The sequence below is a fragment of the Pseudomonas mandelii genome, from assembly GCF_002251635.1.
In the GTDB taxonomy this organism is placed as follows: domain Bacteria; phylum Pseudomonadota; class Gammaproteobacteria; order Pseudomonadales; family Pseudomonadaceae; genus Aquipseudomonas; species Aquipseudomonas mandelii_B.
In genome coordinates, this window is the sequence record NZ_NMOJ01000137.1 from 1 (window position 1) to 110,533 (window position 110,533).

The 110,533-nt window shown below is 59.1% G+C and carries 97 protein-coding genes, 1 other RNA gene and 5 pseudogenes; 67 read left to right on the forward strand and 36 right to left on the reverse strand.

Annotated elements, in window-relative coordinates:
* Window positions 1-17: 17 nt before the first annotated feature.
* Window positions 18-1,412 carry an argininosuccinate lyase gene (gene argH / locus B7L09_RS18380; RefSeq protein WP_064454687.1) on the reverse strand — a complete coding sequence of 465 codons (1,395 nt, stop codon included), beginning with the start codon at window positions 1,410-1,412 and terminating at the stop codon, window positions 18-20.
* Between the two features lie 463 nt (window positions 1,413-1,875).
* On the opposite strand from argH, the gene B7L09_RS18385 reads away from it, so the two are divergent.
* The 7 genes from B7L09_RS18385 to rsd all read left to right on the forward strand — a co-directional run bounded on the left by B7L09_RS18385 (window position 1,876) and on the right by rsd (window position 8,405).
* Window positions 1,876-2,622 (forward strand): LytR/AlgR family response regulator transcription factor, encoded by a 747-nt coding sequence (locus B7L09_RS18385; protein ID WP_094470039.1) that lies wholly within the window; start codon window positions 1,876-1,878, stop codon window positions 2,620-2,622.
* Window positions 2,623-2,760: 138 nt separating this feature from the next.
* Complete coding sequence (gene hemC, locus B7L09_RS18390; protein WP_094470040.1) at window positions 2,761-3,702, forward strand: hydroxymethylbilane synthase; 942 nt, start codon at window positions 2,761-2,763, stop codon at window positions 3,700-3,702.
* Window positions 3,699-4,466, forward strand: a complete 768-nt coding sequence (locus B7L09_RS18395) for a uroporphyrinogen-III synthase (protein ID WP_094470041.1) — start codon at window positions 3,699-3,701, stop codon at window positions 4,464-4,466. Before hemC ends, B7L09_RS18395 begins: the two co-directional genes overlap by 4 nt.
* 16 nt (window positions 4,467-4,482) lie before the next feature.
* Window positions 4,483-5,625, forward strand: coding sequence for a uroporphyrinogen-III C-methyltransferase (locus B7L09_RS18400; protein WP_094470042.1), 1,143 nt, complete (start codon window positions 4,483-4,485; stop codon window positions 5,623-5,625).
* Window positions 5,622-6,860 (forward strand): heme biosynthesis protein HemY, encoded by a 1,239-nt coding sequence (locus B7L09_RS18405; protein WP_094470043.1) that lies wholly within the window; start codon window positions 5,622-5,624, stop codon window positions 6,858-6,860. The genes B7L09_RS18400 and B7L09_RS18405 overlap by 4 nt, the downstream gene beginning before the upstream one ends.
* A 357-nt stretch (window positions 6,861-7,217) precedes the next feature.
* On the forward strand, window positions 7,218-7,769 hold the full coding sequence (locus B7L09_RS18410; RefSeq protein ID WP_094470044.1) for a disulfide bond formation protein B: 552 nt from the start codon (window positions 7,218-7,220) through the stop codon (window positions 7,767-7,769).
* Window positions 7,770-7,946: 177 nt separating this feature from the next.
* The gene (rsd, locus tag B7L09_RS18415; RefSeq protein WP_094470045.1) at window positions 7,947-8,405 is read left to right on the forward strand and encodes a sigma D regulator; all 459 of its coding nucleotides are present in this window, start codon (window positions 7,947-7,949) and stop codon (window positions 8,403-8,405) included.
* Window positions 8,406-8,464: 59 nt separating this feature from the next.
* Here rsd and B7L09_RS18420 read toward each other — a convergent pair whose 3' ends face one another.
* A complete protein-coding gene (locus tag B7L09_RS18420) occupies window positions 8,465-9,130 on the reverse strand; it encodes an FKBP-type peptidyl-prolyl cis-trans isomerase (protein WP_094470046.1) in 666 nt (221 codons plus the stop codon).
* A 192-nt stretch (window positions 9,131-9,322) separates the two neighbouring features.
* Between B7L09_RS18420 and B7L09_RS32155 the strand changes: the two genes are divergently transcribed.
* On the forward strand, window positions 9,323-10,438 hold the full coding sequence (locus tag B7L09_RS32155) for an AlgP family protein (protein WP_094470047.1): 1,116 nt from the start codon (window positions 9,323-9,325) through the stop codon (window positions 10,436-10,438).
* On the opposite strand, the gene B7L09_RS18430 is transcribed toward B7L09_RS32155, so the two are convergent.
* Window positions 10,435-10,899, reverse strand: a complete 465-nt coding sequence (locus tag B7L09_RS18430; protein ID WP_094470048.1) for a TIGR02444 family protein — start codon at window positions 10,897-10,899, stop codon at window positions 10,435-10,437. The two genes, B7L09_RS32155 and B7L09_RS18430, sit on opposite strands and share 4 nt — an antisense overlap.
* Before the next feature lie 50 nt (window positions 10,900-10,949).
* Here B7L09_RS18430 and B7L09_RS18435 point away from each other — a divergent pair, with 50 nt between their 5' ends.
* From B7L09_RS18435 to B7L09_RS18455, 5 genes are all read left to right on the forward strand, one after another.
* Entirely contained in the window at window positions 10,950-12,860 is a 1,911-nt protein-coding gene (locus tag B7L09_RS18435; protein ID WP_094470049.1) for an ATP-binding cassette domain-containing protein, read from the forward strand.
* A complete protein-coding gene (locus B7L09_RS18440) occupies window positions 12,860-13,441 on the forward strand; it encodes a mechanosensitive ion channel family protein (protein ID WP_094470050.1) in 582 nt (193 codons plus the stop codon). Before B7L09_RS18435 ends, B7L09_RS18440 begins: the two co-directional genes overlap by 1 nt.
* Before the next feature lie 210 nt (window positions 13,442-13,651).
* On the forward strand, window positions 13,652-14,284 hold the full coding sequence (locus tag B7L09_RS18445; RefSeq protein WP_094470051.1) for a LysE family transporter: 633 nt from the start codon (window positions 13,652-13,654) through the stop codon (window positions 14,282-14,284).
* Window positions 14,285-14,433: 149 nt separating this feature from the next.
* Entirely contained in the window at window positions 14,434-16,332 is a 1,899-nt protein-coding gene (locus tag B7L09_RS18450; protein WP_094470052.1) for an FTR1 family protein, read from the forward strand.
* A gap of 106 nt (window positions 16,333-16,438) precedes the next feature.
* The gene (locus tag B7L09_RS18455; protein ID WP_094470053.1) at window positions 16,439-16,894 is read left to right on the forward strand and encodes a YaiI/YqxD family protein; all 456 of its coding nucleotides are present in this window, start codon (window positions 16,439-16,441) and stop codon (window positions 16,892-16,894) included.
* Between the two features lie 60 nt (window positions 16,895-16,954).
* On the opposite strand, the gene elbB is transcribed toward B7L09_RS18455, so the two are convergent.
* Entirely contained in the window at window positions 16,955-17,623 is a 669-nt protein-coding gene (gene elbB / locus B7L09_RS18460; RefSeq protein WP_094470054.1) for an isoprenoid biosynthesis glyoxalase ElbB, read from the reverse strand.
* 116 nt (window positions 17,624-17,739) lie between these two features.
* Between elbB and B7L09_RS18465 the strand changes: the two genes are divergently transcribed.
* The gene (locus tag B7L09_RS18465; RefSeq protein ID WP_094470055.1) at window positions 17,740-18,975 is read left to right on the forward strand and encodes a sterol desaturase family protein; all 1,236 of its coding nucleotides are present in this window, start codon (window positions 17,740-17,742) and stop codon (window positions 18,973-18,975) included.
* Here the strand turns inward: B7L09_RS18465 and B7L09_RS18470 are convergent.
* Window positions 18,956-19,579 (reverse strand): DedA family protein, encoded by a 624-nt coding sequence (locus tag B7L09_RS18470; RefSeq protein WP_094470121.1) that lies wholly within the window; start codon window positions 19,577-19,579, stop codon window positions 18,956-18,958. The two genes, B7L09_RS18465 and B7L09_RS18470, sit on opposite strands and share 20 nt — an antisense overlap.
* Before the next feature lie 207 nt (window positions 19,580-19,786).
* Between B7L09_RS18470 and hemB the strand changes: the two genes are divergently transcribed.
* Window positions 19,787-20,800: a porphobilinogen synthase gene (gene hemB / locus B7L09_RS18475; protein ID WP_094470056.1), complete on the forward strand. Its 1,014-nt coding sequence runs from the start codon at window positions 19,787-19,789 to the stop codon at window positions 20,798-20,800.
* Between the two features lie 18 nt (window positions 20,801-20,818).
* Window positions 20,819-23,041 carry a polyphosphate kinase 1 gene (gene ppk1 / locus B7L09_RS18480; protein WP_094470057.1) on the forward strand — a complete coding sequence of 741 codons (2,223 nt, stop codon included), beginning with the start codon at window positions 20,819-20,821 and terminating at the stop codon, window positions 23,039-23,041.
* Between the two features lie 197 nt (window positions 23,042-23,238).
* Here ppk1 and ppx read toward each other — a convergent pair whose 3' ends face one another.
* The 5 genes from ppx to B7L09_RS18505 all read right to left on the reverse strand — a co-directional run bounded on the left by ppx (window position 23,239) and on the right by B7L09_RS18505 (window position 27,829).
* The gene (gene ppx / locus B7L09_RS18485) at window positions 23,239-24,741 is read right to left on the reverse strand and encodes an exopolyphosphatase (RefSeq protein WP_094470058.1); all 1,503 of its coding nucleotides are present in this window, start codon (window positions 24,739-24,741) and stop codon (window positions 23,239-23,241) included.
* Between the two features lie 241 nt (window positions 24,742-24,982).
* Entirely contained in the window at window positions 24,983-25,720 is a 738-nt protein-coding gene (locus B7L09_RS18490; protein ID WP_094470059.1) for an amino acid ABC transporter ATP-binding protein, read from the reverse strand.
* A complete protein-coding gene (locus tag B7L09_RS18495; protein WP_094470060.1) occupies window positions 25,707-26,357 on the reverse strand; it encodes an amino acid ABC transporter permease in 651 nt (216 codons plus the stop codon). Before B7L09_RS18495 ends, B7L09_RS18490 begins: the two co-directional genes overlap by 14 nt.
* Entirely contained in the window at window positions 26,354-27,022 is a 669-nt protein-coding gene (locus tag B7L09_RS18500) for an amino acid ABC transporter permease (protein ID WP_094470061.1), read from the reverse strand. Before B7L09_RS18500 ends, B7L09_RS18495 begins: the two co-directional genes overlap by 4 nt.
* 21 nt (window positions 27,023-27,043) lie before the next feature.
* Complete coding sequence (locus B7L09_RS18505; protein ID WP_094470062.1) at window positions 27,044-27,829, reverse strand: transporter substrate-binding domain-containing protein; 786 nt, start codon at window positions 27,827-27,829, stop codon at window positions 27,044-27,046.
* A 257-nt stretch (window positions 27,830-28,086) separates the two neighbouring features.
* Between B7L09_RS18505 and B7L09_RS18510 the strand changes: the two genes are divergently transcribed.
* From B7L09_RS18510 to B7L09_RS18545, 7 genes and pseudogenes are all read left to right on the forward strand, one after another.
* Complete coding sequence (locus tag B7L09_RS18510; RefSeq protein WP_094470063.1) at window positions 28,087-28,794, forward strand: FadR/GntR family transcriptional regulator; 708 nt, start codon at window positions 28,087-28,089, stop codon at window positions 28,792-28,794.
* Between the two features lie 121 nt (window positions 28,795-28,915).
* The gene (gene trxA, locus B7L09_RS18515) at window positions 28,916-29,245 is read left to right on the forward strand and encodes a thioredoxin TrxA (protein WP_094470122.1); all 330 of its coding nucleotides are present in this window, start codon (window positions 28,916-28,918) and stop codon (window positions 29,243-29,245) included.
* Between the two features lie 247 nt (window positions 29,246-29,492).
* On the forward strand, window positions 29,493-30,752 hold the full coding sequence (rho, locus tag B7L09_RS18525) for a transcription termination factor Rho (RefSeq protein WP_003176825.1): 1,260 nt from the start codon (window positions 29,493-29,495) through the stop codon (window positions 30,750-30,752).
* Between the two features lie 153 nt (window positions 30,753-30,905).
* Window positions 30,906-32,905 (forward strand): annotated as a pseudogene (locus B7L09_RS18530) (acyltransferase family protein).
* A gap of 59 nt (window positions 32,906-32,964) precedes the next feature.
* A complete protein-coding gene (gene ubiD / locus B7L09_RS18535; protein WP_094470065.1) occupies window positions 32,965-34,431 on the forward strand; it encodes a 4-hydroxy-3-polyprenylbenzoate decarboxylase in 1,467 nt (488 codons plus the stop codon).
* Window positions 34,431-35,399 (forward strand): CDP-6-deoxy-delta-3,4-glucoseen reductase, encoded by a 969-nt coding sequence (locus B7L09_RS18540; protein WP_094470066.1) that lies wholly within the window; start codon window positions 34,431-34,433, stop codon window positions 35,397-35,399. The genes ubiD and B7L09_RS18540 overlap by 1 nt, the downstream gene beginning before the upstream one ends.
* A 220-nt stretch (window positions 35,400-35,619) precedes the next feature.
* Window positions 35,620-36,291: a gamma-glutamylcyclotransferase gene (locus tag B7L09_RS18545; protein WP_094470067.1), complete on the forward strand. Its 672-nt coding sequence runs from the start codon at window positions 35,620-35,622 to the stop codon at window positions 36,289-36,291.
* On the opposite strand, the gene glpT is transcribed toward B7L09_RS18545, so the two are convergent.
* Together glpT and B7L09_RS18555 are read right to left on the reverse strand one after the other, a co-directional pair.
* Window positions 36,264-37,616, reverse strand: coding sequence for a glycerol-3-phosphate transporter (glpT, locus tag B7L09_RS18550; protein ID WP_094470068.1), 1,353 nt, complete (start codon window positions 37,614-37,616; stop codon window positions 36,264-36,266). The two genes, B7L09_RS18545 and glpT, sit on opposite strands and share 28 nt — an antisense overlap.
* A 239-nt stretch (window positions 37,617-37,855) precedes the next feature.
* On the reverse strand, window positions 37,856-38,833 hold the full coding sequence (locus tag B7L09_RS18555) for an NADPH:quinone oxidoreductase family protein (RefSeq protein WP_094470069.1): 978 nt from the start codon (window positions 38,831-38,833) through the stop codon (window positions 37,856-37,858).
* 149 nt (window positions 38,834-38,982) lie between these two features.
* On the opposite strand from B7L09_RS18555, the gene B7L09_RS18560 reads away from it, so the two are divergent.
* The gene (locus B7L09_RS18560; protein WP_094470070.1) at window positions 38,983-39,390 is read left to right on the forward strand and encodes a flagellar basal body-associated protein FliL; all 408 of its coding nucleotides are present in this window, start codon (window positions 38,983-38,985) and stop codon (window positions 39,388-39,390) included.
* A 90-nt stretch (window positions 39,391-39,480) separates the two neighbouring features.
* Here B7L09_RS18560 and B7L09_RS18565 read toward each other — a convergent pair whose 3' ends face one another.
* The 4 genes from B7L09_RS18565 to B7L09_RS18580 all read right to left on the reverse strand — a co-directional run bounded on the left by B7L09_RS18565 (window position 39,481) and on the right by B7L09_RS18580 (window position 44,856).
* Window positions 39,481-40,599: an ABC transporter permease gene (locus B7L09_RS18565; protein ID WP_094470071.1), complete on the reverse strand. Its 1,119-nt coding sequence runs from the start codon at window positions 40,597-40,599 to the stop codon at window positions 39,481-39,483.
* Window positions 40,599-43,322, reverse strand: a complete 2,724-nt coding sequence (gene rbbA / locus B7L09_RS18570) for a ribosome-associated ATPase/putative transporter RbbA (RefSeq protein WP_094470072.1) — start codon at window positions 43,320-43,322, stop codon at window positions 40,599-40,601. The genes B7L09_RS18565 and rbbA overlap by 1 nt, the downstream gene beginning before the upstream one ends.
* Window positions 43,319-44,284 (reverse strand): HlyD family secretion protein, encoded by a 966-nt coding sequence (locus tag B7L09_RS18575; protein ID WP_094470073.1) that lies wholly within the window; start codon window positions 44,282-44,284, stop codon window positions 43,319-43,321. Before B7L09_RS18575 ends, rbbA begins: the two co-directional genes overlap by 4 nt.
* Window positions 44,285-44,406: 122 nt before the next feature.
* Entirely contained in the window at window positions 44,407-44,856 is a 450-nt protein-coding gene (locus B7L09_RS18580; RefSeq protein ID WP_094470074.1) for an EVE domain-containing protein, read from the reverse strand.
* A gap of 201 nt (window positions 44,857-45,057) precedes the next feature.
* Here B7L09_RS18580 and B7L09_RS32010 point away from each other — a divergent pair, with 201 nt between their 5' ends.
* Window positions 45,058-45,210, forward strand: a complete 153-nt coding sequence (locus B7L09_RS32010; protein WP_094470075.1) for a hypothetical protein — start codon at window positions 45,058-45,060, stop codon at window positions 45,208-45,210.
* A gap of 35 nt (window positions 45,211-45,245) precedes the next feature.
* On the opposite strand, the gene B7L09_RS18590 is transcribed toward B7L09_RS32010, so the two are convergent.
* The 4 genes from B7L09_RS18590 to B7L09_RS18605 all read right to left on the reverse strand — a co-directional run bounded on the left by B7L09_RS18590 (window position 45,246) and on the right by B7L09_RS18605 (window position 46,670).
* On the reverse strand, window positions 45,246-45,851 hold the full coding sequence (locus tag B7L09_RS18590; protein WP_094470076.1) for a 5-formyltetrahydrofolate cyclo-ligase: 606 nt from the start codon (window positions 45,849-45,851) through the stop codon (window positions 45,246-45,248).
* 86 nt (window positions 45,852-45,937) lie between these two features.
* Window positions 45,938-46,116: non-coding RNA, 6S RNA (ssrS, locus tag B7L09_RS18595), on the reverse strand.
* Window positions 46,117-46,146: 30 nt separating this feature from the next.
* On the reverse strand, window positions 46,147-46,464 hold the full coding sequence (locus B7L09_RS18600; RefSeq protein ID WP_094470077.1) for a cell division protein ZapA: 318 nt from the start codon (window positions 46,462-46,464) through the stop codon (window positions 46,147-46,149).
* Window positions 46,461-46,670, reverse strand: a complete 210-nt coding sequence (locus B7L09_RS18605; protein WP_064454641.1) for a TIGR02449 family protein — start codon at window positions 46,668-46,670, stop codon at window positions 46,461-46,463. Before B7L09_RS18605 ends, B7L09_RS18600 begins: the two co-directional genes overlap by 4 nt.
* 126 nt (window positions 46,671-46,796) lie before the next feature.
* On the opposite strand from B7L09_RS18605, the gene B7L09_RS18610 reads away from it, so the two are divergent.
* The 17 genes and pseudogenes from B7L09_RS18610 to B7L09_RS18685 all read left to right on the forward strand — a co-directional run bounded on the left by B7L09_RS18610 (window position 46,797) and on the right by B7L09_RS18685 (window position 65,290).
* Window positions 46,797-47,357, forward strand: coding sequence for a YecA/YgfB family protein (locus B7L09_RS18610; RefSeq protein ID WP_094470078.1), 561 nt, complete (start codon window positions 46,797-46,799; stop codon window positions 47,355-47,357).
* A 27-nt stretch (window positions 47,358-47,384) separates the two neighbouring features.
* The gene (gene pepP / locus B7L09_RS18615) at window positions 47,385-48,719 is read left to right on the forward strand and encodes a Xaa-Pro aminopeptidase (protein ID WP_094470079.1); all 1,335 of its coding nucleotides are present in this window, start codon (window positions 47,385-47,387) and stop codon (window positions 48,717-48,719) included.
* Complete coding sequence (gene ubiH, locus B7L09_RS18620; RefSeq protein ID WP_094470080.1) at window positions 48,716-49,903, forward strand: 2-octaprenyl-6-methoxyphenyl hydroxylase; 1,188 nt, start codon at window positions 48,716-48,718, stop codon at window positions 49,901-49,903. The genes pepP and ubiH overlap by 4 nt, the downstream gene beginning before the upstream one ends.
* Entirely contained in the window at window positions 49,896-50,381 is a 486-nt protein-coding gene (locus tag B7L09_RS18625) for a DUF4442 domain-containing protein (protein WP_094470081.1), read from the forward strand. Before ubiH ends, B7L09_RS18625 begins: the two co-directional genes overlap by 8 nt.
* 9 nt (window positions 50,382-50,390) lie before the next feature.
* Window positions 50,391-51,608: a 2-octaprenyl-3-methyl-6-methoxy-1,4-benzoquinol hydroxylase gene (locus tag B7L09_RS18630; protein ID WP_176457730.1), complete on the forward strand. Its 1,218-nt coding sequence runs from the start codon at window positions 50,391-50,393 to the stop codon at window positions 51,606-51,608.
* A 221-nt stretch (window positions 51,609-51,829) separates the two neighbouring features.
* Window positions 51,830-52,834 (forward strand): extracellular solute-binding protein, encoded by a 1,005-nt coding sequence (locus B7L09_RS18635; protein ID WP_094470083.1) that lies wholly within the window; start codon window positions 51,830-51,832, stop codon window positions 52,832-52,834.
* A 215-nt stretch (window positions 52,835-53,049) separates the two neighbouring features.
* Window positions 53,050-54,666 (forward strand): ABC transporter permease, encoded by a 1,617-nt coding sequence (locus B7L09_RS18640; RefSeq protein WP_094470084.1) that lies wholly within the window; start codon window positions 53,050-53,052, stop codon window positions 54,664-54,666.
* 156 nt (window positions 54,667-54,822) lie between these two features.
* Entirely contained in the window at window positions 54,823-55,905 is a 1,083-nt protein-coding gene (gene gcvT / locus B7L09_RS18645; protein ID WP_094470085.1) for a glycine cleavage system aminomethyltransferase GcvT, read from the forward strand.
* Window positions 55,906-55,955: 50 nt separating this feature from the next.
* Window positions 55,956-56,339 (forward strand): glycine cleavage system protein GcvH, encoded by a 384-nt coding sequence (gene gcvH / locus B7L09_RS18650; protein WP_094470086.1) that lies wholly within the window; start codon window positions 55,956-55,958, stop codon window positions 56,337-56,339.
* A gap of 174 nt (window positions 56,340-56,513) precedes the next feature.
* Window positions 56,514-59,387: an aminomethyl-transferring glycine dehydrogenase gene (gene gcvP, locus B7L09_RS18655; RefSeq protein WP_094470087.1), complete on the forward strand. Its 2,874-nt coding sequence runs from the start codon at window positions 56,514-56,516 to the stop codon at window positions 59,385-59,387.
* A gap of 3 nt (window positions 59,388-59,390) precedes the next feature.
* Window positions 59,391-59,501, forward strand: a pseudogene (locus B7L09_RS32435) (metal ABC transporter ATP-binding protein); the annotation flags it as partial.
* Window positions 59,502-60,046: 545 nt separating this feature from the next.
* Window positions 60,047-61,582, forward strand: a complete 1,536-nt coding sequence (locus B7L09_RS18660) for a phosphorylase family protein (RefSeq protein WP_010454852.1) — start codon at window positions 60,047-60,049, stop codon at window positions 61,580-61,582.
* A gap of 46 nt (window positions 61,583-61,628) precedes the next feature.
* The gene (locus B7L09_RS18665; protein ID WP_010454850.1) at window positions 61,629-62,576 is read left to right on the forward strand and encodes a CBASS oligonucleotide cyclase; all 948 of its coding nucleotides are present in this window, start codon (window positions 61,629-61,631) and stop codon (window positions 62,574-62,576) included.
* 2 nt (window positions 62,577-62,578) lie between these two features.
* The gene (locus tag B7L09_RS18670) at window positions 62,579-63,076 is read left to right on the forward strand and encodes an HORMA-1 domain-containing protein (RefSeq protein ID WP_010454848.1); all 498 of its coding nucleotides are present in this window, start codon (window positions 62,579-62,581) and stop codon (window positions 63,074-63,076) included.
* Window positions 63,073-63,969 (forward strand): AAA family ATPase, encoded by an 897-nt coding sequence (locus B7L09_RS18675; protein ID WP_010454845.1) that lies wholly within the window; start codon window positions 63,073-63,075, stop codon window positions 63,967-63,969. The genes B7L09_RS18670 and B7L09_RS18675 overlap by 4 nt, the downstream gene beginning before the upstream one ends.
* Window positions 63,970-63,997: 28 nt before the next feature.
* A complete protein-coding gene (locus B7L09_RS18680; RefSeq protein WP_010454843.1) occupies window positions 63,998-64,549 on the forward strand; it encodes a 3'-5' exonuclease in 552 nt (183 codons plus the stop codon).
* 279 nt (window positions 64,550-64,828) lie between these two features.
* The gene (locus tag B7L09_RS18685) at window positions 64,829-65,290 is read left to right on the forward strand and encodes a hypothetical protein (protein ID WP_010454841.1); all 462 of its coding nucleotides are present in this window, start codon (window positions 64,829-64,831) and stop codon (window positions 65,288-65,290) included.
* Window positions 65,291-65,525: 235 nt separating this feature from the next.
* Here the strand turns inward: B7L09_RS18685 and gmtX are convergent, their stop codons facing one another.
* The 6 genes from gmtX to B7L09_RS18715 all read right to left on the reverse strand — a co-directional run bounded on the left by gmtX (window position 65,526) and on the right by B7L09_RS18715 (window position 73,058).
* Window positions 65,526-66,188: a gamma-mobile-trio protein GmtX gene (gene gmtX, locus B7L09_RS18690; RefSeq protein WP_010454839.1), complete on the reverse strand. Its 663-nt coding sequence runs from the start codon at window positions 66,186-66,188 to the stop codon at window positions 65,526-65,528.
* Entirely contained in the window at window positions 66,181-68,772 is a 2,592-nt protein-coding gene (gene gmtZ, locus B7L09_RS18695) for a gamma-mobile-trio integrase GmtZ (protein WP_049870744.1), read from the reverse strand. Before gmtZ ends, gmtX begins: the two co-directional genes overlap by 8 nt.
* A gap of 46 nt (window positions 68,773-68,818) precedes the next feature.
* A complete protein-coding gene (gene gmtY / locus B7L09_RS18700; protein WP_010454835.1) occupies window positions 68,819-70,285 on the reverse strand; it encodes a gamma-mobile-trio recombinase GmtY in 1,467 nt (488 codons plus the stop codon).
* 168 nt (window positions 70,286-70,453) lie between these two features.
* The gene (locus B7L09_RS18705; protein WP_169857239.1) at window positions 70,454-70,774 is read right to left on the reverse strand and encodes a DUF2388 domain-containing protein; all 321 of its coding nucleotides are present in this window, start codon (window positions 70,772-70,774) and stop codon (window positions 70,454-70,456) included.
* A gap of 70 nt (window positions 70,775-70,844) precedes the next feature.
* Window positions 70,845-72,629 (reverse strand): type IV pilus assembly ATPase TfpB, encoded by a 1,785-nt coding sequence (gene tfpB / locus B7L09_RS18710; RefSeq protein ID WP_094470088.1) that lies wholly within the window; start codon window positions 72,627-72,629, stop codon window positions 70,845-70,847.
* A gap of 90 nt (window positions 72,630-72,719) precedes the next feature.
* Window positions 72,720-73,058, reverse strand: coding sequence for an ACT-like domain-containing protein (locus tag B7L09_RS18715; RefSeq protein WP_094470089.1), 339 nt, complete (start codon window positions 73,056-73,058; stop codon window positions 72,720-72,722).
* A 125-nt stretch (window positions 73,059-73,183) separates the two neighbouring features.
* On the opposite strand from B7L09_RS18715, the gene B7L09_RS18720 reads away from it, so the two are divergent.
* Entirely contained in the window at window positions 73,184-73,648 is a 465-nt protein-coding gene (locus tag B7L09_RS18720; RefSeq protein WP_094470090.1) for an Lrp/AsnC family transcriptional regulator, read from the forward strand.
* 127 nt (window positions 73,649-73,775) lie between these two features.
* Here B7L09_RS18720 and B7L09_RS18725 read toward each other — a convergent pair whose 3' ends face one another.
* Complete coding sequence (locus B7L09_RS18725; protein ID WP_094470091.1) at window positions 73,776-75,143, reverse strand: CYTH domain-containing protein; 1,368 nt, start codon at window positions 75,141-75,143, stop codon at window positions 73,776-73,778.
* A gap of 156 nt (window positions 75,144-75,299) precedes the next feature.
* On the opposite strand from B7L09_RS18725, the gene argE reads away from it, so the two are divergent.
* Both argE and argA read left to right on the forward strand, forming a co-directional pair.
* Window positions 75,300-76,469, forward strand: coding sequence for an acetylornithine deacetylase (gene argE, locus B7L09_RS18730; RefSeq protein ID WP_094470092.1), 1,170 nt, complete (start codon window positions 75,300-75,302; stop codon window positions 76,467-76,469).
* 242 nt (window positions 76,470-76,711) lie between these two features.
* Complete coding sequence (gene argA / locus B7L09_RS18735) at window positions 76,712-78,010, forward strand: amino-acid N-acetyltransferase (protein ID WP_094470093.1); 1,299 nt, start codon at window positions 76,712-76,714, stop codon at window positions 78,008-78,010.
* Between the two features lie 321 nt (window positions 78,011-78,331).
* On the opposite strand, the pseudogene tauA reads toward argA, so the two are convergent.
* A pseudogene (tauA, locus tag B7L09_RS32880) lies at window positions 78,332-78,547 on the reverse strand (taurine ABC transporter substrate-binding protein); the annotation flags it as partial.
* A gap of 361 nt (window positions 78,548-78,908) precedes the next feature.
* Here tauA and B7L09_RS18745 point away from each other — a divergent pair.
* From B7L09_RS18745 to B7L09_RS18785, 9 genes and pseudogenes are all read left to right on the forward strand, one after another.
* A complete protein-coding gene (locus tag B7L09_RS18745; protein ID WP_094470094.1) occupies window positions 78,909-80,246 on the forward strand; it encodes an OprD family outer membrane porin in 1,338 nt (445 codons plus the stop codon).
* A 369-nt stretch (window positions 80,247-80,615) separates the two neighbouring features.
* Window positions 80,616-81,955: pseudogene (locus tag B7L09_RS18750) on the forward strand (OprD family porin).
* Between the two features lie 292 nt (window positions 81,956-82,247).
* Complete coding sequence (locus B7L09_RS18755) at window positions 82,248-82,886, forward strand: peroxiredoxin (protein ID WP_094470095.1); 639 nt, start codon at window positions 82,248-82,250, stop codon at window positions 82,884-82,886.
* Window positions 82,887-83,201: 315 nt separating this feature from the next.
* Window positions 83,202-83,795, forward strand: a complete 594-nt coding sequence (gene ssuE / locus B7L09_RS18760; protein ID WP_094470096.1) for an NADPH-dependent FMN reductase — start codon at window positions 83,202-83,204, stop codon at window positions 83,793-83,795.
* A gap of 102 nt (window positions 83,796-83,897) precedes the next feature.
* Entirely contained in the window at window positions 83,898-84,863 is a 966-nt protein-coding gene (locus B7L09_RS18765; RefSeq protein ID WP_094470097.1) for a sulfonate ABC transporter substrate-binding protein, read from the forward strand.
* A gap of 25 nt (window positions 84,864-84,888) precedes the next feature.
* Window positions 84,889-86,037 (forward strand): FMNH2-dependent alkanesulfonate monooxygenase, encoded by a 1,149-nt coding sequence (gene ssuD / locus B7L09_RS18770; protein WP_094470098.1) that lies wholly within the window; start codon window positions 84,889-84,891, stop codon window positions 86,035-86,037.
* An 8-nt stretch (window positions 86,038-86,045) separates the two neighbouring features.
* Window positions 86,046-86,828, forward strand: coding sequence for an aliphatic sulfonate ABC transporter permease SsuC (gene ssuC / locus B7L09_RS18775; protein WP_094470099.1), 783 nt, complete (start codon window positions 86,046-86,048; stop codon window positions 86,826-86,828).
* Complete coding sequence (gene ssuB / locus B7L09_RS18780) at window positions 86,825-87,631, forward strand: aliphatic sulfonates ABC transporter ATP-binding protein (RefSeq protein ID WP_094470100.1); 807 nt, start codon at window positions 86,825-86,827, stop codon at window positions 87,629-87,631. Before ssuC ends, ssuB begins: the two co-directional genes overlap by 4 nt.
* A gap of 104 nt (window positions 87,632-87,735) precedes the next feature.
* The gene (locus B7L09_RS18785) at window positions 87,736-87,951 is read left to right on the forward strand and encodes a TOBE domain-containing protein (protein WP_020291765.1); all 216 of its coding nucleotides are present in this window, start codon (window positions 87,736-87,738) and stop codon (window positions 87,949-87,951) included.
* 197 nt (window positions 87,952-88,148) lie between these two features.
* On the opposite strand, the gene B7L09_RS18790 is transcribed toward B7L09_RS18785, so the two are convergent.
* Window positions 88,149-88,787, reverse strand: a complete 639-nt coding sequence (locus tag B7L09_RS18790) for a TetR/AcrR family transcriptional regulator (RefSeq protein WP_094470101.1) — start codon at window positions 88,785-88,787, stop codon at window positions 88,149-88,151.
* A gap of 266 nt (window positions 88,788-89,053) precedes the next feature.
* Entirely contained in the window at window positions 89,054-90,430 is a 1,377-nt protein-coding gene (locus tag B7L09_RS18795) for a glutamine synthetase family protein (RefSeq protein ID WP_053258553.1), read from the reverse strand.
* A gap of 278 nt (window positions 90,431-90,708) precedes the next feature.
* Here B7L09_RS18795 and B7L09_RS18800 point away from each other — a divergent pair.
* The 8 genes and pseudogenes from B7L09_RS18800 to B7L09_RS18835 form a co-directional block, all read left to right on the forward strand.
* Window positions 90,709-91,023 (forward strand): annotated as a pseudogene (locus tag B7L09_RS18800) (gamma-glutamyl-gamma-aminobutyrate hydrolase family protein); the annotation flags it as partial.
* A gap of 102 nt (window positions 91,024-91,125) precedes the next feature.
* Window positions 91,126-92,484, forward strand: coding sequence for a glutamine synthetase family protein (locus tag B7L09_RS18805; protein WP_094470103.1), 1,359 nt, complete (start codon window positions 91,126-91,128; stop codon window positions 92,482-92,484).
* Window positions 92,485-92,542: 58 nt separating this feature from the next.
* A complete protein-coding gene (locus B7L09_RS18810) occupies window positions 92,543-93,907 on the forward strand; it encodes an aspartate aminotransferase family protein (protein WP_094470104.1) in 1,365 nt (454 codons plus the stop codon).
* A 170-nt stretch (window positions 93,908-94,077) separates the two neighbouring features.
* A complete protein-coding gene (locus B7L09_RS18815) occupies window positions 94,078-95,190 on the forward strand; it encodes a polyamine ABC transporter substrate-binding protein (protein WP_094470105.1) in 1,113 nt (370 codons plus the stop codon).
* A gap of 188 nt (window positions 95,191-95,378) precedes the next feature.
* Entirely contained in the window at window positions 95,379-96,476 is a 1,098-nt protein-coding gene (locus B7L09_RS18820) for a polyamine ABC transporter substrate-binding protein (RefSeq protein ID WP_094470106.1), read from the forward strand.
* 73 nt (window positions 96,477-96,549) lie between these two features.
* Window positions 96,550-97,692, forward strand: a complete 1,143-nt coding sequence (locus B7L09_RS18825) for an ABC transporter ATP-binding protein (protein WP_094470107.1) — start codon at window positions 96,550-96,552, stop codon at window positions 97,690-97,692.
* Window positions 97,689-98,609 (forward strand): ABC transporter permease subunit, encoded by a 921-nt coding sequence (locus B7L09_RS18830; RefSeq protein ID WP_094470108.1) that lies wholly within the window; start codon window positions 97,689-97,691, stop codon window positions 98,607-98,609. Before B7L09_RS18825 ends, B7L09_RS18830 begins: the two co-directional genes overlap by 4 nt.
* Window positions 98,606-99,496 (forward strand): ABC transporter permease subunit, encoded by an 891-nt coding sequence (locus B7L09_RS18835; RefSeq protein WP_094470109.1) that lies wholly within the window; start codon window positions 98,606-98,608, stop codon window positions 99,494-99,496. Before B7L09_RS18830 ends, B7L09_RS18835 begins: the two co-directional genes overlap by 4 nt.
* A gap of 139 nt (window positions 99,497-99,635) precedes the next feature.
* On the opposite strand, the gene B7L09_RS18840 is transcribed toward B7L09_RS18835, so the two are convergent.
* A complete protein-coding gene (locus B7L09_RS18840; protein ID WP_094470110.1) occupies window positions 99,636-100,277 on the reverse strand; it encodes an HD domain-containing protein in 642 nt (213 codons plus the stop codon).
* A 336-nt stretch (window positions 100,278-100,613) separates the two neighbouring features.
* Here B7L09_RS18840 and B7L09_RS18850 point away from each other — a divergent pair, with 336 nt between their 5' ends.
* Window positions 100,614-101,579, forward strand: coding sequence for a GlxA family transcriptional regulator (locus tag B7L09_RS18850; protein ID WP_094470112.1), 966 nt, complete (start codon window positions 100,614-100,616; stop codon window positions 101,577-101,579).
* 105 nt (window positions 101,580-101,684) lie between these two features.
* Here B7L09_RS18850 and B7L09_RS18855 read toward each other — a convergent pair whose 3' ends face one another.
* Both B7L09_RS18855 and B7L09_RS18860 read right to left on the reverse strand, forming a co-directional pair.
* Window positions 101,685-104,096 carry a penicillin acylase family protein gene (locus B7L09_RS18855; protein WP_094470123.1) on the reverse strand — a complete coding sequence of 804 codons (2,412 nt, stop codon included), beginning with the start codon at window positions 104,094-104,096 and terminating at the stop codon, window positions 101,685-101,687.
* A 102-nt stretch (window positions 104,097-104,198) separates the two neighbouring features.
* A complete protein-coding gene (locus B7L09_RS18860) occupies window positions 104,199-104,777 on the reverse strand; it encodes a DUF6436 domain-containing protein (RefSeq protein ID WP_094470113.1) in 579 nt (192 codons plus the stop codon).
* A gap of 97 nt (window positions 104,778-104,874) precedes the next feature.
* Here B7L09_RS18860 and bipL point away from each other — a divergent pair, with 97 nt between their 5' ends.
* Entirely contained in the window at window positions 104,875-105,822 is a 948-nt protein-coding gene (bipL, locus tag B7L09_RS18865; RefSeq protein ID WP_094470114.1) for a phospholipase BipL, read from the forward strand.
* Between the two features lie 59 nt (window positions 105,823-105,881).
* Here the strand turns inward: bipL and B7L09_RS18870 are convergent, their stop codons facing one another.
* The gene (locus B7L09_RS18870; RefSeq protein WP_094470115.1) at window positions 105,882-106,634 is read right to left on the reverse strand and encodes a DUF2059 domain-containing protein; all 753 of its coding nucleotides are present in this window, start codon (window positions 106,632-106,634) and stop codon (window positions 105,882-105,884) included.
* 123 nt (window positions 106,635-106,757) lie between these two features.
* Between B7L09_RS18870 and B7L09_RS18875 the strand changes: the two genes are divergently transcribed.
* Window positions 106,758-107,390, forward strand: coding sequence for a 2OG-Fe(II) oxygenase (locus B7L09_RS18875; protein WP_094470116.1), 633 nt, complete (start codon window positions 106,758-106,760; stop codon window positions 107,388-107,390).
* Between the two features lie 2 nt (window positions 107,391-107,392).
* Window positions 107,393-107,878, forward strand: a complete 486-nt coding sequence (locus tag B7L09_RS18880) for a 2-thiouracil desulfurase family protein (RefSeq protein ID WP_094470117.1) — start codon at window positions 107,393-107,395, stop codon at window positions 107,876-107,878.
* 8 nt (window positions 107,879-107,886) lie between these two features.
* Here B7L09_RS18880 and B7L09_RS18885 read toward each other — a convergent pair whose 3' ends face one another.
* Window positions 107,887-108,513, reverse strand: a complete 627-nt coding sequence (locus B7L09_RS18885) for a transporter substrate-binding domain-containing protein (protein WP_094470118.1) — start codon at window positions 108,511-108,513, stop codon at window positions 107,887-107,889.
* A 135-nt stretch (window positions 108,514-108,648) separates the two neighbouring features.
* Here B7L09_RS18885 and B7L09_RS18890 point away from each other — a divergent pair, with 135 nt between their 5' ends.
* Window positions 108,649-109,074, forward strand: a complete 426-nt coding sequence (locus B7L09_RS18890; RefSeq protein ID WP_094470119.1) for a DUF4399 domain-containing protein — start codon at window positions 108,649-108,651, stop codon at window positions 109,072-109,074.
* A 73-nt stretch (window positions 109,075-109,147) separates the two neighbouring features.
* Here the strand turns inward: B7L09_RS18890 and serA are convergent, their stop codons facing one another.
* Window positions 109,148-110,377 carry a phosphoglycerate dehydrogenase gene (gene serA, locus B7L09_RS18895; protein ID WP_094470120.1) on the reverse strand — a complete coding sequence of 410 codons (1,230 nt, stop codon included), beginning with the start codon at window positions 110,375-110,377 and terminating at the stop codon, window positions 109,148-109,150.
* Window positions 110,378-110,533 lie beyond the last annotated feature (156 nt).

Sequence of the window (110,533 nt, forward strand, 5' to 3'; positions counted from 1 at the left end):
GCTTGCTCGTGNAGCTTTTAGCGGCTGGCCAGCAGTTCCTGGCCGCGCGCTACGGCTGCCTTGACCTGCGCCGGTGCAGTGCCGCCTACGTGGTTACGGGCATTCACCGAGCCTTCCAGGGTCAGCACCGCAAATACGTCCTGCTCGATCTGGTCGCTGAAACGACGCAGCTCTTCCAGGCTCATTTCCGCCAGGTCCTTGCCGGTGTCCACGCCGTATTTGACGGCATGGCCGACGATTTCGTGGCAGTCACGGAACGGCAGGCCGCGGCGCACCAGGTAATCCGCCAGGTCGGTCGCAGTAGAGAAACCGCGCAAGGCCGCCTCACGCATGATCGCGTGCTTGGGCTTGATTGCGGGGATCATGTCGGCAAACGCACGCAGCGAGTCGCGCAAGGTGTCGGCAGCGTCGAACAGCGGCTCTTTGTCTTCCTGATTGTCCTTGTTGTAGGCCAGCGGCTGGCCCTTCATCAGGGTCAGCAAGCCCATCAGTGCGCCGAATACACGGCCGCTCTTGCCACGCACCAACTCCGGCACGTCGGGGTTTTTCTTTTGCGGCATGATCGAGCTGCCCGTGCAGAAGCGATCCGGCAGGTCGATGAATTGGAATTGCGCGCTGGTCCACAGCACCAGCTCTTCGGAGAANCGCGACAGGTGCATCATCGCGATGCTGGCGGCAGCGCAGAATTCGATGGCGAAGTCGCGGTCCGATACGCCATCCAGGGAGTTGCCGCCCACGGCGTCAAAACCCAGCAGTTGAGCGGTGTACTCGCGGTCGATCGGGTAAGTGGTGCCCGCCAGCGCGGCGCTGCCCAATGGCATGCGGTTGGCGCGTTTACGGCAATCCACCAGGCGCTCGTAGTCGCGGCTGAGCATTTCGAACCAGGCCAGCAGGTGGTGGCCGAAGGTCACTGGCTGTGCGGTTTGCAGGTGGGTGAAGCCGGGCATGATGGTGTCCGACTCACGCTCGGCCTGCTCCAGCAAACCTTTTTGCAGGCGCGTGATTTCGGCCAGGATCAGGTCGATTTCGTCGCGCAGCCACAGGCGAATATCGGTCGCCACCTGGTCGTTACGGCTGCGACCGGTGTGCAGTTTTTTGCCGGTCACACCGATACGATCGGTGAGGCGGGCCTCGATGTTCATGTGCACGTCTTCCAGGTCGATGCGCCAGTCGAACGTGCCGGCCTCGATCTCACCGCGAATGGTAGTCAGGCCGTCGATGATGCTGTCGCGCTCGGCGTCGGTCAGCACGCCGACCTTGGCCAGCATCGTGGCGTGGGCGATCGAGCCCATGATGTCGTGGCGGTACAGGCGCTGGTCGAAGGTGACGGAGGCGGTGAAGCGGGCGACGAAGGCGTCGACGGGTTCACTGAAGCGGCCGCCCCAGGACTGGTTGGTCTTGTCGGTGCTCATGAATTCGCTCGTGTCGGCTGAAGAAAAAAATGACGTTGGAAGCTGCCGCGGATAATAACAGGGTTGCCAATCCTGTCGCTGACGCTGGTCGACAGGTTTTTTTCACAAGGCGGGGTCCATACTCAGGACAGGCCTTGTGGGAAATTGCGCAACGATATTTTCCGATTGAGCAATATCGTCCCTGCAACCGTCTACAGTTGGACAATAGGATCAGCGCACTTCTGGGGCGCTGCGGCTGACTATAAGAAGAGGGGGTGTTCATATTGTGTATCGGCAAACCCTACGGCGATACCTCGCTAATGCGGGCCAGAGCCTCCAATCACTCGGCAGATGAAAATTTAGCCGCCGGTCTCGCGGCACTTTTTGGCCCTCGCGCTAGTCTTAGCGTGGATCGCTGTGACGCAAGTCACCGCACCTGTCTACGCTATCCTTGTGCGAGACTCACGCAGGAATCCAGCGCAATATGAATGTCCTGATCGTTGATGACGAACCCCAAGCCCGCGAGCGCCTGAGCCGAATGGTTGGCGAACTCGAGGGATACAATGTCCTGGAGCCCAGCGCCACGAACGGCGAAGAGGCGTTAGCGCTGATTGACAGTCACAAGCCGGATATCGTGTTGCTCGATATCGGCATGCCAGGCCTTGATGGCCTGCAAGTGGCTGCCCGGTTGTGCGAACGCGAAACCCCGCCCGCCGTGGTGTTTTGCACCGGGCCCGATGAATTTGCCGTGGAAGCCCTGCAGGCCAGCGCCGTGGGCTATCTGGTGAAGCCTGTGCGAACTGAACATTTACATGATGCATTGAAAAAAGCCGAGCGGCCCAATCGCGTCCAGCTCGCCGCCCTGACCCGTCCAGCCGCCGAAAGCGGTAGCGGCCCCCGCAGCCACATCAGTGCCCGAACACGTAAAGGCATTGAGCTGATCCCGTTGGGTCAGGTGGTCTACTTCATTGCTGACCACAAATACGTGACCTTGCGCCATGAAGGCGGCGAAGTGCTGCTGGATGAACCGCTCAAGGCGTTGGAGGATGAGTTTGGCGACCGCTTCGTGCGCATTCACCGCAACGCGCTGGTGGCCCGCGAGCGAATAGAACGTTTGCAACGCACGCCACTGGGGCATTTTCAGCTGTTCCTGAAAGGGCTCAATGGCGATGCCTTGATCGTCAGCCGACGTCATGTCGCCGGTGTGCGCAAAATGATGCAACAGCTTTAATTCGCTGATCACAGGCGAACTTCATATCCGTTTGCTGGACGTTTGAGGCCAGGGAGGCCACGCAGTGTCTGATACAAGTCAAAGTGGNTTTGCCTGAGCTGTTATTATCTGCCGTATCTATTCAGTACGGATTGATCCATGTCCTCTCGCGAAATCCGCATCGCCACCCGTAAAAGCGCCTTGGCCTTGTGGCAGGCCGAATACGTCAAAGCACGCCTTGAACAGGCCCACCCGGGCCTCAAAGTGTCCCTGGTGCCCATGGTCAGTCGCGGCGACAAGCTGCTCGACTCGCCACTGTCGAAGATCGGCGGCAAGGGCTTGTTCGTCAAAGAGCTGGAAACCGCACTGCTGGAAAACGAAGCCGACATCGCCGTGCATTCGATGAAAGACGTGCCGATGGACTTCCCTGAAGGCCTCGGCCTGTATTGCATCTGCGAACGTGAAGACCCGCGCGATGCCTTCGTTTCCAACACCTACGCGTCGTTGGATGATTTGCCACTGGGCAGCGTCGTCGGCACCTCCAGCCTGCGTCGTCAGGCGCAGTTGCTGACTCGTCGCCCGGATCTGCAGATCCGTTTCCTGCGCGGCAACGTCAACACGCGCCTGGCCAAGCTGGATGCCGGTGATTATGACGCGATCATCCTCGCGGCTGCCGGCCTGATTCGTCTCGGCTTCGAAGATCGCATCACCTCGGCGATCAGTGTCGACGACAGCTTGCCGGCCGGTGGCCAGGGCGCGGTGGGCATCGAGTGCCGCAGCGCCGACAGTGAAATCCACGCGTTGCTGGCGCCGTTGCATCACCAGGACACCGCCACCCGCGTGACCGCGGAACGTTCCCTCAACAAACATCTGAATGGCGGCTGCCAAGTGCCGATCGCCTGCTACGCCGTGCTTGAAGGCGAGCAGATCTGGTTGCGCGGTCTGGTGGGCGATCCGAGCGGCGGCCTGCTGCTCAGTGCCGAGGCCCGCGCACCGCGTGGCGATGCAGAAGCCTTGGGTGTGCAAGTGGCTGAAGACTTGCTGAGCCAGGGCGCCGGCGACATTCTGAAGGCGGTCTATGGCGAGGCAGGTCACGAGTGACGGGCTGGCGCCTGCTGCTGACGCGCCCTGCGGATGAGTCGGCGGCGCTGAGCGGTGTTTTGTCGCAAGCGGGGATTTTCAGCAGCAGCTTGCCGCTTCTGGAGATCGAGCCGATTGCTGTCTCTGACACAATGCGCGAGGTGATTCAGGGGCTGGATCGTTACTGTGCGGTGATCGTGGTCAGTAAACCGGCCGCCAGAATTGGCGTTGACCTGCTCAATCAGTATTGGCCACAGCCACCGTCCCCACGCTGGTTCAGCGTGGGCGCGGCGACCGCGCAGATCCTGGCGGATAACGGGCTGAACGTGAGTTTCCCCGCCGAGGGCGATGACAGCGAAGCCTTGCTTGAACTTCCCTCGTTGCGCGAGGCGATTGCCCGACCCGATCCGCAGGTGCTGATCCTGCGCGGCGAGGGTGGGCGAGAGCTGCTGGCTGAGCGTTTGCGTGAGCTTGGTGCTAGTGTCGAGTATCTGGAGTTATACCGTCGCGGACTGCCTCACTACCCGTCGACGGTTCTGCCTGACCGTATCGAAGCGGAACGCTTGAACGGGCTGGTGGTCAGCAGTGGACAGGGTTTTGAGCACCTGCGCCAATTGGCGGGCGATGCCTGGCCTGAAATGGCGCGGTTGCCGTTGTTTGTTCCAAGCCCCAGGGTCGCCGAGCTGGCACGTGCCGCCGGGGCCCAAACAGTTGTGGATTGTCGTGGCGCCAGTGCCGCGGCTTTGCTGACGGCGTTACGGGAGCATCCCGAACCCGTTCTCTAATGCAAAGGATGGATACGTGAGCGAAACAGCCTTGCCAAAAGAAGACGTGCTGCCGGTGCTTGAAGCGCCGGTGGAAACTCCACCACCTGCCACAGTGCAGCGCCGGGGCAATGGGCTGGCAATCGTCGCGCTGCTGTTGGGCGCCGCCGGTGTTGCCGTGGGCGGTTGGGGTGTTTGGCAGGTGCGTCACCTGCAAGCCAACAACCAGCAGCAGTTGAGCCAGGTCCAGGCGTTGAACGATCAGGCGCAGAGCCTGAAACTCAACGAACAGCGCCTGAGCGCGCGCCTTGAACAAATGCCTGCGGCCGAAGAACTGGATGCTCGCAGCCGTCTGGTGACGCAGTTGCAAGGCGATCAGCAACGCTTGAATCAGCGTCTGGAGACGGTCCTCGGCGCGAGCCGCCAGGACTGGCGCCTGGCCGAAGCCGAGCACTTGATCCGTCTGGCCAGCCTGCGTCTTTCTGCGCTGCAGGACATCAGCAGCGCCCAGGCCCTGGTGCAGGGCGCCGATGAAATTTTGCGTGAACAGAACGATCCCGGTGCCTTCGCCGCTCGCGAGCAAGTGGCCAAAACCCTGGTGGCGCTGCGCAGCACAGAGCAGCCGGATCGCACAGGGTTGTTCCTGCGACTGGGCGCATTGCGCGATCAGGTCATCGACCTCACCGAGCTGGCCCCCGAGTACAAGGATCGTGGCGAATCGCTGTTGGGCCTGACGGCCGATGGCGACGGTGCCAGTCGTTGGGCGCAGTGGTGGGATCAGATTTCCCGCTACATCCGCATCGACTTCAATGCTGACAAAAATGTTCGCCCATTGCTGGCAGGGCAGAGCCTGAGTCAGGTGCGTCTGGCGCTGAGCCTGGCGCTGGAGCAGGCGCAATGGGCCGCGCTCAATGGCCAGGCAGCGGTCTACACCCAGGCGCTGGCCGAGGCGCGGGATGTATTGACCGGCAACTTCAACCCGGACAACCCTCAAAGCAAAGTCATGCTTGAGCAGGTGGGCGAGTTGAGCAAGCAGCCGGTCACGGTGGTCACGCCGGACCTGACCGGGACATTGAGTGCGGTCCAGGGGTATCTGGAGCGGCGTAACGTCAACGCCGAAGACTCGATCAAACCGATGGCAAAACCGGCCGCGAACACTGCGCAGGAGGCCACGCCATGAAACGCCTCTATGTGATCGTATTCCTGGTCATCGCCGCAGCCGCCGCACTGGGCCTGGCGATTGCCGAGCATTCCGGTTACGTGTTGATCGCCTACAAGACCTTTCGCTATGAAGCGAGCCTGTGGGCAACCCTGGCGTTGGTCGCCGTGCTCTGGCTGGTGTTCTGGGGCATCAAGGCGTTGGTCGTGCTGGTGATGACGTCCAGCGGCGTGGTCAATCCGTGGTCGCGGCGCAATCGCAGCCGTCGGGTGCAAGTGGCGATCGAACACGGTCAGCTGGACCTGGCAGAAGGTCGATGGGCCAGTGCGCAGCGTCACCTGCATCGCGCTGCCGAAGCCGAGCGCCAGCCGCTGCTCTACTACCTCGGCGCCGCGCGCGCCGCCAATGAACAAGGTCACTACGAGGAATGCGACAACTTGCTGGAACGCGCACTCGAGCGCCAGCCGCAGGCCGAATTGGCGATTGCCTTGAGTCACGCGCAGTTGCAGAACGACCGCGGCGACACTGAAGGCGCCCTGGTGACGCTGCAAGCCATGCACGAGCGTCATCCTCATAACGTCCAGACCTTGCGCCAGTTGCAGCGTCTGCATCAGCAGCGCGGCGACTGGTCGGCGGTGATTCGCCTGCTCCCGGAGCTGCGCAAGGATAAAGTCTTGCCGCCCGCCGAGCTGGCCGATCTGGAACGCCGGGCGTGGGGTGAAAACCTTTCCCTGGCGGCGCATCAGGAAGCGGACGGCACGGTGGGTTTGCAATCGCTCAATCGCGCCTGGCAGCAACTCACCTCGGCTCAGCGCCAGGAGCCTCAGTTGGTGCTGGCCTATGCCGAGCAGCTGCGGCAACTGGGCGCGCAGGTTGAAGCGGAAGAAGTGCTGCGCACGGCGCTCAAGCGCAAGTACGACAGTCATTTGGCGCGTCTCTACGGTCTGGTGCGCGGTAGCGATCCGGCTCGTCAACTGCAAACGGCCGAGGGATGGCTCAAGGATCATCCGGCCGACCCAAGCCTTCTGCTGACACTCGGCCGGCTGTGCCTGCAAAGCAGCNTGTGGGGCAAGGCGCGGGACTATCTGGAAAGTAGTTTGCGGGTACAGCGCAACCCGGAAGCCTGTGCGGAATTGGCGCGGTTGCTCGCTCAGCTTGGCGACACAGAGCGCAGCAACCAGTTGTTCCAGGAAGGCCTGGTCCTGCTGGACGAGCGCCTCTTGGCGGCACCACTCCCAGCGCCCGTTTACGCCTGAAAGGATTCCCTTGTAGCAGCTGGCGCAGCCTGCGTCCGGTTGCGAAGCAGTCGTAAAACGAGCGCACGGTTTCATCAGGCTAATCGCGTTTAATTTATGACGGCTGCTTTGCAACCGGACGCAGGCTGCTACAGGGGCGAAAGCCGTTCTTTGGCGTGATTCGGTCGCGTGAAATCCGTTGAATGTTTGGCGTTGTAGCCCCTGATTAGCTTTGTCCTACAGAGGGCTACATCAAATCCTCTCGACGCTGTCGGGAATTCCCTACACTTCTGGTGAAGTGTCCGTGCCGACCTGCCTTGAAAGGCTGGCGCGCTTTCCTCTACCGTAACCGCCTGTCTCTACTGTTACGGATAAGCCATGTTTTTGGCCTGCTCACGCTCCTTGTTTTTCATGGCTTTTATTGCAGGTGCCCTGGCCTTGGGCGTTTCCTATTACCTGGAATACGCAATCGGCCTCAAGCCTTGCGGGTTATGCCTTTTGCAGCGAGTCTGCCTGGCGTTGTTCACCGGTGTCTGCCTGGCGGCTTCGGTGCATGGCCCTGGCCGCTTCGGGACTTTTCTTTATTGGCTGCTCGGTTTGTCATGCAGTCTCGCCGGTATGGTCGCGGCGTGGCGGCAAGTCTTGTTGCAAAGCGATCCGGCGCATCAGCTATCGACCTGCTCCACCCATCCGCAGGCCCTATACGAGAACCTGCCCTGGCTGTGCAAAGTGACGCTGATGTTCAAAGGGGACGAAGATTGCGCAGAAATTTCCTGGACGCTGTTTGACCTGAGCATCCCGGAATGGAGTCTGTTGCTCTTCATGGCGGTGACAATTCTGAGTGTTTATCAGCTGCTGCGCGTTGTCTGGCTTGCCTGCGAGCGACCGCTCAGCGGCGTGTCGTCGCACCGGGGGCTGGCGGGTGATTAAACACTTGTATGAACTTTATCTCCTGCGTACCTTGAAGCCATTGTCGCGCGGGCATAATCTGGCCCGCACGTGTCATTGGAATTATGTTGCTCGATGACGCTCTGCCTGGTCGATTCTTGATTATCAAGACTGCGACAGGTGTAGGGCAGCATGACCCACAAGGGAAGAGAGATCACCATGCTCGAAAGTTGTCAGAATGCTCAGGAACGTTGGGGTGGAGTGCATCTGCTGATCGATCGCTGGTTGCAGGAGCGTCACGAACTGGTTCGAGCCTACGATGCTCTCGGTGCCGAGCCAGAGGCTTTGGGCGAAAACCGAAAGCCGTTGCAGGAATTCTGCGGCGTGCTGGTCGATTACGTATCTGCCGGGCACTTCGAAATCTACGAACAGCTGACCGGCGAAGCCAAGGCTTTTGGCGATACTCGCGGGCTGGAGCTGGCCGAGACGATTTACCCGCGCATCGACGTCATCACCGAGAAGCTGCTGGCGTTCAATGACCTGTGTGATGCAGGCAAGTGCGTCGCAGAGAAATTCAAGGAGCTGGGCGGGCTGTTGCACGAACGCTTCGAACTGGAAGATTGCCTGATCGAAGTGCTGCACACTGCTCACAAGGAAGAGGACCCGGTTCAGGCCTGAACCTCTCCTGCAAGACTAAAAAACGGTGCGCGATGCGCGCCGTTTTTCGTTTCCGGCTTTCAGCCTGTGACACCGCGCAATTCGACTTCGAACACCAGTGGCGTGAACGGGGCGATCAGGTCGCCGGCACCGTCCGCGCCATAGGCCTGGGCCGATGGAATCACCAGGCGCCATTTTGCGCCTGTCGGCATGTTTTGCAATGCGCTGCGCCAGCCGCTGATCACGCTATCAAGACTGAACCACTGAGGCTTGCTGTTCTGATCGAACACCGTGCCGTCGGGAAGGCGTCCTACATATAGAACTTCGACCTTGCCATTAGGACCCGCCTTGGCCCCGGTGCCCGGTGCCAACTCGGTCAGCAAAATTCCATCTGCCAGCTCACGAACACCCGGTTTGGCTTTTTCCTCGGTGAGGAACCGCTGCTCTTTTTCCAGCGCGACTTCACTTTGCGCGACGGCGGGTTGCTCGGCGACCTGGGCTTCGTGCTCGGCCAGAATCTGTTCGATCTGCTCGTCTTTCAAGGCCAGTGGCTTGCCTTGATAGGCTTGTTGCAAACCGTCGAGCAATGCCTGGAGTTGTAGGTCCGGCACCTCTTGGCGCAAGCGCTCACCCAGGCTAGCACCCAGGCTGTAAGCAAGATCGTGAGCCTCATTTGGGGTGGTTTTTTCGGCGGCCTGGGCCACGGAAAAACACACGCACAACGATAAAAAAAAGTAGCGCGACATGGGCACACTCCGATCTGAGATGCGATGGATTATGCCAGTGTGAGTGCGCTCAAAGGTGAACTGGTTTTGCACCCGCGCAGAAGAATTTCAATCTGTTGCAACGCAGCGCTTTCGATACTGTCAACATGCCCTAGCGGCGGTAAGAGCAGAGGGCTAGTATGAGCCGCACCCACGTCAGCCAGGAGGTAAACCATGTCGGCCAAACAGAAGCCTGTAAATACCCCGTTGCACTTACTCCAACAACTTTCGGGCAGCCTGCTCGAACATCTGGAAAGCGCGTGTTCCCAAGCCTTGGCTGATGCTGAAAAACTGCTCGCCAAACTGGAAAAGCAGCGCGGAAAAGCGCAGGAGAAATTGCACAAATCCCGTACCAAATTGCAGGACGCCGCAGCTGCCGGTAAAGCCAAGGCACAAACCAAAGCGAAGGGTGCTGTTAAAGAACTTGAGGACTTGCTGGACGCCCTCAAGGATCGCCAAGCTGAAACCCGCACCTACATTTCTCAACTCAAACGCGATGCTCAGGAAAGCCTGAAACTGGCCCAGGGTATCGGTCGTGTACAAGAGGCTGTCGGCAAGGCGTTGTCCCTGCGTTCGGCCAAGCCTGCTGCGGCACCTGCCAAGAAAGCTGCTGCCAAACCGACGGCTGCAAAAGCACCGGCCAAGCCTGCCGCCAAAGCACCGGTGAAAGCTGCGGCAAAACCTGCGGCAAAAAAACCAGTCGCAGCCAGCGCTGCAAAACCAGCGGCTAAATTGACGACTGCCAAACCTGCCGCCAAGCCAGCCGCTGCCAAAACGGCTGCCGCTAAACCTGTTGCAAAAACCGCGGCTGCGAAACCGGCTGTGGCGAAAACCGCAGCGGCAAAACCAGCNGCTAAAACGGCTGCTGCCAAACCAGCTACAAAACCTGCCGCTGCAAAAGCTGCTGCCGCCAAGCCAGCCGCAAAACCTGCCGCGGCTAAAACCGCTGCCGCCAAACCAGCCGCCAAACCGGCTGCAAAAGTTGCGGCGAAACCCGCTGCTAAACCTGCTGCCGCGAAACCCGCTGCCGCCGCCAAACCTGCTGCAGCGAAACCAGCAGCGAAACCAGCCGCTGCAAAACCTGCTGCCGCGAAGCCAGCCGTGAAAAAACCGGCCGCCGCGAAGCCAGCCGTGAAAAAACCGGCCGCTGCTGCCAAGCCAGCGACTCCAGCTCCGTCGCCAGCTGCATCGGCTTCGCCTGCTCCAGCAGCCACCACCTCGACCCCATCGTCTGCGCCAACGCCAGCCGCACCGTCGAGCACCAGCACCACCCCAGCCAGCGCTTCCTAAGTGCCGGTTGCCGCGACGCGCAGCTGATGCAGCGCGTCGCGGTCCAGGTGGGCGGCGCCTGCCGCCACACCTTCCAGCCAGGCCGTTGAATCGGTCACCTCATACTGCGGCCAACTCTGCGACAAACGCTCCAGTCGCAACAGCAAATGCCGTTCGGCTTCCATCTCCAGCGTTTTCACTTGTTCGCGCAAATCATCCAGCCCGGCATCCTCGCCAGCGGCGGCTTTCCATTGCATTCGCAAGGCGCGCAACGGTTGCACGACATCGGCGTCCCACGGTCCGGCTACATCGCGAAGCAACTGCAAGCGTTGTTCGTTGCAGGTAACGCCACGTTCTCCCAGCCACAACCCGCATAGCAGCAAGCACACGTTCACACCCGCCGACTGCAACGTCAGGCACGCGGCTTCAACGCCGCGACGGGAGTAAGTGGTAACGGAAAAGCTCCACAGGTCAGAGGACATAGTGCTACTCGCGCCAGTTGCGAGCGAAGCTGGTAGACTCCGCCGCCATTATGATCCGACTTCAAAGCCTAACATTACAGCGTGGCCCGCAACGTCTTCTCGAAGACGCCGAGCTGACCCTGCACGCCGGTCACAAAGCCGGCCTGATCGGTGCCAACGGTGCCGGCAAATCCACGTTGTTCGCCCTGTTGCTGGGTGAGCTGACCCCGGATTCCGGGGACTGCTTGCTGCCGGCCGACTGGCGCATCGCCCATATGCGCCAGGAGATCGACACCCTGGACCGCATTGCGATCGACTACGTGCTCGATGGCGACCTGCGCCTGCGCCAGGTGCAACACGACCTGGCCGAGGCCGAGAAAACCCAGGACGGCGCGGCTCAGGCCCGCCTGCACTCGGAACTCGACAGTGCCGATGGCTATACCGCCGACGCCCGCGCCCGCAAGCTGCTGGCTGGCCTTGGGTTCACCAACGAGCAAATGGATCGTCCGGTAGGAGATTTCTCTGGTGGCTGGAGGATGCGTCTGAACCTGGCGCAGGCGCTGATGTGCCCGTCGGACTTGTTACTGCTCGACGAACCGACCAACCACTTGGACCTCGATGCGATCCTGTGGCTGGAAGATTTCCTCAAGAGCTACCCAGGTACTTTGCTGCTGATTTCCCACGACCGGGATTTCCTCGATGCCGTGGTCGACAACATCGCCCACGTCGAACAGAAGAAAATCACCCTCTACCGTGGCGGCTACACCGCGTTCGAACGCGCNCGCGCCGAACGCCTGGCCCAGCAACAGCAGGCTTTCGAGAAGCAGCAGGCGCAACGCGCGCACATGGAAAGCTACATCGCCCGGTTCAAGGCCCAGGCCACCAAGGCCCGTCAGGCCCAGAGCCGGATCAAGGCCCTGGAGCGAATGGAGGAACTGTCGGCGGCCCACGTCGATTCGCCGTTCGACTTCGTATTTCGTGAGTCGGTGAAGATCTCCAGCCCGTTGCTGGACCTTTCGGATGCGCGCCTGGGTTATGGCGACAAAACCATTCTGGAGAAGGTCAAGCTGCAGCTCACGCCGGGCGCACGTATCGGTTTGCTCGGCCCTAATGGCGCCGGCAAGTCGACACTGATCAAGAACCTNGCCGGGGAACTCTCGCCGTTGGCCGGTCGCCTGACCCGTGGCGAAAACACCGTCGTGGGCTACTTCGCTCAGCATCAACTGGACTCCCTTGATTCCAAGGCCAGCCCGTTGCTGCACCTGCAGCGTCTGGCGCCGACCGAGCGTGAGCAAACCCTGCGCGACTTCCTCGGTGGCTTCGACTTCCGTGGCGCGCGCATCGATGAGCCGGTATTGAATTTCTCCGGTGGCGAAAAGGCGCGTCTGGCCCTGGCATTGATCGCCTGGGACCGACCGAACCTGCTGTTGCTCGACGAACCCACCAACCACCTGGACCTGGAAATGCGCCTGGCGTTGACCATGGCCCTGCAGGAGTTCAGTGGTGCGGTGCTGGTGGTCTCTCACGATCGCCATCTGCTCAAAAGCACCACCGACAATTTCTACCTGGTGGCGGACGGCAAGGTCGAGGAGTTCGACGGCGATCTGGAAGACTACGCCCGTTGGCTGGTCGACTACCGTCAGCGCAATGCCCCGGTCAGCAACACCCCGGTCAACCCGGACAAGACCGACAAGAAGGCCCAGCGCCAGGCTGCTGCTGCGTTGCGTCAGCAACTGGCACCGCACAAGCGTGAGGCTGACAAGCTCGAAGTCGAGTTGGGCAAGCTGCACGAGAAACTGGCGAAGATCGATACCAGCCTCGGCGACAGCGACATTTACGAACCGGCGCGCAAGAACGATTTGCGTGATCTGCTGGCTGAACAGGCCAAGCTGAAGGTGCGTGAAGCCGAACTCGAAGAAGCCTGGATGGAAGCCCTGGAACTGCTCGAAAGCATGCAGGCGGAGCTGGAGGCGCTGTCTTGATGGAAGCTTTCAAGCTGCCGCTGCCGGCGGGGTGGGGCGAGCCGATCTGGTTCGCCGCGCAAATCCTGCTGATTCTGTTGGCGGGTTACTTCGCCCAACGCTTCGTCGCTAAATGCCTGACTCGCCTGGGTGAGCGCTACCCGTTCCCACCGCAACTGCTGATGCCTCTGCGCGGCGGCCTGCGCTGGCTGATCATGGGCAGTGCGTTGATTTTCGTGCTGGGCCGCCTGGGCGTNTCGGCCACCGTGTTGTGGACGGCACTGTCAGGGTTTGTCGCGGTTGCCGCTGTGGCGTTCTTCGCCATGTGGTCGGTACTGTCCAACCTGCTGTGCGCTATCTTGATTTTCACCGTCGGGCCGTTCCGCCTCGGTGATATCGTCGAGTTGGTGGACACCGTCGATAAGCCGGGCGTGAAGGGTCGGGTAGTGGCGATCAACCTGCTCTACACCACGTTGATCGAAGTGGAAGAACTCGGTACCGGCAGCGCCATGGTGCAAGTGCCCAACAGCCTGTTCTTCCAGCGTTCGGTTCGGCGCTGGCGCGGGAGTGATGTGTTTCCGTTGAGCGGGATCGAAAAGTAAACCTTCTTTCGACTGATACACCGCCATCGCGAGCAAGCTCGCTCCCACAGGTTTTTGGGTTGGATCGCAGATTTGTGATCAGCCAGGCGATGAGCCTTTCGAGTCCTGAACGCTGGTCGGCAGCCGCCACATCCCGTAAAAAATCGATGGTCATCAGCCCAAAGCCGCATTAGCTTAGACGTCTGTCACAAGTCTGAGTCGAGGTGTGCAATGGAGCTTCAAACATGGCTGGCGTTTTTTGCCGCCTGCTGGGTGATCAGTCTGTCTCCCGGTGCCGGCGCCATTGCGTCGATGTCCAGCGGTCTGCAATACGGTTTCTGGCGCGGTTACTGGAACGCCTTGGGCCTGCAACTGGGCCTGGCGGTACAGATCGCGATTGTCGGCGCCGGTGTGGGCGCGATTCTCACGGCATCAGCCACCGCGTTCTATGCGATCAAATGGTTCGGTGTGGCGTACCTGGTTTACCTCGCGATCAAGCAATGGCGTGCGCTGCCCAGCGACATGAGTGACGACGCGGCCGTGCGTCAGATCGGCAAGCCGATGGCGATGATGTTCCGTGGGTTCCTGGTCAACGCCAGCAATCCCAAGGCTCTGGTGTTCATGCTGGCGGTGCTGCCGCAGTTCGTGAATCCGCACGCGCCGCTGTTGGCTCAGTACCTGATCATCGGCGTGACCATGGTCTGCGTCGACCTGATCGTCATGGCCGGGTACACCGGGTTGGCGTCGAAGGTACTGCGTCTGCTGCGCACGCCAAAACAGCAGAAACGCATGAACCGCACGTTTGCCGGGCTGTTTATTGGTGCGGCGGCGTTTATGGCGACGCTGCGCAAAGCTGCGGTGTAAAACCTCTCAAGGGAAACGCGATCCATTGTGGTAGACTTGGATGATGGCACTTTGTTCCTGCACTCCAGCGGCCGATGCAGACAAAGCTTGAGTGAATGGCACTGGAAGTGAACAATGTGTTACTTCGTATTTCCAATTGAGATTGATTCATGACTGCCCCGTCCCGTTTCCTGGCCTGGCTGGTGTTGCCACTGTTTGCCTTGTGCAGTTTCAATCTGCTGGCGGACACCGTGGATGGCGCGCCGCAAGCCCTGCATTTGCTCGACTACATCGGCGCGGATTACCCGCAGACGGTGCAAGGGGGCAACGTCATCGACGACTCCGAATACCGCGAGCAGCTGGAATTCATCAAGGTCTTGCAAGGCTTGATCGCCGCGATGCCGGCCAAACCGGAGAAACCCGGGCTGGAGCAAGGCGTCAGCACGCTGCGCAACGCCATCGCTGCCCGTCAGGACGGCGCGGACGTGGCCCGTCAGGCTCGACAGCTCGGTGCGAAACTGGCCGTGACCTATGAAGTCAGTCAGGCGCCGATCATTACCCCGGATCCGACCCGTGGCGCACCGCTGTACGCCCAGCATTGCTCGGTCTGCCACGGCGATACGGGGGGCGGTGACGGCCCGGCGGGTGTCGGTCTGACACCGCCGCCGGCCAACCTGCGTGACACGGCGCGCCTGGACCGCCTGAGTCTGTACGCGATCTACAGCACCTTGGGCCTGGGTGTCGAAGGTACGGACATGCCGGCCTTCGCCGATCAACTGGATGATCGTCAGCGCTGGGACCTGGCGACTTACATCGCCAGTTTCAGCGCCGATCCGGCCGCAGCCAAATCCGAAAAGACCTTCAACATCGCCGACCTCGCTCGTCAGACGCCAGCCGAAGTGCAGGCCGCCGATGGCCCGCAAGCCGCCGCGACGTTCCGTGCGCAGCGCGCACAACCGCCACAGGTCAAGCGTGGCCCGGCGCAGTTGCTCGACTACACCGCCGCCACCCTGGACAAGAGTCTCGCCGCATTCCGTAGCGGTGAGCACGAGCAGGCTTATGACCTGTCGGTAGCCGCTTACCTTGAGGGCTTCGAGCTGGTGGAAAGCTCTCTGGATAACGTTGACGCCAACGTGCGCAAGGACACCGAGAAAGCCCTGATGGCNTACCGTCAATCGTTGCAGGACGGTTTGCCGGTGGCCCAGGCCCAGCAGCGTCTGGACGCAGCCAAGGCCAAGCTGAAGGAGTCCGCCGGGTTGCTGGGCAGCGATGGCTTGAGCTGGTCGTTGAGCTATATCTCCGGGCTGTTGATTCTGTTGCGTGAAGGCCTGGAAGCCATCCTGGTGCTGGCGGCGATCCTGGCGTTCCTGCGTAACACCGGCCAGCAGTCGGCGGTGCGTAGCGTCAACGTCGGTTGGGGCCTGGCGTTGTTGGCCGGTCTGGCGACCTGGGCACTGGCGGCCTATGTGATTGATGTCAGCGGTTCGCAGCGTGAATTGCTGGAAGGTGCGACGGCGTTGTTTGCCGCCGTCATGGTGCTCTGGCTCGGCGTGTGGATGCACGACCGTCGCCATGCGGCGGCGTGGCAGGATTACATCAAGAGCAGCCTGGTCGGCGGCGGAGGGCGCTTTGGTTTTGCGCTGCTGGCGTTTTTCTCGGTGTACCGTGAGCTGTTCGAAGTGATCCTGTTCTACGAAACCCTGTGGCTGCAAGCCGGCCCGGCCGGGCACAACGCAGTGCTGGCGGGTGGTGCTACGGCGCTGGTGCTGTTGGTGGGTTTGGCGTGGGTGATCCTGCGGGGTTCGGCGAAGCTGCCGTTGGCGCTGTTCTTCGGCATCAACGCGGCGTTGCTGTGTGCGCTGTCGGTGGTGTTCGCCGGGCATGGCGTGAAGGCGTTGCAGGAAGCGGGCATCTTCGGTACGCGGCCGGTGGCGTTTTTTGACTTCGACTGGTTGGGGATCCACGCGGATGCGTACTCGCTGAGTGCTCAGGCGGTGGCGATCATTGCGATTGTTGTGCTGTATGGCCGTAGCTGGATGGCAGAGAAGCGGCGGGTGCAGGTTTCTTAAGCGGCATTCGCTTCGCTCACAATCGCGAGCAGGCTCGCTCCCACAGGATCGCGTATAACCTGTGGGAGCGAGCCTGCTCGCGATTTTTTTTGGAAGAGGTAAACAAATGCGTGTCTGGATCGATGCTGACGCCTGCCCACGGGCGGCGAAGGATCTGGTGGTGAAGTTCGCCCTCAAGCGCCANTTCGACGTGGTGCTGGTGGCGGGGCAGCCGCAGATCAAACCGGGCCTGGCCCTGGTGAAGCTGATCGTGGTGCCCAGCGGTCCGGATGCCGCCGATGACTATCTGGTGGAACATGCGGTGCCGGGTGAACTGGTGATTTGCAGCGATGTGCCGCTGGCCGATCGGCTGGTGAAGAACGGCGTGGCAGTGCTGGACCCGCGGGGCAAGGAATTCGATGCGCAGAACATGGGCGATCGGTTGGCGGTGCGTAACCTGTTCACCGATCTGCGTGAACAGGGCCAGATGAGCGGCGGGCCGGCGCCGTTTGGTGAGCGCGAAAAGCAGGCGTTCGCCAATGCGCTGGATCGGATACTCACGCGGCTGACCCGAAAAACCTGAGCCTTACAAAGAACCCTGTGGGAGCGAGCCTGCTCGCGATCGCTCCCACATTAGTCCGTGTTACACATCATTCTCGTGGGTCAGTTCCAGAACGCGGTCGACTAGTTTATTGATGCCTGACGCTGCCTCGCTGATTGATTGCGCCAGCATGTAAGCCGGGGTGCTGACCAGTTTGCGTGCTTTGTCTTCAACGATGTCTGTTACCGCGCAGTCGGCGTGTGTAGCCCCCATCTTGTTCATGGCGGCGGCGGTATCGGTGTCGTTGCCGATGGTGCAGGTGACGCCGGGGCCATAGATCTTCGCGGCCAGGGCCGGCGAGATGCAGATCAGCCCGACCGGTTTGCCCGCTTCGGCAAAGGCTTCGGTCAGCGCCAGGACGTCCGGTTGAACCGTGCAGCCGGCGCCTTCGATGGCNAAGNTAGAGAGNTTCTTCGCCGCGCCAAAACCGCCGGGCACGATCAGTGCGTCGAAGTCTTCGGCGTTGGCCTCACGGATGTCCTTCACGTTNCCCCGGGCAATCCGCGCCGATTCCACAAGCACATTGCGCGACTCGGGCATTTCGTCGCCGGTCAGGTGATTGATCACATGCAATTGCGAGATATTGGGGGCAAAGCATTGGACCTGAGCACCACGCTGGTCCAGGCGCAGCAAAGTGATGACGCTTTCGTGGATCTCTGCGCCGTCGTACACGCCACAGCCGGAAAGGATCACTGCAATCTTTTTGCTCATGAGTATTTCTCCCTATTCNTGGCGTTAAATGTCCACTAATTTGTCACTCGTTGCCATAGGGTTAATTCGCGGCTACACCTAGCATCTGTCCTCAAGATTCCGATCAGGGCGCGTCAATGGACTTCATTCTGTATGCGGTGCCGTTTTTCTTTGTGCTGATTGCCGTCGAGCTGTTGGCGGACCGTTGGCGCGGGTTGAGCAATTATCGGCTGGCGGACGCGATCAACAGCATCAGCACCGGGGTGCTTTCGACCACCACGGGCCTGTTGACCAAAGGCGTCGGCCTGGTGACCTATGCGTTTGCCCTCAAGCATCTGGCGCTGTTCGAGCTGTCGGCCGACAGCGTCTGGGTCTGGGTGTTTGCCTTTGTGTTTTATGACTTCTGCTACTACTGGCTGCATCGCTGCGGGCATGAGCGCAACATCCTGTGGGCCGCGCACTCGGTGCATCACCAGAGCGAGGACTACAACCTCACCACCGCCCTGCGCCAGACCAGTACCGGCTTTCTGCTGAGCTGGATCTTCTACCTGCCCCTGGCGGTGCTCGGGGTGCCGCTGCTGGTGTTCATCAGCGTCGCCGCGCTGAACCTGCTCTATCAATTCTGGGTGCATACCAAACACATTCCCAAGCTCGGCTGGTTCGAGTGGTTCTTTGTGACACCGTCCAATCATCGGGCCCACCATGCACAGAATGCTCTCTACATGGATCGCAACTACGGCGGGGTGTTCATTATTTGGGATCGGCTGTTCGGCANNTTCCAGGAAGAGGACGACAACGAGCCGGTGATTTTCGGCGTGACCACACCGCTGGCGAGCTGGAATCCGTTGTGGGCGAACGTGCAGTTTTACGCGCAGCTGTGGGATGACGCGCGACGGGCTGAAAACACATGGGACAAGCTACGGATCTGGTTTATGCGCACCGGCTGGCGGCCGGCGGATGTGGCGGCGAAGTACCCGATGAACAAACCGGACCTGAGCCAGTTCCGCAAATTCGAGGTGCCGCTGGACGGGCGTCAGCAGGTGTATGTGGCGCTGCAGTTCTGCGTCTACATCGCGCTGGGCAGCTACTTGATGAACCTTGAGCCACGTTTGCCGACTGCCGCGCTGGTGTTGGGCTGGGGCGCAGTGGCATTCGGTCTGTTTACGTTGGGCATGGCCCTGGAGAATCGCCCGCAGGCGTTGAAACTGGAGCTACTGCGCCTGGCCTCGAATGTGCCGCTGGTGTGGCTGGCGCCGGTGGTCGGGCTGTGGCCGGCCAGCGCGGTGGGCTGGATCGGCCTGCTCAGCTACAGCCTGCTCAGTGGCATCGGTCTCTACTGTTGCAGGGACCGCTTCACTCGATTGGCGTCTTAGTCTCGGCGGCCTTGGCCAGCTCGGCTTGCTCGTCGGCGTAGATCTTCTTCGCCAGACGGGCATTCTTGAAGCGCCGGCGCAGCCACAGGCCCAGGCCCAGGATCAGCAGGGCGCCGAGCACCCATAGCTCGTACTTCTTGACGCTGCCCAGCATGCCTTCGAGCACCGCGCCGAAGTGATACGCCGCAGCGGCCAGTGCGGCCGCCCAGATCGCAGCACCAATCCCGTTGAGCAGCAGATAACGCCCCGGCGGATAACCCGACAGGCCGATCGCCACCGGCATGACCGTGCGCAAGCCGTAGACAAACCGGAAGCTCAGCACCCAGATGTCCGGGTGTTTGCGGATATGTTCCAGCGCCCGGTCACCCATCATTTGCCAGCGTGGCTTGCGCGCCAGCAATTTGCGACCGTGTTTGCGCCCGAGGAAATACCACAGCTGATCGCCGGCATAGCTGCCACAGAACGCCACGATCGTGACGATCTTGATGTCCATGTATCCNCGGAACGCCAGGAAGCCTGCGAGAACCAAAATGGTCTCGCCTTCGAAGAACGTGCCCAGGAAGAGAGCAAAGTAGCCGAAGTCATGCAGAAATTGTTGAAGCATGGTCTGGGGTGCTGGCGAAATGAACGCGCAGCCTACGCCTTCGTGAACATTCATGAAAGTATCGAGATGTGTCACGANGTGAACATTTCCTACAAGGACAATGGAATGCGACTACCTGCCGCAGGGGTGCACATAACTGTAATACCACGGTCATAATGGCCGCTTATAACTGTCACGCTCGCACGCAAGCGGGCTCAGGAGTCTGTCGTGAGCTTTACCCCTGCCAATCGCCTGTTCCCCGCCACCCGCCTGCGTCGCAATCGCCGTGATGATTTTTCTCGCCGTCTGGTGCGTGAAAACGTGCTGACNGNCGACGATCTGATTTTGCCGGTGTTTGTGCTTGACGGTGAAAATCGCCGGGAAGCGGTGGCGTCGATGCCGGGTGTGGAGCGCTTGACCCTTGATCTGCTGCTCGAAGAAGCAGCCAAGTGGGTCGAACTGGGGATTCCGGCATTGGCGTTGTTTCCGGTGACACCGCCGGAGCTCAAGTCGCTCGACGCTGCCGAAGCCTGGAACCCGCAAGGGATCGCCCAGCGCGCCACCCGCGCCTTGCGCGAGCGTTTCCCGCAGCTGGGTGTGATCACCGACGTGGCGCTGGACCCGTTCACCACCCACGGCCAGGATGGCATTCTTGACGAAGACGGCTATGTTCAGAACGACATTACCGTCGATGCACTGGTCAAGCAGGCGTTGTCCCACGCGGCAGCGGGTGCCCAGGTCGTGGCGCCGTCGGACATGATGGACGGCCGCATCCAGGCGATTCGCGAAGCCCTGGAACTGGCTGGCCACGTCAATGTGCGGATCATGGCCTATTCGGCCAAGTACGCCAGCGCCTATTACGGCCCGTTCCGCGATGCGGTGGGTTCGGCGCTGAACCTGGGCAAGGCCAACAAGGCCTCCTATCAGATGGACCCGGCCAACAGCCATGAAGCCCTGCACGAAGTGGCGGCCGACCTGGCCGAAGGTGCCGATATGGTGATGGTCAAACCCGGGATGCCGTACCTGGACATCCTTTACCGGGTCAAAGAGGAATTCAAGGTGCCGACCTTTGTCTATCAGGTCAGCGGTGAATACGCCATGCACATGGCCGCGATCCAGAATGGCTGGTTGAGTGAAGGGGTTATCCTCGAATCCCTGACCGCTTTTAAACGTGCAGGGGCCGATGGCATCCTGACTTACTTTGCCGTGCGTGCCGCTCAATTGTTACGAGAGCAACAATAGCCCTCACAGGAACACTCGATGAATACCGAAGGACTCTCAGAAGTTGCCGTAAAAGAGGCTCAACCCGTGGTCGAGCAAATCGCCGAGACCCCGCCGGAGCTGGAGCCCGCTCCACCCGCGGCGGTCACCGAGCCCGCGACCGCGGCGCCGGCGATTGCCATTCCCGGTCTGGATGACAGCAGCCTGTACATCCATCGCGAGCTGTCACAACTGCAATTCAACATCCGCGTGCTGGAACAGGCGCTGGACGAGTCCTATCCACTGCTGGAGCGGCTCAAGTTCCTGCTGATTTTTTCCAGCAACCTGGACGAGTTCTTTGAGATTCGCGTGGCTGGCCTGAAGAAGCAGATCACCTTCGCCCGTGAACAGGCTGGCGCCGATGGCCTGCAACCGCATCAGGCCCTGGCCCGCATCAGCGAACTGGTGCACGGTCATGTCGACCGCCAATACGCGATCCTCAACGACATTCTGTTGCCCGAGCTGGAAAAACATCAGGTCCGCTTCATCCGTCGCCGTCACTGGACCGCCAAGATCAAGACATGGGTGCGTCGCTACTTCCGTGACGAGATTTCACCGATCATCACCCCGATCGGCCTCGACCCTACNCACCCGTTCCCGTTGCTGGTGAACAAGAGCCTGAACTTCATCGTCGAGCTCGAAGGCATCGACGCCTTCGGTCGCGATTCCGGTCTGGCGATCATCCCCGCGCCACGCCTGCTGCCGCGCGTGATCAAGTTGCCGGAAGAGGTGGGCGGCGCCGGCGACAACTATGTGTTTCTGTCGTCGATGATCCACGCGCACGCCGATGACCTGTTCCAGGGCATGAAGGTNAAAGGTTGCTACCAGTTCCGCCTGACCCGTAACGCCGACCTGGCGCTGGATTCCGAAGACGTCGAAGACTTGGCCCGTGCCCTGCGCGGCGAGCTGTTCTCGCGTCGCTACGGTGACGCGGTGCGACTGGAAGTGGCTGATACTTGCCCGAAACACCTGTCGGACTACCTGCTCAAGCAGTTCAACCTGGCCGAGTCCGAGTTGTACCAGGTCAATGGCCCGGTGAACCTGACGCGCCTGTTCAGCATCACCGGCCTGGACAGCCATCCGGAGTTGCAATACACGCCGTTCACGCCGCAGATCCCGAAACTGCTGCAAAACAGCGAGAACATCTTCAGTGTGGTGAGCAAGCAGGACATTCTGCTGCTGCACCCGTTCGAGTCCTTTACTCCAGTGGTCGACCTGCTGCGCCAGGCCGCCAAGGACCCGCATGTATTGGCCGTGCGCCAGACGTTGTACCGCTCCGGCGCAAACTCGGAAATCGTCGATGCGCTGGTAGACGCTGCGCGTAACGGTAAGGAAGTCACCGCGGTGATCGAGCTGCGTGCGCGGTTCGATGAAGAGTCCAACCTGCAACTGGCCAGCCGCCTGCAAGCGGCCGGTGCGGTGGTGATCTACGGCGTGGTGGGCTTCAAAACCCACGCCAAGATGATGCTGATCCTGCGCCGCGAAGCCGGCGAGATTGTGCGCTACGCGCATTTGGGGACAGGCAACTACCACGCCGCCAACGCCCGTCTGTACACCGACTACAGCTTGCTGACCTCGGATGACGCCTTGTGCGAAGACGTCGGCAAACTGTTCAGCCAGCTGATCGGCATGGGCAAGACCTTGCGCATGAAGAAGCTGCTGCACGCGCCGTTCACCCTGAAGAAGGGCATGCTCGACATGATTGCCCGGGAGACCCAGTTCGCCCTCGACGGCAAACCGGCGCACATCATTGCCAAGTTCAACTCGCTGACTGATCCAAAAATCATCCGCGCGCTGTACAAGGCCAGCCAGTCCGGTGTGCGCATCGACCTGGTGGTGCGTGGCATGTGCTGCCTGCGCCCGGGCATTGTCGGGGTCTCGCATAACATCCATGTGCGCTCGATCATCGGCCGCTTCCTGGAGCACACGCGGGTGTTCTACTTCCTCAACGGTGGCGAGGAGCAGATGTTCCTTTCCAGCGCGGACTGGATGGAACGCAACCTCGACAAGCGTGTGGAGACCTGCTTCCCGGTGGAAGGCAAGAAGTTGATCATGCGGGTCAAGAAGGAGCTGGAAAGCTACCTCACCGACAACACACACAGCTGGAGCCTGCAGTCGGACGGCCGTTACGTGCGCAACACGCCGACCGGCAATCAGAACCCGCGCAGCGCGCAGGCGACCTTGCTGGAGCGGTTGGGCAGCCCGATTCTGGCCGTTCGCTGACGCACATTCGGTTGGGCAAAAAAAGGGCGATCCATGTGGATCGCCCTTTTTGGTTTCAGCTGTCTACTTGTGGCGAGGGTGTTTGCTCCCGCTGGACTGCGTAGCAGTCCCCCTTTTTTTGGGATAAAGACGGGGGCCGCTTCGCGCCCCAGCGGGAGCAATTTCAGCTGTCTACTTGTGGCGAGGGTGTTTAACTTTTAGCGAACGTTCAACGTAAAGCTGACCCGAGTCAGCCATTCCGCCTCAAGGGCGAAGTCGGCCTGGGTCAGTTGGTTTTCGTCCAGCCAGTTTTCCGGGAACAACACATCGAGGCTGTCGCCCCGGGCGCGCAGGGTGACCTGAGGCATTTCCTGAGTGCCACGGATGTGGTGGAACAGGATCGCAAAGCGCAGCAGCACGCACAGGCGAATCAGCTTGATGCCTTCATCGCCGAATTCGGCAAACTTGTCCTTTGGAATGTTGCGGCGATGGCCGCGCACCAGCAGCGCGAGCATCTGTTGGTCTTCGCGGGAGAAACCGGCGAGGTCCGAGTGCTCGATCAGGTAGGCGCCATGTTTGTGGTAATGGTAGTGGGCGATGTCCAGGCCCACTTCATGCACTTTGGCTGCCCAGCCGAGCAGTTCGCGCCAGACGCCGTCTTCCAGGTCCCAGTCCTCGGCCACCTGGTCGAAGGCGTGCAGGGCTTTGCGCTCCACCCGGGCCGCCTGTTCCAGATCGACGTGATAACGCTCCATCAATGAGGTAAGGGTGCGCTCACGCACGTCTTCGTGATGATGGCGGCCCAACAGGTCGTAGAGCACGCCTTCGCGCAGGGCGCCATCGCAGTGGTCCATGCGTTGCAGTTCGAGCGCGTCGAAGATCGCTTCGAGAATCGCCAGGCCTGCGGGGAAGATGGTGCGGCGATCGGGCTTGATGCCATCGAAGTCGATTTTCTCGGCATCGCCCAGTTTGAAGAGCTTGCGCTTGAGCCACGCCAGGCCTTCGGCGTTGACCTCACCGGTGCCATGGCCGCCGGCTTTCAGGGCCAGGCCGATGGCGCGGATGGTACCGGACGAACCGATGGCCTCATCCCAGGTCAGGCGGTGCAGGGCGTGCTCAATGCTCATGATCTCCAGTCGCGCGGCCGTGTAGGCCTGGGCATAGCGTGCCGGGGTGATCTTGCCGTCCTTGAAATAGCGCTGGGTAAAGCTGACGCAGCCCATTTGCAGGCTCTCGCGCAGCAACGGCTCGAAACGCTGGCCGATAATGAACTCGGTACTGCCGCCGCCGATGTCCGCCACCAGGCGCTTGCCGGGAGTGTCAGCCAGGGTATGGGAGACGCCGAGGTAGATCAGGCGCGCTTCTTCACGGCCGGAGATGACTTCTACCGGGTGGCCGAGGATTTCCTCGGCGCGGCGGATAAATTCACCGCGGTTGCGCGCTTCACGCAGGGCGTTGGTACCGACGATTCGCACGGCACCCGACGGCATACCGTTGATCAGTTGGGCAAAACGCTTCAGGCAATCGAGCCCGCGCTGCATCGATTCTTCGTTGAGCTGACGCTCTTCGTCGATGCCTGCAGCCAGCTGAACCTTCTCCCCGAGGCGTTCGAGGATGCGGATTTCGCCGTTCTGGGCCTTGGCCACGACCATGTGAAAGCTGTTGGAGCCCAGGTCGATGGCGGCGATCAGGGACAGATTCTTGGCTTGGGATTGCGGCATGGTTTGGGGGTCTCGGTCGATAACCTCGACATCGTGCCACGATCAAAGGCTGGCGCCAACGCGCAGCGTTCAAAGCCTTGATCCAGAGCACGGACGGCATGAGCTCCCTCTCCACAAAAGGGTTAGCCTGCTGCTTCACGCAGCAGTCGCAAAACCTGCACATGCGATCCAGTGCCAACGCGCAGCGTTCAAAGCCTTGATCCAGAGCACGGACGGCATGAGCTCCCTCTCCACAAAAGGGTTAGCCTGCTGCTTCAACTGTGCCGATGAAATTCGCCAGCTCCGCCGTCTGCGGATTTGCAAACAAAATCTTCGGATCCCCGACCTCATGCACCTTGCCCTGATGCATGAACACCAGCTTATCCCCCACCTCCCGGGCAAAGCGCATTTCATGGGTGACCATGATCAGCGTCATCCCTTCCTTGGCCAGTTGCCGGACCACGCTCAGCACTTCATTGACCAATTCCGGGTCCAGGGCGGAGGTGATTTCGTCGCACAGCAGCACTTTGGGCGACATGGCCANNGCCCGGGCAATCGCCACGCGCTGTTGCTGACCGCCNGACAGGCGATCAGGGAAGGCNTCAAATTTCTCGCCCAGCCCGACCCGCTCCAGCATCTGCCTGGCAAGCTGTGCGGCTTTGGCCTTGGGCACTTTCTGCACCACTTGCGGTGCGAGCATGACGTTTTCGCCCACGGTCAGGTGCGGGAACAGGTTGAACTGCTGGAACACCATGCCGACTTTCTGCCGCAAGCTGCGCAAATCGGCGCGNGCGGCGTCGAGGTATTCGCCATCGACTTCGATCACGCCGTCGTTGATGGATTCCAGGCCATTGAGGGTACGCAGCAAGGTGGATTTACCCGAGCCGCTGCGGCCGATGATCGCCACCACCTGGCCTTCTTCAACCGTCAGGTCGATGCCCTTGAGTACATGGTGATCGCCGTAATACTTATGCAGGGCGGAAATTCTAAGCAGAGGCATGCAGTCTCCTTTCCAGGTAGCGCGCACTGAGGGACAAGGGGTAGCAGAGCAGGAAGTAACCGAGGGCCACCAAGCCATAGACCATAAAGGGCTCGAAGGTGGCATTGGCGAGCATGCCGCCGGTTTTGGTCAGTTCGGTAAAACCGATGATCGAGGTCACGGCGGTGCCTTTGACCACTTGCACCGAGAAGCCAACCGTCGGCGCTACGGCAATCCGCAGCGCTTGNGGCAGGATTACGTAACGCAGTTGTTCNAGTGGGTTGAGCGCCAGGCTCGACGAGGCTTCCCACTGCCCGTGGGCGATGGACTCGACGCAGCCGCGCCAGATCTCGGCCAGGTAGGCACTGGTGAACAGCGTCAGGGCCAGCGCCGCCGCCATCCACGGCGAAATCTCCACACCGGCCAGCGCCACGCCGAAGAACACCAGAAACAGCTGCATCAACAGCGGCGTGCCCTGGAACAACTCGATGTAGGTGCGGGCAATGTTGCGCGGCAGGGGCTTTTTCGAGATGCGCATGACCATGATCAGCAAGCCGATCAACCCGCCGCCGATAAACGCCACCAGCGANAACGCCAGGGTCCATTGCAGGCCAACAGCCAGGTTGCGCACGATGTCCCAGAAGGTGAAATCGCTCATTGGCTGCTCCTCGATATATAGCGACGGCCGATCCAGTTCAGCAGTTGGCGGATCAGCAGCGCCATGCACAGGTACACCAGGGTGGTCAGTGCGTAGGTTTCAAAGGCGCGGAAGTTGCGTGACTGAATGAAGTTGGCGGCAAAGCTCAGTTCCTCGGTGGCGATTTGCGAACACACCGCCGAACCCAGCATCACGATGATGATCTGGCTGCTCAGGGCCGGCCACACCTTGCCCAGAGCGGGCAGCAGCACCACATGACGGAACGCTTCAAAACGCGTCATCGCTAATGCTGCTGCCGCTTCCAGCTGGCCACGAGGGATGGCCTGGATGCCGGCGCGGATGATCTCGGTGGAGTAAGCCCCCAGGTTGATTACCATCGCCAGCACNGCCGCCTGCCATTCGGAAATCTGCAGGCCCAGTGACGGCAANCCGAAGAAAATGAAAAACAACTGCACCAGAAACGGCGTGTTGCGGATCAACTCGACGTAGACCCCGAAGATCGCCGAGAACGGGCGAATGTTCCACGCCCGCACCAGCGCCCCGACAATGCCCAGCCCCACACCCAGCANCGCGCCGATGGCCGTCAGTTCAAGCGTGAACAAGGCGCCGCGCAACAGCAGGTCGGTATTGGCCAGTACCGGCAGAAAGTCGAACTGATAGGCCATATCTAATCTCCCGAGCGACGATCAGAGGTCGGCCGGCAATGGCTCTTTCAGCCAGGTCTGGGAGTTTTTCTCCAGTGCACCGTCGGTTTTGGCGGTGGCGAGGATCTGATTGACCTTGCCCAGCAGTGCCGGCTCGTTCTTGTTCACGCCGACATAGACCGGCGAGTCCTTGAGCTTCACTTTCAACGCTGGAATGCGTTTCGGGTTCTGCTCGCTGATCGCCACCATCACCACGTTGCCGCTGGCAATCAGGTCGACCTGGCCGGCCAGGTAGGCGGCGATGGTCGAATTGTTGTCTTCGAAACGCTTGATGGTCGCTNCTTNGGGCGCAACGGCGGTCAGCTCGATGTCTTCGATGGCGCCGCGGGTGACGCTGACGGTCTTGCCCTTGAGGTCGTCCAGGCTTTTGATGTCGGCGTCTGGCGGGCCGAACACCGCGAGGTAGAACGGCGCATAGGCGCTTGAGAAGTCGATGACTTTNTCCCGCTCGGGGTTCTTGCCCAGGCTGGAAATCACCAGGTCGACCTTGCCGGTGGTGAGGAACGGGATGCGGTTGGTGCTGTTGACCGGGGTCAACTCCAGCTTGACCTTGAGCTGGTCGGCCAGCAGTTTGGCGGTGTCGATGTCGAGGCCGCGCGGTTTCATGTCCGGGCCGACCGAGCCGAACGGTGGAAAGTCCTGAGGCACGGCCACCTTGAGGACGCCGCGTTTGACCACATCCTCCAGGCCGTCGGCGTGAGCGGGTGCCTGGCTCAGCATCAGGCTGGCAAACAGGGCAGTGAGCAGGGCGCTGTAGCGCNTGGTCATGGCNAATCTCCGGATCGGCGAGGAATGAATTCTGCGGATCGACAGAGCACGGGCCATGCCAAGAAGCGGTTTTGTGTACCGCAGGCCACGGTTTTACTGGATTCGTTCGGTCTTACTGGTCTGAACAGTGGAAGGGCGTTTCGCACCCTCATGGCGCATCCGTGAAACGTGCCGAACCCCCATGGGGCACGACTTGCCGAGTGCTGCGAATAGCTTTACAACTAGCCGCTCATTGTCCTGGTTCGTCTGAAAAAGCCATGAATTCGATTTCCCGAGCCGTACCTGAAGTGGCGCTGCAAGCCATCCGTAAACTGATCACCGAGCAGGGGTTCGCGCCGGGCGATGCCTTGCCCTCGCAGCGGGATCTGGCGGTGCAATTGGGGGTCAGCCGGGCGTCGCTGCGTGAGGCGCTGTCGTCGTTGAGTGCGCTGGGGGTGATCAGCATCCAACCGGGAAAAGGCGTGTTCGTGCAGTCGCCGGTGGATTTGCCGCGCGGCGATGCGGCACTGAGCTGGCCATTTGCGGCCCAGGCATCGCCGTTGGACATTTTCCAGTTGCGCTATGCCCTGGAAGGTTTTGCCGCCGGTTTGGCGGCGGTAACCCTGAGCACTCACGAACTCGATACGTTGGAAGATAACGTGGCCGCCATGCGCAACGAATTGAAGGTCGGCGACTTCGAGGCGGCGGCGCGACTGGATTTCGANTTTCATCAGCGGATCCTGTTGGCCAGCGGTAATCAGGCGATGGTGAGCATTCTGAGTGCCAGCGCGGAGGTGTTCCTGGAGAGTCAGAAACTACCGTTCATCCGACCGGAGCGGGCCATGGAGACCTGGCAGGAACACCGCAAGATCCTGCGTGCACTGGCCCGGCGCTCGTCCGGCGCAGCGCAGAAAGCCATGCAGGAACATGTGCGCAATGCCGCCCTGCGCACCGGAATTGCCTTCGTCGCTCCCGCCACTCCGTGACTTGAGCTATACCCAAAGTCATGCATCACCATAGCAAGAGTCAATCAGAGGCGGCTTCCTGAACGAGGGAAGGGCGGCTATGATGGGCAACGTTTTTTTTGCTTACAATCCGGAGACTTCCATGAGCAGCGATCTTATCAAACACGTCACCGACGCTAGCTTCGACGTCGACGTCCTCAAGGCCGAAGGCGCGGTGCTGGTTGACTACTGGGCTGAATGGTGCGGCCCTTGCAAAATGATCGCTCCTGTCCTGGACGACATTGCAACGACCTACGAAGGCAAACTGACCATTGCCAAGCTGAACATCGATGACAACCAGGAAACCCCGGCCAAGCACGGCGTGCGCGGTATTCCAACGCTGATGCTGTTCAAGAACGGCAACGTTGAAGCGACCAAGGTCGGCGCACTGTCGAAGTCGCAACTGGCGGCCTTCCTCGACGCCAACATTTAAGCGTTGTTATAAAGCGTCATGAAAAGGCCCCGCAAATCGCGGGGCTTTTTCGTGAAACAGGGCTAGACGCTCCGAAATTCAGGTGGTACATTCGGCCCCGCACTGGTTTATCCACTGCCCCCTGCAAGCCGTCGCCGACGCATTCCTTTTCGANTAAGTACGCGATCCTGTCGCCTTCTCTGCGGCGCGGCCTCATTAAGCCAAAAGCTTAATTTCCCCCCTCCATAAATGATTACGTCATTCCTATATGAATCTGACTGAACTCAAGCAAAAGCCGATTACCGACCTGCTCCAATTGGCCGAAGAAATGGGCATAGAAAATATGGCCCGTTCGCGCAAGCAGGACGTGATTTTCTCCCTGCTCAAAAAGCACGCGAAAAGCGGCGAGGAAATCTCCGGTGATGGCGTGCTGGAGATTCTCCAGGACGGCTTCGGCTTCCTCCGCTCTGCAGACGCTTCCTATCTCGCCGGCCCAGACGACATCTATGTCTCGCCGAGCCAGATCCGTCGCTTCAACTTGCGCACCGGTGACACCATCGTTGGCAAGATCCGCCCTCCAAAGGAAGGCGAGCGTTATTTCGCCCTGCTCAAGGTCGACACGATCAACTTCGATCGTCCCGAGAACGCGAAAAACAAGATTCTCTTCGAGAACCTGACCCCGCTGTTCCCGACCGTGCGCATGAAGATGGAAGCCGGTAACGGTTCCACCGAAGACTTGACCGGTCGTGTTATCGACCTGTGCGCCCCGATCGGTAAAGGCCAGCGCGGCCTGATCGTTGCACCGCCGAAAGCCGGTAAAACGATCATGCTGCAGAACATCGCAGCCAACATTGCTCGTAACAATCCTGAAGTTCATCTGATCGTATTGCTGATCGACGAACGTCCGGAAGAAGTGACCGAAATGCAGCGCACCGTGCGCGGCGAAGTGGTTGCCTCGACGTTCGATGAGCCGCCAACCCGCCACGTGCAGGTTGCCGAAATGGTGATCGAGAAGGCCAAGCGCCTGGTCGAACACAAGAAAGACGTGGTGATCCTGCTCGACTCCATCACCCGTCTGGCCCGTGCCTACAACACCGTGATCCCGAGCTCCGGCAAGGTACTCACCGGTGGTGTCGATGCCCACGCCCTGGAGAAACCGAAGCGTTTCTTCGGCGCCGCGCGGAACATCGAAGAAGGCGGCTCGCTGACCATTATCGCCACCGCGCTGGTTGAAACCGGCTCGAAGATGGACGAAGTGATCTACGAAGAGTTCAAGGGTACCGGCAACATGGAACTGCCTCTGGACCGCCGTATCGCGGAAAAGCGTGTGTTCCCTGCGATCAACATCAACCGTTCCGGCACCCGCCGCGAAGAGTTGCTGACCGCCGACGACGAACTGCAGCGCATGTGGATCTTGCGCAAGCTGCTGCACCCGATGGACGAAGTAGCCGCCATCGAGTTCCTGATCGACAAGCTGAAAACCACCAAGACCAACGACGAGTTCTTCCTGTCGATGAAGCGTAAGTAATACGACGTTTCAGGTCTAAAAAATGGCGCCCTTTGTGGCGCCATTTTTTTGCATCGAAAAAGAGAGATTTGTGCGCTAATAGTGTCAGTTAAGAAACAAAAAGGTGGGTGCGGCTACGCTCACCTCCATCCGAATCAGGCTGATCGACGATTTATGACCGCTCTTGCTTACCGAAGGGACATTGATGGCTTGCGCGCCATCGCTGTCCTGGCTGTTGTGCTGTTCCATTTTGGAGTACCTGGCGTTACTGGCGGTTTTGTCGGCGTTGACGTGTTCTTCGTGATTTCAGGGTTCCTGATCACCTCGATCATCTGGCGCGAGCGTCAGGCCGGGCATTTCAGTTTTGTGGATTTTTGGGCCAGGCGGGCCAGGCGTATCCTGCCGGCGTTGATTGTGATGATGTCCGCATCATTGGCCGTCGGCTGGTTTTTGATGGCGCCCAAAGACTATTCAGAGCTGGGGCGGTCGATACACAACCAGGTGATATTCATCTCCAATCTGTTCTTCATGCGTCAGGACGGTTACTTCGACACGGCCTCCGACATGAAGCCCATGTTGCACACCTGGTCGCTATCGGTTGAAGAGCAGTTCTACATCGCCTTTCCACTCTTGCTGGCGTTGCTGTCGAGCCGGCTGAAGCAATGGCGCGGCGCCTTGTTTGTGTTGCTGCTGGTGTCATTTGCAGCGAGCGTATGGGCCGTGTCTCGGGAACCGGACAAGGCTTTCTTCCTGCTACCGATGCGAGCCTGGGAATTGTTGGCGGGTTCGATGCTGGCCGTCATGCCGGTGCGGGCTCGGCGGGCAAGCCCGATGCTGGCGCAAGCCGTCAGCGTGCTCAGCCTCGGCCTGATTATGGCAGCGGTATTTGGTTACGACGACAGCACCGCCTTCCCAGGGGCTGCCGCTTTGTTGCCGGTATTGGGTGTGGTGGGGCTGATTTGGGCCAACGGCCAGCAACCGACGTGGGTAGGGCGGCTGCTGGGCAGTCGTGTGTTGGTGGGCATTGGGCTGATTTCCTATTCCTGGTACCTGTGGCACTGGCCGGTGCTGGTGTTTGGCAAGTACGCCAGTATCTTTGGCCTGTCGCCGTGGGAGCTTGTGGCTCTGTTCGTCGTGAGCCTGGTGCTGGGTTATGCATCCTGGCGGTTTGTCGAAGGGCCGTTCCGTGAGCGGCGCTTGCTGGCAGGTCGCAGGTCGATTCTGGTAGCGGGTTTCCTTGGGCTTGCCAGCCTGGGCCTGGTCGGCAAAAGCCTGGCTGGTCCCATGGCTTGCCTTCGCGCCTGTCCGATCAAGCGTTGCAGTACGCCAAGGCGAAGGAATGGCGACCGGAACTGATGCGCTGCCTGGCCGACGACAAAACCCCTGACGACAAGCTCTTCTGTCACTACGGGGCGCCGGCGTTGTCGTCACGGCTGCTGGTCTGGGGCGACAGTCACGCCACCGCGCTGATTCCGGTATTCGATGAGGGGGCGCAGAAGCATGGCGTCAGCGTGATTCTCGCCAGTTCAACGGGCTGCCTCCCGGTGGAAGGGCTTGAGCACGATCAACGGTGCGCCCGTTTCAATCGCCGGGTCGAGCAGGAGTTGAAGCCGCAGTCGGTGGGCGATGTGGTGCTTGTCGCGCGCTGGAGCCTGTATCTCTATGGTGATGCGAAAGGCGATCTCGGGCATGCACTGAAAGATGCCCATGGTCGTTACGAAAGGGCCAATGCCGAGCAGCAACTGGCGGAAGGGTTGCAGGCGACCATCCGGCAATTGCGCAATGGCGGGCTTCGCGTCTGGCTGATCAAGGAAGCGCCGTTGCAACCCTTCAGCCCGCCTTACCGCCTCAGCCGCCTGGCCATGCTGCATCGTCCGACCGATGACGTCGGTTTAGCAGTGGCTGAGCACTTCAAGCGCCAGGCGTTCATCAGCCAACTGTTCGCGCAGATAGCGGCGGCGAACCCCGGCGTGACCGTGGTTGATCCGGCGCCATTGCTGTGCGCTGCAAACGGTTGGTGTCGGGTCGAACTGGGTGGCCAGTCGCTGTATACCGATGACAACCACCTTTCAAGCGTGGGCACGCGGTATGTAGAAGGGTTCCTTGAGCCCTTCTTCCGCAGCTTGCGCAATGCATCCGTTGAGTCGGATGTGAGTCGCAATGACGTGCAATAAGCTGCCAGCGCTCGTAAGAGCAGGTAGGATGTACGCCTATTTTACGGGTGGCATGGTTAATGAAATTCAAGGATCTTCGGGATTTCGTGCAGCAACTTGAGCAGCGCGGAGAGTTGAAACGTATCCAGGTGCCGATTTCCCCGGTGCTGGAAATGACTGAGATTTGCGACCGTACCTTGCGTAACAAGGGCCCGGCGCTGCTTTTCGAAAACCCGACCGGCTTTGATATCCCGGTGCTCGGCAACCTGTTCGGCACCCCCGACCGCGTGGCCTTTGGCATGGGGGCCGAGTCTGTCAGCGAACTGCGCGAGATCGGTAAGCTGCTGGCCTTCCTCAAGGAACCCGAGCCACCCAAGGGCTTGAAGGATGCCTGGTCGAAGCTGCCGATCTTCCGCAAGATCATTGCCATGGCACCCAAAGTCGTCAAGGACGCGGTGTGCCAGGAAGTGGTCATCGAGGGGGATGATGTCGACCTCGCCATGCTGCCGGTGCAGACCTGTTGGCCCGGCGATGTCGGCCCGCTGATTACCTGGGGCCTGACTGTCACCAAAGGCCCGAATAAAGATCGTCAGAACCTGGGCATCTACCGTCAGCAAGTGATCGGCCGCAACAAAGTGATCATGCGTTGGCTAAGCCACCGTGGCGGCGCCCTGGACTTCCGTGAGTGGTGCGAAAAACATCCCGGCAAGCCGTTCCCGGTCTCCGTGGCCCTGGGCGCCGACCCGGCGACCATCCTCGGCGCAGTGACCCCGGTGCCCGATAGCCTGTCCGAATACGCCTTTGCCGGCCTGCTGCGTGGCAATCGCACTGAGCTGGTGAAGTGCCGTGGGAATGATCTGCAAGTGCCGGCCACCGCTGAAATCATCCTGGAAGGGGTGATTCATCCGGGCGAAATGGCCGATGAAGGCCCTTATGGCGACCACACCGGCTATTACAACGAAGTCGACAGCTTCCCGGTGTTCACCGTCGAGCGCATCACCCACCGGATCAAGCCGATCTACCACAGCACCTACACCGGCCGGCCGCCGGATGAGCCGGCTATTCTCGGTGTGGCGCTGAACGAAGTGTTCGTACCGATCCTGCAAAAGCAGTTTCCTGAGATCACCGACTTCTACCTGCCGCCCGAAGGCTGCTCGTACCGCATGGCCATCGTCACCATGAAGAAGTCGTACCCAGGCCATGCCAAGCGGGTAATGCTCGGTGTGTGGTCGTTTTTACGACAGTTCATGTACACCAAGTTCGTTATTGTCACCGACGACGACATCAATGCCCGGGACTGGAACGACGTGATCTGGGCCATTACCACGCGCATGGACCCCAAGCGCGACACGGTAATGATCGATAACACGCCGATCGACTACCTGGACTTTGCTTCGCCGGTATCGGGCCTGGGCTCGAAGATGGGCCTGGATGCCACGCACAAATGGCCGGGTGAAACCACCCGCGAGTGGGGCCGGGTGATCGTCAAGGACGACGCCGTGACCCAACGGATCGATGCCATCTGGAATCAGTTAGGAATAGATTGATGCGTGTAACCTTGCAGCCCTCCGGAGCAGTGCTAGAGATTCTGCCCGGCGAGCGGATTCTCGATGGCGCGCGGCGTCTGGGCTATGAATGCCCGCAAAGCTGCCGCAACGGCAATTGCCACGTGTGCGCGGCGTTGCTGGTGGAAGGCCGGGTCGAACAGGACGGCGGTGTGCGTGACCATGGCGAGTTCTACACTTGCATAGCAGAGCCGCTGGAAGACTGCATCGTGCTGTGGGATGGCGTGCTCGCGCTGGGAGAATTGCCGGTGCGCAGCTTGTCGTGTCAGGTCATTGAATGCAGGGACGTCGGCGGAGATACCTTTCGCGTGCATCTGCGGGCGCCAGCCGGCAAGCCGCCGCGTTATCACGCGGGTCAGTATTTGATGATCGAGCGCGAGAACGGCGAGAAGTCCGCCTTCTCCCTGGCCTCGGCACCCCATGCCGGGCGCGACCTGGAAATCCATGTGCTGGCGCGCGAAAGCAGTGCGCTGAACCTGATCGAACAATTGCAACGCAATCCGATGGTGCGCATTGAACTGCCGTTTGGCGATACCCATCTGGCCGAATTGCCGGACGGTCCGCTGGTGCTGATCGCTGCGGGTACGGGCATGGCGCAGATGCACAGCCTGATCGAACATTGCCGGGCCGCGGGTTTTAAACATCCGGTGCATCTGTATTGGGGTGTGCGTCGGCCGGAAGACTTTTATGAAATCGAGCATTGGGATGAGTGGCTGAAGCTGCCCAATCTGTTCCTGCATAAAGTCGTCAGCGATCAATGCGGCTGGCAGGGGCGTTGCGGCATGTTGCATGAGGCAGTGTGTGAGGACTTCTCTGATCTGAAAGCGCTGCACGTGTATGCCAGCGGCTCACCGGCCATGGTCTACGGCACGCTGGATGCTTTGGTCGACGCGGGGATGGATGCGCATCAGATGCGCGCCGACGTCTTTGCCTACGCGCCACGATCTTGATCCGNGATTTTGATCCGCGATTTTGATCGTTATAACTCCCCATATAGCCGATCGGTATTTATACATTTATATAAATGCCGGTAGGTTATATCCAGCAAGGTCATTATTTAAGAACTGTGCCATGGCACTTAAATTGCCTTAAAACATATGTGCCTTATTGTTACAGCGGTGCGTTCTATTAAGTAATTCTTTATCCGCGGGGAGCTGAACGCTATTCGCCATGAGTGCCATTGAATCTGCATTTTTGAATCTGGCTTACCCTCCGCGGCTCGATCTGGGGCCGCAACTTACTCACGAGCAATTGATGAGCTCAATGCAGGCCACGATGGCCAAGCATAAGGGTGGGCCAGTCTGGTTGTTCGCTTATGGTTCGCTGATCTGGCGCCCTGAATGTGCGGCGGTGGAACGCGTTCGCGGCCGAGTGCACGGCTACCATCGCGGCTTGTACCTGTGGTCCCACGAACATCGCGGCACGCCGGAAGTCCCTGGCTTGGTCTTTGGCCTGGATCGCGGCGGGTCTTGCAGCGGCTTCGCCTATCGTTTGCCTGAAGAACAACTTGAAGCCTCGCTTTACGCACTTTGGCAGCGCGAAATGCCCTTTCCTTCCTATCGCCCACATTGGCTCAACTGCCGTCTCGAAGACGGAAGCCAGGTTCAGGCATTGGGGTTTGTCTTGGAGCGGCACCTGCCCAGCTATGCCGGCAACTTGCCNGATATCGTGCTCAACCACGTGTTGGAAAGTGCTTGCGGGCGTTACGGCACGACGCGCGATTACGTCGAGCAGACCGTTAACGCCCTGCGTAGCCACGCCATGCCAGATAAGAATCTGGAGGCGCGGCTCAAGCGCTGCAAATCAAAGGCTGATCAGGCGATCGCTTCTTCGCGGGTCTGACTGGCGATTTGCTTGTGCCCCAGCGTGGGGGCCAGGAATGCCATTGCCAGCAAACAGGCGGCTACCAACAGGATGAAGCCGCCATCCCAACCGAAATAGTCCACGGTGTAGCCCATCAGCGCACTTGCCGCGACTGACCCGCCCAAGTAACCGAACAGACCGGTAAAGCCCGCGGCGGTACCGGCGGCCTTCTTCGGTGCCAGCTCCAGCGCCTGCAGACCGATCAGCATCACCGGGCCGTAGATCAGGAAGCCGATAGAGAACAGCGCAATCATGTCGACCATTGGGTTGCCCGGCGGGTTCAGCCAGTANACGAGCGTCGCAACGGTCACCAATGCCATGAACACCATGCCGGTCAGGCCTCGGTTGCCACGGAAGATCTTGTCCGACATCCAGCCGCACAGCAGCGTGCCGGGAATGCCTGCCCACTCATAGAGGAAATACGCCCACGAACTCTTGTCGAAGTCGAAGTGCTTGACCTCTTTAAGGTAAGTCGGTGCCCAGTCCAATACGCCGTAGCGCAGCAGGTAGACGAAGACGTTGGCGAAGGCGATGTACCACAGCATTTTGTTGCGCAGCACGTACTTGACGAAGATTTCCTTGGCGCTGAATTCGTCTTCGTGGCTGGCGTCGTAGCCTTCCGGGTAATCGTTCTTGTATTGCTCGATAGGCGGCAGGCCGACCGATTGCGGCGTGTCGCGCATCACAATGAACGCAAAGACCGCGACCAGCAGCGCTACGGCGGCCGGGACGTAGAACTTGCTGTGCCAGTCGTTGAACCAGCCCATGCCGAGAATCGCCAACGGGCCGATCAAGCCACCGCCGACGTTATGCGCGGTGTTCCATACCGAAACCACACCACCGCGTTCTTTCTGCGACCACCAGTGCACCATGGTCCGTCCACTTGGCGGCCAGCCCATGCCCTGGGCCCAGCCGTTGATGAACAGCAAAATGAACATCATGGTCACGCTGGACGTTGCCCAAGGTGCGAAACCGAAAATGAACATCACGCCCGCCGATATCAGCAGGCCGAAGGGCAGGAAATAGCGCGGGTTAGAGCGGTCGGACACGATGCCCATCAGAAACTTGGACAGACCGTAGGCGATGGCAATCGCCGACATGGCCACACCCAGTTGACCCTTCGTATAGCCTTGGGCGATCAGATCGGGGAACGCCAGGGTGAAGTTCTTGCGCAGCAGGTAGTAACCCGCATACCCGATGAAAATCCCGGCGAAGATCTGCCAGCGCAGTCGTCGGTAGGTACTGTCTATTTTTTCTTCAGGCAGGGGCGCCTGGTGTGCGGCAGGACGGAAGAAAGCAAACATTCAAGAGCTCCAAATTTCTTGTTTTGACTGCGGATGCGAATGTTACAGTTTCGTTACCGAAAATAGCATCGCCTCTTATCTGCAAACACAGGAAATCCGGCAGATCGCGTGTTCCTTTATGAACATGTCGCACAGGTATAAGTGAAGGGCGTTGTGGGAATCGTCTCTAGTGGTCGGAAACTGTTTTAGCCCAAGGTAATAAAAAAGCGGCCCGGACAATCCGGACCGCTTCTTCAGGCTCAGCGAACCTGAACCACAACCTTCCCGACCGCCTTGCGCTGGCCAAGATCATTGATCGCGTGGGCAGCCTGTTCCAGCGGATACACCTGCGACACCAACGGCTTCAACTTGCCCTCGGCGTACCAGGTGAACAACTGCTGGAAGTTCGCCGCATTGTCCTGCGGCTGGCGCTGGGCGAACGAGCCCCAGAACACCCCCACCACGGACGCACCCTTGAGCAGCGCCAGGTTCACCGGCAGCTCGGGAATGCGCCCGCTGGCAAAGCCCACCACCAACAAACGGCCGTTCCAGGCGATACCACGAACAGCTTGGTCAAACAGATCGCCGCCTACCGGGTCGTAGATCACATCGACACCGTTGCCGTCGGTCAGGCGNTTGATTTCGTCCTTGAGGCTGGTTTCGCTGTAGTTAATCAGTTCATCGGCGCCGGCCGCTTTGGCCACGGCCAGTTTTTCGGCGCTGCTGGCGGCAGCGATCACGCGGGCGCCCATGGCTTTGCCGATTTCCACGGCGGCCAGGCCAACACCGCCGGAAGCACCAAGCACCAGCAGGGTTTCACCNGGTTGCAGGTTGGCCCTTTGTTTCAAGGCGTGCATCGAAGTGCCGTAGGTCATGCTGAAGGCCGCGGCGGTGTTGAAATCCATGCTCGGCGGGATCGGCAGCACGTTGTAGCCCGGCACGGCGACCTGCTCGGCAAAGCTGCCCCAGCCGGTCAGGGCCATGACCCGGTCGCCGACTTTCAAGTGGCTGAGTTTTTCACCGACTTCACTGACCACGCCGGCCGCTTCGCCACCCGGCGAGAATGGGAAAGGCGGCTTGAACTGGTATTTGCCCTCGATGATCAGGGTGTCCGGGAAATTGACCCCGGCCGCGTGCACGTCCAACAGGATTTCGTTCTTCTTGATCGCCGGGCTGGCGATCTCTTCCAGCACCAGGGTTTCGGCGGGGCCGAAGGCTTTGCACAGCACAGCTTTCATCGGACTATTCCTTTTGGCGTCGTGGCCGATAAGTGTAGGTGTGTGAGTCGATGGGTCAACGAGCATGCCCGACCCTGATAGCCAGCCATAAGCTTGTGCTTGAGCGGCGGGTCGTTATGCTAGGCCGCAAACCGGATAAGGAGCGAATTGTGAAAGCGTGGATCATGTTGTTGCTGGCCCTCTCTCTGCCCGTGGCAGCGATGGCCGAAGAAGCCAAAGAAGGTGAAGCTCCGAAGGTCAATTACATCACCCTGAGCCCGCCATTCGTGGGCAACTACGGGCTGGACGGCACGCCGAAGCTCAAGGTCTACAAGGCCGATGTGGCATTGCGCGTGACCGGTGACGAGGCGACCAAGGCGGTGAAGGCCAATGAGCCGTTGATCCGCAATCAGTTGGTTGCATTGTTTGCCCAGCAGACGACCGAAGCGATGAGCAACGTTGAAGCCAAGGAAAAGCTGCGTCAGGAAGCCCTGAAACAAACCCAGCAAGTGATGAGCGATGAAACCGGCAAGCCGGTGGTTGAGGATTTGTTGTTCAACAACCTGATCATCCAGTAAGTCTCTCGCTGCCCGGGCCGGCTTCTTCGCGAGCAAGCCCGCTCCCACAGGACCTGCACAGAACCCTGTGGGCACCGGCTTGCCCGCGATTCAAGACGCCAGGCTTTTGCGAAACCGCATCAGCGCAACGCTAAAAAACAGCAGGCCAATGGCGCTCAATGCCAGCAAGTCCGGCCACACCACATTGATACCCGCGTCGCGAAACAGGATCGCGGCACTCAGGCTGACGAAGTGCGTCGATGGCGAGCCCTGCATAACCCATTGCAGCCATTGCGGCATGCTGTCGAGCGGCGTACTGCCGCCGGAGAGCAGCAACATCGGGATGATCACCGGAATTGCCAGCAGGCCGAATTGCGGTGTCGAGCGGGCGAGGGTTGCGAGGAATATTCCCAGCGCTGTGCTGGCGAACAGATAAACGGCTGTCACCAGCAAGAACAGGCTCATGGACCCGGCCAGCGGCACGCCGAGCAAGCCTTTGACCACCAGCTCCAGGGACAGCCAGGTGCACAGCACCACCACCAGCATGTTGCTCCAGATTTTCGCCAGCATGATTTCCAGTGCGGTCAGCGGCAGTACCAATAAATGATCAAGCGTGCCGTGCTCGCGCTCGCGCAGCAGCGCGGTGCCGGTCAGCACGATGGCCAGGATGGTGATGTTGTTGACGATCTGGATCACCGCCAGGAACCAGCCGCCCTCCAGGTTGGTATTGAACAGCGCTCTCGTGGTCAACAGCACGGGAGCTTTGCTCGCCGCATCGTCCTGGTCACTGTAGGTCAGCAATTCGCGCTGGAAAATTCGTCCGATGTAGCCCGCCCCCATAAACGCCTGGCTCATGGCGGTGGCGTCGACGTTGACCTGCACCGCTGGCTGGCGGCCAGCCAACAGATCTGCCTGGAAATTTGCCGGGACATTGATGACGAAGGTATATCGCCCGCTGTCCAGCACGTCGTCCAGTTGTTCATACGGCAACGACACCGGCGCCTGGAATTCCGGTGGCTGCAGGGCTTGCGCCAATTGTCGTGACAGGTCGCTGTGGTCTTCATCGACAAAGGCCACGCTGGCGTTGTGCACGCCAATTACCGAGCCGGCGGCGGGCATGTAGATCGCAACAGTAAAGGCGTAGGCCAGAAACAGCAGCAACACGCTGTCGTGGCGCAGGCTGGTGAGTTCCTTGATACCCAGGCGCAGGATGTGAGCGAGCTTGTGCATCAGGCCTCCTGCTTCTTGAGCATGATCAAACTAAGGCCGGTAAACCCCAGGAAGAACCCGAACAGTGCCAGGCATTGCGGCCACAACTGTCGGATGTCCAGGGCCTTGGTAAACGTGCCAACTGCTATATCGAGGAAGTAACCCGCCGGAAACAGCATCCCCATGACTGCGGCCGCGCCTTCCAGGGACGAGCGCGGCACGATCAGCCCGGAGAACTGGATGGTCGGCAGGCTGGTAATGATCATGGTGCCGAGAATGGCGGCAATCTGGGTTCGGGTGAACGCCGAAATCAACAGGCCCATGCTGGTGGTCGCCAGCACGTAGAGCAGTCCGCCGAAGGCCAGGGTCAGGGCGCTGCCCTTGAAAGGCACGCCGAACAGCCAGCGATTCATGGCTGTCAGGACGGCGAGGTTGATCAGACTGATGGCCAGATACGGCGCTTGCTTACCTAACAGGAATTCCAGGCGGGTCAGGGGCGTGGCATAGAAGTTGGTGATCGAGCCCAGCTCTTTCTCGCGCACGATGCCCAGCGCGGTGAGCATCGCAGGGATAAACGCCAGGATCAGCGCCATCACGCCGGGNCCGATGGCATTCACGCTGACCACATCCTGGTTGTAGCGGAAGCGGGTTTCCAGTTTGGCGACCGCTTGTCGGTTCAGTGCGGGGCTGGACTGCTCGGCCAATTGCACCAGGTTGGCCTGGTGTACCGCTTCCACATAGTTGCGGCTGGTCTCCGCGCGAAACGGCATGCCGCCGTCGAGCCACGCGGCTACCGTGGGTTGGCGACCGGCGTAGAGGTCGCGGCCAAAGCCGGGCGGGATTTCCAGCGCCAGTTTGATTTCCGAGCGCTGTAATCGTCGATGCAATTGCGCTGTATCGCGGATGGGCGGTTGTTCATCGAAGTAACGGGAGCTGCGGAAAGCCTCCAGATACGCCCGGCTTTGTGGCGTCTGGTCCTGGTCGTAAACCGCGAAGGCGAGTTTTTCCACATCCAGGGAAATCCCGTAGCCGAAGATCACCATCATGAACATCGCCCCCAGCAGGGCGAAGGCCATGCGCACTTTATCGCGCAGCAGCTCCTTGCCTTCACGACTCGCCAGCGCCCGCAACCGTCCAAAACTGAAGCGGCTATCTTGCATCGGGGCGGCCGGTGCGAGCGTCGTGTCGATGGGCGCTGGCGGTGCTGCCGCCGCGATCGGGCCTTGGGCCTGCTCGAGGCAGGTGACGAACGCCGCCTCCAGTGTCTGGCCCTTGAACTGCAGTTGCAGGGCTGCCGGGGTGTCGCAGGCGAGGACCTTGCCGGCGTGCATCAGGGAGATGCGGTCGCAGCGTTGGGCCTCGTTCATAAAGTGGGTGGACAGGAANATCGTCACGCCCTGTTCGCGGGACAATTCGATCAGCAGCCGCCAGAAATCATCCCGTGCGGCCGGGTCGACGCCGGAGGTCGGTTCGTCGAGGATTAGCACTTCCGGGCGATGCAGCACCGCCACCGCCAGGGATAGCCGTTGGCGCAGGCCCAGGGGCAGTGCTCCGGATGGCTGATGAGCGACGCTGCCCAGGTTGAAGCGCTGGATCAACTCGTCGATGCGTTGCGCGCTCTCGGCCTTGGGCAAATCGAACAACCGGGCGTGCAAATCCAGATTCTGCCGCACGCTGAGCTCGCCATAGAGCGAGAAGCTCTGGGACATGAACCCGACGCGCTTGCGGGTGGCCAGATCCTTGGCGTTCACTGGGTTGCCGAGCAGCGTGGCGCTGCCTTCGGTGGCCGGCATCAGCCCGGTGAGGACTTTCATGGTGGTGGTCTTGCCGCAACCNTTNGAGCCCAGGAACCCGAAGATCTCGCCGCGGCCGATGGCGAAGCTAACCTTGTCCACCGCCGTGAAATCGCCGAAGCGCAGGGTCAGGTCATGGGCTTCGATGGCAATGTCGGCCGTGGCGTTGGTCCGGGCAGGGATCACCAGCGGCTGGTTGTCACGGCCGGTGTCGCCCTGAAAGTGGGTAAAGGCTTCATCGAGCTTGCCGCTGGGGGTCGCGGCCGCCAATTCGCTGCTGAGGCCGTCGGCGATCAGTTTGCCGCGATCCAGCATCAGGCAGTGTTCGAACTGCTCGGCTTCTTCCATGTAGGCNGTGGCAACCAGCAGCGTCAATTGCGGGCGTTGACGGCGGACGTCATCAATCAACTCCCAGAAGCGCCGCCGGGACAACGGATCGACACCGGTGGTCGGTTCATCGAGGATCAGCAGGTCGGGTTCATGAATCAGCGCACAACAGAGGCCGAGCTTCTGTTTCATCCCGCCCGATAACTTGCCCGCCGGGCGCTCGGCAAATCGCAGGAGATCGGTGGCGAGCAGCAGACTTTGCATGCGCTGATCGCATTCGGCCCCGGACAGCCCGAACAAGGTGGCGAAGAAGTGGATGTTCTCGCTGATGGACAGTTCGGGGTACAGGTTGCCGCCCAGGCCTTGGGGCATGAAGGCGATGCGTGGGTACAGGCTGTTACGGTGGCGGCGGTCCTTGATCGAGCCGCCGAGCACGTCCAGTTGGCCGTCTTGCAGCGTCTTCACGCCGGCGATCAATCCCAGCAGGCTGGATTTCCCCGCGCCGTCCGGACCGATCAACCCGCACCGGGTGCCGGCAGGCAGGCTGAACGTGATGTCGGTCAGCACCTGCTGTTGGCCATAATGGTGCTGAAGGCCTTCGGCATGCAGCGCCAGGCCGGTCATTGAAGATTGGCCGGCCAGCCAATGGGCGCGGTGCGCACGTAGCCGTTACCGGGCATTCCCGGTTTGGCCTGGGGCGCGCTGCTGGGTTGGGTCAGGCGGAGCTTGACCCGAAACACCAGTTTCTGACGTTCGTCGCGGGTCTCGACTTCTTTGGGTGTGAACTGCGATTTGGCCGCCACGAAGCTGATTTTCGCCGGCAACGGCTGGCCGGGCAGGGCGTCCAGCAAGATCCGCGCTTCATCACCGACCGCCAGGCGTCCGACGACGGAGGCGGCGAGATAGAGGTTCATGTACTGATCGTTGGGATCAATCAGCAACAATACCCGCCCACCGGCACCGAGGACTTCGCCGGGTTCGGCCATGCGCAGCTGGATCACCCCGTCAATGGGCGCCCGCAGGCTGCTGTCGTCAATTTCGCTGGTCAGCTGAGCGACTTGTGCCTTTGCCGCGCCAATGGCTGCGCCGACGGCGGACACCTGCGCACGGGCGGCGGTGACGGCCGCGTTGCCGGTGTCGAAGCGCGACTGCTGTTGATCGATGATCTGGCCACTGGAGAAACCGCGCTTGAACAATTCCTGGGAGCGGTTGAGCTCTTGATGGGCAAGCCGTTGCTCGCTCTGGCGCAGTTGCACATTGGCCTGGGCGGCATTGAAGTTTTCCTTGGCGCGCAGCACTTCGGCTTCGGCCTGGGCGCGCTGGGCTTCGAGGGTGCGGGTGTCCATGCGCGCCAGCAGTTGACCCTTGGTCACCTTGTCGCCTTCATCCACCAGGACTTCGGCCAGCCGTCCGGGTGTTTTGCTGGCGATCTGCACTTCAGTGGCTTCAAGTCGACCATTACCGACATACAACCCTTCGGGCAGTCGGCTAAGGGTCGACTTCCAATAACCAAACCCCCCAGCGGCCAGGAGCAAAGCCCCCAGTAAAAAGGCGAAAAAAAGTGAAGAGCGGCTGTGAATCGACATGTCGGCATCCTGCGTCTGTAGCATCGTAGTCTGACAGGCAAGCGGCGGGCCGACTTGATATCTGTCAACTGGGTGTCACGCCTGACCGATCCAGGTCAGAGCGGCGGGCAGTGCAGCTTTTTTCAGCGCAGGCCCAGCACCGCTGCCCATTGCTCGGCGGTAACGGGCATCACCGACAGTCGCGAGCCTTTCTGCACCAGCGGCATCTCGGCCAACGCCGTCTGCTGCTTCAAGTAATCCAGCTTCAACACCTTGGCAAACGTCTCGACATGCGCAACGTCAATCGCGCTCCAGGCGTTTTTCTCTGGCGTGGCCTTTGGATCGTAGTAATGACTTTCCGGCTCCAGCGCCGTTGGGTCCGGATACGCCGCTTGAATAATCTTTCCGATCCCGGCAATCCCGGGCTCCGGGCAACTGGAGTGATAGAAGAAAAACTCGTCGCCCACTGCCATCGCCCGCAGGAAGTTGCGCGCCTGGTAGTTGCGAACCCCGTCCCAGCGGGCTTCGCCGAGCTTTTCCAGGCCGTTGATGGAAAGTTCGTCGGGCTCGGATTTCATCAGCCAATGGGCCATGGTTTTTGCTCCTTGCGAGGTGAGTGGGCAAGTTGTCGGGCAATTCCATGACAAACCGACAGTCGGTTGACGCCAGCGTTTGCGTGTCAGTTCACGTTGTCGCAAAATGCCGGCCTTCTAAGCTTGACGCTGCTGCACGGCCTACACCTATAACGGAAACCGCTGCTGTCATCGTGTTGATGTGCCTTNGGGGGGCAATCGATGCAACGTAAACCGGATTTACTATGGATTTTGGTTATTTTGTTTGGTCTGGGCGTCGTGACCACCGGGTATGCCCAAAGCCTGTGGAACAACAAGACTGACGCGCCAATCGAAATCGCACAGCAACAACAGCCGTCGGCCTTCAAGCGCTGAGCCTGTCTTTCGGACGCCGCTGACTCCAGTGGCGTCTAGCCTGCGAAATACCACGCCTTGTCTGTAACCGTTCCTTGCAACGGCACATCCCAGCTCGCCTGAGCCAAACGTTCTACTTTCTGACATTCGTGGGCCAGCCCCAGCAGCGTCGGCTTGCGCCAGCTTTGGCGCCTGGCGAGGTAGGCGAGGCTTCGATCGTAGAAACCGCCGCCCATTCCCAGGCGGCCGCCGACGTCGTCAAATCCCACCAATGGCAACAACACCAGGTCCAGCGCCCAGACTTTGCGCTGGCGGGCGAGGTTGTGCCGGGGTTCGAGAATACGAAAGCGGTTGGGTTTGAGTTTTTCACCGGGACGAATCCGCTGGAACACCATTTTGGTTCGCGGCCAGGCACTCAACACCGGTAGATACGTTGCCTTGCCTCGACGCTGAGCGGCACGCAGCAAAATACGCGGGTCGATTTCACCGTCGGTGGGCAGATAAAGAGAAATATGTTTGGCGCGGCGAAACAGCGGCTGCTGGGCTAATTGCTTGTACAGCCCGCGAGCCGCCTGGCGTTGCTGACTGGGGGTCAGTGCGCGGCGGGCCTTGCGCAGCATGCGTCGAAGTTGCGGGCGGGGCAGCAACGCAGGTTCGGTCATGGATTCAGGCTTCGGCAGGACGGATAGGTAAAGCGTACCCGTAAAAAAGCCGATGCCGGTATTTAAACCGGCATCGGACTGGAATCAGGCTCCCCGGCAGAGCCGCTGTCGACTTAGCCCTTGAACCCGAAAGTTCAAGGTGGAAGATGCAGTAGGCTTTAAGGCTTTCCGTCTAGCGGACATGCACACCAGCCCAACGTGCAACTTCCAGGGTAGTGCGAATCGGCTCAGGGACATCGTCAACTGGCAAGCACCCCAGGGAGTGTTGCGAGTATACCCCAAGCGGTTTCGTGTTTCAGCCCTTGGTGACGTCCGGATCGGTGGCGAGCACCAGATCGACGCGATCCAGCAGGTCGCGAACTCGCTCGCGAGTCGAGCCGCTGGCCTGCACATCCGGGCGTTCTTCCTTNTGCAGCAGATCGTGGGTAATGTTCAGCGCAGCCATCACGGCGATGCGGTCGGCACCGATGACTTTGCCGCTGCTGCGGATTTCACGCATTTTGCCGTCCAGGTAGCGGGCAGCACTTACCAGGTTGCTGCGTTCTTCCTGGGGGCAGATGATCGAATATTCTTTGTCGAGGATCTGCACGGTAACGCTATTGCTTGAACTCATGAGTCTTGCTCCAGGGCCTTCAGGCGCGAAATCATCGATTCGACCTTACGCCGGGCGATTTCGTTTTTTTCAATGAGGTGAGCGCGTTCCTCGCGCCAGGTCTTTTCCTGAGCTAATAGGAGTCCGTTTTGACTCTTAAGTTGCTCGACCCGATCAATTAGCAACTCGAGTCTGGCCATCAGCGCTTGCAGTTCGGTGTCTTCCATTGTGTCCACTGAATTAGGTCTGATGGATGGTAGATGGCGGACAGCCTTTAATAGTCTTGGCGAGTCTGTCGATGTAGGATACAGCGCTTCATTCTAGACATTGCGCCGTCTGGCGCCTAGCTCACCATGCCTATTCAGAACTCCCCGTACGACGCTTTTTCCAAACTGCTGACTTCCAGCGGTCATAACGTCTCGCCTGCCGAACTGCATGGCCTGCTGCTCGGCCGCAGTTGCGCCGGTGCCGGCTTCAATGCAGAAGAATGGTTGATCGATGCCGCCGAGCTGCTCGAAAACGCACCAGAGGATAATGTCCGCAACGCCTTGATCGGCTTGCAGGAGATGGTCAAGGGCGAGCTCACCGGCGACGACGTGACCGTAGTCCTGCTGNTGCCGACCGACGACGCTCCGCTGGCTGACCGTGCCGCGGCACTGGGCCAATGGTGCCAGGGCTTCCTCAGCGGTTTCGGCCTGAACTGCCGAGACAGCAGCATGCTGAGCACCGAAGCCACTGAAGTCTTGCAGGATCTGGCGGCTATTTCCCAGGTGCAAGATGCCCTGGAAGAGTCCGAAGACGGCGAAGGCGACTACATGGAAGTGATGGAATACCTGCGCGTCGCGCCGCTGCTGCTGTTCTCCGAAACCAAAAAAGCCGACGTGCCGCCAGCTGCCAAGCCGTCGCTGCATTAATCGTTTGCCAGGGAACGCCATCTGCCCATGATTCATATCCCGAAATCGGAATACAGCCGTCGCCGCAAGGCGCTCATGGCGCAGATGGAACCCAACAGCATCGCGATTCTGCCGGCCGCTGCCGTGGCCATTCGCAATCGTGATGTCGAGCACGTCTACCGCCAGGACAGCGACTTCCAGTACCTGAGCGGTTTTCCCGAACCCGAAGCGGTGATCGTGCTGATGCCCGGTCGCCAGCATGGTGAGTACGTGCTGTTCTGCCGCGAACGCAACGCCGAACGCGAATTGTGGGACGGCCTGCGCGCCGGCACCGAAGGCGCGATCCGTGACTTTGGCGCCGACGATGCATTCCCCATCACCGACATCGACGACATCCTGCCCGGCCTGATTGAAGGCCGTGACCGGGTGTACTCGGCGATGGGCAGCAACGCCGAGTTCGACCGGCATGTGATGGAGTGGATCAACGTGATCCGCTCTAAAGCGCACCTGGGCGCCCAGCCGCCGAACGAATTTGTTGCCCTGGATCATCTGCTCCACGACATGCGCCTGTATAAATCGGCGGCAGAAGTGAAAGTGATGCGCGAGGCCGCNCGGATTTCCGCTCAGGCGCATATCCGGGCGATGCAGGCCAGTCGGGCCGGGCTGCATGAGTTCAGCCTCGAAGCCGAGCTGGATTACGAATTTCGCAAGGGCGGCGCGAAAATGCCGGCCTATGGCTCCATCGTCGCCGCCGGGCGCAACAGCTGCATCCTGCATTATCAGCAGAATGACGCGGTGCTAAAGGACGGCGACCTGGTGCTGATCGATGCCGGTTGCGAGATTGACTGCTACGCCAGCGACATCACCCGTACCTGGCCGGTCAACGGCAGGTTTTCGCCCGAGCANAAAGCGATTTACGAGNTTGTGCTGGCGTCCCAGGAAGCTGCCTTTGCCGAAATTGCGCCGAACAAACACTGGAACCAGGCCCATGAAGCGACGGTAAAAGTCATTACTGCCGGGCTGGTGAAGCTGGGGCTGTTGCAGGGCGATGTCGACGAGTTGATCGCCAGCGAAGCCTACCGTGCGTTTTATATGCACCGCGCCGGCCACTGGCTGGGCATGGATGTCCACGATGTGGGCGAGTACAAGGTCGGCGGCGAATGGCGCGTGCTGGAAGTCGGCATGGCGTTGACCGTGGAACCCGGCATTTATATTTCGCCGGACAACCAGAACGTAGCAAAGAAATGGCGTGGCATTGGCGTGCGCATCGAGGACGACGTGGTGGTGACCAAANACGGTTGTGAAATCCTGACCCAAGGCGTGCCGAAAACGGTCGCCGAGATCGAGGCCTTGATGGCCGCCGCGCGGACACAAGCGGCATGAGTCGAGTCAATCTGGCCATTATCGGTGGTGGTCTGGTCGGCGCCAGCCTGGCGTTGGCGTTGCAGGCCGGGGCCAAGGCCCGTGGCTGGAAGATCGTGCTGATCGAGCCGTTTGCCCCCGGCGATACGTATCAGCCGAGCTATGACGCTCGTTCTTCGGCGCTGTCCTACGGGGCCAAACAGATTTATCAACGGTTGGGCGTGTGGCAGGAAATCTCCCGCCGCGCCGAGCCGATCAAGCAGATTCATGTGTCGGACCGTGGGCGCTTCTCCACTGCGCGGTTATCCGCGATGGAGGAAGGCGTGCCTGCCCTCGGTTACGTGGTGGAAAACGCCTGGCTCGGCCAATGCCTGTGGCAAGGTTTGGACAAAGAAGTGGTGAGCTGGCGTTGCCCGGCGGAAGTCACGCGCATGGAGCCGCTGCCTGACGGCTATCGCCTGACCCTCAATGATGAAACCACCCTGGAATGCGACCTCGCCGTGCTCGCTGATGGCGGCCGATCCGGTNTGCGCGAGCAATTGGGCATCGGCATCAAAAAGCGTCCGTACAACCAGAGTGCGCTGATCGCCAACATCACCCCAAGCGAGGCACACAACGGCGAAGCCTTCGAGCGCTTCACCGATGAAGGCCCGATGGCCTTGCTGCCGCTGCCGGACAATCGTTGCGCGCTGGTCTGGACGCGCATCGGCATGGACGCGCAACGCTTGGCGGCGCTGGATGAGCGTAGCTTCCTTAGTGAGTTGCAGGGCGTGTTCGGTTATCGCCTCGGCACCCTGAAGCAGGTGGGCGCGCGGCATCTCTACCCGTTGACACTGATCGAAGCCGAAGAGCAAGTACGCTCCCACCTGGCAGTCCTCGGCAATGCNGCCCACAGCCTGCACCCGATTGCCGGCCAGGGTTTCAACCTGTCGCTGCGTGATGCTCAAGCCCTGGCCGATGCGCTGCTGGCGAGCGACACATCGCCCGGTGACTTCGCGACCTTGCAGGCTTATCGCGAGCGTCAGCGCATGGATCAGAACCTGACCGTGGGGTTCTCCGATCAGGTGACCCGTTTGTTCGGCAGCACCCAGCCACTGGTTTCGCTGGGCCGTAACATTGGTCTGCTCGGTCTCGATCTGCTGCCGCCGGCCAAGCGCTGGTTCGCCCGGCAAGCCATGGGCCTGGGTACGCGTCCTGATGCTTAAGTGGCTGACTGACACATTCGGCAAAGCGCGGTTGATGCGGTGGTTCATGACCTTCTACCCGCCGTACCTCGGCGCCGGGGTGCGGGTGCAGCACATCAGCGATGACTTCCGGGACATTCAAGTGTCCATGGGCCTGAGTTGGTACAACCGTAATTACGTCGGCACGCAATTTGGCGGCAGCCTGTATTCCATGGTCGACCCGTTCTACATGTTGCTGTTGATGGAGAACCTGGGTCGCGACTACATCGTCTGGGACAAGGCCGCGAGTATCGATTTCATCTCGCCGGGCAAAGGCCCGGTGTATGCCCGCTTCAGCATCGACGAGACCTTGCTCGACGAGATCCGCCGACAGACAGCGAACGGCGAAAAATACCTGCCGCAGTTGCAGGTCGATATTCATGACGGTGCCGGCNCCNTGGTGGCGCGGGTCGACAAAACCCTTTACGTGCGGCGCAAGCCGCCAGCGAGACAGGCTTAAAGCATGGACATGCGCGCAGATGTGCTGATTGTCGGGGCCGGAATGGTCGGGAGCGCCTTGGCGCTGGCGCTGCAGGACAGCGGGCTGGAAGTTCTGCTGCTGGACGGCAGTCCGATGAGCGTCAAACCCTTCGATGTCCAGGCGCCGTTCGAACCTCGGGTGAGCGCCTTGTCGGCGGCCAGCCAGCGAATTCTCGAGCGCNTGGGCGTGTGGGACGGCATCGNCAATCGGCGCNCCAGCCCTTACACCGACATGCACGTCTGGGACGGCAGCGGCACCGGGCAGATCCGTTTCTCGGCCGCCAGTGTGCATGCCGACGTCCTGGGCCATATCGTCGAGAACCGCGTGGTTCAGGATGCCTTGCTGGATCGTCTGCACGACTGCGACCTGGGCTTGCTGGCCAATGCGCGCCTGGAGCAGATGCGTCGCTCCGGTGATGACTGGCTGCTGACGTTGGCCGATGGCCGCACCTTGCGCGCACCCCTGGTGATTGCGGCGGATGGCGCCAACTCGGCGGTGCGGCGCCTGACCGGCGTGGCGACGCGCGAGTGGGACTATCTGCACCATGCGATTGTCACCAGCGTGCGCAGCTCCAAACCTCATCAAATGACCGCGTGGCAGCGCTTCACCGACAACGGTCCATTGGCGTTTCTGCCGCTGGAGCGCGATGGTCAGCAGGATTGGTGTTCGATCGTCTGGTCGACCACACCTGCTGAATCCGAACGCCTGATGGCGCTGGATGACGACAGCTTCTGCCAAGAGCTGGAGCGGGCCTTCGAAGGCCGACTCGGCACGGTGCTCAGCGCCGACCCGCGTCTGTGCGTGCCACTGCGCCAGCGCCATGCCAAGCGTTATGTGGCTGAAGGCCTGGCGCTGATCGGCGATGCGGCGCACGNCATCCATCCGCTGGCCGGGCAGGGCGTCAACCTCGGTTTCCTCGATGCCGCCGTGCTGGCCGAAGTGCTGCTGCAAGCGGCGGAGCGTGGCGAGCGGTTGGCGGATGTGAAGGTGCTNAGCCGTTACGAGCGTCGACGCATGCCGCATAACCTGGCGTTGATGGCGGCGATGGAAGGCTTTGAGCGCTTGTTCCAGGCGGATCCGTTGCCGGTTCGCTGGTTGCGTAATGCCGGGTTGAAGATGGTCGACCAGATGCCGGAAGCCAAGGCGTTGTTCGTGCGCGAAGCGCTGGGGTTGATCGGGGATTTGCCAGCGCTCGCCAAGGCCTGAGATTTTCGCCGGGGCAGATGGCCCCTTCGCGAGCAAGCCCGCTCCCACAAGGATTCAAGTGATCTCTGTGGGAGCGGGCTTGCCCGCGAAGGGGCCGGTACATCCACCCTGTATTTCAAACCGTGCAACATCTGGTAACTCCTCCGCCAACTGATCGATTGAGATGGTAAATGTGAGTCCTTATCATTTGCCCTCACTTTTCCAATCGAGAGACCGCTCCCATGTTGGCACCGAAGCGTCTACTGACTGCACTCGCCCTGACCCTGATCGGCACCACCACTGCCCAGGCCGCTGACGAGGTGGTGGTTTACTCCTCGCGTATCGACGAGCTGATCAAGCCGGTCTTCGATGCCTACACCCAGAAAACCGGGGTGCAGGTGAAGTTCATCACCGACAAGGAAGCCCCGCTGATGCAGCGGATCAAGGCCGAAGGCGAAAACGCTACGGCTGACCTGCTGCTGACCGTCGACGCCGGCAACCTCTGGCAGGCCGAGCAGATGGGCATCCTGCAACCGTTTACCTCCAAGGTGATCGACGCCAACATCCCGCTGCAATACCGCTCCTCCGCTCACGCCTGGACTGGCCTGAGCCTGCGGGCGCGGACCATCGCCTACTCCACCGATCGGGTGAAACCGGGCGAGCTGACCACGTACGAAGGGCTGGCGGATAAAAACTGGGAAGGTCGCCTGTGCCTGCGTACCGCGAAGAAGGTCTACAACCAGTCCCTGACGGCCACCATGATCGAAGTGCACGGTGCCGACAAAACCGAGAAGATCCTCAAGGGTTGGGTGAATAACCTGTCCACCGACGTGTTCTCCGATGACATCGCAGTGCTTGAAGCCATCAACGCCGGGCAGTGCGACGTGGGTATCGTCAACACCTACTACTATGGCCGCCTGCACAAGCAGAAGCCGGACCTGGCGGTGAAGCTGTTCTGGCCGAACCAGGGCGACCGTGGCGTGCACGTCAACCTGTCGGGCATCGGCCTGACCAAGCATGCACCGCACCCGGAAGCCGCCAAAGCCCTGGTTGAGTGGATGACGACGCCTGAAGCACAGAAGATCTTCGCTGACGTGAACCAGGAATTCCCGGCCAACCCTGCGGTTCAACCGTCTGCGGAAGTGGCCAGCTGGGGCAAGTTTGTGGCGGATACGCTACCGGTGGAAATTGCCGGCAAGCGTCAGGCTGAAGCGATTCGCATGATGGATCGGGCTGGCTGGAACTGAGTCCGACGATATAATGCGCCGCTGAATGCAGTCGGCGAAATCTCTGCCGACTTGATCGTTCCCACGCTCTGCGTGGGAATGCATCCCTCGACGCTCCGCGTCGAAGCGTGACGCATGCATCCCTCGACGCTCCGCGTCGAAGCGTGACGCAGAGCGTCACCAGATGTGTGCCCACGCAGAGCGTGGGCACAATCATTTAAAACGAGAGAATCCCCTTGGCCCACCCCGCCCAACGCCGCTGGTACCTGCCGGTCTTCACCATCGCCGCGCTGGTCCTGCTGCCTCTGAGTGTCCTGTTCTTCTCCTGGCAAACCATCGATCAGCAAATCTGGTCCCACCTATGGGACACCCAGATGCCGCGCCTATTGGGCAATACACTGACGTTGGTGCTTGGCGTCGGTATCGGCGTCACGCTGCTCGGCGTGAGCCTGGCCTGGCTGACCAGCCTCTGCGAATTTCCCGGGCGGCGCTGGCTGGACTGGGCGCTGATGCTGCCATTTGCCATTCCGGCTTACGTGCTGGCCTTCGTCTTCGTCGGCTTGCTGGATTTCGCCGGCCCCGTGCAAACCCTGCTGCGGGAATGGTTCGGCACCGGTCTCAGGTTACCGAGAGTGCGCTCCACCGGTGGCGTCATCCTGGTACTGGTGCTGGTGTTCTATCCCTACGTCTACCTGCTGGCGCGCACTGCGTTCCTGGCCCAGGGCAAAGGCCTGATGGAAGCGGCGCGGGTGCTGGGTCAATCGCCGTGGCAGGCGTTCTGGCGAGTCGCCTTGCCAATGGCGCGGCCAGCGATTGGTGCTGGCGTGGCGTTGGCGTTGATGGAAACCCTGGCGGACTTCGGTGCGGTGTCGGTGTTCAACTTCGACACCTTCACCACGGCGATCTACAAAACCTGGTACGGATTTTTCAGCCTCTCCACCGCCGCGCAACTGGCCAGCCTGTTACTGCTGGTGGTGATGATCGTGTTGTACGGCGAACATCGTGCTCGCGGGGCCAACCACACGAGCAATGAGCGACCCCGGGTCCAGGCGCTGTACCACCTGCGGGGTTTCAAAGCGTTGGCGGCCATGACTTGGTGTGGCCTGGTGTTCGCCTGTGCGTTTGTCATTCCGATGCTGCAACTGGTGGTGTGGTTCTGGCAGCGTGGGCGCTTCGACCTGGATGAGCGTTACGCCGGGCTGATCGTCCACACCTTGTACCTGGGCGGCATGGCGGCGCTGATCACCGTCGGCGCTGCCTTGATACTGGCATTTGCCCGGCGACTGGCACCGACCCGGGCGATCCGCTCCGGTGTCAGCCTGGCCAATNTCGGCTATGCCTTGCCGGGCTCTGTGCTGGCGGTGTCGATCATGCTGGCGTTCAGCTACCTGGACCGTGAGTTGATCATCCCATTGTCGGGCTGGCTCGGTGGCGCGGGCAAGCCATTGCTGCTGGGCAGTCTGTCGGCGTTGTTGCTGGCCTATCTGGTGCGTTTCATTGCGGTGGCCTACGGACCGCTGGAAAGCAGCCTGGCGCGAATACGGCCATCTTTGCCCGAAGCGGCACGTAGCCTCGGCGTAAGTGGGCCACGACTGTTTTGCAAAGTGTATCTGCCGCTATTGCTGCCGGGGACATTGAGCGCGGCGCTGCTGGTGTTCGTCGATGTGCTCAAGGAAATGCCTGCGACCCTGCTGATGCGCCCGTTTGGCTGGGACACCCTGGCGGTACGGATCTTTGAAATGACCAGTGAAGGGGANTGGGCTAGGGCTTCTCTGCCGGCCCTGACCCTGGTTTTGGTCGGGCTGTTACCGGTCATCGGATTGATTCGACGTTCGGCGCATCGAAACGCCTAGGTGTCAGTCCTACACCTTGAGGCTACAATGCGCGGCATTCGGTGCGGTCCGTCCTACGGACCTGGTAGCTGAGATCGGCTGAGAGCCTTCTATTTCAAGGCTTTCACCCCGTGCAGCACCGACCCGCACCTTCGCCACGCCCGGAAGGAGAAACCCATGGGACAGCGTACGCCTCTGTATGACCTGCATCTCGCCCTCGGCGCGAAAATGGTCGATTTTGGCGGTTGGGATATGCCTCTGCATTACGGCTCGCAAGTTGAAGAGCACCATCAGGTGCGACGCGACTGCGGGGTGTTCGATGTATCTCATATGACCGTGATTGATGTCACAGGCCTTCAGGCCAAGGAATGGCTCCAGCACCTGCTGGCCAATGATGTCGATCGTTTGCATAGCCCTGGCCGTGCTTTGTACAGCACGATGCTCAACGAGCGCGGCGGCATCGTCGACGACATGATCGTCTACCGCCTCGAGGACGGTTATCGGCTGGTGGTCAACGCCTCCACCCGCAATCAGGACCTCGCCTGGATGCAGGCCCATCTCGACGGTTTCGATGTGCAGCTCAGCGAGCGCTCCGAACTGGCGATGCTGGCCATTCAAGGGCCTCAGGCCCGGCACAAGATTTCCGAACTGGTGACCCAGTCCCGCGGCAACCTGATCCAGATGCTCAAGCCTTTTGAAGGCCAGCCTGACGGCGACTGGTTCATCGCGCGTACCGGTTATACCGGCGAAGATGGCCTTGAAATCGTTCTGCCAGCCAATCAGGCCCCAGGATTTTTCAACGACCTGGTGGGTGCGGGCATTTCCCCTATCGGTCTGGGTGCCCGGGATACCTTGCGTGTCGAAGCCGGCATGAACCTGTACGGCCAGGACATTCATCAAGACGTTTCACCGCTGGCCTCGAACATGGCCTGGAGCATTGCCTGGGAACCGGCCACTCGCCAGTTCATCGGTCGCAGTGCCCTGGAAGCCGAGCGGGCGGGTGGTGTGCAGCACAAACTGGTCGGTCTGGTCCTTGAGGAGCGTGGGGTTTTGCGCGCTCACCAAGTGGTTCGTATCGCCAATGTTGGCGAAGGAGAGATCACCAGTGGTAGTTTCTCTCCTACGCTTAGCAAGTCGATAGCACTGGCGCGTGTGCCGACGGCCACTGCCGATCGGGCCGAAGTGGAAATCCGCGGTAAGTGGTACCCGGTTCGAGTGGTCAAACCGACCTTCGTGCGCCATGGCAAAACCTTGATCTAACTTTTTCGGCAGGCAAAGGCCGCTGACATTTAATCTTGAGGACACAGACTATGAGCGATATCCCTGCCGACCTGCGTTTTGCCGAAAGTCACGAATGGGCCCGTCTGGAAGCTGACGGCACTGTGACCGTCGGGATCTCCGATCACGCTCAGGAAGCCTTGGGCGATGTAGTGTTCGTTGAGCTGACCGAAGTCGGAAAAGTATTCGCTGCCGGTGATCAATCCGGTGTCGTTGAGTCGGTTAAAGCCGCATCCGACATTTACTCCCCGGTATCCGGTGAAGTGATCGCGATCAACGATGCCTTGAGCGGCGAGCCTGAGCTGTTGAACTCCGACCCGTACGGCGCCTGGATCTTCAAACTCAAGCCAAGCAACCCGGCTGATCTGGAAAACCTGCTCGATGCAGCCGGCTACAAGGCCGCCATCGGCGAGTAAGCCTTAAGCGTCATCCCAAAGCCCCGACTAGTCGGGGCTTTTTTTCGCCTGCCGGATTTCCCCCTGTGGGAGCAAGCCTGCNNATCCGCTCAAAGGTTCGCTGTCGGCAGCGGCTGCTATGCTGGTTTGACCGTGTTGCATCGACGTTGAGCGCCAGTCAAGAGAGAGCCCGTCATGTCCCAGTTGCCGTCCTTGAGCCAGTTACGCGACCCCAATGCCTTCCTTCGCCGCCACCTAGGCCCCGATGCTGCCGAGCAACAGGCGATGCTCGACAGCCTCGGCCTCGGCAGCCGGGTCGAGTTGATCGAGCAGACGGTACCGCCGGGAATCCGCCTGAACCGCGAGCTCGATTTGCCGCCCGCCCTCGACGAAGAAGCCGCGCTGGCCAAGCTGCGCGGGTACGCCGAGCAGAACCAGGTCTGGACCAGCCTGATCGGCATGGGTTACCACGGCACCCTCACACCGGCCGTCATTCTGCGTAACGTGCTGGAAAATCCCGGTTGGTACACCGCCTACACCCCTTATCAGCCGGAGATCGCTCAAGGCCGGCTCGAAGCGCTGCTGAATTTCCAGCAATTGACCATCGACCTCACGGGTCTCGAGCTGGCCAACGCTTCCCTGCTCGATGAAGCCACGGCGGCGGCGGAAGCCATGGCACTGGCCAAACGGGTCGCCAAGTCCAGAAGCAATCTGTTCTTCGTCGATGAGAATTGCCATCCGCAAACCATCTCCGTGGTGCAGACCCGAGCCGAAGGGTTCGGTTTCGAGCTGATCATCGACACTGTGGATAACTTGAAACAGCACCAGGTGTTTGGCGCGTTGCTGCAATATCCCGACACCCACGGCGAGATCCGCGATCTGCGCCCATTGATTGATCATCTGCATGCCCAGCAGGCGCTGGCCTGTGTTGCGACGGATCTGCTGAGCCTGCTGTTGCTGACCCCGCCGGGGGAGTTGGGCGCCGACGTGGTGTTCGGCTCGTCCCAGCGTTTCGGTGTGCCGATGGGTTACGGCGGACCGCACGCGGCGTTTTTTGCCAGTCGCGATGAGTACAAACGCGCGATTCCCGGGCGGATCATCGGCGTGTCGAAAGATGCTCGCGGCAACGTCGCCCTGCGCATGGCCCTGCAAACCCGTGAGCAACATATCCGCCGGGAGAAGGCCAACTCGAACATTTGCACCGCTCAGGTGCTGCTGGCCAATATCGCCAGTTTCTATGCGGTCTACCACGGTCCGGAAGGGCTCAAACGCATTGCCCAGCGCGTCCATCGGCTGACCAGCATTCTCGCCGTTGGCCTGGAGCGCCACGGCATCACCCGCCTCAACACACACTTTTTCGACACGCTGACGCTGGAGGTCGGTGGCACTCAGACGGCAATTATCGAAAGTGCCCGGGCCGCACAGATCAATTTGCGCATTCTCGGGCGCGGGCAGTTGGGGCTGAGCCTCGACGAAACCTCTGACGAAACCACGGTAGCGAAACTGTTCGATGTATTCCTCGGTGCCGATCATGGGCTGAACGTCGACGAACTGGACGCTGAAACCCTTGCTTCCGGCATTCCCGCAGGTCTGCTGCGCACCTCGCCTTATCTGCGTCATCCGGTATTCAGCGCCCATCACAGCGAAACCGAGATGCTGCGCTACCTCAAGCAGCTGGAGAACAAGGACCTGGCGCTCAACCAATCGATGATCCCGCTGGGCTCCTGCACCATGAAACTCAACGCCACCAGCGAGATGATCCCCATCACCTGGCCGCAGTTCGCCAACCTGCACCCGTTTGTGCCGAAAGAGCAGGCGGTGGGTTATTCACTGATGATCGAGGAGCTGGAGCGCTGGCTCTGCGCGATTACCGGTTTTGACGCGATCTGCATGCAACCCAACTCCGGCGCCCAAGGCGAGTACGCCGGGCTGCTGGCGATCCGCAAATATCACGAGAGCCGTCATCAGGGCGCGCGAGACATTTGCCTGATCCCGTCTTCGGCCCACGGCACCAACCCGGCCTCAGCGCAGATGGCCGGGATGCGCGTGGTGATCGTCGAGTGCGATGAGGCCGGTAACGTCGATCTGGATGACCTCAAAGGCAAGGCTGCGGACGCGGGCGACAGACTCGCCTGCCTGATGGCGACGTATCCGTCGACCCATGGCGTGTACGAGGAAGGCATCAGCGAAATCTGTGAAGTTATCCACAGCCACGGCGGCCAGGTGTACATGGATGGCGCCAACCTCAACGCTCAGGTGGGATTGGCCCGGCCGGCGGACATTGGCGCCGACGTCTCCCACATGAACCTGCACAAGACGTTCTGCATTCCCCATGGCGGCGGTGGGCCGGGCATGGGCCCTATTGGTGTGCGCGCACACTTGGCGCCGTTCGTCGCCAATCACCCGGTGGTGCCGATTGAAGGACCGCTGCCGCAGAACGGCGCAGTCAGCGCCGCGCCGTGGGGCAGTGCGAGTATTTTGCCGATCAGCTGGATGTACATCGCCATGATGGGCCCGCAATTGGCGGATGCCAGCGAGGTGGCGATCCTTGCGGCGAATTACCTGGCGCAGCATTTATCCGGAGCATTTCCAGTGCTCTACGCCGGGCGCAACGAACGGGTCGCGCACGAATGCATTCTGGATTTGCGGCCATTGAAGGCGCTGACCGGGATCAGTGAAGAGGACGTAGCCAAGCGCCTGATGGATTACGGTTTCCATGCGCCGACCATGTCGTTTCCTGTGCCGGGAACTCTGATGGTCGAGCCGACCGAGAGTGAGTCAAAGGCCGAACTGGATCGGTTTATCGGCGCAATGCTGAGCATTCGCGCGGAAATCACCGAGGTGCAGAACGGTAACTGGCCAGCCGAAGACAATCCGCTGAAGCGAGCGCCGCATACCCTGGCCGATATCACCGGGGTCTGGGAGCGGCCTTACAGCATCGAGCAAGCGGTGACGCCGGATGCGCACACCAAGGCGCACAAATATTGGCCGGTGGTGAATCGGGTGGATAACGTCTATGGCGACCGGAATTTGTTCTGCGCCTGCGTACCGGTAGACGACTATCGCTGAGCTATAGGGCTACCCATATCCCCTGTGGGAGCGGGCTTGCTCGCGAAAGCGGTGTGCCAGCCAACATCAATGCTGAATGACACACCGCATTCGCGAGCAAGCCCGCTCCCACAGGGGGTTTGCAAGGGCTTTAGTAACTCACTTTCCGGCATTTAGTTTTTTAGGCTGTGTACTATTTGATGTACCACTCTCAGCTGGCGCAAGCTGCTGGGAGTTTTCTATTGCGACAACGCAATTATCCATCGCAAGCACATGGCATTTTTGTAACAAGCTGTTACCTCTCATTCCTTGCCCTCGCAATTCGATTCTTTTCGCATCAAATTGCCACTCCGTCCTTGAAAGGTAGCACTTTGCCCCCATAACTTTTGGGACCGCCAACAGATGGCACCAAGGAAGGACCGCGAACGCCATGCCATCAGCACTCAAAACGTCAAAACAGAGCACCACTTGGCTTCCAGAGGAGCTAAGCGACGCGCATTTGGCATCTGGGTTGCTGACTCGGCTCGCCTTCCAAGATCAGGCAGGGCTCCATCACAGCGATTACTTTTACAAAGCCGCAGACCTCTACGACGGTTAATAGTCCCTTTCCCTTCAAAAATCTGCCTCGACTGCGCTAGGCATCGGCGACGAAGGCAAATCAAATTAAAACGGGACTATCAATGAACAACTCCGTCGTACTTGCCGAAAGCTGCATCCTTCTTGCGGGCAGTATTTCCAACAGCACTGATAACGCTCAAATCGATAAGGCTCATGCCTTTGTTGATGAACTCGTGAAAGAGGTCATCGACTCTGGCGGAAGTTTCGTAGCATATTTTGCAGCTGAGCCGATCAACGCCGACCAGAAGCCTCTGCTTTTCGATTGGACAGTCGCTCGCACCATTGACCGCATCCTTCCGGACGAAAGTTCAAAGCCGCGCCTGAAAATCGTAGCGTCTTTCGACAGGTTAAAAACTAGGGCGAACCCAGAGCAGCGCAAACTCTTAAACGGAATGATCGCTCGAGGGGTCGCAGAACTTATTCCACTGGATGAGGAGGTATTGACCGGTGGTAACGTGGGCGATGAGCAAATCGCACATGCCACAGCGATGATCGTTTTGGGGGGAGGTAAGGGAGTAGCGGATAGAGCCCGCAAGATGGCCAAGAAGTCTGCACCAGTTCTTCCGCTGGACTTACAGCTCGGAGCAAACAGCGAAGATGGCAGTGGTGCTCTCGGTGTACTCAGCTCTTTTCAGATCAACCCTCTGACCTTCATGCCTTTCTCCGGCAACACGGTTGTGAAGTCCCTACCTGCTCTCTCTCTTCAGGAGCCAGTGTTGGAGTTTTCCGATATTGCCAAGCGGATAGTGAAGGTCTTCTACCAAGAAGAACAGGCCAGGATTTCGGCATTGCCGCCAGATGTGCTGGTTCTGACCGCATTGGCAGCCGAGCTGGCAGCGGCGAAGCAAGCTCTCGGTATCGCTGCTGACGCGCCTCCGACTACTACAAGCACAGGCCTGCATACATGGAAGGCACCGATTAACTGCAGGGATGGCAGCGTAGCAAGCTGCATGGTTGCGTGCTTTGCTGCCGCCGGTAATGTCGATGCAGCGACCGTGACCGCGACGCTGCTCACGGAATACAAGCCTAGTAACGTAGTGATGATGGGGATTGCTGCGGGCATGCGCGATAAATGCGCACTTGGCGAGGTAGTTTTGGCAGAGCGTGTAGTCGCCTATGAGGGAACGGCAGTTCTGCAAGGTGGAAGAAATGAGCCTAGACCTGAAATGACCAGATTATCTTTCAGGGTACGGCAGGACCTCGCCGCCTATCTCTCCAACCCCTCAGGGTTGGAGCAACGTCTTTCCCGTGGCTATGAGTGCATGGAGATTGTTCTTCCCGCAAGTGCAGATGCCGGCCCAGTTGCACAGAGCTTCATTCCCAAGATGGCAACTGTAGCAAGTGGCGAATGGTTGATTCGTGATCCAGATAAATTCCGACAGCTGCGCGAGCTGCACGGGAAGATTGAAATGGCTGAGATGGAGGGCGCCGGTGTCTTCGCGGCATGCGAGACACATAGTAAGCCGGTGTTGATGATTCGGGGTATCAGTGATTTCGGCGACTCGACGAAAGATAACCGGTTCCATCATTGGGCCGCGCAAGCCGCCGCCGCAGTCACCGTGGATTACATCGCGTACGGCCTGACACTGGGACGCTGAAAGTAAGAATAACCGCATCATTGACGTATTAAAACATGGAGAAAAAATGCCACTGACAAACACGGACCTCCAGTATTACGACAGCAAAGTGTTGCGGCTGTCAGCGGAAAAGCGAAAGGAGTACCACGGGCAGGTCGATAATCTCGTAACTGAGTTGCGCAAGCACGTCACAGCTCGGTCCGACTTGAAAATTTCAAAAGTGGTCAAGGCAGGGTCGTTCGCGAAACACACAATCCTGAACAAAACCCAGGAAGACCCAATCGATGTCGACGTAGTGTTTTATATCAACGACCAGAGTCTCGACACATCTACGCGTGATGGTCTGAGCGAGTTGATTCACTCACTGCTGATAAAAATCTACCCCAGTAAAGCGGTTGAGGATTTTGAGATTCAACGACGGGCGGCGAAGGTTACATTTGTGAAGAGTGGCCTAAGTGTAGACGTAGTGCCTGTCGTTCAAGATGGCAATAACCCGGATCATGGTTGGCAGTTCGACAAGGAGACCAAGGAAAAAAACTTGACCTGTGCTCCGTGCCACATTCAGTTCATCCGCGATCGGAAGGACAAGGATAAGCACTATCGCACTCTAGTGCGCATGGCGAAACGCTGGAAAAACTTTGCGAATCCCCCAGGGCTGAAATCTTTTCACATCGAACTCATCCTCGCTTACCTGGTTGACCGGGACGGTCCAGCGGAGAGCATTGAAAAGCGTTTCCGCGAGTTTTTGGGTTACATCGCCCAAACGGAGCTGAATGAGCGTATCGACTTTCCTGAGAACAATGGGAAGCTCAAGAAGGCGTTCACAGATCCGGTGGTGATTGTTGACCCAGCCAACCACGAAAACAACGTCGCGTCTCGAATCACTACTGACGAGAAGATGAAGATAGCCAAGGCGGCCCTTGAGGCATGGGAAACCGCTTTCCACGCATCTGTTCAGGAAGACGAAGAGGTGTGGAAGGAAATTTTCGGCAACCGCTTCAAAATCAAGGAGTAAAAATGAGTTCCTCTTATTCGAGTACTGAGACCAGCACGTATACGGTTGCCGACGTAGAAAAGGTCGTTCGTAGCATTAAAGCAGACCTAATGATGATTGCTGATCGGACGAAAGCGATGACCGAAGATAGTGCGAAGGAGTACGCACACGACATTGAGTTGCTGGCGAAACAAGGCTATCTGACGAAAGTTGACGTAACCCTTATGTCCTCAGCCGAAGTGGAAATCGCGGCCGCCAAATATCAATTTCAGAATGAGGGAGCGTCCGGAGCAGAGCGACCAGGTGGTGTGCTCTGGCCAGCAACGCCGACTGGGCGAATTCGAATTGTGATGTCTCACAGTGACGCATATTACGCAGAGTCAGACCGAGTTTCCAAATTACCCTTGAAGATATCATGGGTTCCTACCACAGCGGATATTAGCCATAGCAGCCTCTCCGCTAAAGGCGGACGCGGATACAGTAGCAATGGTTTTGGCGCAAACAGAAAGGACTTTGCATGAGCAGCTCAACGGTTTTTGAAGTTAAAGCGGATCTTCCCACCAAGAAGCTAGATGAGCTGGCTGACAAACTTTTGGGTTTCGAGCCTCGGTATCTCCGCGTCAAGAAGCAGTTGCAGCTTCTTCTGCAAGCGAATGAATTGGAGCACTGGAGCCAGACTCACCACAAGAAGAAGCTGGCGGTCATTGGGTTACTTGCCGACCAGTACCCGCTGGCCATCTTCCATGGCGACGTCGGTACTGGGAAGACCGCAAACGCAGAGGCGATTGCAAACCGCTTGGCGCGTGACGCGAAAATCGAAGACGCCATCCTCTTCAAATTAAGTAACAAGGTGCGTGGTACAGGCAAGGTCGGCGAGATGGGTACGCTGATCTCCCAAGCCTTCGAAGAGATTTCCAAGGCAATAGGAACTGGAAACGGACGCGCATTTCTAATCATTGACGAAGGCGACTCTCTGGGCGCCTCCCGTAGCCAGGAGCATAGCCATCACGAGGATAAGGTTGGCGTCAATACGCTAATTCAGGCCATCGACAACCTGCGCAATCATGGAGGAAGAATTTTCGCCATTCTGTGCACAAATCGACTGGGCGCCTTGGACGCAGCCGTGTTGCGGCGCGCATCGATTGTTGAGGAGTTCGTGCGTCCCTCGGATGAGGAGCGTCACGAGCTGTTCACGAAGGATCTATCCGACATGGGTATCCCAGCGGCCGAGGTTGCCAAGCTGGTAAAGGCTACTGCGGCCAAGGACGGCAAACCGGCGTGGACTTATTCGGATATCCGTACGCGTTTATACCCGGCGGCGGTGTCCTTGGCGTTCCCCGACTCACCTTTGAAAGTCGAGCATTTCCACCAGGCCGCTCGTGATTTGCAGCCGTCGCCCGTAATGGCGGGTTGATTCGATAACCGTTGTCGGGAGTGAAACAATGAGCCAAAAGCGCGAAGTCTTTATTTCGGTTGACATCGAAACGGCGGGGCCGATAGTCGGTGAACACAGTATGCTCACAGTGGGTGCCTGCCTGGCGTTCAATCCCGAAATCGAGTTTTCGGTGATGCTCAAGCCTATTAGCGATAAGTCTGTTGCGGCAGCACTGGAGGTGTCTGGTCTGACCTTGGAACAGGCTCAAAACGACGGTTTAGCGCCGGTAGAGGCAATGTCACAGTTTGCCATTTGGATTGCCAAGAACGCTCCTGAAGGCAGCACTCCGGTCTTCGTGGGCCTCAATGCTCCGTTCGATTGGTCCTTTGTGAACTATTACTTCCTGAAATACCTCAGCGAGAATCCGTTCGGCTTCACCGCTTTGGATATTAAGGCTTTGTTCATGGGGGCGACGGGATGCAGCTGGCACGATACCAAGTCGAGTTCAATCGACAAACGCGTGTTTCCCACGCTACAAGGGGACCATGACGCTTTGCACGATGCCAAATATCAGGCTGAGCTGTTTCGGCTTGTTTATGAACTGAGCCTTAGAAATTAGTCAATTTATTAGTCTGCCCGGAAAGTAATAAACTAGCCGGTAGGTTGTTTTTATTACTTTCTCTATCTCTCTACTGCATCCGAACGATCCCGGGCGTGAGCAACTGTGCCGTCATCGATGAACCTTTGCCTACATTCCGTCACAGTCTTGCCACCCAACCAGCCTTAATATGAGGGCTCAAAGGTATCTGAGAATAAAGAAACGGCACCATGACTATGCGCATGGCTGATCAGTAATAAATTATAATTAATCGGTATAGTTCATTTTTTGAGAGGGTATATGGAAGCTAATGAAAAAATTGACCGCTCGATGGAGCACGCGTGGAAATATTTCGAGCTGCACGCACAGCAGCGGATGACCGTATTTAATTTTTTCTTGGCAATTTCTGGACTAATCGCTGCTGGAATTGGCGTAAGCTTGCAGCAGGGAGCAAAATTTTCAGCATTTGCAACTCTTCTAGGTATATTTTTGAGTTTGGTATCTTTTTTATTTTGGAAGCTAGATAAGCGCGTATCCGTTATGATTAAGAGGGCAGAATCGGCTTTATGTTACATCGAACAATCTGGAATTATTCCAGAGGCTTCAATTTTTTCTTCAGACGATAAAATTACTCGCTCTAAAGGTTTTATGTCAGTTTGGACATATGGAAAATGTTTCAGAGTCTCCTTTTTTACAGTAGGCATAATTGGGCTTGCGCTCGCCTTCGCCCCCTATGTTATCGATTTCACATGTAAAGCTTAACTTTAGCCAATGAATTGAAATTTACTTCTTTTGGGGGGATGGCCGCAACGTGTTGTAACTTGCGGCCGTGCGGTTGGGGCTGGCTCTATTGAAACAGCCTCTCGACTAGACATCCATGCATTTAGCGGCTAGAAAGCCCCCTTTTTCATTTTTGCTACACCAAGTCAGAATTTTCAATGTTGTGAAATCGTGGCGCCAACTATTTTATATACATATGCGATCCATTAGTCATGATTCAAACGTGCTTGAGGGTCTTTTTAATTGCGCTAACAAATCCGTGTTTAAAAACTTCGCGCCCGTCCTCGTCCTTGACTTGCCCTGCCGGGCTGATGCTCCAATCCCGATGTTTGAAAAAATTATCCGAAACAGCCGCCTTTAATGCCTCCATTTCCATTTCGTTAAAATTCAGTGCCGGTAATATCTGCAATGAACCGTGTTGTGCAGCTTGATCTAATTGGCGCACAGGACGTATATCAATCATCAGATTGCTATTCGCCTTGAGTGTGTTCAATTCATTACGGAAGCGATTACGCTCGGCAATGATCTGGCCGAACACAGCTCGTAGCGCTGGGTCTCCGATCAGAGTTAGTAGTTCGTTGTCCTTGGGAACCTTGTTCGCTTTGGCAAGCTGGTTTACCGGGACTTTCATCGCAGAACCCGCTTGAGTGGCCCAGGCCTCGATCAACTGGCGGAAGACCTGCCCCGTTTTGTTGCGTATGGTCGACGCGGAGGGACCACCAAGATCAACCGACATACGTGCAATTTCTGCTATGGAGAAGTTGCGATCACCAGCGTCGCATTGCGCTTTCAGCACCTTGTTGAGGATAGTCAGCGACTTGGCCTGTCGAGTACTCGCTTGCGTCTTGAGGTCTTCGAAGATCATTTGCGCATCAACCATGAAACAACTCCTGAATGCGTTTTGATGAAGTACCAATTATCTCCGACAGCTTGATAACGGGGCCTTGATAGGCCTTTTCTAGGGCTCCAATGCCGCTAGGCAACAAATGCAAATGCTGACCTGCCTCAACCAACCCCGCGACATGCCTAAATCCTTCCATCTGGTCGTAAGAAGACGCTTGGGCGGCCATCGCACGCATCATGGCGTTGCCCGCGATTAACTGCATCCGCTCGTCCATTTCCATGAATACAGGGCTGTAACCTTTATTCATCAAAAGGCGATTCAGCGCTCGCGAGCGTTTCTCTATAACTGGAGTCTTGCGCAACTCGTCGAGTAGATCGGGGTAGAGTTCCGCATCCTCACAGATTTGAGCCAGTTGTAGCATTTCTGAATCGGTTTCGATGATGCTGATGGGCTGGTGGATGTCCTGCATGCTTCCAACGGCAACCAACTTGGCGCCGCTGTCGTCTTCGCTACGACCTTCCTCGATGGCAATGAGGCGTCCGATCAACTGAAAGCAGGCCACAAGGTCCTTGGCATATTCGTCAGCCTCAACGATCTGCTTTTCGTAGCGTCGTTCGGTCTCTTGCAGCGCGGCCTGGTGCATGAAAGCTTGTCCATTTTCAAGGGAGGTAAACCTCGCCTCGAGTAAAGCATCCCGCGCCTGTTCGTGCTCGACAGCCAAGTTAGCAGCGAGAGAAGCTCTATAGCTGATGTTATTGAAGTGCGCACGTAACGCATCTAGATAACGTGCATCGGTGACGAACCAACGGCATCGAACGCAGTTTTCTGGACCGTGCGGGACCGGAGCATATTGGTCGAGACCGCCCCTCGCAAATTGGTAATCTCCCCCATTCCAGCAGCCACCCACTGACCTAATCTCTGAGGATTTAACGGTGTTGCCGCCAACTAGGCACAGGCCGATATGTCGATACTCCCACCCAACCGGATTGCGGTTGATCAAGGCTGCTTCAAGTGCCGCTTCGTCTCGGTAGGCTGTCTTGCAGGTGATCTGACGCAAGTCCGCATCGCGAAGAAATGTACGTAGGCTCTGTTCCTGCAAGGCCTCTACCTTCAAGGTCGCCTGTTTCATCGCTTGAGACATCATCGCCGGGGTGGGCTTTGTGTAATAGAGCGTCATCAGCAGTCGCGAGTGTCCAGCCAATAACTTGGAGAGCACTGGCATTGGCACTTGCCCCTCCATGGCATAGCAAGTCAGCAGGGACACTCGCAGACTATGCAAAGGGAACTCGGCTGCCGTCTGCGACATAGAATAATCGTCAGGGTAAGTACGTACAAAACGGAGCCGAGAGCCATCACTCAAGGTTTGTCCGCGCGCGGCCACCTGGTCCTCAAGTTCGCTCAGCAGCCGAAACCACATTACAAAAATTGGCGTCATCTGAATGGGCTTTAACCGATCAGCTTCCTTGGAGGCAGAGGCGTCACGAAATAGGAAGCAGATGCTCCCCATCTCGCGCAATTGCACCTCTGACTTTGCGTGACCTATATGCTTCCTCTCCAGCTTGGTGCAAGAAGTCGGAGCGCTGATCGGGTTGTATTTCTCTTGCCAATTGCGCAATTTTTCCAGCCAGTACAATAGATTTTCATGTTGCCAAGGGATGGTGTAGCCGCGCTCTCGCTCGTCCTTGTTCTGGTCGGCGGTTTTGTTGGTATTTATGTATAGACCCGTCATGATTTCAGCACTGTCAGGGCTACGCAAACGGCAAAAGACACCACGGTTGAATGGATTTTTCTCGTTGCCAAATCGGAATCCGTGTTTATTGTTCAGTACCCACGCACCCTGCTCGTAACGCCAAGTATCAGCCTCACCCGAATCTAGAAAGCGCACTTGGTAGGTTCGTAGCGGCAGATACAATTTGACTAGCAATACCATGGCACGCACTGGCGACCAGATCTCATGGATTTCGATCTTTTCCTGGCGCTTCCCTTTACTCCGTCGCACAACGACGCGGATACGCCATACACAATCAGGATCCTCGGGATCGATTTGGCTGGGATCAACCTCCAACCACTCGCCGGTATTTATTGATGGAAATCCATCTGGATCAGGACGCTGCTGAGCAAGTTGTTGTTGTGCCCAGACCCAATCTGAGAAGTTGCCGCGTGGATTTGGGCAAAGTATTTGACGCAGCTCTTGAATATAGGTGTAAGGCAGCGGGTTATGGACGGTCTCATTGACTAAGTATTTTCGTTTCGCTCTGTTAAACGGATTATCCACTAGTGGTGCTAGGCGGCCCCGATCATCCAGCTCACTGAATTGCTTTGTAATCACCCAGTCGATAAAAGTAACTATTTGGTTCTGATATAACGCAGCCTTATTACTTGAGCGACCTTCTAAAAGTAGTGCCTCTATATCAGGCAAGTTATTTTTTTCGGCTTCTCGAAACAATGCGGCAGGGTTTTCAGGCTCTGATAGTTTGCCTAGGTACGTTGATATAAACCAAACCGTACCGCCCAATTTATGATCCAAATTTATTGGTTGCGTCGCAATCCAACCCGCCAGTAATGCGCGCCACGTTTCCCATTGCTCGCCACGTTCCGCCGTCAACCAAGAGAATGTGATATCCGCACTTCGGCCATTGTATTTAGCTTTTTTTTTACGGACATGGTTAGCGACTCCTTAGCCGAGCGTGTGTCCCTGATAACAGCCCGTGGGGATCGATATCTTCAAAACCTGTCTTCATAAGGTCGTTCCAGTTGCAGAAGGGGTTGATGACCTGGCCAGCTTGCGAAAGCTTGTCCAGACGCTCGGTAGCTTGCATTAGTGATTGCGTGACATCAGCAATTCCGGGGGACGTGTAGACCACCTGTGACTCCAGTGAAGAGTGATGTAGTGCTTTCTTGCGCATGATCGGATCGACTCCGGCGCGGCTCATACGGCGGCCATAGGCATGACGGTGGCAGTGAGGCGAGCGGCCTTCGATCTTGGCCTTTGTATAACCAATACGGGCCAAAGCATTGGCATAGTTATTGTTGAAGGCACTCAATTTATAGGGTTTACCGATGTGTTTTTTTTCATACGACACAAACGCATAAGGGTGATGGCGCTCGACGGTGGCTAGATAACGCAGATGCTCACACCACAACTTCAGGAATAGTCGGCCAAAGTCAGTGGGAAACCAGTGCAACTGGATATAGTTGTCGCGGTGATCGACTAACCGATTCTTCCAGCCCACATGATGGGTGCTCCTCCGTTGGTTATGAGGCGTTAGAGCATATTTTTCCCGCAAGTAGGCTGAGCGGTTGGTCTTACCTGTTCGACTCTTCCAGTCTTCCGGGGCTTTGCCGTCCTCGGGGTGGTAGATACGGACGATGGCATTACTATCGTTGTGCGGGTCAATCAACACGTCATGTACCCACAGGTGCAACGCCTCGCTTTCGCGTAGGCCGGCAGCGTGCATCATGATCACAATAAGCTGATCTCTAACGGCACAACGGCGATCCTGAGCGCTGCCCAATCCTTCCATATAAAAGCGTTCAAACAACGACTCTGGAAAGGCTATGGAATCGTCGTCAGACCGACTCAAAGAGCGACGCCCCCTGACATTACGTGCTTTTCTAACCGTTTCGCTGACTGATTTGTTCTGAATGTGCCCCAGGAAATCGTTCTGGTTGCGGCGATGCCAAGCAGCATAGTTCAAGCGCTGATCATGGCTGCTGGCTGTTACCAAGGGATTCATGTGCTCAACATTCTGGCGCTCAGCAAGATAATCGGTGAGCCCTCTGAGGGCTGAGAGATGCCGATTAACCGTAGCAGTACTCGCCGGTATCCAATACAGCCCGGAAGGATCTAGACCATCATCACCAACGGTGCCGCTGTATAAGCGAGTTGCAAATGTTTGAAAGAGTGTCTTGGGGTCGAGAAAGGCTTGCTGATTGGCCTCCATGTACTCGATAAGCAGCTTCGTTGCGCTGACGACATGACGCCGCCAGCTCTGACTGCGTTCGGAATATCGAGTCAGTAAATAATCCAGCAGCGGTCTGACCACTCCCCGCTCAGTCAGCAGTATTAGGACTTCGCTATGAACGCCCGAATCATCGATAGCCACCTTAGCGTAGGTATCCACCACAGCCATTGGATGCACTCCGTTATCCCTTTTTTGGATAGCGAAAGCGGTGTGCCAGCCAACATCAATGCTGAATGACACACCGCATTCGCGAGCAAGCCCGCTCCCACAGGGGGTTTGTGTGGAGGCAAAAAAATGCCGCTCATGTGAGCGGCATTTTTTGTTCGGCTGAAATGCTTACTCCGAAGCCACGGCGTTCTTCGCCAGGATCGCATTCGCCAGTTCCATGTCCGTCGCCTGCAGGCCCGGATTATCAGCACGTACTTTCTGCATCGCGGCCTCCAGATATGGGCCGCGAATGCCGCCGTCACTGGCGACGAAGCTGCCGGCATCGTCCTGCGCGGCAACGATCAGCTTGTGATCCTTGAAGGTCAGGTAGGTCGAACCGGTGGTCGCACCGGACGAAATGACGTTACGCCAAAAGCTATCGGCCATCGCCGAACCGACTGGAAGGGACAACAAAGCGATGGTAGCGACAGCAAGTTTGAGACGCATGATGGGGGGACTCCACTGGTTAACTACGGGGTTGGATCGCCATTTCCCCAATCGAGTTCCATGATTGCCGCGCCTACTTTTGCTCACTCTGCGGCGTCACACGCAATACTTCCTCGATCGTCGTCAACCCGGCGGCTACTTTCTGTGCCCCCGACAGCCGCAAACTGCGCATGCCTTCCTTGAACGCCTGACGCCGCACCGCGAGCAAATCGGTGTCGGGATTAATCAGCGCCTTAACGCCATCCGTCAGTTGCATGATTTCGTAGACCCCCGCGCGGCCGCGATAGCCGGTGTCGCGGCATTCCAGGCAGCCGATGGCGCGCTGGGCATTGGTGGGCAGCGGCGCTTGCCAGGGTTTGGTCAGGGTTTGCCAGTCTTCTTCACCCAACGTCAGCGGTGCCTTGCAGTGTGGGCACAAGGTGCGAACCAGGCGCTGGGCCATGACGCCGAGCACCGTGGCCTTGATCAGGTAATGCGGCACGCCGAGTTCCAGCAGGCGGCTGATAGCGCTCGGCGCATCATTGGTGTGCAGCGTCGACAGGACCAAGTGACCAGTCAGTGCAGCCTGGATCGCCATTTCCGCGGTTTCGAGGTCGCGGATCTCACCGATCATGATGATGTCCGGGTCTTGGCGCAGCAGCGCGCGGATACCGCTGGCGAAGGTCAGGTCGATGTTGTGTTGCACTTGCATCTGGTTGAANGCCGGTTCGACCATTTCAATCGGGTCTTCGATGGTGCAGAGGTTGACCTCCGGCGTCGCCAGTTTCTTGAGCGTGGTGTACAGCGTGGTGGTTTTCCCCGATCCGGTGGGCCCGGTGACCAGAATGATGCCGTTGGGCTGGCGGGTCATGTCCTGCCAGCGGCGCAGGTCTTCGGCGGAGAAACCGAGTTGATCGAAGTCCTTGAGCAACACCTCCGGGTCGAAGATCCGCATGACCATTTTTTCGCCGAACGCCGTCGGCAAGGTCGACAGCCGCAGCTCGACTTCGCCGCCGTCCGGGGTTTTGGTTTTTACCCGGCCGTCCTGGGGTTTGCGCTTCTGCGCGACATTCATCCGGCCCAGGCTTTTCAGGCGGCTGACNACCGCCATCGTGACCTGAGGCGGGAATTGATAGACGTTGTGCAGCANNCCGTCGATGCGAAAGCGCACCGTGCCTTGCTCGCGCCGGGGTTCGATGTGGATATCGCTGGCGCGCTGCTGGAAGGCGTACTGGAACAACCAGTCGACGATGTTGACGATGTGTGCGTCGTTGGCGTCCGGTTCCTGATCGCTGGCGCCGAGGTTGAGCAGTTGTTCGAAGTTGCCCAGAGTGTTGGTTTGCTGATCGGCATTGGTCGCACCGCTGACCGATTTGGCCAGCCGGAAAAACTCGACGCTGAAGCGCTGGATGTCCACCGGGTTGGCCACGACACGTTTGATCGGCAGCTTTAAAACGTGGGTCAGGTCAGCTTCCCAGCCGTTGACGTAAGGCTGGGCGCTGGCCACGGTCACCGCGTCGCGGTCGATGGACACCGCCAGAATCTTGTGGCGCTGGGCGAAGGCGTAGGACATCAGTGGCGTAATCGCCGCCACGTTGATTTTCAGCGGGTCGATGCGCAAGTAAGGCTGGCCGGCCTGTTGTGACAGCCACAGGGTCAGGCTTTCCAGGTCGAGGTGTTTACCGGGACGGCTGAGGTCGTCCAGGTGCTGGCTGGCGATGAATTCCAGGGGATGCATCTGGCCATGGGTGGCGTGGCGGCGGCGAGCATTGAGCGCGTGTTCGGCCGAGTCCTGGCTGATAAAGCCCTGGGCGACCAGTTCACGCAGCAAATCATTGAGATCCAGCCAGCGGTCCTGAATGGCAAGTTGAACGGACATGCGGGCTCCTCATGAACAACAGTTCGCAAAGGATAGTCGCGGACCCGCCGACCGTTGGGCCACTACCCGACGAAGCCGTGTCGAGGTTTGTCAGCCCGCCGCCCGGGCCGGCGCTTCCCACGCGGAATCAGCCGCTTGCAGCTCCACCGAACACACGCTGATCAGGTTACGTAATTTTTCCGCAATCACTTCGGCGCGATGCCAGCTCAGCCCGTCCATGACAATGTCGATCGACATCAAATCGTCCATCCGCTGCGCGCTGACCTGTTGCGGCGTCAGAAACTGCAGGGCGAACAGGTTGAGCGCCCGGCACAGCAGGTCAGGCTCGGCTTCGGCCAGCAGTTGGTAATGAACGCGGCAGTGCGCGTTGCCGGCGTTCCAGACATCGGCGCGGATAGGCGAGGTGTTCACAGCTTCCAGGTGCGGCATGGTCGGTCTCCAAATCAATGGAGGAATTTTTACATTCGTTGCCGGGCATTTCTTATCTATGATGGGGATTATTGGCGAATTTTCGAATTGTTTGATTCGGCTGGCGATCAATCACGGGTTTATTTATGCAAAATGAGCTGGATGGCTACGACCGCAAGATTCTCGCGTTGCTGCAAGAAGACGCTTCGCTCTCCAGCGCGCAGATCGCCGAGCAGGTGGGCCTGTCGCAGTCGCCGTGCTGGCGGCGTATTCAACGGCTCAAGGAAGAAGGCGTGATTCGCGGGCAGGTGACGCTGCTCGACCGCAAGAAGATCGGCCTCAACACGCAGATCTTTGCCGAGATCAAACTCAACGCGCACGGGCGTTCGAATTTCACTGAGTTTACCGAGGCGATTCGCGGCTTTCCCGAGGTGCTGGAGTGTTATGTGCTGATGGGGTCGGTGGATTTCTTGCTGCGGATTGTCACAGCGGACATCGAGGCGTATGAGCGATTTTTCTTTGAAAAGCTGTCGATGGTGCCGGGGATTCAGGAAGTGAACTCGATTGTGGCGTTATCGGAGATCAAGTCCACCACCAGTTTGCCGGTCTGAAGTTTTTGCGGTGAGTTTGCTGGCCTCATCGCTAGCAGGCTAGCTCCCACAGGGGAACGCATNCCGCTCCCACAGGGAATTATGTACACAGTCCAATGTGGGAGCGGGCTTGCCCGCGATTGCGGTATTACAGGCGCAGCAACGTTTTCCAGGCACGGTTCTGATACACCGCAATTGCCTGATGCATGCGCGCATCCAGCGATTCGTCGGTGATCAACTGGTTAGCCAGTTGCGCCAGCTTGTTCAGCTCGCCGTACAAACGGTCCAGTTCCGGGATGTCTACCACCTGGCGCGCGTGGTGCAGCCAGGCCTGGATGCGCTCGATGCGCGGCAGTTGCTCGGCCAGGTCTTCCGGTTGTTGCTGATAACGCTGCAATTGCAGGGACGTCGCTTCTTCACCCAGCAAGCGCGGCAACCAGCTGCCCAATTGCGCAGCGCCCTGGCGATTGCCACGGACGTTACGATCAGCCGCCCAGGTGCGGGCCAGCAGCCAGCGCGAGGTGTTCAGCGAGAACAAGCCCCAGCGCACGTCTTCCAGCTCTTCAGCGAATTGTTCCGGCGCGGCTTTGCGAATGTCTTCGTCGTCGATACCGGCTTGCACCAGTGGACGCCAGTCTTCGAGCAAGGCATCCAGTGCGATGCGAAGGTCGTGCGTCGATTGACGCGGTGCGGCCTGGCCCAGGCTGCTGAGCAATGCGCGCAATTCGGCCAGGTTCTCGACCCAGTCCNGCAGCAGGCGCCAGTGGCCATTGAAACGGTATTGTTCGGCCAGACGCTGGCTGCTGCTCAGCAAATGCCANCTCAGTGCGGCGAATGCATCGTCCAGCGGCATTTCAGCGNGGATCTGCGGCGCTGGCAGGCTCAGCGAGTAGCTGTTGGCGTCGTACAAGCGGTAGCCACGCTCGGCTTTGCTGATATCGCAGGGCATCAGCGCCAGGGTGGCGGCCAGCTCGGCGGCGAGTTCCAGCAGGGCAGCCGGTTCACCTTCGCGCAGTTCCAGTTCCAGCTCGCAGATTTCTTCTTTCTGCTTGCCCACGACCACGTGGCCCAGGTCCAGGGCGGCTTCGATGACCACCTTGGCCTTGCCACGGCCCCAGGCGATTTCAGCGCGCTCACGCACGAAATCGGTGGTGAAGATCGGCTTGAGGGTCTTTTTGTCCAGCTCGGCCAGTTGCTCGGGCCAGCACTCGCCGTCGAGTTTCTTCACGTCGAGCTTGGCCTTGGGCAGGTCCCAGTTGAACTCGTTGCGTTCCGACAAGCCAGCGACGCTCTGGCCACGGGTCTTGAGGGTCTGGATGATTTCGTCACCGTCCTTGCGCAGGCGCAGGGCGACTTTGGCCTGGGCCAGGTCGCGCTCGGGGGTGTCGAAATACTGGTTCATCAACTCACGGCGTTCCCAGCCACTTTTGTTGCGTTTTTTCAGTAGCGGGTGCTCACGCAGCGCGGCGAGTGTTTCGCGGCTGACGCGGAGCTTGATTTCGGTTTCTTTCTGCATGGCCGGAAAATCCAGGATCGGGAGCGCAGCCGGGGAAAAGTGTGGCTGCCAAGGTCGTGCAGTGTACAGGACTGGCTGCCGCTTCGCGCCGCGACGGTTTATTCCTGTCGCCGGATGGTTCTATGATGGACTTCAATTCGCGAGTTGGAGTCAGCGATGCCTTTGCCGTCCATGAAAGATCAGTTCGCTGCGCTGATTGCCGCGCCGACGGTCAGCTGTACCCAGCCCAGCCTTGATCAATCCAACCGTCCGGTCATCGACTTGCTGGCGACGTGGCTCGGCGACCTGGGTTTCGCCATCGATATCCAGCAAGTCAGCCCCGGCAAGTTCAACCTGCTGGCCAGTTTCGGCAGCGGTCCTGGTGGCCTGGTGCTGGCCGGTCATAGCGATACGGTGCCGTTTGATGGCGCACTGTGGCAGACCGATCCGTTGAAACTGACCGAAGTCGATGGCCGCTGGGTGGGCCTGGGCAGTTGCGACATGAAAGGCTTTTTTGCCCTGGCCATCGAGGCGGTGATACCTCTGCTTGATCAACCGTTCAAACAGCCGCTGCTGATCCTCGCCACCTGCGATGAAGAAAGCTCGATGTCCGGTGCGCGTGCCCTGGCCGAAGCGGGGCGTCCGCTGGGGCGTGCAGCAGTGATTGGCGAGCCGACCGGGCTGAAGCCCATCCGCCTGCATAAAGGCGTGATGATGGAGCGCATCGACATCCTCGGCCGTAGCGGCCATTCGTCGGACCCAAGTCTGGGCCACAGCGCCCTCGAGGCCATGCACGACGCCATTGGCGAACTGCGTGGCCTGCGCCTGGCCTGGCAGCGTGAGTACCGCAACCCGCAATTCAGCGTACCGCAACCGACCATGAACTTCGGTTGCATCCACGGTGGCGACAATCCCAACCGCATTTGCGGTCAATGTTCCCTCGAGTTCGACTTGCGGCCGTTGCCGGGCATGGACCCCAAAGCCCTGCGCGCCGAAATTTTGCAGCGGCTCAACCCGATTGCCGAACGCCATCAGGTGAAGATCAACTACGCGCCGCTCTTCCCCGAAGTGCCGCCGTTCGAGCAGGCCGAAGACGCCGAGCTGGTGCGGGTTGCGGAACGATTGACCGGTCATCGTGCCGAAGCAGTAGCGTTCGGCACCGAAGCGCCTTATCTTCAGCGCCTTGGTTGTGAAACACTGGTACTCGGCCCGGGCGATATCGCCTGTGCGCACCAACCGGGGGAATACCTCGAAATGTCACGTTTGCAGCCTACCGTGCATCTATTACGACAACTGATTGAACATTACTGCCTGACGCCGGCCCAAACGCCAATGCCAGTCGGTTGAGCGAGATCCCTGTGTGAGCGAGCTTGCTCGCGATGAGGCCAGATCAGTCAACATTGGATGTTGAATGTAAGNNCNNNTGCAGTGGCTTGGCTGAGTAAACCGTATAAATTGCCAGTGTCCCAACCCGTATTCATGAGGAGAGCGCGCGTGTCGCCAAGCCTGTTCCGACGATAACCATCAGCCCGCTGTGCGTTTTCACGATTCATCCTTTTTTGGCTGCTTTTTATTACAGGCCCAGGTTTATGCCCGAATACGTTAATTGGCTTCGTCACGCTTCGCCTTACATCAATGCCCACCGCGATTGCACCTTCGTCGTCATGCTGCCCGGCGACGGCGTTGAGCATCCGAATTTCGGCAACATCGTCCACGACCTCGTGCTGTTACACAGCTTGGGCGTGCGGTTGGTGCTGGTTCACGGTTCCCGTCCGCAAATCGAAACCCGCCTTGCCGCACGCGGCCTGACCCCGCATTACCACGAAGGNNTGCGCATCACCGATGCCGCGACGCTGGAGTGTGTGATCGACGCGGTCGGCCACCTGCGTATTGCTATCGAGGCGCGCCTGTCCATGGACATGGCCTCGTCGCCGATGCAAGGCTCGCGCCTGCGGGTGGCCAGCGGCAACCTGGTTACCGCGCGGCCGATCGGTGTGCTGGAAGGCGTGGATTACCACCACACTGGCGAAGTGCGCCGGGTCGACCGCAAGGGCATCAACCGTCTGTTGGACGAGCGCTCCATCGTGCTGCTGTCGCCGTTGGGTTACTCGCCCACCGGGGAAATCTTCAACCTGGCCTGCGAAGACGTCGCCACGCGCGCGGCCATCGACCTGGGGGCGGACAAATTGCTGCTGTTCGGTGCCGACCTCGGCTTGATCGATGAAAACGGTCGGCTGGTGCGTGAGCTGCGTCCGCAACAAGTCCCGGCGCATTTGCAGCGCTTGGGCAGCAACTATCAGGCGGAGCTGCTGGATGCGGCGGCTGAAGCGTGCCGGGGCGGTGTCGCCCGCAGCCATATCGTCAGCTACGCGGAAGACGGTGCGCTGCTGACCGAGCTGTTCACCCGGGACGGCGGCGGTACGCTGGTGGCCCAGGAGCAATTTGAACTGGTACGCGAAGCGGCGATTGAAGATGTCGGTGGTTTGCTCGACCTGATCAGCCCGCTGGAAGAGCAGGGCATCCTGGTACGGCGTTCGCGCGAAGTGCTGGAGCGTGAGATCGAGCAGTTCAGTGTGGTCGAGCGCGAAGGCATGATCATCGCCTGTGCGGCGCTGTATCAAATCGCAGACTCGGATGCCGGTGAGTTGGCATGCCTGGCGGTGAACCCGGAATACCGCCACGGCGCGCGCGGTGATGTGTTGCTGGAGCGAATCGAGACCCGAGCCCGAGCGCAGGGTTTGAAGACGCTGTTTGTCCTCACCACGCGTACCGCCCACTGGTTCCGTGAGCGTGGGTTTGTACCGAGCAGTGTGGATCGCCTGCCNTCGGCGCGTGCGTCGCTGTACAACTATCAGCGTAATTCGAAGATCTTTGAAAAGGCCTTGTAACCGCAGGCTTGATCGTTCCCACGCAGAGCGTGGGAACGATCATTTCGGGTGTTATTCAGCGACAAACTTCGCGCTGACATACGCAAAAGGCCTTGTAACCGCAGGCTTGATCGTTCCCACGCAGAGCGTGGGAACGATCATTTCGGGTGTTATTCAGCGACAAACTTCGCGCTGACATACGCCGAATAATCCGGCAGCACCGTTTCTACCTTCCCTTGTTCCTTCAAGAACTTCGCCGTCTCGCCAATGGCCTTCGCCGTGCCGCCGTCCAGCAGCGCAGTAGTCTGTTGGGCCTTGGCATCCGGGAACGTTGAGCCGGNCAATGGCTGTCACCACTTCCGGGCCGCTGTTGAAACGACGCCAGTCGATTTTTTCGCCAATGGTCTTTTCGTAAACACCGTCGGCCTGGGGGACTTTGCTGGGGTCGATACCGGTTTGATAACCAACCGTGAGGTTCGCCGCTTGAGCGCCGAGCGAAAATAATAGCGATACACAAACTGTAACAATCGGTCTGGATAGTGCGCGTTTGGTCGTCATGGCGTCGCCTTTCGGTAGGGGATTGTTTCCGAATTGCTTCAAACGCTAAACGATCTAAAAAACAGCTGACAAATACCATTTAGGAATTAGCTTATGGGCTGGAGGCTCTATTCTCGACTCGTTGATGAGTTCGCAGCTTAATTTCCAATCGGTATGAGAAATGAATTAGCTAGTTCTTTTCAGGTTTATGACGAACTCATGACCTGTATGGACCAAAAAACGGAGGGTTAGACCATAGTCGTAGACACACATAGTTACATTGACTTGTGGGTCTCGNTCTGGCGCTAATCGCGCATCTTAGGATCCCGAGCATCGACTTGGGGCCAGGAACACAAGAATTAGAATCGAGAGGAGCTTCACAATGAACAAGTCCACCTTGGCGTTAGCCGTGGCCGTTGGGGTTTTGGCGCAGCAGGCAGGCGCCGCGGGTTTCATCGAAGACAGCAAGGCTTCCGTTAGTTCTCGTACCTATTATTTCGACGCCGACAACCGTGAAGGTGCCAAGACTCCTGCTAACCGGCAGCGAGAGGCTGCCGAGGGTCTGAAGTTCGATTACAAGTCGGGCTTCACTCAAGGTGTCGTAGGTTTCGGTATCGACGCCCAGGCAATGGTCGGTCTCCATCTGGACGGTGGCAAGGGCCATCACCCGGACAATAACTCCTTCAGCCCTAGCGACTCCGATGGTTCGGCAGAGAGTTCATGGACCCGTGCGGCGGCCAACGTCAAGGCACGATTCTCGAAGACAGAGGCCCACTACGGTGGCGCTCTGCAACCAAACATGCCGATCCTGATTGCGAACGATAGCCGCGTGCTGCCACAGACCTTTGAAGGTGGCACTATCACCTCGAAGGAAATCGACAACTTCACCTTTAACGTAGGTCAGTTGGAGCACGCGACAGGTCGTGCATCCTCCAACAGCACTGGCCTGGCCGTGGCGGGTGGCACTCAGGACAGTAACCAGTTCCGCTACGCCGGTGCAGACTGGGCGGTTACCAAAGAGCTGACGCTGCAGTACTACTACGCGAACCTGGAAAACTACTACAAGCAGAATTTCCTCGGCCTGGTGCACGTCTACCCGATCGCTCCGAACCAGTCGTTCAAGACCGATCTTCGTTACTTCGACAGCACCAGCGATGGCAAAAACGGTGAGGCCGGCTACCAGTTCAACAACAACGGTGGCTACGCCAAGCACGCGGGCGTGGTCGATAACAAGACCTGGAGCGCCACATTCACCTATACCCTGGGTGGCAGCGCGTTTCTGCTCGGGCATCAGCGTGTCAGCGATGACGGCGGCTTCGTTTTCCTGAACCAGGGCAACGTGGTTGACGGCAGAGGGCGCAACGAAGGTGCTGGCGGCGCCAGCTTCTACTCGTTCACCGACGCCACGGTCGGCAGCTTTATCCGTGCCGGTGAAAATACCTCGTATGGCCAGTATTCCTATGACTTCGCTTCGTTGGGTGTGCCAGGTCTGAAAGCTTCGGCTGCTTACTTGTATGGCCAGGACATCAAGGCCACCAGCGGTGTGGGTAAGGACCTGAACGAGCGGGAAACCGACCTGCGTGTGGATTACGTGATTCAAACGGGTCCGCTTAAAGGGTTTGGCACGACGCTGCGTCACGGTATGTATCGCGGCAACACCAGCACCCTTGATCAGGATCAGACCCGTCTGATCTTCAACTACACCTACAGCTTCATGTAACAAGTCGCCAGAAAAAGCCTTGCCGGCAGGCGAGGCTTTTTTTTGCCTGTATATATTCCAAAAACCACAGTGTTGCGTATTTTTTATTCTTTTTAGTTTTTTTTGTCAGCACCTAAAGTAGGCCCCGTCCGGTACTCAGCATGGAGCCCGGCGTTAAGCAAAATAATCCCCGTTAGCATTAAAAATAATGACATATTCCGTAACGCTATGAAAAAGGATCACACAATTCTTTTTGGCTTTATGACGATGTATCCTGCGCGGCCAAAACGACCGGGCTAGAGAGTTCGGCAAAAATTGCGCGTCTTAGGATCCAGGGCATTCGACCCAGGACCAGGAACACAAGCATTAGAAACGATAGGAGCGAAACAAATGAACAAGTCCACCTTGGCCCTGGCTGTGGCCGTAGGGGTTTTGGCGCAGCAGGCAGGCGCCGCCGGTTTCATCGAAGACAGCAAGGCCACTCTGGGTCTGCGTAACTTCTATATCAATAACGATAACCGTGATTCGGGCACCAANANGAACGAAGAATGGGGCCAAGGCTTCGATCTGCGTTTCACCTCCGGTTACACCCAAGGCACCGTTGGTTTCGGTATCGATGCCATCGGCCTGCTGGGCGTGCGTCTGGATTCGGGCGGCGGCACAAATGCCACGAACTATGGTTCTTATGGCGGTACTGTATTTCCAAGCAAGTCCAACGGCGAAGCAGTTGATAACTTCTCCAGCCTAGGCCTGACTGCTAAAGCCAAGATTTCCCAGACCGAACTGAAATTGGGCACCCTGCAGCCAAAACTGCCGGTGATCGTGACCAACGACGGTCGTCTGCTGCCGCAAACCTTCCAGGGCGGTCAGATCACTTCGAACGAGATCAAGGACCTGACACTGATCGGTGGTCAGATCGAGCACGTCAAGGGCCGTAACTCCAGCAACAACGAAGAGTTGTCGATCGCTGGTGCTAATGGTCGTACTGCTTCCGGCCGTGACAGCAACAAGTTCATCTACGGTGGTGGCGACTACAAGATCACCAAAGACCTGACTGCCCAGTATTACTACGGCAACCTGGAAGACTTCTACAAGCAACACTTCCTGGGTCTGGTTCACAACTGGTCGATCGGTCCAGGTGTGCTGAAGTCTGACTTGCGTTACTTCAACAGCTCTGACGATGGTGCCAACGGCCACGATTCGACTTATTTCAGCTCCGGTAACTATCAGGGCTTCCGCGCTGGCCGGGGCAAAGTTGACAACAACCTTTACAGCGGCCTGTTCCTGTATACCGTTGCTGGTCACACCTTCGGTGGCGGTTACCAGGTCAGCAACGGCAGCAGTGACTTCCCTTGGCTGAACCAAGGCGACGGTTCGTCGAACAGCACCACGACCGACATGCAAATCCAGAAGTTCGCCCGTGCCGGCGAGCGCACCTGGCAAGCTCGTTACGCGTATGACTTCGCCAAAATCGGCGTGCCTGGCCTGACCGCTGGTATTGTTTACCTCAAAGGTACCAATATCCAGACCACCGCTGGCGACAAGTCTGAGTGGGAACGCGATATCNCCAGTGGGAACGCGACCTGACCCTGGCCTATGTAGTCCAGAGCGGCCCACTGAAAAACCTGGGCCTCACGTGGAAAAACGCCATGTGGCGCAACGACGTCCCAGGTCAGCGCGACCAGGACGAAAACCGTCTGATCGTCAGCTACTCGATCCCGCTGTTGTAATAGCGCTCGCGTAACCGCTGAAAAAAAGCCCCGCCCGGCATCTCGCCGGGCGGGGCTTTTACGTTTTCAAGGCGGGGTCACCCCCGTAATCCCGCCGTGAAAATTCCCTCTTTGCAGCCACTCAAGGCCTTCTCGAACCTCGTGGGCGATGTTCGTCCTGATGCTCGCGCAGGTCCAGTGAACAGATATTTAATATTCACTTATGATCTAAATAAATCGATATTTATTCTTTTTAATCCATAAGGAACACAGGCACAGTTGAGCTCAACAAGCACTCACCAGGAGCAGCACCATGAGCCTAAGATTGGGCGACATCGCCCCCGACTTCGAACAGGATTCCAGCGCCGGCAAGATTCGTTTCCATGAGTGGCTGGGCGATAGCTGGGGCGTGCTGTTTTCCCATCCGGCGGATTTCACGCCGGTGTGCACCACCGAACTGGGCTTCACTGCCAAGCTCAAGGATGAGTTCGCCAATCGCGGTGTCAAAGCCATCGCCCTGTCGGTAGACCCGGTGGACTCGCACCACAAGTGGATTGAAGACATCAACGAAACCCAGAACACGGTCGTTAACTTCCCGATCCTGGCGGATGCCGATCGCAAGGTGTCGGACCTGTACGACCTGATCCACCCGAACGCCAGTGACACCCTCACCGTGCGCTCCTTGTTCGTGATCGACCCGAACAAGAAGGTTCGCCTGACCATCACCTACCCGGCGAGTACCGGGCGCAATTTCCACGAGATCCTGAGGGTGATTGACTCGCTGCAACTCACCGACAACTACAAGGTGGCCACCCCGGCCAACTGGCAGGACGGCGATGAAGTGGTGATCGTGCCGTCGCTCAAGGACGAGGAAGAGATCAAGCAACGCTTTCCGAAAGGTTATCGCGCGGTGAANCCGTACCTGCGCCTGACGCCACAGCCCAACAGGTAAGTCATCAGCATTTTTGGCGCGGCTGGTATCGCCATCGCAGAATCCATAAAGCAGGGGATNCACAGCCCAACAGGTAAGTCATCAGCATTTTTGGCGCGGCTGGTATCGCCATCGCAGAATCCATAAAGCAGGGGATTTCAGGCCGTTTCGACGGCCTTTTTTTTCGTCCGCAGGAAGCGTTTTTCTATATCTCCAAAGTGAATAACCAAATGAATAAATATGATTTATGGATATAACAATCACCTGTTAAGGTCACCTCCATCACAGCGAGATCGCAAACCGCGAATCGCCAACACCGTTCAAGGAATCGCCTGAATGTTGGTCGTCTCACTCGGTGGCAGTCCCAGCCAACGCTCCCGTTCCGGGGTGCTGCTGGAGCGCTCCCAACGCTGGTTGCAGCAGCAAGGTGTGGAAGTGGTGAGTTATCAGATACGGGACTTCCCGGCCGAAGACTTGCTGCATGCACGCTTCGACAGCCCGAAGGTGATCGATCTGCTGCAACAGATTGAAAATGCCGACGGCCTGCTGATCGCCACCCCGGTCTACAAGGCGTCGTTCTCGGGCGCGCTGAAAACCGTGCTCGATCTGCTGCCTGAGCGCGCCCTGGCTCACAAGATCGTCTTACCGATGGCCACCGGCGGCAGCATCGCCCACATGCTGGCGGTGGACTACGCCTTGAAGCCGGTGTTGTCGGCCCTCAAAGCCCAAGAGTTGCTCCACGGCATCTTTGCCGAAGACAGCCAGATCGCTTACGGCGAAGGCAGCGCCCAGGCGCAGTTGGCACCAGAGCTGGAACAACGACTGAATGAATCGCTGGAGCTGTTTTTCAGCGCCATGGCCCGACGGCCGAAGCCGCTCGATCCGAACCTGTTGAATGAACGTTTGTTGAGTGCTCGCTGGAGCATTTAAGTCAGCACTCAAGCCACCCCTGAATNTGTAGTACTCACCTTACTCAGCCGCCAACGGCCAAGCAGGTGCAGCCAANACCCAANCGCATTNNNGGAGAGCGCCATGCGCACTGTCATCTTGCGTCGTGGTCTGGTCGCTCTGTTTGCAGCGGCTGTCACCTTCGGCGCCATTACTCAAGCTCAGGCCGAGACGCTTCGGATCGGTTATCAAAAGTACGGCACCCTGGTGCTGCTCAAAGCCAAAGGCACCCTCGAAAAACGCCTCGCCGCCCAAGGTGTGGACGTGCAATGGACTGAGTTTCCCGGCGGCCCGCAGCTGCTCGAAGGCCTGAACGTCGGTTCCATCGACTTCGGCGTCACCGGCGAAACCCCGCCGGTATTCGCCCAGGCCGCCGGCGCCGATCTGCTTTATGTCGCCTACGAACCGCCAGCACCGACCAGTGAAGCGATCCTGGTGCCCAAAGACTCGACGATCAAGTCGGTGNAGGACCTCAAGGGCAAGAAAGTCGTCCTGAACAAAGGCTCCAACGTCCACTACTTGTTGGTCCGCGCACTGGAAGACGCCGGCCTCAAATACACCGACATCCAGACCGTATTCCTGCCGCCGGCCGATGCCCGCGCTGCGTTCGAGCGAGGCAGCGTAGACGCCTGGGTGATCTGGGACCCGTACCAGGCCGCCGCCGAGAAACAACTGCAAGCGCGCACCCTGCGTGACGGCACCGGCATCGCCGACAACCACCAGTTCTACCTCGCGACCAAGCCGTATGCNCANAAAAATCCTGAGGTGATCAAGACCCTCGTGGAAGAAGTGCGCGCCGTCGGCGAGTGGTCAAAAGCCAATCCCGAAGACGTGACCAAACAGGTTTCGCCACTGCTCGGCCTGCCAGCGGACATCACCCTGACCTCGGTGAAACGCCAAGGCTACGGCGCATTGTTCCTGACCCCGGAAGTGGTCGCCGCCCAGCAGAAAATCGCCGACAGCTTCTACCAGCTCAAATTGATCCCCAAACCCTTGAGCATCAAGGACGTGATCTGGACGCCACCCGCCGCCGTTGCCAAAGCGCCGTAATTCGACTTCTTCAGGAGACAACTCCATGAGCCTCAATATTTTCTGGTTCCTGCCTACCCACGGCGACGGCCATTACCTGGGTACCGCCGAAGGCGCTCGCGCCGTCGACCATGGTTACCTGCAACAAGTGGCACAGGCGGCCGACCGCCTGGGTTTCGGCGGGGTGTTGATCCCGACCGGCCGCTCCTGCGAAGACTCGTGGCTGGTGGCCGCCTCGCTGATCCCGGTGACCCAGCGTCTGAAATTCCTTGTCGCCCTGCGCCCCGGGATCATTTCCCCGACGGTGGCTGCGCGTCAGGCGGCGACCCTGGACCGCCTGTCCGGTGGCCGTGCGCTGTTTAACCTGGTGACCGGTGGTGATCCGGAAGAGCTGGCCGGCGACGGTTTGTTCCTCAGCCACGAAGAGCGCTATCAGGCCTCCGTGGAATTCACCCGCATCTGGCGTCGCGTGCTGGAAGGCGAAACCGTTGATTACGACGGTCAGCACATCAGCGTGAAAGGCGCCAAGTTGCTCTATCCACCGATCCAGCAGCCGCGTCCGCCGCTGTACTTCGGCGGCTCCTCCGAAGCCGCCCANGACCTGGCCGCCGAACAGGTGGAAATGGTCCTGACCTGGGGCGAGCCACCGGCCGCCGTTGCCGAGAAGATTGAGCAAGTGCGCGCCAAAGCGGCGAAGTTGGGTCGCACCGTGCGCTTCGGCATTCGCTTGCACGTGATCGTCCGCGAAACCAACGCCGAAGCCTGGCAAGCGGCGGATCGGCTGATCTCCCATCTGGACGACGAGACCATCGCCCGTGCCCAGGCCTCCCTCGCGCGCTTCGATTCCGTCGGCCAGCAACGCATGGCGGCCTTACACGGCGGTAACCGCGACAACCTGGAAGTCAGCCCCAACCTGTGGGCCGGTGTCGGCCTGGTGCGCGGCGGTGCCGGTACNGCGCTGGTGGGTGATGGCCCGACCGTGGCGGCACGTGTCAATGAATACGCTGCGCTGGGCATCGATACCTTCATCTTCTCCGGTTATCCACACCTGGAAGAGTCGTACCGCGTGGCTGAGCTGTTGTTCCCGCACCTGGACATCGAACGTCCCGAGTTGCCGAAAAGCGCCGGTTACGTCAGCCCGTTCGGCGAGATGGTCGCCAACGATATTCTTCCCAAAGCCGCGTCCCAGAGCTGAGGCGCGCCATGAAGAGAATTATCCACAACCTCGCGCCGTGGGCGTTGCCGGTGTTGTTGCTGGCGGTGTGGCAGTTGTCGGTGTCGGCGGGTTGGTTGTCGACACGCATTCTGCCGGCGCCGAGTGCGGTGATCGAAGCCGGGGTTAACCTGGTGCGCAGCGGCGAAATCTGGACGCACCTGGCCATCAGCGGCTGGCGTGCCGGCCTGGGCTTTGTGATCGGTGGCAGCATCGGCCTGGCCCTGGGCTTTATCACCGGCCTGTCGAAATGGGGCGAACGCCTGTTGGACAGCTCGGTGCAGATGATCCGCAACGTGCCACACCTGGCGCTGATTCCGCTGGTGATCCTGTGGTTCGGCATTGACGAGACCGCGAAGATTTTCCTGGTCGCCCTCGGCACGCTGTTCCCGATCTACCTGAACACGTATCACGGCATTCGCAACGTCGACCCGGCGCTGGTGGAAATGGCGCGCAGCTACGGCTTGTCCGGCTTCAGCTTGTTCCGTCAGGTGATCCTGCCGGGCGCATTGCCTTCGATTCTGGTGGGCGTGCGTTTTGCGCTGGGCTTTATGTGGTTGACGCTGATCGTGGCGGAAACCATCTCGGCCAGCTCCGGCATTGGTTACCTGGCGATGAACGCCCGTGAATTCCTGCAAACCGACGTGGTGGTATTGGCCATCGTCATGTACGCCATCCTCGGCAAGCTCGCCGACCTGGCTGCTCGCGGCCTGGAACGTGTGTGGCTGCGCTGGCATCCGGCTTACCAAGTGAATAAAGGAGGTGCGGCATGACCGCTCAACAACCTCCACGCCTGCTCAAGGGTATCCCGCTGGCGGTGCGCAAGCTGCANAAGGCCTTTGGTTCACGGCAAGTGTTANAGGACATCGACCTGCACATCCCCGCTGGGCAGTTTGTGGCCGTGGTCGGTCGCAGTGGGTGTGGCAAAAGTACCTTGCTGCGCCTGCTGGCCGGGCTGGACAAAGCCAGCGGCGGCGAACTGTTGGCCGGCTCCGCACCGCTGAGCGAAGCGATTGAGGACACGCGGTTGATGTTCCAGGAAGCCCGCCTGCTGCCGTGGAAAAAGATCATCGACAACGTGGGCCTNGGGCTCAAGGGTAACTGGCGGGCGCAAGCGCTTGAAGCGCTGGAGTCGGTCGGTCTGGCGGATCGCGCCAATGAGTGGCCGGCGGCCTTGTCCGGTGGGCAGAAGCAACGTGTGGCCCTGGCGCGCGCGCTGATCCACCAGCCGCGCTTGCTGTTACTGGACGAACCCCTGGGCGCGCTGGACGCCCTGACCCGAATTGAAATGCAGCAGCTGATCGAACGGCTGTGGCAGAAGCACGGCTTCACCGTGTTGCTGGTGACCCACGATGTCAGCGAGGCCGTGGCGATTGCCGACCGGGTAATCCTGATCGAAGAGGGTGAAGTCGGCCTCGATCTGCTCGTTGAGCTGCCCCGCCCTCGGGTCCGCGGCTCCCATCGGCTGGCGGCGCTCGAAACCGAAGTGCTCAATCGCGTGCTGGCGCTGCCCGGCCAGCCGCCGGAACCCGAACCTGTTTCACCGCTGCCGACGCAATTGCGTTGGGCGCAATAACTCACTTGTCCCTCGAAGGAAGAACACCATGACTATTAAAGCCATCAACGTGCGTCAATTGCGTTGGGCGCAATAACTCACTTGTCCCTCGAAGGAAGAACACCATGACTATTAAAGCCATCAACGTGCGTAACCAGTTCAAAGGCACTATCAAGGAAATCGTAGAAGGTGACGTGCTGTCGGAAATCGACGTGCAGACCGCGTCCGGCATCGTGACTTCGGTGATCACCACGCGTTCAGTGAAAGAGCTGGAACTGGTGGTCGGCAGCGAAGTGATCGCGTTTGTGAAATCCACCGAGGTGTCGATCGCCAAGTTGTAAGGGCGTGCACTGTGAGCAACCCCGGAGGACGTGAGCCCTTCGGGGGTTTTTATGCATGTCTTGAACTCAGCGGTGTAGCCATCGCGGGCAAGCCCGCTCCCACAACGATCTCCAGCGAACGCAGATTTTGTGAGCGACAAATAAAGGCCGCTTTCGCGAGCAAGCCCGCGATGGCGCCTGCCCAGGCAATGCATCAATCAGCCAGTCACCGCCCGCTTTGGCAAGTACGCCGGCAAATAAAGCCCCACATACGCATCAAACACCCGCATCCCTTCTTCCGCCATGCGCGGCGTAATCTGCCCATGCTGATGCACCGAGCGCGCATAAACGCGGTCGCCGAGCTCCATCGCCAGTGCAAACACATCGACATCGGTCGGCAACTTCGGCAACTCGAAGTGATGATCGAACAGCTTGTGCATCAGGTCACCGAGTTCGATGTCGTGCTGGCGGTCGGCCTGGGTGACTTCGGTCAGACCGTGCTGGGCGAGTATCAGTTGGCGGGCAGCGGCATCTTCGCCGTAGATGTCGAGCATGCGCTGCTCCACGATTCGCGACAGGTCGCGCCAGCCACTAAGGGCGTGGTGGTCGATGGGTGCTTGCAGGCAGGCGCGGAACGCGGCGTGGACGTCGGCCGTCAAGGCTTCGAGCAGCGCCGGGACGCTGGCGAAGAAATGGTAGACGGAGGAGGGCGGGATCTCCGCGCGTTCGGCGACGCTGTAGATCGACAGGCTGGCCACCCCTTCGGCCGCCAGCAGCGTGCGGGCGGCATCAAGGATCGCATCGATCCTGGCCTGGCTGCGGGCGCGGGGTTTGCGAACGGTGGCGGTGCGCGTCATTGGAGTCTCCTGCGGGGCAGGGGGCATTGTACGAGCAGGGTTGTGTGTTGTCTTCTCGGCCGCCTTCGCGAGCAAGCCCGCTCCCACATTTGATTGGTGTCGAACACAAATTTTATGTTCACAGAAAATCCAGTGTCCAACCTTGAAAAGCAGTCAAGTGTGGGAGGGGGCTTGCTCCCGATGAGGCCGACTCGGTCAACCGGAAGAAACCCATAAAAAAACGCCACAGACCAAAGGCCGGAGGCGTTTTTCAGTACAACCACTGCTTACACGGTATGCAGGTACCAGTTGTACTCAAGGTCGGAGATGGAGTGTTCGAACTCTTCCAGCTCACTTTCCTTACAGGCGACGAAGATATCGATGTATTTAGGATCGATGTACTTGGCCATCACCTCGCTGTCGTCCAACTCACGCAAGGCATCGCGCAGGTTGTTCGGCAGGCTTTGCTCGTTCTGCTCGTAGGAGTTGCCTTCCACGGGAGCGCCAGGCTCGATCTTGTTGGTCAGACCGTGGTGCACGCCTGCCAGGACCGAAGCCATCAGCAGGTAAGGGTTGGCGTCGGCGCCGGCCACACGGTGTTCGATACGTACGGCATCCGAGGAGCCCGTGGGTACGCGAATCGCCACAGTGCGGTTGTCCAGGCCCCAGCACGGCGAGTTCGGCACGTAGAACTGTGCGCCGAAACGACGGTAGGAGTTGACGTTGGGGCACAGGAACGCCATTTGGGCGGGTAGGGTCTCGAGCACACCGCCGATCGCGTGACGCAATGCGGCGTTCTGCTCGGGATCCTCGCTGGCAAAAATGTTTTTGCCTTCTTTATCAAGGATCGAAATGTGCACGTGCAGACCATTNCCTGCCTGGCCTGGGTAAGGCTTGGCCATGAAGGTGGTGTCCATCTCATGGTCGTAGGCGATGTTCTTGATCAGGCGCTTGAGCAGTACGGCGTAATCGCAAGCCTTGATCGGGTCGGCCACGTGGTGCAGGTTCACTTCGAACTGCGCCGGGGCACTTTCCTTGACGATGGCGTCAGCCGGGATGCCTTGCTCTTTGGCACCTTCCAGGATGTCCTGGAGGCAGTCGACGTATTCGTCGAGGTCGTCGATCAGGTAGACCTGTGTCGAGTGCGGGCGTTTGCCGGAGATCGGCGAGCGGGGCGGTTGTGGGCGGCCGTTCACGTTCTCCTGGTCGATCAGGTAGAACTCAAGCTCGAAGGCAGCACAGATGGTCAGACCGAGGTCGTCAAACTTGCTGACAACTTGGCGGAGCACTTCGCGAGGATCGGCGAAGAAAGGTTCACCTTCAAGTTCGTGCATGGTCATCAGCAGTTGCGCGGTTGGGCGCTTTTGCCACGGCTCATTGCACAGGGTGTCAGGGATCGGATAACAGATTCGGTCAGCATCACCGATGTCCAGACCCAGGCCAGTGCTTTCCACTGTCGAGCCATTGATATCCAGGGCAAATAAAGAGGCAGGCAGGTTAATGCCCTTCTCGTAAACCTTGTGGAGGCTGGTGCGTTCGATGCGCTTGCCGCGCACCACACCATTCATATCCGCAATTAGAAGGTCTACGTACAGAACCTCAGGATGATCCTTAAGGAACGCGTTCGCTTCGTTAAGCTGAACGGCACGCGGGGGTACCGACATGATGCAACACCTTTGTTGTTAAAAATATCAATCATTGATCTTTTCTGGTTTCAGTCAACCCGAACGGCTTGCCGAAGTCAAGCGAGGCCTTTTTTGCCCTAAAAAAGCGCCTTGAGGCCTTTTTTGGGGCTTTTTGGGGCGTTTTTTTGGGTTTGAAGGCCTTGGGACTAGCAGGCTTGAGCGGGCCGTGTTGTATTTTTTACGGGGGTGTTGTGTAAAAAAATGAACAAGGCTAAGCTCGATTCAAACCCATAACAGCAATAATACCGGGGTGCTTCATGTCTCGCCTGCCGTTAATCGGCGTCACCGCCTGCTCCAAACAGATCGGTCTGCATGCTTATCACATCAGTGGCGATCGTTACGTCCACGCCAAGGCAAGCGTTGCCACAGGCGTGCCGTCGACTCTTCCTTCCCCGGCGACCCGGCTGTCCCCGTCCGATATTCTGGACGGTCTGCACGACATTCTCTTTACTGGCTCTCTTTCCAATATAGAACCGTTTCGCCCTGGCAGCCCGACCAACGCGACGGCTTCTGCTCATGATTCTGCACGTTCCACTACGCTCTCGCTGACCCACGCCATTACCCGTGTGGGTACTTGTGCGCGGCTATTGCAGTGGCAATCTGTATCACGCGACGCCCATGCGTCAAACAACGCCTGACTTATTAGAGTCAGGAAACACAGCCCAGAGGCATTTATGAGTAACAACCTCGACCAGCTCACCGATTGGTTGAAAGACCACAAGATCACAGAAGTCGAATGCATGATTGGCGACCTCACCGGCATCACCCGGGGCAAGATCTCGCCGACCAACAAGTTCATCGCCGAAAAAGGCATGCGCCTGCCCGAGAGCGTTCTGTTGCAGACCGTGACCGGCGACTATGTCGAAGACGACATCTATTACGAATTGCTCGACCCGGCCGACATCGACATGATCTGCCGTCCCGACCAGAACGCCGTATTCCTGGTGCCCTGGGCCATCGAGCCTACCGCCCAGGTGATTCACGACACCTACGACAAGCAAGGCAACCCGATCGAGCTGTCGCCACGAAACGTGCTCAAGAAGGTTCTGAAACTCTATGCCGACAAGGGCTGGCAGCCGATCGTGGCGCCGGAAATGGAGTTTTACCTGACCAAGCGCAGTGACGACCCGGACTTCCCGCTGCAACCGCCGATCGGCCGTTCCGGGCGCCCGGAGACCGGTCGCCAGTCCTTCTCTATAGAAGCGGCCAACGAATTCGATCCGCTGTTCGAGGACGTCTACGACTGGTGCGAATTGCAGGAACTGGACCTCGACACGTTGATCCACGAGGACGGCACGGCGCAGATGGAAATCAACTTCCGTCANGGCGATGCGCTGTCCCTGGCCGACCAGATCCTGGTGTTCAAGCGCACCATGCGCGAAGCCGCGCTCAAGCACAACGTGGCGGCCACCTTCATGGCCAAGCCCATGACCGGCGAGCCGGGCAGCGCGATGCACTTGCACCAGAGCATCATCGACATCGCCACCGGCAAGAACGTCTTCTCTAATGAAGACGGGACCATGAGCCAGCTGTTCCTCAATCACATTGGCGGCCTGCAGAAATTCATCCCTGAATTGCTGCCGCTGTTTGCGCCGAACGTGAACTCGTTCCGCCGCTTCCTGCCCGACACCTCGGCGCCGGTGAACGTGGAGTGGGGCGAAGAAAACCGCACCGTCGGCCTGCGCGTACCGGATGCCGGCCCGCAGAACCGTCGCGTGGAAAACCGCCTGCCGGGCGCCGACGCCAATCCGTACCTGGCGATTGCCGCCAGCTTGCTGTGCGGCTACATCGGTATGGTCGAAGGCCATAACCCGAGCGCGCCGGTGGTGGGCCGAGGTTACGAGCGCCGCAACCTGCGCCTGCCGTTGACCATCGAAGACGCCCTGGAGCGTATGGAAAACAGCAAGACCATCGAAAAATATTTGGGTCAAAAATTCATCACAGGCTACGTCGCGGTCAAGCGGGCCGAGCATGAAAACTTCAAGCGCGTGATCAGTTCGTGGGAGCGGGAATTCCTGCTCTTCGCCGTCTGATGCGTCGGGCGCGCCTTGGGATTGGCGCGCCCACACCTGAAAAGTCTAGGAGATTGGTATGTCCAGCAACAACCCGCAAACCCGTGAATGGCAAGCCTTGAGCAATGATCACCACCTGGCGCCGTTCAGCGACTTCAAGCAATTGAAAGTGAAAGGCCCACGGATTATCACCAAAGCCCACGGCGTTTACCTGTGGGACAGCGAAGGCAACAAGATCCTCGACGGCATGGCCGGCCTGTGGTGCGTGGCGATCGGTTACGGTCGCGACGAACTGGCTGACGCCGCCGCCAAGCAGATGAAAGAGCTGCCGTACTACAACCTGTTCTTCCAGACCGCTCACCCACCGGTGCTGGAACTGGCCAAGGTGATTTCCGAGATCGCACCGGCCGGCATGAACCACGTGTTCTTCACCGGCTCAGGCTCGGAAGGCAACGACACCATGTTGCGCATGGTCCGCCACTACTGGGCGATCAAGGGCCAGCCGAAGAAGAAANTCATCATCAGCCGCAAGAATGGCTATCACGGCTCCACCGTGGCCGGCGCCAGCCTGGGCGGCATGACGTACATGCATGAACAGGGCGACTTGCCGATCCCGGGCATCACCCATATCGCCCAGCCGTACTGGTATGGCGAAGGCGGCGACATGAGCCCGGAAGAGTTCGGGGTATGGGCCGCCAACCAGCTTGAAGAGAAGATCCTGGAACTGGGCGTGGACAATGTCGGTGCCTTTATTGCCGAGCCGATCCAGGGTGCCGGTGGCGTGATCGTGCCGCCAGAGACCTACTGGCCGCGCATCAAGGAAATCCTCGCCAAGTACGACATCCTATTCGTCGCCGATGAAGTGATCTGCGGTTTCGGCCGTACCGGTGAATGGTTCGGCAGCGACTTCTACGGCCTCAAGCCACACATGATGACCATCGCCAAGGGCCTGACCTCGGGTTACATCCCTATGGGTGGCCTGATCGTGCACGACGACGTGGTTGCCGTGCTCAATGAAGGCGGTGATTTCAACCACGGCTTCACCTATTCCGGTCACCCGGTGGCGGCAGCGGTAGCCCTGGAAAACATCCGGATCCTGCGCGAAGAAAAAATTATCGAGCGCGTTCATGCCGAAACGGCACCCTATTTGCAAAAGCGTCTACGGGAACTGAACGATCACCCGTTGGTGGGGGAAGTACGTGGGGTCGGCATGCTCGGGGCGATTGAGCTGGTGCAGGACAAGGCCACGCGCAAACGTTACGAAGGCCGTGGTGTGGGCATGATCTGCCGCACGTTCTGCTTCGAGAATGGCCTGATCATGCGCGCCGTGGGCGACACCATGATCATTGCTCCACCGCTGGTGATTACCAAGGCTGAAATCGATGAGCTGGTATCCAAGGCCCGCAAGTGCCTGGACCTGACCCTGAGTGCGTTGCAGGGCTAAGTGCTAGGCTCTGGGCGGGAGTCATGAAACTTTCGCTCAGAGCAGTTCTAAAGGGAGGCCTTTCCTTGAAAGACCGCCTCGGATCTTGCCAGACTAGCCGCGGTTCCAGTTGTCCGGGTTCGGCCGCTGAACAAAGTGGTTCAAAAAAGAAAAAATTTGGAGCATTACGCATGAAGGCATTAGGAAAAAAGCTTGCTGGCAAGACACTCCTCGCCATGTCCCTGATGGGCATAATGGCGGGTGCGGTTCAGGCGGACGACAAGGTGTTGCACGTCTATAACTGGTCCGACTACATCGCACCGGACACCATCAAGAAGTTCGAAACCGAGTCCGGCATCAAGGTTGTCTACGACGTTTTNGACAGCAACGAGACCCTGGAAGCCAAGTTGCTGGCAGGCAAGTCCGGCTACGACATCGTCGTGCCGTCGAACAACTTCCTGGCCAAGCAGATCAAGGCTGGCGTTTACCAGAAGCTGGACAAGTCCAAGCTGCCTAACTGGAAAAACCTGAACACNGNCCTGCTCAAAGCGGTGTCGGTCAGCGACCCGGGCAACGAACATGCTTTCCCGTACATGTGGGGTTCGATTGGTATTGGCTTCAACGCCGAGAAGGTCAAGGCTGCACTGGGGGCCGATGCGCCAACCAATTCCTGGGACTTGCTGTTCAAACCTGAAAACGCCGCCAAGCTGAAGTCGTGCGGTATCAGTTTCCTCGATTCGCCAACCGAGATGATTCCGGTGGCGTTGCACTACCTGGGCTATCCAACCGACAGCCAGGACAAAAAACAACTGGCCGAAGCCGAAGCACTGTTCCTGAAGATTCGTCCTTCGGTGGGCTACTTCCACTCGTCCAAGTACATCTCNGACCTGGCCAACGGCAACATCTGCGTGGCCGTGGGCTACTCCGGGGACATCCAGCAAGCCAAGTCCCGCGCGGCTGAAGCCGGTGGCAAGGTCAAGGTTGCCTACGACATTCCGAAAGAAGGCGCCGGTAGCTTCTATGACATGGTCGCCATCCCTAAAGATGCCGAAAACGTCGATGCTGCCTACAAGTTCATGAACTACCTGCTCAAGCCGGAAGTCATGGCCGCTATCACCAACAGCGTCCGCTTCCCGAACGGTAACGAGAAAGCCACCGCCTTGGTTGATAAAGAAATCACCAGCGATCCAGGCATCTACCCGCCGGCGGACGTGTTGGCCAAGCTGTACGCGATTGCCGACTTGCCGGCCGCGACCCAGCGGATCATGACGCGCAGCTGGACCAAGATTAAATCGGGTAAATAAGCCGATTTGAGGCAACAACCTGTTGCCATCGCCTGCGCGGTGACGGCAACAGGTGTAATTAAATGACAGAAAGTTTTGCTGGAACGGTTTTTCGAGGGTAAGTTGCGCGCCGGTTTTGTTGCTGGGCAGCCATGACTGTCATGTAACGCGGGGCAACTTGGGCCCAACTAATTTTAGAGGACCTCCACTTGCCTATTTTTTCTTTGTTGCGCAATGCCATGCTGGTCGGCGCCGGGCTGACACTCGCTGTCAGTGTCCAGGCCGCCGGCACTGTGCATATTTATAACTGGTCGGACTACATCGGCGCGACCACCCTGGCCGACTTCCAGAANGAGACCGGCATCAAACCGGTNTACGACGTGTTTGACTCCAACGAAACCCTGGAAGGCAAGTTGCTCGCCGGGCGTACCGGTTATGACGTGGTCGTGCCGTCCAACCACTTCCTCGGCAAGCAAATCAAAGCCGGGGCGTTTCAGAAGCTCGACAAGTCGTTGCTGACTAACTATTCCAATCTGGACCCGGCGCTGCTCAAGCGTCTGGAAAAGAACGACCCGGGTAACCAATACGCCGTGCCGTATCTGTGGGGCACCAACGGCATCGGTTACAACGTCGACAAGATCAAGGAAGTGCTGGGTGTCGACAAGATCGATTCCTGGAGCGCGGTGTTCGAACCGGAGAACATCAAGAAGCTGCACGCTTGCGGTGTCGCATTCCTCGATTCCGCTGATGAAATGATGCCCACTGTCCTCAACTACATGGGCCTCAACGCCAACAGCACAGATCCCAAGGACTACGAAAAGGCCACCGCCAAGTTGCTCGCGGTGCGTCCGTACGTGACGTACTTCCATTCGTCCAAGTACATCGCGGACCTCGCCAATGGCGACATCTGCATCGCCATCGGTTTCTCCGGTGACATGTTCCAGGCCAAGGCCCGTGCGGAAGAAGCCGGCAAGGGCATGAACATCGCCTACTCGATTCCGAAAGAAGGCGGCAACCTCTGGTTTGACGTGCTGGCGATCCCCAAGGATGCGACCAACGTCAAAGAGGCTCACGCCTTCATCAACTATTTGTTGAAACCCGAGGTGATCGCACAAGTCAGTGATTCTGTTGGCTATGCGAACCCCAACCCTGGCTCGGACAAATTGATGGAGCAGTCCATCCGCACCGACGAGTCGGTTTATCCACCGCAAGCCGTCCTCGACAAGACCTACGTGTCCGTCGAGTTACCACCAAACATTCAACGTTTGATGACCCGCAGCTGGACCAAGGTCAAGTCGGGTAAATAGCTTCAAGGCTCAAACTATCCAAGGTTGGCTCACCTTGAGCGAACTGCACTCTTTTTTTCTGGGAGTTTCGTAAATGGCAGTTGCCTCCGGCGCCTATAAGAAAGCCCTCGAGGGCGACCAGACACCGAAAAAGGTGCTGGTCAAAATCGACCGGGTCACGAAGAAGTTCGACGAGACGATCGCCGTGGACGATGTGTCCCTGGAAATCAAGAAAGGCGAGATCTTCGCCTTGCTCGGCGGATCAGGTTCGGGCAAATCCACCTTGCTGCGCATGCTCGCAGGCTTCGAGCGCCCAACGGAAGGTCGCATTTACCTCGATGGTGTGGACATTACCGATATGCCGCCCTACGAGCGGCCGATCAACATGATGTTCCAGTCCTACGCCTTGTTCCCGCACATGACCGTGGCGCAGAACATTGCGTTCGGCCTGCAACAGGACAAGATCCCCAAGGCTGAAGTCGACGCCCGCGTGGCCGAGATGCTCAAGCTGGTGCAGATGAGCCAGTACGCCAAGCGCAAGCCGCACCAGTTGTCCGGTGGTCAGCGTCAGCGTGTGGCCTTGGCGCGTTCCCTGGCCAAGCGCCCGAAACTGCTGCTGCTCGACGAGCCGATGGGCGCACTCGACAAGAAGCTGCGTTCGCAGATGCAACTGGAACTGGTAGAGATCATCGAGCGCGTCGGCGTGACCTGCGTCATGGTGACCCACGATCAGGAAGAGGCCATGACCATGGCCGAGCGCATTGCGATCATGCACCTGGGCTGGATCGCCCAGATCGGCAGCCCGATCGACATCTACGAAACGCCTACCAGCCGTCTGGTGTGCGAGTTCATCGGCAACGTCAACATCTTTGACGGCGAAGTGATCGATGACGCCGAAGGCCACGCGATCATCACCTGCAAGGACCTCGACCGGAAGATCTACGTGGGCCACGGCATCAGCACCTCGGTGCAGGACAAATCCGTGACCTACGCGATCCGTCCGGAGAAACTGCTGGTGACTCCGAANATGCCGACCTGCGAGCACAACTGGTCCAGCGGCAAGGTGCATGACATCGCCTACCTGGGCGGCCACTCGGTGTTCTATGTGGAACTGCCGAGCGGCAAGCTGGTGCAGTCCTTCGTCGCCAACGCCGANCGCCGTGGCCAGCGCCCAACCTGGGGTGACCAGGTTTACGTGTGCTGGGAAGACGACAGCGGCGTGGTACTTCGCTCATGAACATGAAGAAGTTCAAACGCCAGCTCAATCGAATAACACCCGGTGGCCGGCAACTGGTCATCGGGGTTCCGTTCATCTGGCTGTTCCTGTTCTTCATGCTGCCGTTCTTCATCGTCCTGAAGATCAGCTTCGCCGAAGCCGACGTAGCCATTCCGCCGTACACCGAGATCTACAATTTCGTTGACCAGAAGCTGCAGGTGCTGCTCAACCTCGGCAACTACGCGATGCTGGCCGGCGACGAGTTGTACATCGCCGCGTACCTGGGCTCGCTGAAGATGGCGTTTTTCAGCACGATTCTGTGCCTGTTGATCGGCTACCCGATGGCCTATGCCATTGCCAGCGCGCGCAAAGAAATGCAGACCGTGCTGGTGCTGCTGATCATGATGCCGACCTGGACCGCGATCCTGATCCGCGTGTATGCGTGGATGGGCATCCTCAGCAACAACGGGTTGCTCAATAGCTTCCTGATGTCCATCGGCTTGATCAACGAGCCGCTGCAGATCCTCAACACCAATATCGCGGTGTACATCGGCGTGGTCTATTCGTACCTGCCGTTCATGATCCTGCCGCTGTACGCCAACCTGGTCAAACACGACCAGAGCCTGCTGGAAGCCGCGTCCGACCTGGGCTCGAGCACCTTCAACAGCTTCTGGAAAATCACTGTGCCGCTGTCCAAGAACGGCATCATCGCCGGCTGCATGCTGGTGTTCATTCCGGTAGTGGGCGAGTTCGTGATCCCGGAACTGCTCGGCGGTCCGGAAACCCTGATGATCGGTAAAGTGTTGTGGCAAGAATTCTTCAACAACCGTGACTGGCCTGTGGCCTCTGCCCTGGCGGTGGTGATGCTGGCGATCCTGATCGTGCCGATCATCCTGTTCAACCGCAGCCAAGCCAAAGAGATGGAGGGCAANNTATGAAGCGCGTCAGTTTCTCAAGCTTCATGCTGGTGGCGGGGTTGTTGTTCATCTACCTGCCGATGCTGATCCTGGTGATCTACTCGTTCAACGAATCCAAACTGGTGACGGTGTGGGGCGGTTGGTCGATCAAGTGGTACGTGGGCCTGCTGGACAACACCCAGTTGATGGGCTCGGTGGCGCGCTCCCTGGAAATCGCCTGCTACACGGCGGTGGCTGCGGTGGCGCTGGGTACACTGGCAGCTTTCGTGCTGACGCGCATCAGCCAGTTCAAGGGCCGCACGCTGTTTGGCGGCCTGGTGACGGCGCCGNTGGTGATGCCCGAAGTGATCACCGGTCTGTCGCTGTTGCTGCTGTTCGTGGCCATGGCGCAGATGATCGGCTGGCCCCAGGAACGTGGCATCGTCACCATCTGGATCGCCCACACCACGTTCTGTGCCGCGTATGTGGCAGTGGTGGTGTCGGCGCGCTTGCGTGAGCTGGACCTGTCGATTGAAGAAGCGGCCATGGACCTGGGCGCGCGGCCGTGGAAGGTGTTCTTCCTGATCACTATCCCGATGATCGCGCCGTCGTTGGCGGCGGGCGGCATGATGTCGTTCGCGCTGTCCCTGGATGACCTGGTACTTGCCAGCTTCGTGTCGGGCCCGGGTTCAACCACCTTGCCGATGGAAGTGTTCTCGGCGGTACGTCTTGGGGTTAAACCCGAGATCAACGCCGTGGCCAGCCTGATTCTGCTGGCGGTGTCGCTGGTGACCTTCCTGGTGTGGTTCTTCAGCCGCCGTGCTGAAGAAGCGCGCAAGCGTGCGATTCAGCAGGCCATCGAAGAAAGCGCGGCCGACTCCTGGAAACAACCGGACGTGCGTCGCGCCCCGGCGCCGGAAGCGGCTTAAAGCGTTGGCCACAAATGCGTGGCCAACCTGGCACCCTGTGGGAGCGAGCTTGCTCGCGATAGCGGACTTACATTCAACATCAATGTTGACTGTGATGACGCCATCGCGAGCAAGCCCGCTCCCACAGGTTTTTTGGTGGTCAGGAAACCCAAGGGGATTTGCGGATGATCTCGACGAAGTTCATCGGCTTGAACCCCGGCTCGCTGTCCACCAGCACATCCGCGTTCACCGTGCCGAACGTGGTGTCCGGTTTGTGTTTGAAGCCATTGGCGAACGCACACAGGATGCATTCCTTGAACCCTTCGCCCCGTGGATGCGCATGCACCACCGCTTCGCGCTGCACCGTGGGAAACGCGGCGTAATCGATACCCAGCACGTCCATTTCCACACCAGCAGTTACCAATGCCACGGTCGGGCGCAGATGCTGCGGCACGCCCGGCGTGGTGTGCAGGGCGATGGACAGCCACACTTGCTCGATGTCGTCATCCGACAACCCATACGGCTTGAGGAACGCTTTGGCGGCGTTGGCGCTATCGACTTCGAAGCGCTCGTTGTCCGTGCGATGACCTTCCACCAGGCCCAGGTCATGGAACATGGCGCCGACGTAGAGCATTTCCGGATCGTAGGCCAACTGCTTGCGCTCACCGCTCAAGGCGCCGAACAGAAACACCCGGCGCGAGTGGTGGTAAAGCAAATCGGACTCGGCGTCGCGAATGTATTCNGTGGTGGCCTTGGCCAACGCGCTGTCGGGGATTTTGATACCGGCAATGATGCTGCTCATGGTGCTTTCCTCGTGGGGAACGCCGTGGCGGCGCTGATGGAACAAGTCTGTTCCCGACTCCCGGAGCGGACAATCGATCCATGGCTGCGATCCCGGCCAATGAGCATGCAAATCGCGCCAACCTCGCTTGTTGCGCCCGGATTGGCTAGGGTTGCTCCCGGCGAATACGCTTTTGTGGCGAGGGAGCTTGCTCCCGCTGGGCTGCGAAGCGGCCCCAAAACCTCCAACTCAATTACACCAGGCAAACAGTGGTGACAGGAATGGGAGTGCTGCGCACTCCAGCGGGAGCAAGCTCCCTCGCCACAGGTCAGTGTGATCCGTAGAGGCAATCGAACCATGCAAAAAACCGTTGCCATCGTAGTGTTCGCCGGTGTCCAGTCGTTGGACGTCACCGGTCCCATGGATGTGTTTTCCGAAGCCAATCGTTTCCTCGAACCGCATGACCATTACCGCTTGGAGGTCATCGGCGTCGAGCGCGGGATGATGGCGTGCTCCAACGGTTTGTCGCTCAATGCCCATCGGCATTTCAGCGAAGCGCTGGAGGCTTATGACTTGCTGCTGGTGGCCGGCGGGCCGCAGTTGCCGTTCCTGGAGTTTGGCGCGGCCTTCGATGGCTGGTTGCGCGATGCCTGTGCTCGGGCGCAACGGTTTGGCTCGATTTGCAACGGCGCGTTCATGCTGGCCCGGGCCGGATTGCTCGAGGGACGGACCGTCACCACCCACTGGGACGATGCCGCGGCGTTGGCGAGGATGTGTCCCTCCACTCAGGTCGATGCTGATCGCCTGTACGTGCAGGACGGCGAACTCTACACCTCGGCCGGGGTGACGGCAGGTATCGATTTGTCGCTGTACCTCCTGGCCCAGGACCATGGCCCGGAAGTAGCGTTGAGCGTGGCCAAGCGCCTGGTGGTATTCACCCAGCGTTCGGGCGGGCAGTCACAGTTCAGCCCGTTCCTCACACCTCATGCAGAGTCCACCTCGGCGGTGGCGTTGGTGCAGCTTTACGTGCTGGCCAACCTGACCGGCGACCTGACCATTGCCGATCTGGCCAACGCCGCCAACATGAGCGCCCGCAACTTTTCCCGGGTGTTCGCCAAGGAAGCGAAAATCACCCCGGCGGAATTCGTCGAACGGGCGAGGGTGGACGCGGCGCGGGTGCTGCTTGAAAGCACCCATTCGCCGCTCAAGACCGTGGCCTATCAATGCGGGTTTCGCGATGCCCAGCACATGCGCACGGTGTTCAATCGCCGATTGGGAGTGACACCGCAGCAGTTCAGGCAGAACTTTGCGGCGATGGTTTGAGCCTGTATTTATGTTGTCCTTGAGGGCCTCTTCGCGGGCAAGCCCGCTCCCACAGTGTGTGGGAGCGGGCTTGCCCGCGATGGCGTCAGCCCTGACAACAAAAATCTACTGAGCAGCCCGCGCCGGCAAAAACTTCAACGTACTGCGCGTATTGGCCGTGACTTCTTCGTCATTGAAATGCGCCTCGTAGTAAATCCCTTCGACATACGCCTCAGCCTGGTCGTCGTAATGGCTGTCGAACGGCACGCCGCTCTGGCCTACCGGGTTGATGGTCAGGCNGTGGGCCGGGTCGGCAAAGTCCACCAGACGTCGGGTCGACGGGCCATAAGTTACCGGCCACGGTGCCGGGCCGATCTTGGACGAGAGGTTGTTTGGCACTTCATGGGTGCCGGGCGCCGCGAACGGGCCGACATTGAAGATCCGGTCCAGCGGCTTCTGCACGCCCAACGGATGACCATGGGTCAGGGTGTGCGCCTTGCCCCACTGCCAGTGCGCGAAGTCAGCGCCAAGGGCGGTCTTGAGATGGGCGATGCTTGCTTGCCAGGCCACCTTGACCGTGTCGGCGCGGGTTTCCTTGCCGAGGGTGTTGCGGTTGTCCCACCACGGCGAATCGGCCGTCTCGGCCAGGCGGGGTAGCGCAGCATCGATCACGCGAGTCGAGAGCAAGGTCTCGAAAAAATCATTGCCCAGCTCATCGTGCATCGTCGCGTCGGCCAGGTTGAACAGGAACTGGTTGAACAGCGTGGCGCTGGTGGAATCCAGCGGGTAATCGCCTTTCCATTGCGCCAGTTGCTCGACCAGTTTGAGTTCGGCGGGATCGCTCACCACTTCACGCAGTACCGGCAACAGCGGCGCCAACAGACGGGGTCCGTAGGCGGTGGTGGTGCCCAGTTGCAGCTTCTGGTTGGCCTCGTTGTCCCATTTCACGCTCTTGTCGCTGAGCTGACGATTGAGTTGCTGGCCGCGGTCGGCAAGGTTGTAGTACCCCGGAATCTCCATGCCGGTCGGCGACACGGGCTGAAAGTTCGCCGAGACGATGTAGCCGCGCGCCGGGTTCTCTTCCTGCGGGTTGGCGCTGAACGGGTAGAAGCCTTCCTTGTCCGCCTGATTGGTGCTGCCGTCGAGGATGAAACCGGGCTTTACCCCGGCCGCGCGTTTGGGCAGCAGCGCCGAGGCCCACCAGCCGATGTCACCCTTGGCGTTGGCGTAAACGATGTTCAGGCCTGGCGCCTGAACCTTGGCCGCCGCGGCGCGCACCTTGGCCAGGGTATCGGCGCGGTTGAGCTGGTAGAAACCTTCGAGGATCGGATTCTCGGTATCGAGGAATGCCCACCACATGGCAATCGGCGTGTTGCCGGCATTCTCGCCGAGTACATCATTGATGATCGGGCCGTGGGGCGACTGGCGCAGAGTGAGGGTCACCGGTGCCTGGCCCTTCACCGCGATCTGTTGCTCGCTGCTGGTCATGTTGACCCATTGGCCGTGGTACCAGACCTGGTTGGGGTTGTCGGGGTTGACCTTTTCGGCGATCAGGTCGAGGTCATCGTTCTGGAACATGGTCAGGCTCCAGCCGAAATCCAGGTTGTGCCCCAGGAACGCCACCGGCACCAACGCCTGATGATGGCCATAGAGCTCGAAGCCCGGCGCCGACAGTTGCGCCTCGTACCACACCGACGGCACCGAGAAGCGAATGTGCGGGTCACCGGCCAGCAGCGGCTTGGTACTTTTGCTGCGGCTACCGGAGATCACCCAGGCATTGCTGCCTTCGAATTGCGGCAGGCCGTTGTCGGCCAGGGCCTGTTCGCTCAGACGGGCGAGGGCGTTCAGGTCTTTCCAGTCTCCGGCGGCGAGGGCGGGGCCGGATACTGAGCGCGTCTTGGCCAATACACCTTTGGGCTGCCATTCGAGTTCGAAAACATTCAGGTACTCGCCGCCCAATTGGTCGCGTACGTAAGTCAGCAGCGGCTCGGTACGAAACGCGGCGGCAAAGCTGTAGGCCATGTACCCGGCGACGCTGATGCTGTCTTCGGCGGTGAAAGGGCGCTTGTGGATGCCCAGCACGTCGAACTCCATGGGCGCCGCGTGGGTGTCCTGATATTGATTGATCCCATCCAGATAGGCTTCAAGCGCCTTCCACGCAGGTGACTGACGATCCAGCGCGGCCACGTAACTCTCGGCGCGTTCACGGATGCGCAGGCTGCGGAACAGTTTGTCGGTGTCGACCAGTTTCGGTCCGAGGATTTCAGCCAGCTCACCCCGGGCGAGGCGGCGCATGGCTTCCATCTGGAACAACCGGTCCTGGGCCTGCACATAGCCAAGGGTGCGGTAGAGGTCGGTCTCGTTTTCGGCGCGGATGTGCGGCACGCCGCGCTCGTCGTAGCGCACGGTCACCGAGCCCTGAAGATGCTGCAACTCCACCTGGCCCTGGCGCGTCGGCTGCTTGATGTACACGTACCCGCCGACCCCGATGACGAGCGTGACGATCAGCAATACCAGTACGGTCAGGACGCGTTTCATGGTGACTCCTTGTTCTTCGGGATTGCCGCCCGTGCGGGCTGCAAACATGTAGCACAGACCTCCTGTGCCGGGCATCGCGGTCCTGGAAAAGTCAGGATTGCCTTACTTCACTTCCTCCGGCCAAGGGCAGTAGCAACCGACCGCTAGCGTATGGGTGGCGCCCACCGTTCGACCTTCGCTGAGTGCTTGCAGGATGGGCTCGATGAAGCTGTTGTTCGAATTGCAGGTCAGGCCTTCGCTGTACGGGCCGAAATACGCCAGTTTGCCGCTGCGGTCCCAGATCGCCACCGCCGGGCTGGCGGGGATCTGTTCGGAACCCGGGAGAACGGTGATGGTTTTCAGGCGGCTCAAGGTGTTGGGCAACTGACCGTGGCTGCCGGGTTTTTGGACCGCGTAAAACTCCACGCCCTGCGGTACGTACTGCTCGATGAGCTCGCCCAGGTGTTGCTGGTTGCCGACGTTGCACGGGCAGGCCGGGTCCCAGAAGTGCACCAGGCGAATCGGGCCNGGGCCGGCGAGTTCGTCGGGCAGGCGCAGCGGATCGCCGGAAAATACCGCAGTGTGCGAACTGAAGGCGCGCAGGTAGCGCCCCTGAAACCAGTCATAGGCCGCCCACAAGACGCCGGCACACACGAGGGCGAGCAGGCTGGCAAGCAGTGTGGTGCGGTAGGCCGGACGCATGGGTTTCAATCCTCGAAGGACGGCTAGCTTGCCATGCTTGTCACGACAGATGAATATCGCAGGCCCATAAAGTCTGTTTAGCGCTCTGGAATAGCTCATGTCTGCCACTTTCGACCCCGATCATTTGCGCGCCAGCCTGCGGCCACTGGCCGAGTGGCAGCCGCTTTCGGTGGAGGCGCTGGCCTATCAGCGGTTCTACGGTCTGGATTTTCCAGGCCGAACGCAGCGCAGCGGGTTAGGGCGTTTTGAGGTCGATGGCTATGAAGTGGTCAGCCAGGTCTGGTGGCCTGAACGAGCGAAGGCGACGCTGTTTCTGTTCCACGGCTTCTACGACCACACCGGGCTCTACCGACATGTGATCGAGTGGGCGCTGGATCAGGGCTTCGCGGTGATTGCCTGCGACTTGCCGGGGCATGGTCTGTCCAGCGGCGAACGGGCGAGCATCAAGGATTTCGCCGAGTATCAGTACACGCTGCAAGGGTTGTTTGCCGAGGCGCAATCGCTGGATCTTCCACAGCCATGGCACTTGTGCGGGCAGAGTACCGGCGGGGCGATCGTGATCGATCATGTGCTCAACCAGGGCGCGAACAGTCCGGCCCAAGGTCAGGTGATTTTGCTGTCACCGCTGGTTCGGCCGCGCGCCTGGGGCTGGTCGCAGCTCAGTTATTACCTGCTCAAGCCTTTTGTGAAAGCCATCGCCCGGCGTTTCAGCGAGAACTCCAACGACCCTGATTTCTTGCCGTTCCTGCAAGCCGATCCGTTGCAACCGCTGCGACTGCCAACGGCCTGGGTCGGTGCGTTGGCGCGGTGGATCAAGCGAATCGAGGCGGCACCGAACAGTCCACGGCGACCGCTGATTGTGCAGGGGCAGGCGGACATGACGGTGGATTGGGAGCATAACCTTGAGGTGTTGAAGGCCAAGTTTGATCGGCCCCAGGTGCTGATGCTGCCGGAGGCTCGGCATCATCTGGCGAATGAAACTCTGGCGATGCGGGAGGAGTATTTCGGGTTTTTGACGAAGCGAATTAAAGGCAGGAATCTTTAGCGATCATTAAGGCCTCATCGCGAGCTTGCTCGCGAAGGCGGTGTATCGGGCGCTGAAGATTACTGGCTGAGGCTCGCCGGATCCTGCCCCACCGCCAGTCCCGCCCGAATCGCCGCCAACGCCGCCTGGTAATACGCCTTGCCCTCGGTGGACTCGGCAAACGTGGCGAACTCTTCCAGTTCTTCATCCGACAGATCGCGATACACATACAACAGTGTGTTGTTCAGATCGGTACCAATCTGATCCATCAAACGCTGGCGCTGTCCGTTCAGCATCCCTTGCGCCTGACCACCCCCGAGCAAACCGGGGATCATCGAACTCAGGCTGTCGGCGGCAACCCCGGCAATCGCCAGGCTGACTTCCGCCCCCGCTTCACGGGCGGGCAGGGCCTGGGCCAGATGCCCGATGATCAGNATGCGGCTGTCGCTGGCCTGAATCTTCGGCAGGCCCTTGGCATTTTTCGCCAACTGATCGCGACGGGTCGCCAGCAGTTCGGCAGCGACGATTTTTTTGCCCAGGGGCGATTGAAAGAATGTCAGTGCNGGTTTCGGGTCCGCCAGGTTTTTGCGCAGTTGCGCTTCGGCACGCTGGTCCATGGCCTGGGCCGCAAAACGTGTGTTGCTGTTGTCCACCAACGCCTGGTACACCGCCGGTGGCAGGCTGTTGCGGTAGCGCTGTTGGGCTGCACTGAGGGCGTCATTGAAATGCGCACGTTGATCGGCCCAGCCGGCGACCTTGTATAACTGGTCATGGCCGTCTGCCCAAGCGGGCAAAACGCAGAACATCAGCAATGAAAAAAGCAAACGGCGCATAGGGACTCCTGTCAGCAGGCGACTATTCTCCGTGCGGCTTTCGTACTTGTCGAGAATTCGTATCAGTAATCCGACAAATCCTCCGCCGCGCGGCTCTGTCGGATTTGCAGGCACAGGAATACTATGCGCGCCATGCAAATATCCTCTGATCATCCGCTGCTGTTACGTATCGTCGACGACCTGGCCGAGCGNGGCTGGTCGCAGCAGAACGGCTTCCTGCCCCAGGCTCTGACCCTGGAACTGGCGGCTGAGTGCCGTAAACGTGCAGCCGAGGGTGAATTGGCGCCCGCAGCCGTGGGGCGCGGGCCGACGTCGGAGATTCGCGAGGGGATCCGTGGCGACCACATCCAGTGGATCGAGCCCGGCCAGGCACTGGCGTGCGACAGTTACCTGAGCTTGATGGACAGCCTGCGCGAGGCGATGAATCGCGGGTTGTACCTGGGCCTGGAAGATTTCGAAAGCCATTTCGCCCTGTACCCGCCCGGTGCGTTTTACCTCAAGCATGTCGATCGTTTTCGGGATGACGACCGGCGCATGGTCTCGGCGGTGATCTACCTCAATGACGCCTGGCTGCCCGAGCACGGAGGCCAGTTGCGCATGTACCTCAAGGACGGTGTCGAACACGATGTGGTGCCCACTGGCGGATGCCTGGTGGTGTTTCTGTCGGGAGAGGTGCCTCACGAAGTCCTGCCTGCGACCCGGGATCGCCTGTCATTGACGGGCTGGTTCCGGCGTCGTGGTAACGAGCCGTTCTGATCATGCAAAAGATTCTGGTAAGCCGCTGCCTGCTGGGCCACCGCGTGCGTTACGACGGCGGGGCGAGCGGGCCGTTCGATCAGCTGCAGCAGTGGCTAGATGAAGGTCGCGTGGTGCCGTTGTGCCCGGAGGTTGCCGGTGGTTTACCAACACCCAGGGCCGCAGCGGAAATTCCGGGCGGGCAGGGTGGCGAAGTGCTGGATGGCCACGCCTCTGTCATTACCACCGAGGGTGAGGACGTCAGCGCCGAGTTTCTTTCGGGGGCTTATCAGGCGTTGGAACTGGTGCAAAAGCATGGCATCAGGATTGCGGTGCTCAAGGCCAACAGCCCTTCGTGCGGGAATCTGTTGACGTATGACGGCAGCTTCAGCGGTGTGAAGGTCCGTGGTGAAGGAGTGACGGCGGCGTTGCTCAAGCGTAATGGCGTGCAGGTCTTCAGTGAGTTGGAACTGGCCGAAGCGGCGGCAGCCTTGGCCGCACAAGACTGAAGAGCAACTCAAAACACTGTGGGAGCGGGCTNCTTCAGGTCATCAGTGTCTTGCGGTTTGGGCGCCACACTCGTGTCTGCCTTGAGCCACTTCTGCTCCAGAGCCTCCAGTCGTCCATCCGCCTTGATCCGCTGCAACGCGTTCTCCAGGCTGGCGTGAAACGCCGGGTTACCTTTCTGAAACGGAATCGCCAGGTCCACAACCGGGGCGGTTTTCGGCTTTTCTTCCGTCAGCGACTGCACCAACAGGATCGAACGCGGCTCTTCTGTCTGCGCGATCAATTGCGCATTGGTGTGAAGGTACGGCTCGGTGAAGTCGAAACGATCCTTCAGTTCCGGGGTCATTGCTATGTGGTTGATGGCGACGTCGTACTTGCCGGTTTCAACACCGGGCAACAGATCGCTGGAGTCGGTCACGACAAAGTCGGCGCGCACGTCCAGTTCGTTGGCCAGCAGTTGACCCAATTCAACTTCGAAGCCGGTGAGTTTGCCGTCATCCTTGAAGTTGAACGGCGGCGTATTAGCCTCAAGAGCAATGCGCAATTCGCCACGGTCGTTTACATCGTCAATCAGTTCGGCATGAGCCAAAGGGCTCAGAAGGGGTAACAGACAGATCAGGCCAGGCAAAAAACGCATGGTCACTCCTTTGAATTCATTATCGCGATGCGCTGGTTCAGGCTCGCTTTGCTATGGTTGTCGAGGTCCTTCGACAACGAATGGCCGTGAAGTTGTCTCGGCCACGCGGAATTTACGGAAAAACTGGAGAAGAGAATGAAAACGTTTATGTCACGAGCAGCATTGGCTGGCCTATTGATGGGCGTTTCGGTGCTGGCCAGTGCTGCAACACCGGCCCCCAAGGGTGCCGAAGTGTCCATCGTTTCTCCTGAAGATGGTGGGACTGTCCCGCAAACGTTCAAGGTTAAATTCGCTGTCGAGAATGTTTCGCTGGCGCCAGCGGGCGATACCACCAAGAACACCGGCCACCACCATTTGCTGATTGATGCCAAGAATGTCGTGGCTGCAGGGGCGGTCATCCCGGCAGATGCCAATCACGTTCATTTCGGCAAGGCGCAGACAGAAACCGAGCTGACGCTTACACCTGGCAAGCACACCTTGCAGTTGGAGCTGGGCGACATGAACCATATGGCCTTCGACCCGCCAATCGTGTCGAAGGAGATCACCGTCAACGTGAAGTAACTGCTCGGAATAAAGAACCGCGAACATGAAAAAGGAGCCCCGAAGGGCTCCTTTTTTGTCACTCAAGTCACTCTCAGAACAACACGCGGCAACGAATGGTGCCGTTGATGTGCTGCAGCTTCTCTTGGGCCATTTCCGAGTACTCGGCGTCTACGTCGATTACCACGTAGCCGACTTTCTCGTTGGTCTGCAGGAACTGACCGGAAATGTTGATGCCGTTTTCCGCGAAGACCTTGTTGATCTCCATCATCACGCCAGGGATGTTCTGGTGGATGTGCAGCAAACGGTGCTTGCCAGGGTGAGCCGGCAGGGCCACTTCCGGGAAGTTGACCGAGGACACCGACGTACCGTTGTCGCTGTACTTGACCAGTTTCTCCGACACTTCCAGGCCGATGTTGGCTTGGGCTTCAGCGGTGGAGCCGCCGATGTGCGGGGTCAGGATCACGTTGTCCAGGCCACGCAGCGGGCTTTCGAAGATGTCGTCGTTGGAGCGTGGCTCCACCGGGAACACGTCGATCGCGGCGCCGATCAGGTGCTTGTCCTTGATCGCGTCAGCCAGGGCGTCCAGTTCGACCACGGTGCCGCGTGCAGCGTTGATCAGGATGCCGCCTTTCTTGATCGCGCGGATTTCCTTCTCGCCGATCATCCACTGGGTCTCAGCGGTTTCCGGAACGTGCAGGGTGACGATGTCGGACATACCCAGCAGCTCAGTCAGGCTCGACACCTGAGTGGCGTTGCCCAGCGGCAGTTTGGTCAGGGTGTCGTAGAAGAACACCTGCATGCCCAGGCCTTCGGCCAGCACCGACAACTGCGTGCCGATCGAGCCGTAACCGACGATACCCAGCTTTTTGCCGCGAATTTCGAAGGAGTTGGCCGCGCTCTTGATCCAGCCGCCACGGTGGCAGGAAGCGTTCTTCTCAGGGATGCCGCGCAACAGCAGGATAGCCTCGGCCAGCACCAGCTCCGCAACGGAACGGGTGTTGGAGTACGGTGCGTTGAACACCGCGATGCCGCGCTCGCGCGCTGCGTTGAGGTCGACCTGGTTGGTGCCGATGCAGAAACACCCTACAGCCACCAACTTCTTGGCGTGGTCGAAGATCTCTTCGGTCAGCTGAGTGCGGGAGCGAATGCCGATAAAGTGCGCGTCGGCGATCTTTTCCTTTAACTGGGCTTCCGGCAGAGAACTGGTGATGTACTCAATGCTGGAGTACCCAGCGGCTTTCAGTACGTCGACAGCCGATGGGTGGACGCCTTCCAGAAGAAGGAACTTGATCTTGCTCTTATCGAGAGAAGTCTTGCTCATCTGCGTAAACCTGTATCCCGGAGAAAAATGGCAGGGAATCGAGCAGTTAGTGCCCTGAACCAGTGCACAAGAGCTGACCCGGACGGCAGGAAAGCCGTCACCGCAGAAACGCCCTTGGGCTCTGTCCTGCGGGGGCGGTATGCTAGCATACGCGCC

Excerpts from the sequence above, each read along its gene's own strand:
- B7L09_RS18385 (WP_094470039.1), top strand. The coding sequence starts at position 1,876 with ATGAATGTCCTGATCGTTGATGACGAACCCCAAGCCCGCGAGCGCCTG.
- hemC (WP_094470040.1), top strand. The coding sequence starts at position 2,761 with ATGTCCTCTCGCGAAATCCGCATCGCCACCCGTAAAAGCGCCTTGGCC.
- B7L09_RS18410 (WP_094470044.1), top strand. The coding sequence starts at position 7,218 with ATGTTTTTGGCCTGCTCACGCTCCTTGTTTTTCATGGCTTTTATTGCA.
- rsd (WP_094470045.1), top strand. The coding sequence starts at position 7,947 with ATGCTCGAAAGTTGTCAGAATGCTCAGGAACGTTGGGGTGGAGTGCAT.
- B7L09_RS18420 (WP_094470046.1), bottom strand. The coding sequence starts at position 9,130 with ATGTCGCGCTACTTTTTTTTATCGTTGTGCGTGTGTTTTTCCGTGGCC.
- B7L09_RS18430 (WP_094470048.1), bottom strand. The coding sequence starts at position 10,899 with ATGTCCTCTGACCTGTGGAGCTTTTCCGTTACCACTTACTCCCGTCGC.
- B7L09_RS18445 (WP_094470051.1), top strand. The coding sequence starts at position 13,652 with ATGGAGCTTCAAACATGGCTGGCGTTTTTTGCCGCCTGCTGGGTGATC.
- ppx (WP_094470058.1), bottom strand. The coding sequence starts at position 24,741 with ATGCCGCAATCCCAAGCCAAGAATCTGTCCCTGATCGCCGCCATCGAC.
- trxA (WP_094470122.1), top strand. The coding sequence starts at position 28,916 with ATGAGCAGCGATCTTATCAAACACGTCACCGACGCTAGCTTCGACGTC.
- rho (WP_003176825.1), top strand. The coding sequence starts at position 29,493 with ATGAATCTGACTGAACTCAAGCAAAAGCCGATTACCGACCTGCTCCAA.
- ubiD (WP_094470065.1), top strand. The coding sequence starts at position 32,965 with ATGAAATTCAAGGATCTTCGGGATTTCGTGCAGCAACTTGAGCAGCGC.
- B7L09_RS18540 (WP_094470066.1), top strand. The coding sequence starts at position 34,431 with ATGCGTGTAACCTTGCAGCCCTCCGGAGCAGTGCTAGAGATTCTGCCC.
- B7L09_RS18565 (WP_094470071.1), bottom strand. The coding sequence starts at position 40,599 with ATGCACAAGCTCGCTCACATCCTGCGCCTGGGTATCAAGGAACTCACC.
- B7L09_RS18575 (WP_094470073.1), bottom strand. The coding sequence starts at position 44,284 with ATGTCGATTCACAGCCGCTCTTCACTTTTTTTCGCCTTTTTACTGGGG.
- B7L09_RS18580 (WP_094470074.1), bottom strand. The coding sequence starts at position 44,856 with ATGGCCCATTGGCTGATGAAATCCGAGCCCGACGAACTTTCCATCAAC.
- B7L09_RS32010 (WP_094470075.1), top strand. The coding sequence starts at position 45,058 with ATGCAACGTAAACCGGATTTACTATGGATTTTGGTTATTTTGTTTGGT.
- B7L09_RS18590 (WP_094470076.1), bottom strand. The coding sequence starts at position 45,851 with ATGACCGAACCTGCGTTGCTGCCCCGCCCGCAACTTCGACGCATGCTG.
- B7L09_RS18605 (WP_064454641.1), bottom strand. The coding sequence starts at position 46,670 with ATGGAAGACACCGAACTGCAAGCGCTGATGGCCAGACTCGAGTTGCTA.
- B7L09_RS18635 (WP_094470083.1), top strand. The coding sequence starts at position 51,830 with ATGTTGGCACCGAAGCGTCTACTGACTGCACTCGCCCTGACCCTGATC.
- gcvT (WP_094470085.1), top strand. The coding sequence starts at position 54,823 with ATGGGACAGCGTACGCCTCTGTATGACCTGCATCTCGCCCTCGGCGCG.
- gcvH (WP_094470086.1), top strand. The coding sequence starts at position 55,956 with ATGAGCGATATCCCTGCCGACCTGCGTTTTGCCGAAAGTCACGAATGG.
- gcvP (WP_094470087.1), top strand. The coding sequence starts at position 56,514 with ATGTCCCAGTTGCCGTCCTTGAGCCAGTTACGCGACCCCAATGCCTTC.
- B7L09_RS18660 (WP_010454852.1), top strand. The coding sequence starts at position 60,047 with ATGAACAACTCCGTCGTACTTGCCGAAAGCTGCATCCTTCTTGCGGGC.
- B7L09_RS18665 (WP_010454850.1), top strand. The coding sequence starts at position 61,629 with ATGCCACTGACAAACACGGACCTCCAGTATTACGACAGCAAAGTGTTG.
- B7L09_RS18670 (WP_010454848.1), top strand. The coding sequence starts at position 62,579 with ATGAGTTCCTCTTATTCGAGTACTGAGACCAGCACGTATACGGTTGCC.
- B7L09_RS18675 (WP_010454845.1), top strand. The coding sequence starts at position 63,073 with ATGAGCAGCTCAACGGTTTTTGAAGTTAAAGCGGATCTTCCCACCAAG.
- B7L09_RS18680 (WP_010454843.1), top strand. The coding sequence starts at position 63,998 with ATGAGCCAAAAGCGCGAAGTCTTTATTTCGGTTGACATCGAAACGGCG.
- B7L09_RS18685 (WP_010454841.1), top strand. The coding sequence starts at position 64,829 with ATGGAAGCTAATGAAAAAATTGACCGCTCGATGGAGCACGCGTGGAAA.
- gmtX (WP_010454839.1), bottom strand. The coding sequence starts at position 66,188 with ATGGTTGATGCGCAAATGATCTTCGAAGACCTCAAGACGCAAGCGAGT.
- gmtY (WP_010454835.1), bottom strand. The coding sequence starts at position 70,285 with ATGGCTGTGGTGGATACCTACGCTAAGGTGGCTATCGATGATTCGGGC.
- B7L09_RS18715 (WP_094470089.1), bottom strand. The coding sequence starts at position 73,058 with ATGCCGCACCTGGAAGCTGTGAACACCTCGCCTATCCGCGCCGATGTC.
- B7L09_RS18720 (WP_094470090.1), top strand. The coding sequence starts at position 73,184 with ATGCAAAATGAGCTGGATGGCTACGACCGCAAGATTCTCGCGTTGCTG.
- argE (WP_094470092.1), top strand. The coding sequence starts at position 75,300 with ATGCCTTTGCCGTCCATGAAAGATCAGTTCGCTGCGCTGATTGCCGCG.
- B7L09_RS18745 (WP_094470094.1), top strand. The coding sequence starts at position 78,909 with ATGAACAAGTCCACCTTGGCGTTAGCCGTGGCCGTTGGGGTTTTGGCG.
- ssuE (WP_094470096.1), top strand. The coding sequence starts at position 83,202 with ATGTTGGTCGTCTCACTCGGTGGCAGTCCCAGCCAACGCTCCCGTTCC.
- ssuC (WP_094470099.1), top strand. The coding sequence starts at position 86,046 with ATGAAGAGAATTATCCACAACCTCGCGCCGTGGGCGTTGCCGGTGTTG.
- B7L09_RS18785 (WP_020291765.1), top strand. The coding sequence starts at position 87,736 with ATGACTATTAAAGCCATCAACGTGCGTAACCAGTTCAAAGGCACTATC.
- B7L09_RS18790 (WP_094470101.1), bottom strand. The coding sequence starts at position 88,787 with ATGACGCGCACCGCCACCGTTCGCAAACCCCGCGCCCGCAGCCAGGCC.
- B7L09_RS18850 (WP_094470112.1), top strand. The coding sequence starts at position 100,614 with ATGCAAAAAACCGTTGCCATCGTAGTGTTCGCCGGTGTCCAGTCGTTG.
- bipL (WP_094470114.1), top strand. The coding sequence starts at position 104,875 with ATGTCTGCCACTTTCGACCCCGATCATTTGCGCGCCAGCCTGCGGCCA.
- B7L09_RS18880 (WP_094470117.1), top strand. The coding sequence starts at position 107,393 with ATGCAAAAGATTCTGGTAAGCCGCTGCCTGCTGGGCCACCGCGTGCGT.
- B7L09_RS18890 (WP_094470119.1), top strand. The coding sequence starts at position 108,649 with ATGAAAACGTTTATGTCACGAGCAGCATTGGCTGGCCTATTGATGGGC.
- serA (WP_094470120.1), bottom strand. The coding sequence starts at position 110,377 with ATGAGCAAGACTTCTCTCGATAAGAGCAAGATCAAGTTCCTTCTTCTG.